The following is an 83,154-nucleotide window of genomic DNA, read 5'->3' as shown; positions in this document are numbered from 1 at the left end:
GTTCATGTTGGTGTTCATGTTGGTGTTCATGTTGGTGTTCATGTTGGTGTTCATGTTGGTGTTCATGTTGGTGTTCATGTTGGTGTTCATGTTGGTGTTCATGTTGGTGACCATGCTTGTGCGCAACGCCGTGATCATGTCCCACGTTATGCTCACTAGCACCGAAGCTAAGCTTCAGCCAGTTCGCGGTTATGCCTCGTCGGTCTACTTTTACGAACGCCATCGTAAAAGGATCGATCGGCAGCTTCGATAAATGGCTGACGATATAATCCTCGTCTGCGCCCAAGTCAACGAGTGCAGCCAGCGCCATATCACCTGCGATGCCTGAAATACAATCCAAATAGACCGTTCTCATGTTATGTTCCCTCCGCTACCAGTTGTAAAATCATCGCTGCTTGAAAGCCTGCTCCGAAGCCGTTGTCGATATTAACTACCGTCACGCCCGCTGCACACGAGGTCATCATCGCCAGCAGCGTTGTAATCCCTTGAAGGTTAGCACCGTAACCGATAGAGGTCGGCACCGCAATTACCGGTCTGCGCACAAGCCCTCCGACAACGCTGACTAATGCACCCTCCATTCCTGCTACCCCAATGACAACGGATGCTTCCCGTATCCGTTCCTTATGGCTTAGCAGCCGATCAATGCCAGCAACTCCGACGTCGTAAATACGATCAACCTCGCAGCCCATCCATTCTGCCGTCCCTGCCGCTTCCTCTGCTACCGGCATATCCGAGGTTCCCCCGGTCACCACCGCTATTTTTCCCGGAAGCTTGCTCGCGGATCGGCCCAGCGAAATGAGACGGGATTCACTATCATATCGCGCCTCAGGATACTTCGCAGTTACCCGCTCCGCCATCTCGGCTGTTGCCCTTGTGACAAGCGCTCGGCCATGAATCTCTACGAGCCGAGTGAATATCGTCTCCACCTGATCCACCGTTTTCCCCTGTCCAAAAACGACTTCCGGATGTCCTGTCCGCTCATATCGCCCCACATCCAGCTTGCAAAATCCAAGATCCTCAAATTCGTTCATATCGCGGCTCCCCCAAGCTCAAGCACTTTATTCATACTCCCGCTGCGATAACCGGCAAGATCCATAGCAACATAGATGAAACCAAGCTCCTTCAACCGATCTGAAATAATAGCTGCGTGGCTAATGAGCTGCTCCATTGCGCTCGGTTCTACTTCAATCCGCGCGATATCGCCATGGCTCCTGACCCGAATTTGCCCAAAACCTAGTGAACGAATATAGCGTTCGGCTTCTCCAACACGTCCAAGCTTCTCGATCGTAATCGTCTCGCCATATGCTATCCGTGAAGAAAGACACGCAAAAGAAGGCTTATCCCAAGTGGGCAGTCCATGCTCACGGGACAAATCACGAATTTCATCCTTATAAAGGCCCGCTTCCTGCAAAGGCCCCCTTACGCCTCGTTCCTTCGCCGCTTGAACGCCGGGCCGATGCTCATTCATGTCATCTGCGATGAGCCCGTAGACGATCTGACGATAAGACCCATCGCGAACGAATGGCTCAATATGCTCGAATAGACTCTTTTTACAAAAATAGCAACGGTTTGCATTATTCTCTTTGTAGCCAGGGATGCTTAATTCAGACGTTTCGATCACTTTATGTGTCGCCCCGATGCTCTTCGCCAGTTGAATCGCCGCCTCAAGCTCTTCCGTTGGATAAGTTTCCGAGTCGGCCGTAACCGCCAAGACCCGCTCGCTTCCCAGCGTTTTAATTGCGGCATCCAGAAGAAAAGTACTGTCAACGCCACCGGAGAACGCGACCACAACCGATTCCATTTCCGTCAAAATAGTCTGCAGCCTGCTGTATTTATCATGCATAGTAATGACACCGCCTCCAGTTAAATTCATCCCACCGACGTATGCTGCAGCATCGATATTTCCCTCATGGGCTCTTTCAATCGATCGTATAAGCTTAAATATAACGGCAATATTTTTTGATAAAGCGCATGATTGGCCAGATCAGGCTCATAAAGGCTGCCCTCCTGCTCCTTCCATCTCAGCAGTGGGCCTTTGCAGCCATCCATGGCATACAGCCCAAGCTGAGCGGCCCCAAGCCCGGAGCTTTCTACTGATTCAGGCACCCTTACAGGCACGCCCAGCATGTCTGCCAACATCTGGCACCAAAGAATAGAACGCGCAAAACCTCCGGAAGCTCTTACTTCACTTGTTCGTTGGCCTGCTTGCTTCATTAAAGATACGATTGCCGTAATCTGAAATAGTACGCCTTCCAATGCCGCCCGAAGCATATCCGCCTCCTTATGTGCGAGTGTCAACCCGAACATGACACCTTTGGCCTCGGCATCCCAGAAAGGGGCCCGCTCTCCCGATAAGAGAGGCAGAAAAAGCAGGCCGTTCGATCCCGGAGGAACTGCAGCAGCTAATGGCAGCACCTCGTCTATCGATTTCCCCGGGTAAAGACGATCCGCAATCCACCTCGCTACGATCGCTCCATTGTTGGAAGGCCCCCCTACGATCCAATGGTCATCCGTCAATGCGTAGCAGAAAAGCTTTCCTTGCGCATCGAAGGCAGGCTGCTTCACGGTAGTCCGTACGGCTCCGCTCGTGCCGATTGTAACGGCAAGCACGCCTTCCTCTACTGCACCGATCCCCAGATTGGCTAATACTCCGTCCTGTGCGCCAACAATGAATGGCGTATCCGCAGCAAGCCCCATCCGATCAGCCGCTTGCTTTTTGAGCCCAACCATTCGCTCGGTAGACGGTACTAACCGTGGCAGTTGGTCCTCTCGAATGCCTGCCACCATTAAAGCTTCCTCATCCCAACTCAACGTTGCGAGATTTAACAACCCGGTAGCGCTTGCGATCGAATGATCCATCAGCAAAATGCCGAATAGCTTGTTCAATACATATTCCTTTATCCCTACAAAATAATGCGCGGACTCGAACAGATCCGGCCGCGCCTCTCTCATCCATACCAGCTTGACGAGCGGCGACATCGGATGGATCGGCGTGCCTGTTCGCGAATAGATCGATAAGCCCGATCCATCCTTTATCAGCCGCTCTGCCTGGGCTGCGCTGCGAAGATCCGCCCAGGTGATGCTCGGCGTGAGCGGTACTCCATTCGCATCCAGCAGGATCAGGCTATGATTGGCTGAGCTGAAAGAAACACACTTTATTGCGTCAGCCACTTTTTTTGTAACATGGCCAACACTATCCATAACAGCCTCGCAGATGACATCGGGATCCTGCTCAGCATGGCCTTGTATGGGCGTGTGAAGCGGGTATTCGATGGAGTGGCTGCCAAGTATCCGTCCGTTCAGATCGACTGCCAACGTCTTTGTGCTAGTCGTTCCGATATCTATGGCGATGACGATCTGGGCATCCGTATTCATTTGGGCAAATACCCTTCCTCGTCGAACTTCCACTCATAAGGCCCTTCCACTATTTCAATACGCGGATTGCTTCTTGCCTCTTCAAGCAGCGATTCGGAAATTTCAATCGTTCCCAGATGCAGCGTATCCCGAATGCGAACCAGCTTGCACGTTGTATAATCTAGAATGTTGCAGGTTTTGATCGCAGCTTTAATGGCATCACGGTCATTCTCGAGCGTTGTCGCTTGTTTCGTCGGCGCACAGACCGTTGAGGTTAAACCATTCGCATAGGTAGCAGGCCAATCTGTCTTGCTTACTAATCTGCTTGTCGTGAAATCAGCTGTGCCTACTCCGTTTGCATTGCCTTGAGACTCTGGCGTTAGATCGAGAACAACCATTTTGTTCACCTCAGGGCCACCGTGCGCGTAAGGCGTCGGGTATCTGCCCGTAATATTCGGGTCCGCTCCGTCGCCGCTGATGTTTTTACCAATGTAATCAATGACAAGAACGTCGAGATCGGTGAAAAAGATTTGCGGGAGCCGGCTCTTCGCTTCTATTAACAGCTCCTTCTCCCTTTCCTCCATCGTGTCCGTTCCGAGTACTTCAACGCGGCAAATTTGGTCATACGCGTTTTCTACGACAGCGACACCGAACCGGATAGGCAGCTTCTCAATCATAACCCGAGCCATTGCCGGAACATTCTCGGCCATATACTTGAAGCCCAGCTGATGGCAGGCTTCTGCTCCTTTTTGCTTCCCCAGTCCGATCGATATCATTTTTAACATGCCGCTTTCAACCGTCCCGCGAAAAGCCGTATGCGGTTTTATTCGGTTGATGACAATGATCGCATCCGACTCCGTAGCGGCGGTTCTATCACAATAAATCGGCAAACCATTCGGCAGTCGATCAAGTTCTACGACCTCCATTGATGATCGAACCGGGCAGCCCATTCGCTCCTCGTCTATGCCGAGATGGGCAAGCACCTCCGTTTGCCCTTCTGCAGTTGCTCCCCCATGGCTTCCCATGCATGGCACAATGAAAGGCTCCGCCCCGATTCTTTTCAACTCGTCAATAACGGTCCTCGTCAGCTCATCGATCCGAGATATCCCCCGGCTTCCAACGGCCACCGCAACCTTCTGCCCCGCAGCAATCCCATTCATAGCATCTGCAGTACGCAGCCGTGCGGTCAACTCTCCGATGGGATCCGCCAGGATCGTGTCATCGAACGACTGGCGAATTTTCACCAGCTTCGGGATCGGCGTATGCTCGACTAATCTTCGCAGTAAATCACTCATATCGTCATCGCTCCAAATCCTCCGTCAACCCGGATCATCGCACCGGTGACAAATGATGATGCTTTGGCTGAAGCCAAATAAACAATCGTACCCTTAAGCTCCTCCGGATCTCCGAAGCGGTTCATTGGCGTATGCTTCATAATCGATTCCACTCGATCAGGCGATAAGATTTTCTTGTTCTGTTCTGCTGGGAAAAAACCGGGAATGATCGCGTTAACTCTTACCTTGCTTGGGGCAAACTCTCTAGCCAAATATTGGGTCACGCTATTTACTCCCGCTTTCGATACCGAATAAGTAAATACCCGCGAGAGCGGAGGCGCAGAGGATACGGAAGAAATATTGATAATCGAGCCGCCATTCCCCTGCTCGATCATTTGTTTGCCGAAAACTTGGCTGGCAAGTACGACGCTCTTGAGATTAACGTCCATAATGCGATCCCATTCGTCCATTTCGAGATCAAAAAACGGTGTCGCGCTATTCGTCCCTGAAGCATTCACAAGCGTATCGACACGACCGCCCCATTGAAGCACTTCATTCAAAACCGACTGCAGCTCCGCTTTTTGAGTCGCGTCCGCCTTCAAAGCCATTGCCTTGCCGCCATTGCGTTCAATCTGCTCGCAAACGACCCGGGCTTTTTCCATGTCTCTGCCGACGATCGCCACTTTCGAGCCTGCTTCAGCAAGCGCAGCAGACATGGCACTGCCTAATACGCCGTTTCCCCCAATAACAACCGATACGGTATTGTGTAATTCAAACATGAATAGGCCACCTTTAAAATCAAATTAACAACGTTGTTATTTATGATATCCGAATAATCCATTGCTGTCTATACGATAAATATGCCGCTTTCATTTGCAAAAAAAGGATTCTATGATAAAGTGAACGACATCAATTAGAACTCGGACTAGAGCCTTCCGGAGGGAATTCATGGTAACAATTAAAGACATCGCAGATCGTGCAGGCGTCAGCTTCTCTACCGTCTCCAAAGCGCTCAGAGACAGCCCGCTCGTACAGAACAAAACAAAACAGCATATCCTTTCGATTGCAAAGGAGATGGGCTACCAGCCAAACCTCGCAGCACGAAGCCTCGTCTCCAGAAAAAGCGGAGCGATCGGCGTCGTTTGGCCATCTATTGAACGTGCAGCGCTTTCCTCCCTCATTACAAAGATCAATGAACAGCTGGAGAAAAAAGGTTATATCACCTTGCTATCGATAAGCCACTTGGAGTCAGCGATTGAAATTTTCCGCCGATACCAAGTAGACGCCATACTCGTCTTTGGTGACAGAGATAGCATTTCTAGCTTTAGCAGCATAAGCCCGCTGCAGATTCCCATCCTCACCTACGGCGCTGCCGGATATACACCATTCTCCACAGTTGACGTGAACCGAGGCCAAGCCGTTCGTCTTGCCGTTCGTCATTTGGCTAGACTGGGACACAAAGATATCGCTTATATCGGCGAACCTCAAACACAAGATCCGTTGCAGACGGTCAAGATCGAAGCCTTTCGGGACGAAATCGTCCAACTGGGCCTGCAAGCCAGAGACAACGCGGTTCTCCAGATGAACGGCTTGGAGTTTCACGATGGTTATTTAGCCGCCCGTGCGATGCTGGAGCAAACGCCTCGTCCTACAGCCGTTATCAGCGGCGGAATCGATCTGACACGCGGCATACTTCGTGCCATAGGGGAACATGGACTCAGCGTTCCGCACGATGTTTCCGTTGTCAGTTATGACAATCTTCCACAAATGGAAGACATCGGCGTACCGATGACAGTGGTAGGCGTTGCCATAGCGACCATAACCGCACATATTACAACGGCTATTCTCGAGCTTATCGATCAGCCCGAATCGCTTAAAACGGTTTACTTGGAACCAGAGCTGGTTGTTCGTGCATCTACCTCTCATCTGAATAATGATTAGACAATCATTTACGGTTTTAGCCGCTTAAAGCGTAGCTAATACACGAAATATTGCCAGTTCCGATACATCAATGGGGCAGCCCCTAGGTTAGACAGCATACTACTGCGCATTCAAAAACTCTTCCGATCGCCATTGCTCGGGGATTCCTCCGAATCAACGAGCTAAGGTAGGAATCCACTCCCAAAAGCGAATGCTGACGCTTCTCCAGAATCATTCGAATGGCTCCGCTTGCCATTACCCTCTCCTTTAAATGCAATAAACACAACTAATATGAAGCCTGTCCTTATTAAAATAATGGTACCACCTCATCATTATAAATAAAGAGAGGCTTCAAAGGATTTCAATCGACGATTCCCTCTAAAATATTCATTGACAGGAATATTCCCATAGAGGTATATTGTATGTATAAGCAAAAAAATATTCCAACTGGAGGGAAATGAAAGAATGAACCAGGAAGTTACAACTTTTATTGAAAATTTACCAAAGTGGCAGTCCGACATCAGCTCCACACTACGCGATCTAGTTCATGCGACAATACCGGCGGTAGAAGAACGCATTCAGTACAAGAAGCCGCATTTTCTGAAGAATGGACATTATGCTGCCGTTATTTCGCCTTCTAAAGATGCGATTGCATTTATGATTATGAATGCAAGCGGCATAGAATTTCCAAAGACTTTCGATGGTCCAGCGGAACGAAAGTGGATTAAATTACGGGAAGGCGATTCTGCCGATATCTCAATGTTGTCAGAGCTTCTGAAACAAGCTTCCGACACGCTGTAAAACCCATAATCGGGAAGGAACCATGAATACGACGAGCAGCCGACTACTATCTAAGGGAATTCCAGAAATCAAACAATACCTATATCTGAGGAGGAATAAGAATGAGCAGCCCAAAAGGAGTTTTTCTGAAACGTGAATTTAACGCTCCGCGTGAGCTAGTGTACAAAGTGTGGACCGAGCCCGATCACTTCGGCAACTGGTATGGTCCCCAGGGATTTTCCCTTGAAGTCGTTAAGATGGAAGTGCGTCCAGGTGGAATGTTTTTCGGGTGTCAGAAGTCGCCGGACGGACAGCATGTCATGTGGGGCAAGTTTGTTTACCAAGAAGTTCAGCCGCCTGAGAAGCTGATATGGGTCCAATCTTTCTCTGACGAGAATGGCAACACCATCCGCGCTCCGTTTAACCCACATTGGCCTCTTGAAATCTTGAACATCCTGACGCTTCAAGAAGTTGAAGGTAAAACTGTTCTGACGCTTGAAGGCGGACCACTGAATGCGTCCGATGAGGAACAGGCCGCATACGATGCGATGGCACCGATGGCCGCACAAGGCATGGAAGGCACATTCGATCAACTGGCCAATTATCTGTCCACACAATTATAAAAAAATAGTATTAAAACTTTCCGCGTGCCAATAATGGCACGCGTTTTTTTTGACGTGACTGCTATTCTGTCCACTAGCTTATCGAAACAGGGAGCAGTTGCCGATGCAACTGCTCCCTGTTGCTTTAAACTAACGTTCTTATTTAGTTGAACAACGGTTTCTATTTTCAGATTACGTTTCGGCTTTCATGTTGACCCATGATGCTTCGTTTATATATGATTGGGAAGATTAAAATGTGATTGGGAGCGAATAAATGATGATTTCTTCAAAAAACGACCCTCTTTGGTATCTTATAGTGATACGTGGCGTAATATTAATTTTTATAATTACTCTTCTTGTCTCCCCAAACTTGTTGATTATTACCCCCTTACTTATGGTGGCTTTTATTGCAAAAGGGGTCCGTTTATGGAAAGATAGAAGGCGGTTTTCTATGATTTCTTTGGCCTTTGCGGCTTTGTTTTTATTAATTGAAATTCTGTATCTAAATTTAGTTCACTAGCGTTGCGTAAAAATTCTTAAGTCACATTGATGGTATCTCTCCCCCACTAAACTCGAATTGAGGGATTGTTTGGTGTGCTCATTAATCAATGTGGTAGCCATTCGGCATTGAGCTATCGTTACACTTTAATTCAATATTCCCTATGTTATACTCTTTCCTCCTATACTATTAACCAAAACCCAACTGTCCTCATTGCGATTGTAAACCCACTATGTATCTGATTTAGATTCTTGAAGTTGTATAGTAAATCCTTCAATAAAGAGTCTTCCGAAGTCTTCTTCTCCCTAATCCTTCACAATCGACATCTCGATAGTTCACATAATCCTTCCTCATCTATTTTCCACTGTCAATATTATTACATACGTATTCTGTTCTTCTTTCTCAGTATCTTGCCCGTTAGCATCATGAAAAAATGGAGCAGCTGCCGATGCAACTGCTCCATGGTGCGTTGAACGATTTTTGACATGGACTGACAAGAACTTGATCCGATAATCAATAAACCCCGCAATTCAAGTTAAGAGATCCTAATGATCTCTTTTTGTTTATTCAATTAAAACGTATTGTATACATTTTCGCATTCTTTCGCAGTCGGTTCATAAAAACAGTGCTTCTTCCATCGTCCTACGAACGGCTGATTATACCAAGTTGGCGGGCATGGTCCGGGATTTTCGAACGATCCTGGACGGAAATACCATAGAGAGAATTTTGCTGGCCAATTCCGCTCCCCATTCACAGCCCGCTGCGCCAGACGGCGTTCCCTCTCTCTTGCATTTTGATAGTACATACTATGTTGCAACGCTTCGAACGCATGCGGCTGGTTGATCATTTGGGGAATTGTCCGGATTTCTTTAAAATCGGAGCAATTCCCTCTTATTCGGTTAATGCCAACATTTCCAACAAGGAGCATGCCCATTTCGCCTTCGGTCTCCGCTTCAGCTCGAAGCAACCTTGCCAACATATCAATATCCTGTTTCCTGGCTTTTACGACTGCCATTGGCTCACCTCTTTAGATTTCTAGACTCATCATATTGTAAGTGAAGCCGATGTGTTACTCTGGCAAAAGAGAGAGCGATAATAAATAGCGTTCCACCACACTCTTTTGCCCGTTAGTTTAATCCTAACTTCTCCATAATCATGTTTATAAAATTCATTTTTACGTGGGTATACGTATTTTTGCCGGTTTGATGTAGTCTGGAAACCGTCTCTAGTCCGCAATATTGACAACGTTGTCTTTAACGTGAAAAATAACATAGTTATAATTCCATTGCTGCACAGAAACGATGTTTTGTTGTATTGCTGAAATAAATTACCAATACACATGAAATTCATCATCGATATAGAAACAACTCGGCATCCTGTGCTTTCAATGATTGAGTGACATCCTCCATTGTTGAATTTTCTTCTTTTTCTTCCATCCTGTTATAAGATTCTCGTTATCCATGCACCTGTAATAATGAAGCATGGAGCTAACAGTGTTATGATAATTTTTTTCATAATATTCCCAATCCTCCTCTACAATAGTTGTGACGTTTGGAGATGGAGGTATGTGTTAACTTCTCTTTTCAATGCATTAAAACACAAATAAAAAGAAGCCGATCCTTATTAAAATGGAGGTAAAATCTAACCATTTTAAATAAAGAGAGGCTTCTTATTTACAATCCTGGAGATGGAATCGCTTTTGACTCAGCTCCCATTTGAAACATCCTAACCCCTATTTCATGCTTGTTAGGGGAGTGGCTTGCTTTGACCGGGTAAACCTATTGGGACGTACCTATCTCTTAAATAGAACGGGAAAGTAGTCGTTCGCAAAAGCCTGGCCATCATTGGGCCGTGGGCCAAGCAACCGAATGTTGTCATGTCGTTGTATTCCGGCTCGGTAATTGGTACCGCCTTTCATCACATGAGCTACAATGGACAATCGCGGATCATTCGTACGGTTAGGCCCGGAACCGTGAAAAGTGAGACCGTGATGGAAGCTAGCTTGACCCGCTTTCAGAATACATGGCTCCTCTATCCAATCATGTCCTCCCGAATACCTCTCCTTCAACTCCTCCATGTTCTGGTTAAAGAAAGAGTTGCTGTCAGGAATCAGACCCCACTTATGAGAGCCTACAATCGTCATCATACCGCCGTTCGTCAGATCTGTGTCCTGAAGCGCGATCCATACCGTAACCATGTCTTGTGAATCCGAGCATTGCCAGTACCCATAGTCCTGATGCCAGCCTACGTTCCCGGCTCCGGAAATTTTGTCGCCAATGCCCGGTTTGTAGATAACTTGATCATGCCACAGCCTTATTTCATCCGATTCCAGCAAATCTGCGGACAACTCACCGATAAAAGGATCTGTTACGACCTTTCTCACCTCGTCGTTAATCCACCAGCCATTATCTAATTTCCGCAGCGCATCCGGATTATCGCTGAGACGAAAACCATTCATCGGTATGCCATCCCCATCGTAATCACCTGACCATATTCGCTCATGCGCCTCTCGCAATCTCTCGATCTGCTCATCATCAATTAGCTTTGGGCTAATCCAATATCCGTCTCGGTTAAAATCCTCTTTATCCTTCTGCGTAATCCGATACTGTCGTTCTATTTGAAAAGTCATCGACAAATCCTCCTTTTTTGTAGCTGCCATCATCTTAACCGAAGAAAGAGCTGTTTGACGTTCAAGTCATCACGAAGTAGGATTAGAAACATAGACGATAATAGAAACAAACGAAAGGATAATGAATAGGTGAAACCGCATGAAGAAGCAAATAAATTGCTTGCGATTGAAACTGGGCAAGATTCTCATTCCCAGCGTGCACGCTGGACCTTTAATATAGAAAAAGAGCCGCTTATTCACGGTGTATCGGAACTAGTCATGCTTGGAAGCGATGATTTGCGTAAAGCATCGCCTCTCTTTGAGCATGATCACCCTGGCTGTTATGAATTCGTCCTCATTGAACGGGGAAAGGCGAGATGGGAGCTCGACAGCTTCATCTATGAAACCCATGCGGGCGACTTGTTTCATACCCGTCCAGGTGAGAAGCACCGGGGAGGCTTTAACGTCATTGAGCCATGCAAATTTTGGTGGTTAATTGTTAAAGCTCCGCTTATTCAAGATTGGTTAAGTCTTCCACTTGAGGAAATTAGGCAATTGGATCAAGCCATGTTGCAATTACAACGTGTGAAGAACATTGGTTTAACGCCCGTTGAGACTTTCAAAAAATTAAAGACCGCTCTAATGAGTGATTCACCGCTCAAAAGCACGATTGTTCGCAGCGCCATTCTCGAGCTGATCATTGCTTTTATTCAGCCAAGCGGCGGCACCTCCGCAATTGCAGCAGATTTGCTTAGCCAATATAGCAAGCTAATCGATAAGATGACGAAAGAACCGGAGTGGCGCCCCGCCGTTGATGAATTGGCTGCATTTGCGGGAGTAAGCGTATCGCATTTCTATCGAACCTTTCAGGATTATACGGGGGAACCGCCTATCACTTTTGTCGAGCGTCTTCGTATTAGATCGGCCTGCCGTCAGCTTAAGGAATCCCAAGATAAGATAACGGACATTTCTTATCGGTTAGGTTATCAATCCAGCCAGCATTTCGCGACCGTCTTCAAGCGCTTCATGGGCGTAACGCCATCCGAATGGCGCTGTACTTGAACTATTTCTTCATTTGTAAGACTGTCACAAAAGAGCTTCTCCTGCATAGAGACGTACTTGTAAATTTACAAAGACAAAGGCTTAAACATAAGCTGCTGCAACACACTCGACTCACCATCTACTGACTAACTTATAAACAGCTCATCCCCCTAATTAAACGTGGACCTGCAAGAAAGTCACATGATAAAAATGCCCCTTGCGGGTCCACGTTCTCACAACGTATTTGCATAGCTGCTATCAAAGGTTTCTATAACACTTTAATCTTTCATTTTTTTCAATTATGCAAAACGCCCCAATACCGAATTGGTATTGAGGCGTTTTGCATAAACAATCCTAGCGTCTATAGGTTTCTTTGGAAGGCTACTATCTGATCCTTCTTCAAAAAAGCGTGTTAGACATTAACATGATAACGTCCTTTCGGCACGACCATAGGCGAACCTGACACTGGGTCTTCTATGACGGTGCAGTCCAGCCCGAAAATGTCCTTCACAAGGGTACTTGTCACGACCTCGGACGGCGTGCCTTCGGCGACAAGCCTGCCTTCATGCAGAGCGACAATATGGTCGGCATATCGCGCAGACAAGTTAATGTCATGGAGCACCATGACGATCGTGGTGCCGCTTTTTCGGTTCAAGTCGGTGAGCAGATCCAAAATTTCAACTTGATAAGTAATATCCAGAAAGGTTGTAGGCTCATCCAGAAATAGAATATCCGTCTCTTGCGCCAGTGCCATGGCAATCCAGACACGCTGCCGTTGACCGCCTGACAGCTCATCGATATTGTGATTAGCAAATTCTGTAATCTTCATTGTTTCCATCGCCTCGGCTACTGCCGCATAATCCTTGTTCGACCAGTTGCCGAACAAGGATTGGTGAGGAAACCTTCCTCGTCCAACCAAATCCGTCACGGTAATGCCTTCAGGGACAATGGGAGATTGAGGGAGTAATCCGACAACCCGTGCCAATTGTTTGGGCGAGATCTTGTTTAACGGCTTGCCGTCGAGCGTGATGGTGCCCGATGCGGGCTTGATCAGTCTAGCCAGCGTTTTAAGAAGCGTGGACTTGCCGCACCCGTTGGAGCCGATAATGACGCTTATTTGATGGCTGGGAATGACGATATCAACACCGTGGATGACGGTTTTGTTCTCATAGCCTGCTACGATCCGTTCGGCCTGGAAGTGATGAGTCGGCTTCATTATAATTCTCCCTTCCTATTCATTCGAATTAACAAGAAGATGAGATAAGGCGCTCCGAGCAATCCGGTGATGACGCCAACAGGAAATCTGTACGGAAAAGCGAATTGTCCGATGAGATCCGCCGCCAGCACCAAATTAATACCCACTAGTCCCGCTGGGATGATATTCGATAAACCGATTCCGACTAACCGAATCGCGATTGGCCCCGCTAAGAATGACACAAAGGCGATCGGCCCCGTTGTAGCGGTTGCGATAGCAATCATGCAGACAGAACTTATAATCAGAACGATTCGGGTCTTGTCCGTATTTACGCCCAGGGAAGTAGCCGCTTGCTCTCCGAGCTCCAATAAGCTCAGCTGCCTGCCCAGTATGATAATGATAGGCGTACAGATTACTACGATTATCATAAGCGGTGGCAATCTATCCATCTGTGCGCCATTAAGGCTGCCCGTGAGCCACCGGATCGCCGCGGGAAGATCTTGTTCCGCGCTGACCAGCATCAGATAGGAGATAGCGGCATCGATCATGGCTTGTATGCCGATTCCGACCAGAATGAGCCTGCCGATTGAGAATGACCTGCCTCTGGATAATAGATAGATCAAGATAACGGTGGCGAGTCCCCCAATGATGGATGCGACGGAAATAACGGCTCCGCTAGCTTGCAGAATAATAATGCAAAAAACAGCCGCCACACTGGAGCCCGACGTAATGCCGATCACGTTAGGATTAGCAAGGGGGTTGCGCAGCATGGTCTGGAACGTGTACCCGGCAATGCCGAAAGCGAATCCGGCGAACAGTCCCGCAAGCATTCTCGGCAGACGGATCGTATTGACTGCGAAGGATACGCCCTTGAGCGGCTCGCCTGACAATGCCCGAATAACGTCTTGCACAGAATAGATGGTATTGCCAAGCAAAAGCATGGTGCAGCACAGCACACATGCCAGAACCGCCAGTAAACTGGTCACGAGCATCCATCGGCGGCGCCTATTTTGCCGGCCTGCCTTTATTAGGTTAATAGTAGGATTGGTCATAATGAACGCACTTTCGATCTCATAGCGACTATGATTAGTATTGGTGCTCCGATAAACGCCGTAACTACACCAACCTCAAGTTCTCCGGGACTGCCGATCAGCCTGCCGCCCACATCCGCTATGGTCAGAATGATTGCTCCTGCAATAGCCGACATGGGGATGACAAACCTTAGGTCGGGTCCAAGGATAAGACGAATGACATGAGTGGATAATAGCCCGATAAATCCAATTGGCCCTGCCAGCGCAGTCGTCGCTCCGCATAACAGCACGCCTGCAAGTGCTGCGATAAACCGCAGTTTTCCCGTCCGAACGCCTAGTCCGGTCGCTGTATCATCTCCCAGCGCCAGCGCATTCAGTGCCGGAGCCACGAGAAAGCCGATCAGGAGCCCGACGAGTAAGAATGGGACGAACGTACCGATTCCGCTCCAGCTAGCTGAACCGACACTGCCAACTTGCCAGAATCGAAATTGATCCATGACGTAAGAGCGTGGAATCATAATGGCAGTAATGAGAGATCCAAGAGCTGCGCTTGTGGCTGCTCCTGCCAGAACAAGCTTAATGGGCGTGGCACCGCCACGCCCCATTGAGCCGATTCCGAACACGAATACAGCAGTAATCGCAGAGCCCGCCAAAGCTAGCCATATATATTGATTCGCGGTACTTATGCTCCAGAATGCTATGCCACACACCACGAACAATGACGCTCCCATATTGACACCCAGTATGCTAGGATCTGCTATGGGGTTGCGAGTGACCGACTGCATTAGCGCTCCGGACACGCCTAGCGCTGCTCCGCAGAGTAGGCTGAATACGGTGCGGGAGATCCGTTTGCGAACGATGTTGGCCGTGTAAGAGTCCACGTCCTGACGGAATAATCCGTCCATCAGCTCGTGAAATCTTAAAGGCCGGGAACCGAAAGCAAGCGAGGCGCATACACATAAGGCTAGCAAAACTAGGCAAAGAACCATCACTAAAACGAAACGATTGGGGACATGCGATTTTAGCCTGCCCGTACCCGTACCTGATGAATTACTCATTTAGTTTGTCGATTGCTCCGCCGATTAGTGCTAGGTATTCATCAAGGGTAAATGCAATGGAAAGCGGATTTGGGTTTCCGGAAGCAGCCAGTGGCGTGCCGTTGCCGATGAACACGACGGAACCTCTTTGAATCGCCGGGATTTTGCCTAGCAGAGAGTCTGCCTTCACCGCTTCATACAAGCTCTCGTCGCCATAGCCAATGATTATATCAGCATCGTTCAGTGCTTCGGCATTCTCGGCGCTCAATTGCAAGGAATAGCTGGTTGGATCCGTAATCTGGCTCGTGATGCTCTCCGGATACTCCATGCCTAGCTCGATTAAGAATGCGCCGCGCGGGTCAGCTGGCGTATACAAGTGCAGCTTGGACATATCTGTCGCTGAGAAGTTGACCCAAACGACTTTTTTGCCTTGCATTTGAGGATATTTGGCAGCTCCTTCTTTAACAAGAGCTTCCGTATCCTTGATGAGCTGTTCGCCTTCCGCCTTCATGCCCATGCCTTCAGCCGTGAAGAGAACCTGCTCGCGCCACGTAGTTGCCCAAGGCTTCGATTGGTAAGCAACGACCGGAGCGATTTGGCTAAGTGTGTCGTAATCTTCCTGTGTAATACCGGAATAAGCGGCAAGAATAACATCCGGATTTGCATCAGAGATAGCTTCGAAATCCAAGCCGTCCGTATCTTGGAAAATATTCGGCTCGCTTTCGTTAAGCTCCTTAAGCTTCGCTGCCGTCCATGGCAGAAGTCCGCTGTCGTCTTGAACACCATAATTCGCTGCCGAGAACCCGACAGGAACAACACCTAGCGCGAGAGCAACGTCATGGTTCGCCCATTGGACGGTAACTACACGTTCCGGCTTGCTCTCGATAACCGTTTCGCCTAGCGCATGTTTAATTACGATGGGATATTGTGTATCGTCTTGAGAGGCTGGTGCCTCAGTAGTTGGCGCTTCGGCGCTTGCTGTAGGAGACGGAGTTGAATTATTGGACTGGCTGGAGCAGCCAACCAACGCAATGACTAGAATAATTGCAACAAGCAATGTTTGTAATGAGTACTTCCTTTTGTTTTTCATGATCATACCTACCTTATCCTGAGTTGTATTTTCCGTCGATAATGATTATCAACATCAATCACTATAATATTTATCTATCCTATTGTCAACGGAGAAACGATCTGAATTCACATGTCAAGCAGCCATCTCCTAAGCCTATTATGTTGCACAGGTTCCATTTGCCAGGATCTAGCCGCAGCTTATGGGTTGTCCTGTGTCTCACGTTGACTCTCTGAATCTACCTAATTAAAGAACTCCTCCAACTGGCGCTGACGCGCCTATTGGAGGAGTTTTTTGCGGTTCATGCCTATCCACAAAAGAATTCGTACTAAATGAGCCTTTGACAGAGCCCCCAGTCATCCCGGCTATAATTTCGACCTACCTTTACATTAACCTGGTCATAGATTCCCGGTTGGAACTTATTTCTCCGAGCAATCTACCCAGCTCACCAGGATCGTTAGCATGATTATACATGCCGAGAAAGGCGCATGCAGCTTGCGGGTACGTCGCAATCAAGTGATTAACTGCTTGCTGCTCCGGTGTATACGGTACATTGCGAGTCATTTCGCAAGCTAATTGAAACAGAGGCTCAAACTTGTTCGTTAGTTCGCTTTCATATTGCGACGCCATTTTCTCCCACTGGACATTCGCTAATCCATGATTGTCTAGAACCCCCTTCAGCAGACGTGCGCTATACATGGCATCATGCATGCCCTGCCCGATCGCTGGATCTTTGAAAGAATGAGCATCGCCAATCAACGCCCACCCTTTGCCCATCGCTTCATGCCAATCGTTGTCATATCCCAGAAGACCACGGATCGGACCAACCGCTTCTGCTTCTTGAAGTCTCGAGACAAAAGATGATTCTCCTAAGCCGGATTGTATGATCTCCCGAAAGCCCGTCTCTGCATTTAATCTCATTCGGCTCATCAAGTCCGCATTAGCGAGCGGAAACATAAGTCCGACAACATGAAGATGGTCACTCGTCGGGAATACGATTGCAATGAGTTCCCCGCGTTTATAAAATTCGGAGCGAGGCTCATCCTCCTGCTCAAAACCTTTGAAGTAACCAACATAAGAAGCAAATTCGGTCGGAATAGCGGTCAAGCATTTGCTGCCTGCCAATGATCGAATCGTTGACCTTCTGCCATCCGCCCCAACAACAAGTTTCGCTGTATATTTCACGGTTTCTCCGCCGGATTGGCTTCCTTCTACACCTTTAACAATATCTTCTTCACGCACTAGACCGGTCACCCGAAAATGCTGAAGAGCATGGACGCGTTCCAGCGAACAGACATGCTCAAATAAAATGTGGTCCAGATGGGTCCTGCGAATGCAGAGGCACTCGGATTCTCCATCCACCTCAGGAAATTCTCCTTCAATGACCGCATCTTCTAACTGTACATAAGCGCGCTTGTAAGTCGGTGTTCCCGTGGAGAGCAGCTTATCCAATACGCCCATCTCTCTCAACATCGCCAATGAATTATTAAAAAAGTTATGGGTGGACAGCACGTCACTTGGAAAACTTCCTTTATCGACAAGCAGTACGTCATAACCGGCTCGACCCAGCTCATAGGCAAGCGTCGCACCTGCTATTCGAGCGCCGACAATAATGACATCGTAATCCGTTCTCATCGTTTTTCTCCTTCTCTCTTTCGTGATACCCCCATATTACTCAATAGGAAGATAGGCAGCGTCTATCGAAAGGTATAGAAGAAGGTTATAACTTTTCCAGCAGCCCGCTGTTTTCCGCAATTCTAATCGCCTGTACACGGCCTTGCGCCTGAAGCTTGCTATATACCCGGTGAAGATGAAGCTTCACGGTACCTTCAGTCAAAACAAGCTCAGCTGCAATAGCCTTATTCGATAATCCTTGCGCCATAAGAATGAATACCTCCATCTCTCTTGCAGTCAGGACGTCTATGTTGCTTTGTACAGAATTTGTAAATACCTGGTTATTCCCCGTTTCGCTATTTTCCGATTGACGGCATACCATATGGATAAATGAAAGCTCCTTCTCGGACCACAAAGAGGAGTTGGATGAAGCCGCCTTGTACTTGCCAAGACGCTCCATAACAGCAGGCCCCGAATCCAAGAATGACCGGATGTTGCCATCATAACAGCCAACCCTTACAGCTGAAAGCAGCAGGCGTCTGCACGCTATAGAATTGTTTCTGTTCGCGTAAATTTCGCTAAGCAAGAGTAGTCCCTGAAGCTCGCTTAAGCCATTTCCATGCAATTGTGCGATTGAAAGTGCATTAATTGCACTTTCGCAGGCCTCTTCCCACTTGCCTACTCCCATTAAAATCTGGATATAGATGAAATCTTCATCGTCCGGAAACAAGTCATCTCTGGAGGTTGTCCGTTCTGCAGCTTTCCGTTTATACTCATCCGCCCACTCGCGTGCAGGAATCGAATTCCCTAATTGCAGCTGGCGGATTACGATGCTGGCCGCAAGCTTGCTGTACCAAACTGACGTATGCTGATGGTGGCTGCGCAAATGACTCATTGCCTCCTCCATGACATCTAACGCTTCGTCGCTTCGTTGTTCTGCGATGAGAATATGGGATAACAGAAGTACGGATGGAACGTAAGACCCTATTGTACCGAATTTCCGGCCAAGCCTGATTCCTTCTTCTGCGTAGCTTCGAGCGAGGGGCAGATGGTTGCGCAAGTAACAAACCTCTCCCATTGCGATCTGCTGGTAGGAGGTATAAGCGCTTTCATGCAAACCGTTCTTCTCAATAAATTCGCCGTATGCGCGGTGATAGCTCTCCGCATATTCAATCCGGCCATTAAAGCCAAATTTCCCGCGAATAAACGGCACAGTTCCCTCATTAAGCTCTAGTCCTAGACTAAGCAGAAGCGGTGTTTCAGGATCAGGCAAGTCTTCTCTTCCCCCATATTCTTGAATAAGCGCAAGAGCATGATCGAAGTTGCCGCTCAATACGGCATGAAAGTTCTCAATAATTCGGACCTCTTCTCGCATACGGAAGAAGCCCGAAGCCTGAGGATCAGCTTTCATGCTCGCAAGCGCTGTATTCAGCTTTCTAAGCAGCACCTCCGCCATTTCTGTATGTCCATCCATCAGATCAATCCAGAGCAAGAGCAGCAGATTGCCTGTTTCGTTAAGCGTATGTATAGACAATTGATCAAGCCAGCGGCGCAGCAACACCGTCTCTCTAACCTTCAACCAAATATGGGCATGCTGTTGCATCCAGGCTGCCGCCCTGCGCTCGTCGCCTGCGAATAGTGCCTGCTCGATGGCTTCCTCTAAGTAGCCGTGGCTCTTGTACCATTCAGCTGCACGACTATGAAGCAGCGCCATTCCTGCTTGTTCCTCTTTCCTCAGCTTGACGCGCAAAAAATCCGCAAACAAATGGTGATACCGATACCACTCTCGTTCATCATCAAGTGGAATGAGAAACAACCCTCTGCGCACGAGTTCTTGAATGCTGTCGCCTGCATCAGGCTCATTTATCACTGCGCTGCACAGGGATGGACATAATCGATCAAGAATCGAGGTTTTGCGCATAAAGCGCTTGGTTTCTTCTGAAATATGACTAAATACCTCTTCCATTAAATAGTCGGCCACATGACGATTGCGTCCAGTCAGCGGCTTAATAACGCCGCTAATTTGTCCAGCTGCATAGGATAGCGCAGACAACTGCAGCATGGCAGCCCAGCCTTCCGTATGATGAACCAGATGGCGAAAGGTCTTGCTATCAGGCGAAGCTCCCGTCTGTAAGTGCCAATAAGAATCAATTTCTGAGTCCGTGAACCGCAGATTGGACAAGCTTATTTCATTCAGCCTTCCATTGGCCCTCATTGCACCTAACGGGATCGGTATTTCATGCCGGCTGATTAATATAAGGTGAACTGACGCTGGCAATTTGCACAACCAGTCATAGAGCGCTTCATGTATCGAATCCGTTTCAATCATATGGTAATCATCGAGGACAAGCATAAGAGGCTCCTCCTGTTGCGATGATTCAATTAACGCATGCAGCAGCTGTGCCGAAAGCCTTTCGGCGGATTCGAAACCGCCAAGGCCCGACTCCCCATTCAGCTTTATATGGAGTGCCTGTTCCACTGACCCACGCAAATAACGCCAGAATCGCAGAGGATCATTTTCTTTCGAATCGAGAGACAGCCAGCCATTTTTTAGCCCGGATTGTCGAATCCAGCTGCTTACAAGCGTCGATTTACCGAATCCAGGAGGTGCGACAACCGTTGTCAGACGAGCGCCTAAAGCTCGTTCAAGCAGTTGATTGAGCCTGCTGCGCGTTAAATGTGATGGCGTGCTTTCAGGCAAATAGAGCTTCGTTTTCAGCAGTGCCTCCACCTGATGAAGCTCTGCCGCTCTAGTGGAATCATTCATACTCAGTCACCTTTTCTTTTTTTCCATTTATTGATGTATTCACGGAATGACTATCATATTCCTCCATCTATTGCCCCAACCCGGTAGGATTAATATGGCGGTCCATAAACAAAGTGGAATTAATTACTAAATGGCCATCTGGATTAGTTCTTCCCAGAATCCGCCATCCTTGCTTATTCAGCTGTGATTCATCAATCGCTTCATACATAATTTGCCTCATTCCCTCAGCCGTACGAACAGCGACAAGCGGGTTCATGGCCGTTCGATTGATTTGTTCAAGCACCGCCCGTTTATTTTTTACGAGACTTGCGACAAAAATCCGGTTATACGCGCCGTAATCGAACTCGTCTCCATTCTCCATAATGACCTTTACTTTAGCATTTAAGCCCATTTTTTCGAGAAAAGAGCTGGAGGCATCGCAAGCCACAGCATCGATTTCGAGACAAATGACCTCCACGCCATGGAATAGATGAATCATAATCGGACTTATCGGCATCGGCCCGCTGCCAATAAACACTATCGGCGAATGCTCCAGCTGACCGCCTTCCTGAATCAACTGCCTTAGCATGGACAGCTCCTCGGTAACCAAGGCCAAATAGATCGACCAATAAGGCAACCGTGTAACGATATCCATAACGGAATCTCCCGGGCTGCAAAACGTTTGAGAATCAGCCAGCTCGACTTGAAACTCGGCTTTTGACAATTTATCCTGCAGCAAGCGTTGGTTGTAAACCATATATTCATGGCTTAGAACCGCCTTTACCTCCTCGGGCGAGTAATAGGCGCGCAATTGCTGTGAAAGGCGCCTAATCATGCTCGTCACCCGTTGATTGGCAGGAGAGAGATCTTCTTCGATGTGAAGAAGTTCATTTAGCTCGCGAATAAACGCGATAAAGTCATCTACCTTTTGCATGCTTGGGATAGGACTTGTAGATTGTATAGCGGCAGCGGTAGGAAAAATATCCATTTGCCTAATTCCTCCTTCATTCAACATCCTCGTTCTCTCTTCGAATATATTCGTTTGGTCAACAATCTAGACGAGTCCTCTGACAGGATATCTAGCGAATGATGTTGAGCGAACAATTAGGAAATGCCTACACGCAAAGGTTATGAAAGACAATGAAACAGCCATGCACAACAATCGCCCCGCTTCCATATAAGGAAACGGGGCGATTATTAAATGATTTCGAGCTCATCAATGCCCGGCATGATCGGATGTGACGAATGAGGCTCCAGCTGGTACCAGTACGCGACGGATGCAATATCATCCTGGAGCGGTAAATACCGGCCGTGGGAGCGCCAGCCAAGCGCCTGTACCGTTACTTTCAGATCCTCATCAAAACGTATCGGATCCATGACATGGAACCGGTACATCCCGAAGCGTTGATTGGCTTTGTACAACCCATCTGGCTTAATCGCTTGATGCATGCCAAGAAACGCGGTCGAATACGTCACATATTGTCCGTTCATATCCCAGTTCCAAGCGCCACCGAAATAATCTTCCGTACCTGTTCCGCAGATGGTTGGGTATTCCTTGTCGCCGTCCATGAAAAATTTCAGTTCGCCCTCGCCCCACCAGTTATTGCTATTTACTTGCCAGGCAAGGTATGTGCCAACATAATGGCCTTTCCCCTTGATGCCGTCAACGATCGTATGAACGTCCTTATACGGAACTGGATTGCTGCGGCGCCACTGTGCGTGGAAATACGCCATATCGCCTGGCACCTCCGTCAACGTATAATTGATTTGGTAATAGAGCTGCGTCGCTTCATGTGAAATATTAGCCATAACGATTCGCGCTTTTTTGCGGAACGGCATTTCCCAATAGCTATTGAAGCCGCCTGCTGGGTTCACAGCAATCGGAAGAGCATTAACCAGCGCCCGCTCGCCCCAGCCGTTGCAGAAGAAATCGCCAACCGGCACGTATACGGAAGGATCCGTTTCATCATCCCAATATATTTTGAAAATAAGAGAGCGAACCGATTGATGCGGACAGGTTAGCCAAATGTTCTGGATCACGCCTGGACCGTCCATTTCTGCCATCGTAAATTCAGAATTACCTTCAATTTTCACGGACGGAGAAACCTTCCAGCCTACGCCTAGATCACGAGCCGCTTGCGCCCCCGTACCATCGGTAGCCATAGCCCCTTTCCCTTTCTCGCCCGTGAAGTTTTCAGGCGAAATCGATCTTGTCAGCGCATTCGATACACGCGCCAAATTGCCTAGCCCCATTCCTAATCCGTTAAATTGACTCATCTTCTATTCCTCCAGGTTTGTTTTTTTACCAACGGTCATTCGCTTGTACTCTCTTCTCAGTCAATCATGTAAGCGTAACCATATTTTCGGTCGGATCCTTATATTTCCGTTAACGACCGAGCGTCGACAGCCAACGATTCAAACCACTCTTCCCATTGTTCCCTCACAATAAGAGAACGTCATTTTATTCGGCATCACCTTCCTATTATGGGCGGGAGTCGTGAATTAGATATTAACTTTAAAGTTACTTAAAATACGGGTTTGCGATTCAAATCCTTATAAATATGTTCTTTTCTATGATAAATGATGTTGTTATCAGAAAGGAAGCCCCCTATTAGACTCATATTTTGAATGTTCAGGTTAATGAATGCAATCCAACGTTTTTCTAAATTATTATGCTTGGCAAAAAAAACGAAAATTAGCGCCACAAGCGTAAAGCCTGTGGCGCTATCCGTTATTCCATTATGCTATTGTTCTATCAAAGAATGAGAAAGTGGTTGTCCTTTCATTCTATAAGCCCAATTCAGATCCACATACATGATATGTTTAATTAACTGGGCAGTACTATTAAAATTATGATTAGGGCCCTTGTAATCCACTTCTTTCTGTGACATGCCCTCCGTGATTAGATGCAGTCGTTGGCTGTTCTCTTTTACAGCGGAATATAAAATTCCCACAATAGGTGACATATGTTCTTCACCTCGTAAATCATAAAGCATTCTAGCTCTCTCCTTGCGACCCATAAGCGAGAGTTTGCGTAACAGATCTGCGCTTGGATCTGTTTAATATGGAAATCCCGATTACAAAATGGCGCGGCATGCGCGTATTTTGTAATCGGGATTCATCGGTTCCAAGTAGAACCTTCTAACCATGCAATTGATGCTCCTCTTTATGCCGACAAGTCGATATCGTCTTTGGCATGAAGCCGATCATGCTCCTTCTTCTCGATCCAACCGCCTACACGAATAAAGAAAAAAGCGGTAGCGATCGTGAAAATGACGATGCCGTAGAAACCTGCCCCGATGCCGATTCCAACCCCTCCAGCGAATAAAATCATCGCCGCTGAAGTCAGCCCCTTCACTTCGAAGCCTGTTTTCATAATGAGTCCCGCACCTAAAAAACCAAGGCCAGAAACAATCTGAGCGGTCAAGCGCATCGGGTCCATCATCGTTCGCTCATTCATATGTCCGTATCTCGCCACGCTCTCAATCGACACGATCGTGATGAGTGCAGATGCGACCGTCACGAACGTATACGTCTTCACGCCCGCAGGCTTGTTCTTGTGCGTACGGTCGAACCCAATCAGCAGCCCCAGGATGGCGCTAATTAGAATGCGGAAATACATTTCAAATTCCGTAAAAAAATGAACAATAACTGAAATAAACTGTGTCATTAACCCGCCTCATTTACTTAGAAACACTCTCGTTTCCACCGAAAACCGGCGAACAAGAGCTTCGTTCAATAATTTTGCTGCTTACCGTTACGTGGTTCGGATAACCGCCTTCAAGCACGCCGAGCTTATGCATCAGCTGTTTGACCGATTGCGACCCAAGCTCCGATGGCTGAAGATCCATGCCCGTTAGGGATGGTGTAACTTGGTGCATCATCGATAAATCGCCGCATATGACGAATAGCGAAATATCCTCGGGTACGCTCAAGCCTAGCTCATTGATGGCATTCAATACACTGAATGCCGTGCGGTCATCATCGGCGATGATGGCCGTTACCTTTTCTTTCCGTTCGCCTAGCATGCGGACAGTCTCATCATAGCCATAAGTCATATATTCATCGGAGTGAATGTCAGGCTTATAATGTACCATATGCGGCTGCAGCTCAATCTGATGCTTCTGCATTGCTTGTGCAAACGCTTTTGTTCGCTCAATGGATACCGTCATATGTTTTCCTGCATTAAGGAACATGAGATTACGATGTCCGAAGCCGGTCAAATAGTCGCAAATATCCAAAATAATCCTGTTGTTATCGTTGTTTACTGTTGTCGCTTCATGCAGGCCGTCGTTGATGATTTGGCCGACCGTGACGAACGGCACCTGATTTTGATGCAGCAGATTGATCCGTTCATCCTGTTCCATCGGTCCAAGGACGATAGCCCCGTCGATCGGATAGCTTGCTAGCGACGGCGTTTTGACCTCCTCGATCGGAATCATGTCCAATAGGACTCGATAGCCATAGATGGAAGCCTCCAGAACGACGCCATTAATAAATTGGTTATGAAAGACGCTGAAGAAGAAATTACCGTGCGGTATCGTAAGCCCGATCGCCATCGTTTTTTTGGTGACCAGGCTTCTTGCAATATGGTTTGGAACGTAATTTAATTCCCGAGATACGCGCAGCACCTTTTCAGTAACCGATTTGCTGGTTCGTCTTTTCTGGCTGAACACATTGGAAACCGTACCTTTTGAGACGCCCGCAAGACGAGCGACATCATCGATTTTTGCCATTTTTGCCTGAACATCCTCTCAAAGCATGCTAAACCTCGTCCCCGCAAGCCGTCAGAGTCAAGCCTCGTCTGCAAGCTCGTTGTGAACGCCTTTCAGCTTCAATTCCTCCGCGTAATGACATGCTGTGAAATGATTATAGCCTACTTCGCGCAGCTCGGGAACTTCTTTCACGCATTTTTCAGTACGATATGCGCATCTTGGATGGAAATGGCAGCCGCTTGGCGGATTAGCCGGATTCGGGACTTCACCCTCCAATATGATTCGGTTCTTCTTCAGCTCCGGGTCGGGCTGCGGAACGGCTGACATCAGCGCTTCCGTATAAGGATGCCTCGGCTGGCCGAACAGCGATTCGCTGGCGGCTAGCTCTACGATTCTGCCTAAATGCATGACGGCTACCCGGTCGGATATGTTCTGCACGATGGAAAGATCATGCGAGATGAAAATGTACGTAATGCGGAACTGCTCCTGTAAATCCTTGAGCAGATTGATGATTTGCGCCTGGATGGATACGTCCAAGGCGGATACTGCCTCATCGCATACGATTAACCGAGGCTGCGTAATAAGCGCTCTGGCGATGGCAATCCGCTGCCTTTGTCCGCCGGAGAACGCATGCGGATAACGTCTTAAGTAGCTCACATTCAAGCCCGTTTTCTCCGCAATTAACGTCACCTTCTCTTCAACTTCCGCTTTGCTCAGCTTGAAATTAGCGATAAGCGGCTCGGATATGATATCGAATACGCTCATTCGCGGACTAAGCGAGGAGTAAGGATCCTGGAATATCATTTGGATTTCTCTTCGATAGGTTTTGGAGCCCTTGCCCTTCAGCTTCAAAAAATCGATTTGCTGCCCATCCTCCGTATGGTAGATGACTTGGCCAGAGGAGGCGTCCATCCCCCTTACGATGCAGCGGCCAAGCGTAGTCTTGCCGCAGCCGGATTCTCCGACGATGCTGAGCGTCTCTCCCTCGATTAGCTCGAAGGAGATCTGATTAAGCACCTGAACAGAAGCAGGCTTTCGGAAAAGCGCGGTTTTGGATTTCACTTGAAAATCCTTATTCATATCGATGACATCTAAAATAGGCTTAGGCTTGGTCATTGCGCTGCTCCTTCTTGACGGTCCGAGTACAGGAAGCATCGGACGGAATGCTGGTCCGTAATCCGGGTCTTCGGTACAGCGTTTGTATTGCAAACGCCTTCAATCCGATCGCTGCAGCGGTCATAGAACCCGCACATCGGCGGCATATTGATCGGAATCGGAACCGTTCCTTCAATGGAATCCAGCCGCTTGGTCTTGTCGCCGCCCAGTCGGGGCATCGACTTCAGCAACCCTTTCGTATATGGGTGCTTCGCATTAGCGAAAATCTCTTTGACGGGTGCCTGTTCGACGATTTTCCCCAAATACATGACGGCAACCTCGTCGCACATTTGAGCGATAATGCCCAGATCATGCGTGACGAGCAGAATCGCCATGCCGAACTCGGACTGCAGCTTTTTCATCAGCTCCAGCACTTGTGCCTGGATCGTTACGTCAAGTGCTGTCGTCGGCTCGTCGGCAATTAAAATTTCCGGGTTGCACGATAAGGCCATCGAGATCATCGCCCGCTGGCGCATTCCGCCTGAGAACTCATGCGGGTATTGATCGAATCGCTTTTCTTGATCGGATATGCCGACTTTTGCGAGCATTTCCAGCGCTATTTTTTTCGCTTCTTTTTTGTTTTTTGTGCGATGGATTCGGATCGCTTCCATCAGTTGGTTCCCGATTGTGTACATCGGCGAGAACGCGGTCATCGGCTCTTGGAAGATCATAGCGATCTTCCGTCCCCGAATCGAACGGATTTGCTTGCCGTTTGGATGAAGCGACAGCAGGTTCAGCCGATTGAGCGAAGCTTCCGAATCCGAATGGTAGACGATGTCCCCGGTCGTTTCGCATTCTTTCGGGTTGATGCTAATAATCGCGCGGCTCGTAAGGCTTTTTCCGCAGCCCGACTCTCCAACTAGGCCTAAGGTTTTGCCTTTATGAATCTCGAAATCGACCCCGTCTACCGCGTTCATAATCCCATTGTCCATCTTGATTTGAATATTAAGGTTTTGTACGGACAATAAAGGTTGCCCGGTCTGAGCAGCTTGAGCCGTCATGCTATCCCCTCGCTTGCCTTTTATTTAATCGCTTATTTTTTGTAGGGATCTGCGGCATCGCGCAATCCGTCGCCAAGGAAATTGTAGGTTAACACCGTTAGAATGACGATTCCCAGCGGAAACAGCTTCCACGGATACAATGCGACATTTTCGATCTTCTGGGCTTCTTGCAGCAATACGCCCCAGCTCGTTGCGGGAGATCGGATACCGAGTCCCAGAAAGCTCATCGCCGTTTCGGCAAGGATCATGCCGGGAATGGCAAGCGTCGTCGCCACCACAAGGTAGCTGATAAAGCCGGGCAGCAAATGCTTGATGATAATTTTCGTACTGCCTACGCCTGCAATTTTTGCGGCTATCACGTAATCCTCGTTTTTAAGCGAGATAAACTTGCCTCTGACTACCCTCGCCAGATCGGTCCAGCCAATAAAGGCGAAGATAATGACAATGTACAAATACATAGTAACGACAGGTATTCGCGGCGGTATGGCGGCGGATAAAGCCATCCATAGCGGAAGCGTAGGAAAGGATCGAATGATCTCAATTACCCGTTGGATAATTGAATCGAGCCAGCCGCCGAAATAGCCGGAAATGCCGCCGATGATCAAGCCAATCACCAAGCTGATGCCTACGCCGACGAGCGGGATGCTAAGCGAGATTTGGCTTCCTAGAATAATACGGGAAAATAAATCCCTGCCCATGCCGTCCGTGCCTAGCAGGAATACGCGTCCCGGCTCTTTTACACCGATTAAATGGGTCGATGTCTTGATTAATCCTAGAAACTTATATTCCTCTCCCTTGACGAAAAATTGGAGGGAATGCCGCTTTTCCGTATCTGGCACAAATATTTTCCGCATCGTTTCCGGGTCGCGCGTCGATTTCAGCTCATACACGAATGGCTTGATATGAAACTTACCGTCCGCGTCTATAAATTTAAACCCCATTGGTGGCACATTCACATATTTGCTATCGTAGCTTTGCAGACCGTACGGAGCGATGAATTGCGCAAACAGCGCAACCGTATAAAGCAGCGCCAATATAAACAAGCTGATTTGCGCTAATTTATGCTTTTTAAATCTGAGATACATGAGCCGCCATTGCGAGCTGTAATTGGCATCTGTGTTTTTCTTGGGACGAAGGGTTTCCGGCTTTTGCCTTTTGAACGCAGGTATTGTTCTCATCGTATTAATTACCCCTGAATTCTGTACGAATTTTTGGATCCAGCCATGCGAGTAAAATATCCGAGATTAACGTTCCGAGTACGGTGAGCAGCGCCATGAACAGCAGCCACGAGCCTGCCAGATACATATCCTGGCCGAGCAAGGCGTTATACATGACCGGCCCTTGAATCGGCAGATTCAAAACGATTGCCGTAATGGTCGAGCCCGTAAAAATCGAAGACAACGACCAGCCGATTGTACTCACAATCGGGTTCAATGCGGCGCGTGTCGGATATTTGAGCAAAATCCTTGTTTCGGACAAGCCTTTCGCTCTCGCCGTCACCACGTTCGGCTTGTTCAACTCATCCAGCATTTGCCCCCTCATAACCCGGATCAGGTCAGCGGTGCTCGCCAGTCCGATTACGATGACAGGGATAACCATATGCTTCATTAAATCGACCGCCTTATCCCATGACCATGGCGCGTTCACGTACTCATTCGAGAATAGGCCAAGCAGCGGGTCGCCAAACCAAGTGTAGGATAAAAACATTAAAATGATGGCTAACAAAAAGTTAGGCGTGGCCATGCCAATAAAGCTGATGCCGGAGAAAAAATAATCGCCCGCCGAATACTGCTTGACTGCCGTATAGATCCCGATCGGAATCGCGACCACGTACTGAAAGACCATCGTGACAATTGAAACGACTAACGTCAGACCCATGTATTGCTTCACGACTGCCAGCACCGGCTTATTGTAGTTGAACGAGAAGCCGAAATCTCCGTGCAGCACGATTTTTTTCACCCATACCAAATACTGTTCGTACACTGGACGGTCCAAGCCAAGATTTGATCTCATTTCATCCATTTCCACCTGCGTCATAACATCGCCGGCAGCCGACATTGTTGCGGAATAACTGGAAACATAATCGCCTGGCGGAAGCTGAATGATGTAAAACACGACAAAGGAAATAAACATAACAACGGGTATGACCAACAGAATTCGCCTTATTATATATTGAAGCATCTCATATCCGTCCCTCTCCGCTACAAGCTGAATCTTAGTACGGCAAAGGCAGGGAAGCAGCTTCCCCGCCTTTGCCGCTGACATTGCTGCAACTTATTGTTTAATGAAGAATTGCGATGGATGTCCTTGACCGAGTGAACGGTATTCGTCTGCCCATACCATATCGGTAGGGATATTGTGAATGCTGTTTGATGCGGCAATTAGTGTTGGCGTAGGGCCAGCATAGCCGATTACCCATTGATTTTTCATATGCAGCTTAATAATTTCATTGCTGTATTGATCGATTTCCTCTTGCGTTTTGCTCGCTTTGATTTTTTCCCAATTTTCAAGAATCAAGGCAATGTCGCCTTCCGGCTTCACGCCTTCTTTCCCGCCTGATTGCGTATACAAGCCGTAATGGCCGAACCATGGTGTGATAACCCGAAGCGGAACGATCGCATCCGGACGGAACGCCACGTTGGCAACTGAAATATTTTCGGTCGTGATTGGAATTTGATTGGCGTACTTCATATCGAAATGCGTACCGCCGTCCACAACCTTCAGGTTCGTTTTCAAGCCCATGTCTTCAAAATACTTTTTCAACAGCTCCAAGAATGCAGCCGTATCCGTACTGGATTCTATTATGGTCAACGTCAGTTCGGAGCCATCGGCATTTAGCCGGAAATTGTCCTTATCGCGTTTTGTCAGGCCAAGCTCATCCAAAATCTGATTTGCCCGCTCCGGATTGAATTCCGTCCATTGATCTTTCCAGCCCTCCTGATAGCCCATTACGCCTTCCGGTACGGATGCTTGGATCGGCTCGCCCAATCCGTTTGTTACGATCTCAGAAATTTCTACGCGGTTAACCCCAATAGATAATGCTTCTCTGAAGCGGATATCTTGGAACAGCTTCCGAAGATTCGGATCCGGCGTCGTTTGGTTTAATTGAATGCCTGCGCTGCTCCATGCCGGCTGCGTCCAAGGAATAATGCGGTAGTCGCCTTTTTTCTCATTTTCCTTCAGAACCGTGAAATCATTAGCGCCAAATACAACTAAGTTGTAGTCGCCAGCCAATGTTCCGAGCACTTTTTGACTCGGGTCTTGGATTTTGGTCGCCACTAGGCGATCGATATAAGGAAGCTGCTTGCCCTCGGAATCCGTCTTCCAGAAGTATGGATTGCGCTCCATGACGAACTGGTCGCTGTTCGGATCGGTTGTCGGCATCCATGCCCTTATCGTCGGAATTTCCTTGTGCAGCCAATCATAGTAGCCGGTTTCGACTAGGAATACTTTCGGATCCTCATAGCCCCATGATTTCGTAATCTCCAGCGTTTTTGCATCGCCTACGAATTCGGGAAGAATCGTTTCGTGGAAATGCTTGGGCGCGAAAAACCATTTGTTGTCGATGGCCACACGCTCCAAAAATTGAACGCTTGGATATTTGTGCGTGACGGTGAAGGTGTAGTCATCGACCTTCTTCACTTCTGCCAAGGCTCTGTCGCCGCTTACCGGGTCTACCGAGTAATAAGCGTCATAGATTTTTTTGCCGAACGTTTCTTTTTTCAGCATGTGCTCCCAGTAGAAGATGACGTCTTCCGTTGTGAACGGCACGCCGTCCGACCACTTCATGCCTTCCCTAAGGTGAATCGTAAACACGGTCGAATCGTCGTTCACTTCATAGCCTTTAGCTACGTTTGGCTCGACTTTATTGCCTTCTTTGTTGAAACGGAAGAGCGCTTCCTCTGTCGGCTGGCCTACTCCCCATTTGTCGGAGGGGCCATTCCAAGGCATTTTCCACTCGCCGCCGTATTGGCCGATTTCATCAACAACCTCTTCGATTTTGATGTCCGCCGCTACAGGCATACGATCTTCCAGCTTCGGCAGCTTGCCGTCTTTGACGAGTGCGGCGAACGCCGGGGCTTCCTTGGCTCCCGCTTGCGCGTTGTCTACCGGCGCTGCTGTTTCCGTCGGCTTTTCCTTCGATTCGTTCGTTGCACTCGGACTTGAATTGTTGTTCGTGCACCCTGCTGCAATAATCGCGATCATAACGAATAAGACCAACATCATTTTGCTTCGTTTCAAATTAACCCCTCCAAAAATTGATTAGTCATTTTTGAATCTGTACAACCGCTCTGTTTCTAGAGATAGTGTTAAACCGGTTTAAAAGGGTATTGTGCCGTATCCCTGTTATGTATGCTGAACATTTCGTGGTGATTAAACCGGTTTAATAAAGCGTTTAAAATGTAAGCGCTTAATGTAAACGCTTTAGTTGTATGATACATTGGATAATTTATGTAAGCAAGGGGTAATGTTAAGAAATTGTAAATTTTTTTTGATCGCTTGTTTCCACCGTTGCCACATGAAGAACTTCTCCCGCTTACCAGCCGGAGATAGAGAAATAGCCCTTCAGGCAGCCTGAAGGGCTTAATTTTTTTCAATTAGAATGAAGGCGATACTTCGCTGTGCGGACTAGGAAAGCTCAGCGTTCAGCCGCTCGATTAACGCCACCAGCTCAAGCGGTTCGCGTACCGTGTAGGTAGGACGCTCCGACTTATCTGCAGGCAAGTGCGGGTAGCGCGTCGTCCAGCTTTGGAAGATGCTCGTAATGCCCAGCGCATTGGCGCCTTTCATATCGCGGCTCAAATTGTTGCCGATCATGACGATGCGCGAGTAATCCGCCTCTGACAAATCCAAGGCGCCAACGGCCGCTTTGAACATACGGGGACTTGGCTTGCTAGCTTTCACGGTTTCAGAATAGATCATCGTCGTAAAATAATCATAGAGCCCGTGCTGCTTGAATACGTTCTTGAAGGATTGTGCATCGCCATCTGCGACCAGCGCAAGCGTATAGCCTTTGTCGTACAACGTTTTGACCATGACGTCAGCGCCTGGAATGACCTCTGCGCTCAGCACGATCCCCTCATCGTCCCTTACTTCCGTTGATTCATCGATAATGGTGTCGCCGCTGTCCAAAAATACGATTAATTTTTTCTCCATGTGTCAAACAACCTTCCCCCATATTAATTTGCCAGCGAGCTCGTCGATTGTATGACGATCAGCTCCGGCTGCATGACGATCCTTTGCTTGATCTTGTCCGTGTTCTGTACGGTATGGATCGGCAAAAGGAATGACAGCTTGTTCATTTGGTCCATCCGCGAATGAGTGCTGCTCATATTAGCGCTTTCAAAATAACCAAATATAATCATATAATGATAGGTAAAGCGCTTAATCTATATATTACATATATGGACTGCGCAAATCAATCCTAATTTAAGGAGGCTTTTTCCAACATGACTAATTCCGTTCTACAGACGCACTGGGATACGGTGCTCCAGGTTTCACCCCTTCTATACCTGGATCGTCTTGAGCCGTTCTTGCCCATTCGTGTTGGCGTTTCCGTATTCGAAGCCCCAGCGCCGTCCCCCTCGTTCGACCGTTTCATCACATTCGATACGACCCGCATCCGCACCGTCATTGAATATGCGATCTATTGGGATTATGACATCCAGCATATTTACGATTTGGAGCATGTGTGGGTGTACATCGATCACGAAGGAGCGATTGCCTCCTGCGAGGCCAGCTTCCATGGCCGATATTTCCTTAGCTTGCTTCCGGATCGCAGCAATTTATCGGACGACAAGCGCGTCAAGCTATTCGTTCAGCCTGGAAAGCATGCGATGATTCCCATACAGGACGTTTTCCGATTGCTGCCTAATGTCGATAGCTGCTGCCAATCAGAAGCTGGCATTGACGGCGTACTGGAGCCTGCCATGTTCGGCGGCCAGTTCAAAAGTGGCGAAGAAATCGATCAACGTGCCGAAAAGCATCTGCGTGAATTTAGCTTCCAGCCTAGCTTTGACTACATTCCCTTTGATTGGGCTTCGGACGCATTCGTCCCGTGGTCAGAACTGACCAAGGAAATTCCTATTCGGATGAGAGCATTGCTCGCCAAGCTTTAATACTGCTAAAAGATTAGTCTCCGAAAAGATACACCCCTGCCTTAGACAGTGGAAAAACCGCCAGGTTAATCCTCTATCCATCTACGGGGTGTATTTTTTTCCAGTTAAACACATGCTTATTTCCGATTCGAAGACAGCCTTAACTGGAACCGGAATTTCGCATCATCTCCATACCACATCGGAAAATTGGTTCCCCAAATATTGTTATGCAGATTGAAATGCCATCCCGTATCCAGTGAAACAAAGGAATTGTCGAATTGGAGCAGCCTTTTTTGGCCTGGAGCGGCAAGTGCGGAGTCAAGCGGTACAATTGCAGCTGAACCATCCGTGCCTTCATAGGCCACACCGTTATGAAGCGCATGCAGATTGCGATTGCCGTCCTTAACGACCCGTAGCGGCGAAATCGCGTATCCAAGCTTGTCCATTGTCCATAGGTTTGGATTATCCAGCTTCAGCGCGCAGCCGAACCAGCTTGCTTCTGGCAGACGGTTCGCGTCTTTGTCGAACCACTGCAAACAAACGTCGATTTCCCCTGCCTTATGAAACGCATATTCAAGCTCCAATTCTTTCGGCGCACCGTATTGTTCATAGGCCTGCTCAGGCATACGAAGCCGAAGCGTGTAGCGTTCGACAGCTTCGCCTCCGCGCCACCGCATATCAATTACTTGTGGATGGAATACCTGGTTGCTTGGAAGCGGTCTAACAAACTCAAAGCCTGGCTTGCTGAAATCCGCATCCGCCCATGGATGCGTGATCGGCAAATTCTGCATATAAGTGCGGAAATAACGTCCATAATCGTCCGTACCGAAATTCTCGTACGCATAAGCGCCAAACGGATGGTTCTCGTCTACCCACTCCTTGCCATTGCTGTCCGTTAAACGGATCAGCGCTCCGTTTTCACCGAATGCCAGCTCATAGCCTCCGCTGGAATACGTCTGGCGAATGTTGCGCTGCTCCAATCCCGATACATCCGTCTTCGAAGGAATTAACTGCTCCAGTGCACGCATTGCTTCCTGCTGCTTGTCATTCTCCAGATATGCGACAGCCTGATCGACATACTGCCGCTGTTCCTTCCAAGAGCTCTCGATCATCGAGTAGGAGCGTACGCTTTGCTCTGCTGAGAACAGATCGCTGGAATGCCGGTCGAACTCATCCATGGCAAACGCGCCGATATAACCGAATTTCGCAGGCATGTCTTCAAGGTTCACAATGTCTATGCCCCTTGCCTCGTTGAAATCCGCTTTGGAGTAGTTTCGGAAATCGGGAAGCCATTTCTTTACATCCAGTCCCCACGTATGCTCGGCAACGAGCATGAGCGCCTTGCTCATCTCTTTGTATTCCAAATCAGATACCTTCATCCGTCCCTGTGCCAGCCAATCCTTGCGCAGGCGGAGCAGTTCCCGGTAACGGGCAAGCTTCATCGGGTCCGTGCCAGCCCCGTGAATCCAAGTATCGCCCAGCTCTTCGCGTACGACAGGCAAGCTCCCGCTTACCGCAAGCAAACGCTCGGCGAATGCATCCATCGTCGAAGCGACGACTTCAGCGCCGGGATACGCGTTGCGAAACTGTTCGAACTGCTCGCGAATCTCTGCCGTGCTAGGCGGGCCGCAATTGTCGCCTGTATGCGCGAATACGAGTACTTCGTCCAGCTCGTCCAGCTCCAGCGCTTCGCCATATGTACCTGCATAGTTAACGATGATTTCCGAGCCGTCATCCGCCTGCCATCGGAACAGACGAGGCACGTCAGGGCGCTTCGAAGCCGGATTGACGCCTAAGTGAAGGTAGCGCAAGCCAGCTTGCTGCATATGAGGAACCATGCCAAGCGTATGCCCAGGCACATCGGTCATTTTGGCAGCAATCGTCGTTTTGCCAAAACGCGCGTCCAGCTCTTGGCTTAACGATATCCCGAAGCTCAACAGCTCGGGATCCATAAGCTCCGTATGCGTCGTAAAAGGCAATCCGTGCCAAGCGATATGCCCCTTGGCAATCGCGTTCTCCATCCGTTTTATTCCCTCGGGGGAAGCCGCTTCGAGATAATGGTGGATGAGCCACGAGCCCGTGGTCCATACAAAGCGTTCGCTTCCGCCTGCCGTTTCCAGCTTTTCTGACAGCTCGATGGCTTTCGGAATGTATTCCTCCATGTACTGCTTAATGACATGCTCGGCCAAATGCGTGAAACCGATATCCAGATGCGTTTTAAAAATGACATGTACTTTCTTGATTTTCCCCATGCTGTTTATCTACCTCCAATGTTCTTCATTTCTTAGTCCGGAACGAAGCCGACCCATTTATTAAACCGGTTTAAAATTTGTCCAAGTTCGCTCCCGTTGACTTGGAAGACTCTGCCATAAGTCTCTCTTGGACGTGAGGCTTCGTAAAAATCATGCAGAACAAAGCCACTTCCTACATCGTAGGATAAGCTTGTTTTCGCAAATAAACAAGATCCTGCCCAAAAAAAATGCTTCCAAAGATGCTGAACGAACCAAATATCCATCATCCTCGTTGTACGGTTCGATTCGCCAGCGTGCCCTTTTCTCCGTGTCGTAAAGCATGACATTTCCCATATGAAGCGCTTTTAAATCGGTAACGCCACCACACGCACGCTGTATTTAATAGTCTATCATGCGGTGCTGTCCCGCTCCTACCCTGTAAGCCTTTATGCGAGACTGTTCAAAGTCGACGGCCATGATGTCAAAAGCAGCCTCTGAGCCAGTGCCTTCCTCGCGTTCAGGAGAATCCGCAAACTCTTTATGCGTACATGCGTTTAGCGATGAAACCATTGGAATTTCATCCCTAAACACGATTTGGTCATGATGGACATGCCCGAACAAGCAGCTTAACACCGTTCCCTTGCCTTGTTCAGAGAAATCGGCAGCCACTTGGTAAGTGAAATCCCCTTCTCCACCTTCCGAACTGAAGCAATTCCCTTCACGAAAAGCTTTTACAATTCCCCAAAGCGCGCTGCCGTTGCGCACCGAATGGTCAGCTCCGAATATGCCGTCCTGTGTAATGGCAATATGTGACGCGAGCAGAACTCGCCAGCCAGCTTTACCCACTAGCGCAAGCGCTTCGTCCGCAAGCCAATTCATTTGGCTATTGGAAAATGCATAATCCCATTGACCATTATACGTTAACGTCCCATTATCGGTATGCGTGTATGGAATATCGGTGCAATCCAGTACGATTACTCTCGTTTTCTTATCAGGGAAGTCCATATAATAATATAAACCGGACGGATGATTGCGATTAAATTTGGCCTTCCCCTGAACCGGTGCGAGCGTAATCCCGCGAGATTCATCCGGGTACACGACATTTGCCGCGCTTCCGCTGTGAAGCTCGTAGTCATAGATTGAGTTGTCGTCATGATTTCCTTTCACCATAAGGAGAGGGGCATCCGAAGCTGCCAGCGCTTCGACGATTTCCTTCTGGGCGGCTATAACCTCGGACTTCGGACCATTAATGCTGATATCGCCTCCGCAAACAATAAAGTCGAGTGGCAGCAGGCTCGCTACTTGCTGAATCATAGTTGCTGAGCGCAGCATATTGCCGCCTTTTCGATGATGCAGGTCAGTAATAAAAACAAAATTCAACGTATCATCGGTCAAGCAGGCAGATAGTTCTTGCACGGCTATGTCTAACAAATTCGAATAGATTTCCTCGATGTCACCCATTTCCTTGTCCCCTTCATCTTTTATTGACGTATAAGCAGCATGTATACCGGTTAATGGTATGACACGCCGGTTGCAGCAATGTCACCGGTTAAGCACTCCAATGCTAGCGCTCATTTTCAACGGGCCGTCTTGAGCCCCATCGCCAAGTCTACGCGACGGGTCGTAATCGAGCGGACACCGCTCGCGGCCAAGGCCGCTATCTGCTCCGATTCGTTGACCGTCCACGTATAGATGAACAGTCCGCAGTCACTAGCAGAGGCGAGCAGCTCTTCCCGAACGTGGCGGTGCTGGATGTTGATTCCGAAGCAGGCTGCGGCCACCGCATCCTCGATTGTCCGCTTCACAGCCTCGGAATACGCCACGGCATCGAACAAATCTGCGTCGGCATTAAGCAGTCTCGGAAGCCAAGGTGCCTCGGCTCTCGCCAGAAGCGCCCGGTTCGCGCCGCAGCCGCTCAGGAAAGCTCGCTTTTCCAGCCCGAATTTGCGCACGGCGGCGGCTGTTGGGGCGATAGCTTCGTCTACTTTGATATCCAGATTCACATGGCAGCCGGCGCTGCGAACGATTGCAAGCAGCTCGTCGAGCGCTGCGAGGCGGATCGTCTGGCTGCCTGCGGCATGCGCCGGAATAATGTCCAAATGGCGAAGCTCGTCGTAGGTGGATAATGAGATGCCCATCCGATTACCATCCTTCAGCGATACCCATTCGTCATGGAACAGCACGGGAACGCCATCGCGCGTAATGCGAATATCATCCTCGACAATGTCGGCCCCAAGTGCGATTCCAGCAAGGGCAGAGCCAGCCGTATTGTCCGGCTCGCCCATGCAGCCGGTATGTGCCGTAATTAAAGGAAATGCCATTACCGATTCACTCCTCTCGTACATTAGCCGCTTAGCAGCAGCTGCAGCTTGGCATTGCTGTCTGTTTCCTTGCATAATTGAAATAAAAAAACATCACTTAGCTTGGTAAGGAAGGGTGCCGAATTCCACGCTGCCGTACAGAAATGATGTCGTCACCATCATAGAGCAAACGCACATCTGGATCAACTGCAAAATGTTAATCAACCGGTTTTTCAATCATTACGGTTTTTCAAGAATCAAACGACATGCTCGCTTCAACGAAATGGTATTTTCATCGATGCCACATCTTTTATGTTTGATAATCTCTAGACAAACAAAGACCGTTGGATATGGCATGAACCATATCTAACGGTCTAGTCTTACCATTTTATCGGCTTATTTCACAACGACCCGCACTCGGCATAAGTTCGGCACCTGCGTAAAGAGGTCGCTGCCGCTCCTGTTCGACGCTGCCCGCAATACGACAAAATATGTGCCTGGCATGGAAAATGCATATGTCCCCTCAATCACGGCTTGCGATCCCTCTTCGTTCAAATGGCGTATATCCGCTTTAACCGGGAAGTCAGCCTTCCCTTCAAAATCCCATTCCGCGACAACGATCCTCCCCGTATTCGGCGGAACTTCGACTACCGCTTTGAAATGAACTTTTTCGTGAACCAAAGCTTCTGCACGTTCACTGCCATTTGCCGTAAGGGCAATGACGGGTTGAATGCCTTTGCGGTCCGCCGCGCTGTAGGGAACCACAACTTGTCCGTCTACAACTTCGTAGTTTGTGCTGGCTGGAGGTGCAATTCCCCGCTCCACCCAATCGCTCAAATCCAGAAGCGCCTGATGCAGTGCTGGTACATACGTCACGATATGAAGCTCATCTAGCGCGCCGTTCGAGCTCGTATCCGCGTGTAAAGCGTGATCCACATACCAAAGCCTAAAGCTTTCATCCAATTTTCCACCTAAATGTTCTTGTGCCTTGCTGCGATACCAGTCCGCTTGCCAAGGGAATGCGCTCTCGTCCAAAAGCGTCTGCACGACGATCATTTTCCCTTGAAACCGACCGCTTTGCAAGGAACCCGCGCCCCCGAAAGCAACGGCCGGCCCTACGAGAAACGGGCGCTGCGGATACAACGGCTCGCCGTTCTCATCCCGGAATTGATCCCATACCGCATAGTCGCTGGAAGGAACCTGATGCCGGTGATAGGTTTGAATGGCGATGTAATCCGAGTTGTCGAGCATGATTTCATCACCTGCTTTCACAGCTTCCAAGGCTTGAAGCGACGCGAAGAAGCCAAATGCCGAACCAATCGTGACAACGTTTCCGTCCAATCGTCCGAGCGGGATTTTCAGACCTGCCGCCTCACCGCTAATGACTCTGATAAACGCGCCATCGAGATAAGCATCCCCTCCAGGTACGCTCTCCACTTTAAAAGAAGGAATGCTTTCCTCCGCTTCCGTCAGCATTTTCCAAGCTTCGTCAACACCCATATTGCTCGCTGAAGAGGACTCCGTCTTCCCTTGCTTACGCGGTCGCACAACCTCTGATACGACCGTCTTGAATTGGAGCCGAGCCTTTGAAGCTGAGCTATCGGGATCGGCACCAAGGTATCCGGGAACGGTCCAGAACTCATCGAAATACGCTGAATCCATCTTCATCACGGCAGGCGTCAGCACCGTAAGGGCGCCGTCGCCAATCTCTTCGTGAGCAAACCATGCTTTGGGAGGAAAGCCCAATCGCGTAACTTCTTCAAGCGCTTGCCGTTCTTCCTCGTTCAAGTCGGCGTACATATCCCCGCCGCCACCCGGCTCGATTGCGTCGATAATGCCTGGGAATTTATTTTTGAGAATTCTCATGGCGTGGACGCGAGCTGTGAACACGTTCGGGATCGCCATAGGCGTTCCGATGACGAACGGTACGGCACCATCCCAAATGCCGGTCGTATTTTCTATGAAGCTCATCGTTTTAAATCCGCCGCCGCTTCCGCCATAAATGTAACCGTATGGGCGATGCGGTCCGAACAGTTCTGTCGCTTTCACCCGCGAATACAGCGCCACCGCAGCGCTAGCTCGGTACACGAGCGTAACATCAGAGGATGCGCCTCCCATGTTGGTTTCTACCAGATAAGAGCCCCTGGTTATGGCAAACCCAATTTTATTATCAATGCCATCAACGTGGGATTGAGCCGCGTTCTCGCTGCCTTGCACAGGATAAACCGGTTGAAAGAATCGTCCCCTATAGTTCTCTTCGAGCGGAAAATAAAACGAAAACCTCGTTTCGGTGCCTGTGAATCCGCCATGCATATACCGATGGCGCACGGGCTCCTCTCTCCATTCGTCCATGTCCACATAAGGACTCTGGAATTGCGGGTCCTGTTGACCGTCATATAACGTATTGTGGTTGTTTGCTTGATTCGTATCAGGAATGGACATTAAGCATTTCTCCTTCTTTCTGCCAGTTCTTTTGAAATACGCGACTGCTTCTCCTCCGTCAGATCAAACCAGACCATGCATATGGCGAATGCGCCGAACACGGCAGGGAGCACCCCGATCAATATTTTCAGCCCGAACAATGTTCCGTCGCTTTGCACCACGTCCGGCACGTATCCGATCACCGTAAGCGCTCCTGCCGCGATCGCTCCGGACAACGCCGTCGCAAACGTTTGGATAAAGCCGTTGAATGAGCTCATAAACGCATTTAAGTTCAGCCCGCTCTTCCATTCGGTGTAATCGATCGCCGCGGGCATCATCACTCCCTGCGCCGGACTCGCGAATCCGCCGATAAGGCTTGTGATTACAGATACGGCAATAAGCATCATGAGGCCGGTCGTGCCGGACGGGATAAATAAAAAGACTGGGCATGTAATGAGATTGATGAATACGCCTGCGAGTACCGTATTTCTCAATCCGAAGCGTCTTATTACCCTTTGGCTGAATGCTACTCCGAACAGTGTCGGGATGAGGACAACGATTCCTATAATCGCCATTAAGCCTTCATTGTTGAAAAAATATTTGTAAAAATGAATCTGGACGCCGGAACGAATACCGGAGGATATGGCGCTTGAGAACAAATAGACATATAAAATGATCGCGTATTTGTTCGAGAACGTAGCGGCAAACATCTGTCTGAAAGTAGGCGATTTTTTATCTTTTTTTACGGCTACAAGATAACGCTCCTTCACTCGTACCGATTGAAAAATGGATATTACAATGGTTATGACTGCCGCCGCTGCCATGAAAATGGAAAAGCCTTTGCTATCATCTCCTCCGCCTAATGCTTTGTACAAAGGAACCGTCCCAACCTGCACAATTAGCGCACCAATGAGAATGAACAGAAAACCGAGCTGGGCGATTGTGATTCGCTCTTCGATTCGCTTGGTCACGGCCGGCACAACCGCTTGGCTGGGGATCGTTATGACGGAAGCGAACAAGCTATAGATCGCATAGGTCACGACAGCGTAAACCATTTTGCCGGATTCGCTTAAATCGGGAACCGTAAAGGTTAACCATCCAGCGATGGCGAAAGGTACGCCAAGGATAAGAAACCAAGGCGTATATTTCCCCCACGGCGTGGTGATTTTATCCAGCATCGCTCCAAAAATCGGAGCCAACAGTGCATCCGCTATTCGGGAAATAAGGAATAAGGCCGCTATAAAAGCCGGACTGATTTTCATAAAGTCCGTGTAGAAAAACAACAAATACATTTGAATCATTTGATAATGAAACGTATTAGGCGCATTCCCAATAACCAGCCCAATCTTTTCGCTTAATGTAAGCCTCGGCCGTTCACCATCATCGTCAACCTTTTGTCCAATTACTTCAGCAGCTGCCATAAATCTCCCCCTCATGACGCATTCATGTAAGCCTTTACATTTGAATTATGTCACACACAATCTTTCAAGTATGGTATTTTACGTATATTAATTGTACGAAAAGAGGATGAATGAATGGAATCCGCGGGAGAATTAACTGATCTGGACTATTTGTGCAAATACGTTCATGAAAGCTTGCAGCTGCCTGTTTTCTGCAAATGGACTTACGACAACCATCAGGAATTCATCTGGAGCGCTGAGCTTGCCGTTCATCCAACGTATCCGGATTCAGCCGATCTCTTCCGGTTTGCCGCAGCGAACGGAAAGAAATTAAACCGCCCGATTATATTCGAGACCCATGATTTGGAGCAGTTTGCCGTAGTACCTGCGATGCGTAATGGGCAATGTATGGCTGTCATCGTCATAGGCCCGACCATCAGACGGAATACTAGCGAATTAAATCGCGATTGGTTGATTGAGCACGGCATCCTTGTCCAGGATAGGCCGAAATGGATGGAATATATGAACAGTCTCCCGCTTGTTGACCACTTTCGTTTCCTGCATATTTGCGTCTTGGCGAACTGGATCGTGAATCGGGAGCCTCTTGACATTACGGACGTTCTCCAGTCCACAATGCAATCCAGGCTAGCCGCTCAACAGCAGGAAAACGAACTGGAACTAGCCGACCGGCGGGAGTATTCTATTTTTCATGATGGAATCGTTGGCGTGAATCAGATGTTGGCACTCATTACGCGCGGGGACAAAAAAGAGTTGATGAAGCAATTGATCAAAGCAACCAACGGGATCAATGCCGTTGGGGTTCAATCGAAACGAAGCCAAATACGAAGTGTTAAAAACCCAGCGATTTGCGGCATCGCCTTAAGCAGCCGCGCAGCAATCGAAGGTGGCGTGTATCAGGAGCTGGCGATGACGTTATGCGATCTGCATGTTCAGCATATCGAGGAATTGAACGAATTAGGCGCGATTGAGACTGCCGTTTTCACCGCCATTTCGGATTTTGCCGATCGAGTCAACCAATGCCGAAACAACAACCATTCTAAGCCGGTCCAGGTATGTAAAGAGTATATTTATCTGCATATCTTCGAAGAATTGACCTTGCAGCTGCTATCTGAGCTATCCGGACTTAACCCTCATTATTTGTCACAACTGTTCAAAAAGGAAACGGGCCTGACTCTGATGAGCTATATCCAGCGAGAACGAATCGAGGAAGCCAAGAAGCTGCTTGACCACTCGGGCGACACGATGTCGAGAATCGGTGAGCGACTAACTTTCTACGATCAAGCTCATTTCGTCAAAGCATTTAAAAAACATACAGGCATGACGCCGAAACAGTACCGTAACCGCCAGTCATTACATCTATAAAGACCGCAGCTGCATGATCCGCACGCAGCGCTGCACAACCTTCAAACGACAACAAGCCCTGCGCGTTACGCAGGGCTTTCAATGGGCAATGCAAACGAACAATCATTGTGGCTAGCTGCGGGAGAAGCGCGCACGCTGTGCGATCGTCAAAGCTTGTCCGACTCTTTCTTAAGTTCGTCGATAGCCGAGGCCAAAAACGCAAGCCCAAGCCCCTGCCCCCAGCCCTGCGCCCATTTCCGGTCAATGCCAAGGTAGCCGGCGATATCGTTCATAACGGCGGTGCCGCCTGATACGTTCCTTACGCGGCCGTTGTCCGCGATGTTCGCGAGTACGCCGTCAAGAGCCTTCTGCACATGCTTCCCATGCAGCGGGTTTCCTTGCGTAATCATTGCCGCCGCAATGCCTGCCGTAGCTGATACTTCCCCATAGGCTTCCGGATAATCAAGCACGGTGCCCCAGAGACCGTCTTCCTTCTGCAGCTTCTTAACCGCAGCAAGCTGATCGCGCAATGAGCTCCATATATGCATCATTGGAGGATATAGATAAGCTTCCGGCAAAATACTGGCCGCTCTGGACATCGTATAAGCCGCCCAGGCATTGGCTCGCGCCCAATACATGCCGGACATGTGATCCTGCTTGATATGGTTGTAGCCGTGATACCACAACCCGTCGTTCTCGTCCTGCAAGTAATTGATATGCCAGAAAAATTGATGCAGAGCGTCCTCTACGAGATGTTTTTTGTCAAACATGATGCCCGCGCGCAGCATGAAATACGCCGCCATGAATAGCGTATCCGCCCAGCACTGCTCAGGGAAATCGTTTTTGGCCGACACCGTATGCTGGAGCACCCGGTCGCCGAAACGCAATGCTTTATTTTCCAGATAATCGATCTTGCTGAAAATAAGCTCCGCATACCGCTCGTCCTTCGTCTGCTCGTACAAAGTGAGCAGCATATGTCCCATCGCGCAAGTATTGACCGTCCATACCGGAAGCCCTGCCTCGATGTATTCGTCCACCCAAGCGATCATTCGATCCAAATAAGCTTGTTCTCCCGTCACTTCGTATGCCCGACTAACGCCGTAGTAGGCGACTCCGCCCGGCCAGTCCCACGTCAGGTCCATGCCGAACGTATACTCCGCCACGCGTCCGACGATTTGCTTCAGGTCATTCTCTTTTGCGCTAATTTTCAACTTGATCATCCCTTCTTAGTTGATTCCTATGTTTAATTGATTTGTATGATAAAACCGCAGTATACTTCTTTATTGTAAGCGTTAATTTTATGCGGTCCCATATAAAAATATAGAAATGACATATAAGAATATGGAGGTTTTCATGAAGAAACGAATCGTTCCGCCTTCGCCAGCGGAGTTGCTGCCGCTGCAGCTCGAATCGATTGGCGTCAGTCCCAAACAAGAGATGATGGACCGACCAAATGGCTACCCTTATTTTCACTGGCTTCAAACGCTCGGAGGCGAAGGCGAGCTATCGACGAATGGCCAAACCTGGAAAATGACGGAGCACTCAGGTGTGCTGCTATCTACGGGAACGCCGCATCGCTACGAAGCAAAAAACGGCTTTTGGCATACCGGATTTATTACGTTTCACGGGAGCATGGCGGCAAGCTTCATCCAATCTTTCGGTTGGAAAATTGCGGAGCGCTTCCAGTGGGAAGCCGGCAATGACCGAATATCGACATTATTGGCAGACATGCTAGTGACCGCCGAGTCTGGTGGCGACCCGTCGGGCTGGCAATTTTCATCCGATTTGTACCGTTTCCTTACGCTGCTGCGAACCGATGCCCGAACGGACAACCGGCCATCTATATCGAAACGGCTGGAGCGGATTCAAATTTTGCTGGACTGGCTTGAAGCAGAATTCGCCGATCCCGGAATCGGCTTAGCCGAGATGGCAGCCTTGCTTGAGATCGGCGAAAGGCAGCTGAACGAAAAGTTTCGGGAACTTTTTGGCCAGACGGCCTACGCGTACTTGATTCAACTGAGGATCCGGAAAGCGAAGGAATGGCTTCCTTCCCGCCCCGACTGGACGGTACGCCGAATTGGCGAAGCGGTCGGATTCCGCGATGCGAGCCATTTCGTGGCCACGTTTCGCCGGAAAGAAGGCATGACGCCGGAAACTTATCGCAGGCTTTATAGTATGGAGACGAGTTCATGAATCCTTTTCGCAAAACTGGCCAGACTTGGCCAAATAAAGAATGACCATTGACACAAACGTATTCGTTAGTATACATTTGTATACATAATCATGAAGTAATTAGACTGATCTTTTTTAAATATGCACTCACGCTTAGAAAAAGGAGGTTACTCATATGAAACATGATGAACGCCACGATCACAGGAAACAGGGAAGACACCACGAGGGACATGGCGGCAAGGGCCAGAAGCATGCGGGTGCCCAGACATTTCGCCGCGGGCGGGCGCTTGAATTTTTGCAGAGGCTGGACGTGAAGCGCACGACACTTATCCAACAGCTAGAACAGCCTGAATTGAAGGCTATCCATCAGGTTATCGCCGGAGAGTTAAAAGCAATTGAAATGGTCCGGAACGAGTTCATTGATTTATTTGGCCTTCATGATGAGAACGTGATCGCCGGAACCGAATTCGAAGAGAACCACTCCTCTGCTGCTCCACTTCAAGGTGAATCGGAAACAGAAAACGGGGAAAGCGAATAAAATATCCGCTAGACGCTACCCTGCAGGACAATACTCAAAAAAAATCACAAAACCACAAGGAGGTTTTTTAACTTGAATATGATTGAAATCATCTCTACTCGTCGTAACATTAAAAACTTTAAACCTGATCCCGTGAATGTAGAACAAATGAATACTTGGCTGCAAGCTGCCACAATGGCTCCTAATCATAAACTAACCGAGCCATGGGAAGTGTATTGGGTCGGTGAGGAGACAAGAGCAAAGCTCAATCACAAAACCAACTTCTTCAATGCCCCTATCGTTATTGTCGTAATCTCTAAGCATGGTGCAAACGAGTTGGAAACGAAAGAAAATGCGATCGCAACAGCTTGCTTCGTGCAAAACTTCATCTTATCCGCATGGGCAGAAGGAGTAGGGACATTCTGGTCCTCCATGGCAATGGCTCCAAAAATGCGGGAAATTCTAGGTGTGCCATCAGACTATGAGGTTATCGGGATATTTGGTGTAGGTTATCCAGAGGAAGTCAATGCGCCACGAGAGCGCATAGCTATTCAACAAAAAATGAAGCACCTTTCGTAAAATAAACAGGAAAAACGCCCTTGGACAATAAAAGGGCGTTTTTGTTATTTTATATGCTAGGCCATCATTACATCCGAATAGCACCAACGACAGCATGTGGAACGTACGTCTCTTCCAGCGAAGCAATTTCCTCTGGTGTCAACGTTATGGACAGCGATGCAACCGCATCTTCCAGATGGGACATTTTCGTTGCGCCAAAAATCGGAGCCGTTACCGGTTCCTTCTGCAATAACCAAGCAAGGGAAATTTGAGCGCGGGGAACACCGCGTTTTTCTGCGATTGCTGCAAGCCGCTCTACTACGGATCTGTCTGTAGGGGCAGCCGCATCGTACTTGGATTTTTGAGCTAGATCCGTTTCGGAGCGATATGTCGATTCCGACCAATCACGCGCCAACCTTCCTGATGCCAGCGGGCTGTAAGGAATGACGCCGATCTTTTCTTCCTTGCACAGCGGCATCATCTCTCTTTCTTCTTCGCGGTAGATAAGATTTAAATGGTTTTGCATGGATACAAACCGGGTCCATCCGTTTTTTTCGGCTGTAAACAATGCCTTCTGGAACTGCCAGGCAAACATGGCAGATGCACCAATGTATCTTGCTTTGCCAGCCTTCACGACATCATGCAAAGCTTCCATCGTTTCTTCAATCGGAGTATGATAATCCCAGCGATGGATTTGATATAGATCTACGTAATCCGTTCCAAGCCGTTTGAGGCTTTTATCTATTTCACTCATAATTGCCTTGCGCGAGAGGCCGGCGCCGTTTGGACCTTGATGCATACGGAAATGAACCTTGGTCGCAATGACGATTTCATCTCGGTTCGCATACTCTTTTAAAGCGCGGCCAACAATTTCTTCGCTTGTTCCGTCTGAATACACATTCGCGGTATCAAAAAAATTAATGCCAAGCTCAAGCGATTTTTTGATAAAGGGGCGGCTCTGCTCTTCATCAAGCACCCAAGGATGCGTCCAGCGCTCCGCTACGCCATAGCTCATGCAGCCAAGACAAAGACGAGATACGTCCAAGCCTGTATTTCCGAGCTTTACATATTCCATTTCATTGTTCCTCGCTTTCAACTTCATATTTTTTCATCGATTGCCTCTCCCCATACCCTAGGCGATCGTGCTTTCTGTTCAGGGATATAATGGCGGCAGCTCTACGTCCATTTTATCCGCAACTAGCGTGTAGAACTCAGGAAACCTCGGATTTGCTGGACTAGCTATTTCTTCGAATGTCCTTATAAATAATCCAGCCGCCCCGATTGCAGCAATAATCTCTCCGACTGTCCAGCTTCGCACCAAAACCTTGCCCAATTCAGAGCGCTCATTCTCGGGCAGCAGCTTAGCAAAAGCCACTTCTCCCTCTTTCAGCTGTTCATCAAAGTAAAAACCATTAGGCTCTGTGAGGTTGGGCGTATTCATCCATGCACGAGCGAACGGATGGAAGTCAGTCAAAATCAACCGGCCATTTTTCCTTAATTTACGACGGACGACAGCAAAGATGGAGCCGAGATCCGCAAAATAGTGCAAAATGCCAAATTCCATTAAGACGATGTCATACTCACCTAGCATCTCCTCTTTTGGGATATGCAAGACATCGGCACAGATATATTCGAGCTCGACGCCTGCGGCTGCGGCTGTCTGAATCGCGTACATCCGGTTTTCTTCTGATATATCCACTACGGTAACAGCAGCACCTAACAATGCCAGCGAAATGGCTTTACGACCATGCGAGCCAAGGAGGTTAATGACTTTTTTGCCTGCTGGATCTCCCATATACTTCAGCCAATACCGGAGATGATGCCTGTGATCCCGCTTCAGCAGTACGGCGAGCTCATCTGGCGTTCCATATTGTAAAACCCAAGCCTTATACGCTTTCGTTTCCCACGCAAACTTGTTCGCAATAGCCATCTCTTCCTGCACCTACGCACCTCCGGAATCATATGTCGCCTGCCGTTGGTATATAGTACCACTAATGCTGCAAGTGTCAATATTTTTCACCTTCCGGCTAGAGAAAAATGACGTTCGGTCTGCGAGCAGCTTTGCTACAAAAAAGAAGAACTACCCTTTACGGATAATTCTTCCCGGATCTATTCAGATAACGCCATGCTATCGCGCACATCCAAACTTCTCATTGCTGCTTATGTGACAGGGATACTGTTTTCCTCTATAATGACAAACCCCCAGCTTTCTAGATCGATTGGCTCGCCCGAACCGATGTTACGGCCTGACAATAGCTCTATCCCGTTCCCATGAGGGTAAAGGAAGCGATTTGAATCGTTTGAATAGTTAAAGTAATATCGAATGGTCCGCCCCGCTTCATTCACTCCGCTCTTAACGATCAACGGGAAGCGAAGGTCCTGGTCAGGACCGTATAATCCTGCCGCTTTGCAAGCTCTCTCTAACACTTTGCCCGCGACCTCAGCGCTCGGCATGCAGCCGATATAAGTAGCCGTGCCAAGGCCGTACCGGTTTTCCGTTATTGCTGCATAAGTCCCCCAGTGAGGATGGTCATACCATGCGAGGACCTCCGCCGTTGTTGGCGTAAGAAGCTCCATCCACACATCGATGCGGTTTGACTTTTCTTCAACGTCAAAAGGATTTCCCTTTAGCGAAACCTTATTGGGTTGCACGAACTGACTATAACGGACGCCGCATGCCTTCTCTATTATTCCGGGCTGCATACCCGTTCGGACCTTAATATGCTCGTTAGCGAACCCGCTCTTGAACGTATATACGACATGGCCGCCATTCTCCACGTATTGGTTTAGTTGTTCCAGAAGATCATCTGAAGCCGCGTAAAGCGCCGGAACGACGATCAGGTCATACTTCTCAAACCGATCAGCAGAGCTTGGATTCAATATATCGCAGCCAATATTCATCTCATACAGCCGGTCATAGAGCAAGCGTACGATTTCGTTATAGCCTACTTCTCCTCCAGGCAGCTTAAACCATTCCATTGCGGTTAACGCTTCATTGCTGACAAGCAAGGCGGCACGGTTTTCCTTTTTCAAATGAATGAGCTGGGAAGACAGACGTTTGAAATCCCGACCAATTGTAATCGCTTCTTCATAAGTCGGATTCGTCCCCAAGTCATGGCTGAGCAAGCCTTTCCAATACGTTTCGATGGAGTTATGAATCGAATGCCAGTGCCAATATTCGACCATATCGGCACCCGAAGCCAGATGGCTAAAGGCTTGAAGCCGCAGCTGCCCGGGATAAGGCGTCCAATTCGGAAAGGCCTGCGCTTGTGTCTCAAGCACGTAGTAATTGCTCCCCTTTAGGGAACGAGTGGAGTCGCCTCCAAACGAAATTTCCTTGCCTGTCAGCTCATCCTGCGAGGGATGATAAATATCTACGCCTGCAATATCAAGTGCCTTCGATGCTTCGAAGTGGTCTACGTCCTTCTGGACACCAAACGAATAGCCCCGCCAGTCAAAATCGAAGTTATGCGTCACAAACTGATCAGAACGTTTATACTCATTCACTATGGAAACTTGCCAAGCTAGAAATTCGGTAACCAGCTGTCGCTGGAAACGGGAAAACTCGGCACCGAGACTGCCATTGATTGTACCGACAGCAGACGGGAAATCCTCCCAGCTATTTATTCGGTTACTCCAATAATCGAGGCCATAATGCTGGTTCAGCTGCTCTACCGTACCGAACTTTTCTTTCATGTATTTAATGAACCGAAATTGAACATTAGGGCCGCTTGTCCCATAATGCTTCGTTTCGTTGTCCACCTGATAACCAATAACCGCCGGATAGCTGCATACCCTTGCAATCAGCTTGCGAATGATCCTCTCCGCATAAAAAAGATAAGTCGAATTGATGATATCCATATTCTGTCTGGCGCCATAACGGCCCGGTCCGTTCGGCGTCTCCGCGAGAACGTCTGGATGCTCTTTAACCATCCATGTCGGCACGGCATACGTCGGCGTTCCGACGATAACATGAATGCCGGCCTTATGCATAGCGTCCAGCACGCGGTCAACGCTCGTAAAGTCGAAGATCCCGTTTTGCGGTTCGTGAGTGCTCCATGTCGATTCAGCAATGCGCACGAGATTAATGCCGGCAGCCTTCATCATGCGAATGTCTTCCTCAAGCCGCTCATAAGGCATATACTCGTCGTAATACGCCACGCCGTATAATAATTGTTGCATCTTCCGTCTCTCCTTTTAAGGCATCTTATTTTTTGGTCACTTTTATTTTAAAGGACGATTGAACATGTATAAATGACAAAAACATGCGACCTCTATTAAAATATTGTCATTCCTATTATTCTAATCAACTAAGAAATAGTGATATCATTAGTAATCATACAAAATATTGCGATACAAGGAGATCGTCATGAACGAACATATCTTTCTGCCTAAGCCACTATTCACAAGACATGTTTGCTTTCCGGATTATATCGGCGGTTTCAGCGATTATCCCGAACATATCGTCAACCGTGAATTCCAAACCAAAGAATTTGATCTCCACCGCAATTATAATTTGCATATTGTGCTGGGTGGCAAAGGATACCTAGTCACGGAAGGTAAACGTTATGAGGTATTGAAAGGTCAAGGTTTTTTATATGGGCCCGGCATGCGGCAACGATATCATTCGGATACCAGCGAGCCTTGGAGCATTCGGTGGGTTCATTTTTTCGGGGAGCGGCTAGAGGAGCTTTTAGATGGCAGAGGCCTTGATGAGCCTTGGTTATTTTCCTTAACTGACTTATTGCCCATCGAGGGCTTAATCAATAAATTGCTGGCAGTAGGCAGAACCTATCAGATTGATGATGAATATGCCGTAGCTGCTGCTTTGTACGAGCTTTTAACAAGGCTCCAAACAACCTCCGATCGACTGAATGTTCCGATTAATTATGCTTCCGATAAAATCCGTGCCGCAGCCAATTACGTTCGGACCCATAGTCATGAATCTTTCTCTATCGAAAAAGCAGCCGCTCTCGCCGGATACAGCACGCATTATTTCAGCCGCAAATTCGGGCAGACGTTCGGGCAATCTTTTCCGGATTTTTTGCTGGAATCCCGCCTTATCCAAGCCAAACGCCTGCTTGCTTCAACTCGGCTATCCGTTAAGCAGATCGCACTCGAAACAGGCTTCTCCCAAGCGAGCTACTTCAGCTCCTGCTTCCGTCAGCTTGAGGGAATGACGCCTTTAGACTTCCGAAGCATGCATCTAATCGGTGAAGAGCAATAGGGATCGACAAAAAGAAGCGGATGTCCAAGACGATCCGCTTCTTCTTTATGCAAATGGTAAAAACAGTTATTGCACGCACGCTATTCGCAATCATTTTAAGGCATAGTAGGCTATCGTTTTAAACTTTCTTTTAAATATTGCTCGCTATTACGTTGTTCCGCCGGTTTTGCTTGTAATGACGACTTTTCCAATCTGAGGATTCCAAGCGTTGGTCGTGTTTTGCATGAAAACAATTTTCAGGTACTTGGTCCCCGCTGGCAACGATGCATTAAAGCTTGCTTTATTCCAGCTTCCCGAGGTGCCAAGCAGTTCAGTTTTTACAGGTGTCATTTGCGTGTAGGTGATATTGTCCGGCGACGAGTAAAAGTGAAAGTCTGTGATGGGCTCACTAGGCAAATACCAAGAATCTATTGAAAACTTTTCCATATCCAGGTTTGCAAATGACTTGTAGACGATATGCTCATTTAAGTTTTTATACCGTGCCACCCTCGATGTGTCGCCTTCCATCCTATGCGCATTGGCAATGTCAAACAACAGGCTCGCCGTGCGGGAAAATATATTCGTATAATCATTCAGGTCATCGACTACCGTCACCGTGCTGATCGGAGGAGAAGGCGGTGCTAACGGATCATACTGAATGGATAGCTTATGGGAACTCCCATCCTTAACTTGTGTGTTAACTTCGAACTTGAGCGTAGGACTGAGCTGCAAGATGGTGACGGACGGGTCTTTTGAAATAACAAAATTACCTGCCTTAGCAATTTCGTACGTAATCTTGTTCTGCAAATGCGTCGGATCGGATACGGCGATATCCAGTACCCCCGCTTGCTCCTTCAGCATGATAGAGGAAGCATTATACGCGACAAGATCGCCAGCAATGCCTGCCGTCCAGAAATTAGCGCCCGTAATACCCAATACTTTATCCTTTACCGCTTGCACATTCGGATCATTCACGATAATTTCAATGTCCGGATTGCTGCTGTAAGCGGTCGTTTGCGCTGCGTTCTTGTTCGGCAGAACGACGTACGCATAATCTTTATTGACAGGGTTAACGCCGTGATCAAACCAAAGCGTCGCATATTTTTTGGTTACGAAGCCGAGTCCCGTGTTGCTTATATCCAGCCAGCTGCCTTTTCTGGCTTCTCTCAGCCCTTTAATTGCCGCAGGCTGCGGGAAATAATATCCGCCTGTGCCTTCCAAATACACGGATGAGACAACGGTCATATCCTCCTTCCAGCCGAGCCCCGCCGGTTTGGCCACTCCATTAACGACCAGCTCCTCGTTCCCGTTATATTGGATCGTATGGTGTAAGGGATTCAACACCGCCCCAAGCGGATTAGGCGCGTAGAATTGAATTTCTGAGAGTCGGTTGTAAAGATCGGCATCATTCCCGTGGAATACGATTTTCATATATCTGGCCGTTGTATCCGGGAAATCATAAGCGACTATTTCCGAGGTCAACACATTGTTCTGGCCGCTGAATACAGTCGTCCATGTGGCGTCATCGGTAGAGGCTTGAATATCAAAAGAATAATGTCTTGATAGGCCAGCAAAAAAGCTTATTCCCGCATATCCGACCTGCATGCTGCTGCCAAGGTCATATTTCAAAAACTGTCCATCGCCTAACGATGAATACCGCGTAAAAACATCGGAATCGATCGTTTCCAGACGGTTCGTCGTAGACAGTGCAGTCAAAGGGGCCACCGAAAGCGGGATAATGACATTCCCCTGCGTATTCGGAGCATAAATGTGAAGCTCGGTCATGTGGTTAAAATCGTTCGACGTATTTCCATAGCCAATAACCTTTACGTATCTGGCCTGAGTGTCAGGGAAATCATACACGTTCATATCGGCCGCGCTTCCACCTGTCGTTGACTCGCCGCTAAAGACCGTGGTCCATGTGGTATTGTTGCTCGACACTTTGATATCGAATGTGGTTGCTCTAGCTGTCTGGCTGAGGAAATTGATACCCAAATAACCGATTGGCTGCACTTTGCCAAGATCATATTGGATCCACTCCCCTTCGCCTAAGGAGGACCATCTGGAATCCAGGTTGTTATCCAGCGTATTGTGCGGCAGATTGCCATCGTTGCTGCTGTCGCTTACGGCATATACTTTATGCCGCAAAGGTTCATTTGCGATTGGGGTAGACGCTGGAGAATAAATATCAATCCCCTTGGCCGTGCTCGCTTTGTTTAGCATCCGATTCTCAATCGTCGTCTCGATTTTCCTGCCGTCCGTACTGTTGATTCCACTGCCTAGGGCGACAATTTCATCGTCAAACATAAACCAGGATTTTTTGGCTTTCAGCGAGTTGCCAGCCGCTTTCAAATCCATTCCAACTGTCGCGTAGGATTGGAGCAGCTCCGTTCCTCCTGTCCACGTATTGGGACTTAAATAATTCATGTTTGAATTATTGGCTCTCGTCATTGTATCCACCGTTGTGCCGGGCAATCGGTACAAGTTGACCGTTGGCCAATAGTCGGTATACTGTATGAGGTCTTGATTGTACAGGTATGTCATGCCTTCGCTCGTATACCAGCCCTTTTTATTATCGCCTATGCCATCCGTTGAAATGACGGATTCGTAATTGGCCATGCGCTTCGAGGACATGCTGACACCGTATCCAAACCCCTCTTTCAGATGGACCGCCCTGTCCATCCCCGCGAACACTTTCGTCAATACCTGCTCGCCTCTCGGAATGACATTCGGGTCATTCAACACAGACTTTGCCAATAGCATAATGCTCAAATTCAGATCTTTATAAAATCCGACCAAGCTATTCTGCTGCATCCAATACTTCACCATTTCTTTCATTCTTTGACCGTCGGCAGGTGGCGCCGACTCTGACAACCGCAAAATCGCGCCCATAATTTTATGTCCCGTCACCTGATCTTGATTGTAGGATCTAGCAATTTCCCGGCCTCTAACCATATCCATCATGGCACCTTTGTATATCAAAGGCTCATAGGAGTCGTACACCCATTGGTACACATTGTCTAGTTCCGCGTAAGTCGGATACCATTGCGAGCCGCCCAGCAGGTAGATGATATTCGAGATATCCTGAATCAGGGCTGCTCCGTACCCGCCGTTGTAGGCGAAATTCTGATGCTGCACGAAAGAGCCGTCTTTATAGAAGCCGTCTCCTGATGTCACGTAATCCATCACTTGGGATAACGCGTCCCTTGCGTTCGACAATTTGGTATCCGATTTCAAAATAATGCCTTGCACAGCGAGATAGGAAGCTTTCCAGACGCGGTTAGCGCCCGTAATTTCTGCGCTTGGGACATTTGGATTATGCATCGTAACCTTGGTATGGTCCGGCGAGAAATGTTGAATCATGTTCATATAATTGGTAATTCTCACCGGTGTCTCCATCAGTTCGTCATACATGAGCAACACGGCATCGGAGAGCTGTATCGGCGTACCGATCTCCAAGTCATACCAGTTAATCCACGTATGCTCCGGATACACCGTTTCATTGTAACGATTCACATACATCCATTCCAGCGCGTCGAGAATATCCGTTTTAAGTGCTGCATTGCCATAAAGACTTGAGCCGACGCTCTTATAAGCGATTGCCATCTCCTTGATTCGCAAATAGTTTTGCGTCAAATATTTGGGATTGCTAATTAAATTGGCATCATAAAGATCAGCCCACAAGTAAAGCCTGTCTGGCGACTTATTCAAGTTGCCCCAGCTGGTTTGGTCCAGCATATTGACTTTATGGGCCACGTCCGGATCAGAGTTATCATATCCAGTTCCTCCGGTCAGAGTAGCCATGTACTTGATTCTTAGTTCGTCGTATGCATCATTCGCGTCTGCGCTTACGCTTATATTCAATGTACCCGCTTGTCCAAAAACCGAGAAGATTAGAGCCAAAATCAAGAGAATGCCTAGCCTTGGCCTGAATTTTTTCAACATACGAAACACCGTTCCTTTCAAATTTAACGATTCTTCATTTTTAGTGCTCCTAACACCTTCCGCGCTGTTTTGTCTGCAGCCTTAAAATGAATGCGTTTTCATTTTGCGTGAAGCCTTTTCGTCATCCGTACACCCCCTTTCGACTTTCATTATTTCATCCAATATGAGGATTGAACATGGCTGCTTTTCAATAACATGAACTTATATTAGCCATCATGAGCAATAAAAAAGGGAATCCATCATATGGACTCCCTTTTTCATTGCTCATGCATCTCAACAAACGAACTTCTACGCTGTTCCGTCTATGCAATTAGTCCCCGATAGGCTCGTATGTAAAGACAGGCGCCTGGAAGGGATTTCAAGTAAGCAGTGTCGAATATATAAATGGCAGATCCCTTGCTCGAAACAGCTTCACACCATCCGGAAGGAGTGATCCTACTTGCGGTTCCTGAGAACGGATATTCGCCAACCGTTAGCATTTATTTCAGCAGGACATTTGCATTCGCGTCGCTCTTGGACACATTCCCGCCGCGTGATCGACAGCTTCGAGATTATTATCGGCGTCAAGGGAACGCAGTATATTCAGCAGCAGAACGACCGTTTCGAAGTCGGACCGGGAAACGCGCTGCTTATTTTGCCAGGCGAAACGCATTTCGGTTATCAGCCGAGCGAAGGTGAGCTTACGTTCTACTGGGTGCATTTCCTATGTCCCGGGAACGCAATCATTTGCAAGGAGGAGGAGTGGCTGGAGGATAGGATCCAGAGGGAGTCCGAAGGGCAGCATGCGGTCAAAAACGAATATGCGTATTTGCCTCTATTTTTCCGATGCGGCCATCCAGACAAAATTGATATCCTGTTCCACCAGCTTCAGCATTTGGCCAATTCCAAGCTTATTCACCATTCTGCCCTGCACTATAGGATGACTTCTTTATTTTTGGAGCTTGCAGAGCAAGCGGATTCGGGCCATGCAACCGGCGCCCTCATACCGCCTGATCCGTTGGTTGCCGAAATCGTAGAATGGATTCGCATCCATACGGCGGAGCCGCTTACTGCTTCCATTATCGCTGACAAATACGGCTACAACCGGGACTATCTTTCCAGACAATTCAAGCGCTTTTTGGGCAGAAACCTTCATGAGTATATTTTGGCGCAAAAATTGTTCAAAGCGAAGTCACTGCTTGCCGGAACCAACCGAACCGTCAAGCAGATTGCGCATGACGTAGGCATCCCGGACGAAAAATATTTCATACGTCTCTTTCGCAAGCATGAGCATCTTACGCCAACCGGCTATCGCAATGCCTACTATCTGAAACATATGAACGTCGAATAAACGCTCATCGCAATAGAAAGCCTTCACCAAGCTCATCCAGCGGATCAAGAATGAATTCGCACGACGCGACCAATCTGGCGCGTGCGGTCAAAACCAAGACTAATTCCAGGTCACGTTCCCCAATACCGTCTGTTGATATGATCATGCACTCTACTAACCCGCCTGCAAGACCAATGAAGCGATGGGGGACATTGCAATTCGCCCCTTCCCCGCGAAGCTTAGCGAGCATCGCTCCGATCGCGGCCATGTGTGGAGCGCGCACTAAACAACCATCGCGGCCGATCGCAGCGAGCACCCATTCCATGCCATTCTTCTCCTCCGCGAGCACCGTTGTTTTACCTTCCGCGCAGCTTCCTATATATTCTTCGATCTCATAAGCGTTGCGGGGATGAAGCGACAATCCGGCGTCAAGCGCCCGAACAACCCTGTAGGAAGCGAGCTCGGACGAAGCCAACCGGTAAACGGCAGACCGTCTGGTTTCACTGTCCGTTGGACCAACCGCAATCGATCCGCTCTCCGTCTCAAATACGATTCCGTCCGCGTTTGCCAATAACCCGGTTTCCGTCATAGCCAAAGCTGCACAGAGCGCATCCATTCCGTCAACCAGGCACATGCCTTCCGAATCGAATACCATCAAGCCGTAATCTCCTTTTCGCGATGAGGTCACGACACCGATTCGCATTGCAGCATGCCCTCTCGGCTCATGCTGCAGCCAGCGAAGCGGCGAACGTTCCGCTTGCCATAACCGCAAAGCTTTTTCCTCCAGCGTCTCTGCCTCGCGGTGCTCCGCGACATCGAACAGGACCCGCAGCGGCCAGCCAGCGACATGAACGTCCAACGATTTGGCCATTCTACTAAATTTCATGTTTGGGCATTCTCCCCTCCGTGATCGTTTGGAGGTACGAACAAAAAACCTTCGTTCAACGGATCTTCCGGATCGGAATAAAACGTGTGCATGCCCATCATCCTTGCCGAACCGGCAATTTCCGTTACGACGGCCTGCTGCATGCCAATTATCGTCTGCTCCAACACCCTGCCTTTGAAAAGCGAGCCGACAATGCTTTCGTAAACGAACGTCTCGCCAAGAGCGATTTTTCCCTGCGCAAACAGCGCTGCCAGCTTTGCCGAAGTGCCCGTGCCGCAAGGCGAGCGGTCGATGCCTCCCGGAGGCACGACAACCGCATTGCGTAAATCCGCGTCTGGATGGCAGGCATCGCCATAGAACTCGACATGCGTTACGCCTCGTATAAACGTAGATTCCGGATGTTCAATGACCAAGCTCTTGTTAATCGCTTGCCGAATTTGAACCGCTTGCTTAATGATAGCCGCCGCATTCGAGGGCTCAAGCTGCAGCCCGCATGCGCGGGCGTCTATAATCGCGAAGAAATTGCCGCCGTAAGCAATTTCGAATGCCACGTCTCCTAGCCCTGGAACGTATACGCTGCTAACGCTATGCAGGAATGCTGGAATATTGCGGAATGCCACCTGGAGAGCGGTCCCTTCATTGACCGTCACCTCCGCGCGAACAAGTCCAGCGGGCGTATCCAGCCTAATTACCGTTATCGGCTCCTCTACCGGCACAAGTCCGCATTCGACCAATGCGGTGCAAAAACCGATCGTATCGTGCCCACACATCGGCAGGTAGCCGCCTGTTTCAATATAAATGACGCCTACATCGGCTTCTTCCTGACAAGGCGGCACCAGGCATGCTCCCGACATCACCTCATGCCCGCGAGGCTCGTTCATCAGCAGCCGCCTAATGCCGTCATGATTTTGTTTCATATCGAGCATCTTTTCCGCCATGGTCGTTCCTGTTAGCTTCGGCATTCCACTAATAATCGTTCGGGTCGGATTGCCTCCCGTATGAGTGTCAATGGTGCGATACACGCGCGCTGCGTTCATGGTCGTTACCCCCTTCATTCTTATTGAATCGGCCGAATCTCAAAGGTTCCGCCGGAATGCATGTCGTCTTGGCATTCGTAAGCAATTCTCCCATCAGCTTGCCGGTTACGGCAGCCAGGCTGATGCCGTCTCCTTCGTGTCCAGCTGCAATATAGTAGCCCGGCATGTCTTCGACCTCGGATACGATCGGCAAATGGTCGGGCGTCCAAGGACGCAAGCCGGTATACGTGCGAATGATTTGAAAATCGGATAACGCGGGATAAAATCGGAGCAGCCGCCTGGCCATGCAGGCGATGACTTCCGGCCGTACTGTCGTATCGAAACGGGCGAACTCCCTGCTGGAGCCGATCAGAAAGTTCTGGCTTTCGGTAGGCTCGAAGACGAGCGCCACGCCGTATTGTTCCGTCAAGCGATCGACTTGACGAGTGCCTCCGAATTTGGACATCAAATAACCGAACTCCATTACCTTGCGCATGCCGACCGGCTGCTGCCTGGAAGCGACAATGAGATGACCCTTGCGCGGAGCAATCGGAATGTCTATACCTACCATCCCTCCGATCATTGGCGCCCAGCAGCCAGCAGCGTTGACAACCTTGCCCGCGACCCATGTGCCTTGGTCCGTTTCGACGGCATAACCATTACCGCTCAGTTTGTCAACGTTTTGCACGGTCGTCCCCAAACATATTTCCGCCCCGTGGCGCCTCGCCCCGTCGGCAAGCGCATAGGTCAGCAAATAGGGATTTACCGTCGAATCGGAACCGCATTCCAAGCCGCCGGGCAAATCATCTGCGAAATAGCGAGACTCCTGGCGTATTTCGTAACGGTCGAGCATCCGGAACGGGAGCCCCAGCGCAGCTTGCCTCGCCACCCAGCTTCGGGCCGCTTCCATTTCCGCTTCATTCTCGCATACGAATACGCTACCGGGAGCTCGGTATTCGAACGGCTGCGCAAGCTCCCGGGCCAGCTCCGCGACGATGCGCTGGCTCTCGATCGACATCAGGCTATCGAAGCCGGGCTCCTTGTCGATGACGAGAATATTCCCGTCGCATCGCGACGACGTTCCTTGAGCAATCTCTCCGCGTTCAAGCAATGCGACAGACAAGCCCGCTTTTGCTGCAAAATATGATACGGACGCGCCAATAATGCCGCCTCCTAAAACAAGCACGTCCGCATGCCGTTTAATGGTCATGTGCGTCACCTACCGATACATATATTTACACTTTCGGTTGACAGTGTAATAATTAAGATACACTTTTCAAGGGAGGACCCCTCGTTGCAACCAACAGCTTCTATGCATAATCAATCCGATCCATTCCATGATTTGATCGGAAAAAGTCCGGCTTTGCTCTCTGTTATCGATATGGCGCGCAGGCTCGCCCATACTGCCGCCACCGTCACGCTTACGGGAGAAACCGGCGTCGGCAAAGAAGTGTTCGCAAGGGGCATTCATTCCCTTCGCGAAGCGGCCGGTTCCCCGTTCGTTGCCGTCAATTGCGGCGCAATGATGGCCAGCCTTGCCGAAAGCGAGCTGTTCGGCTATGAGAAAGGCGCGTTCTCCGGAGCAGATCCGCGCGGCAAATCCGGCAAGATCGAGCTCGCCCGCGGCGGCACGCTATTTCTGGACGAAATCGGAGAGCTGCCGCTCGATTTGCAAGCGAAGCTGCTGCGTATACTCGAAGACCGCGAATATTATCCGGTCGGCGGAACGCGTACCCTCCACTCAGACTGCCGTTTCATTGCCGCAACGAATCGCGATTTGGCCCTGCTTGTGGAACAAGGAAAGTTTAGGGAGGATCTGTATTATCGTATACATGTGATTGAGCTGGACATTCCGCCCCTTCGCCACCGTCCCGAGGATATTCCGCTCCTCGCCGAGCTGTTCGCGAGACGGTTCGGCTGCACCGTGCCATTAGACGAAGGATTGCACTTGCTGCTTGCTCTGCATCCATGGCCTGGCAACGTCCGCGAGCTCCGAAATGCGATCGAGCGCCTATGCGTGTTGTCCGCAGGCGGCTCGCTTAAAGCCGAGCATCTCCCTCCCGCAGTACTGCGCAGCGCCGCACATTGGTCGCCACTCTCCAAGCAGCATTCCGATGTTAGCCCCTCCTTGCCAAAGCAAGGGGCATTATCCGATTGGCTCGCGAATTATGAGCGCCGTTTTATTGAGTCCGCGCTCCAGGAAACAAGCGGCAATAAGCAGGCAGCCGCCCAACTTCTAGGCATTTCACGAATGACGCTCTATAAACGCATCCGCGCGCTGTTCGGAAACGATTCAGCGAACTGAAGGCGTTTCAATGGCTTCGGTGAACGGGTCAGCGCACTAAAGGCGTTTCAATGACTTCGGAAAACGGGTAAGCTGCTCTGCGAAGCCATCCTCATTCACATACAGGTCGTCTTCAATCCGAACCCCGCCTAAGCCGGGAATGTAGATACCCGGCTCGATTGTCAACAGCATTCCGCTGACGATCGGCTGCTCATTCCAGCCGTGTACGGAAGGCGGCTCGTGGATCTCGATGCCGAGGCCGTGGCCGACGCGATGAGGAAATTGTTCTCCGTAGCCGCGACTTCTAATCCACGACCTTGCCGCCTCATCGACTGACGCCAGCGGTGCTCCTAATTGCAAGGCGGCAATCGCCCTCCGATTTCCCTCCAGAACCGTTTCGTACATCCGTTCTTGCTCCGCCGTCCCATGTCCGACAAGGAATGTCCGAGTCATGTCCGATAAGTAGCCTTTATGAACCACCCCCATATCGACGAGCACAATATCGCCATCGACGATTACGTATTCCGAGGTTTCTCCGTGAGGCAGCGCAGACCGTTCGCCTCCCAGCACGGTCGTCTTGAAAGCAGGGCCATCCCCTCCGGCCAGTATAATCTGCCTATCGATTTCCTCCGCAAGCTCCCTTTCCTTCATCCCTCGGCGAAAAAAACGTAAAGCGGCTTCAAGGGCAGCGTCCCCAAAGCCTGCCGCTGCTTTCACGAGATCCGCCTCTGTCCTCGTCTTGCAGCCACGCATCTGCCCGATATCCGAGTCGATATCCACGAATTCCGTATCCGGCCATAAATAAACCAACTGTTCAGCCATTTTCCACTTCAGTGTTTCTTTTTCGATGCCGCAGCGCTGCAGCTCCCCGCCGCAATTCCCCCTTAATACTTCGATCGCAGGCTTCCCGTCTGGAATGGGCACCAGCCTATCGATTCCCTGTATCATGCTTGCCTTCGTCTCATCCAATTCGGGAACATACAATATCGTCGTACCGTCAGCCCTTATCCAAAGCGCCATAAATCGTTCCATTGGATCCGATCGGAATCCCGTCAAATACGCGATAGACGCCGGCGATACCACCAGTGCCGCCCCTAGGGCCTTCTTCTCCAGCTTTTCCAAGAGCATGCTCCTTCTGTTCCGGTACAGCATAATCAAATTGAATCCCACCTTTTCGAGCGGATTGAGACGACGTCGGTCCTCGTCATATTAGTAGCTGCAAAAACGATGCCATGGGCTCTACAATTGCGAACTTTTGCTGCAGCTTCTTCGGATGCGAATAGATATTTATCTAAAATGCTGCCCGGAGCACCCGCGACTAGCGCGCGGCCTATGTATACGAAATTCCGATTGCCGCATCATTGGATGGCATAGTATTTCAATTAATGAAATTCTACTTGCGGTATCATCGGATGGCATGAAATTTGCATCTTCATAAAGTATCCAGAGAGATCAACAAGGAGGCTGTTTACATGAACGAAGCATCGATAATCGTTTGCAGATGCGAGGAGGTCACATTGGAGCAAATCCGTGAGACCATACGCCAGCATGGCTGCTCCGCGCGCGAGACGAAGCTGCGCACGCGTGCCGGCATGGGAATATGCGGCGGCCGTATATGCCGGCCGCTGCTCGATCGCTTGGCGATTAAGCCAGGAGGAGACTTTCCATCCGAGCTCCCGCTAAAAGTCCAGCCGCCGGTTCGACCGGTGTCTTTCACCGATTGGGGGCAATCATGATGAGCTACGGCAGAATCGAACACCATCCCGTTCTTGGCCCTCTCCCACCCGCAGAAACCTGCTCCTTTTCCTATGATGGGAGACTTTATAAGGCGCGCGAAGGCGAAAGCATCGCCGCCGCGCTGCTTGCTGGCGGCGTTCGGACGCTGAGGCTACATGAGGAGAACGGATCGCCTAGGGGCATTTACTGCAACATCGGGCATTGTATGGAATGCCGGGTAACGATTGGAGGCATAACCGGCGTTCGCGCTTGCCTAACGCCGGTTAAGGAAGGCATGGACGTTCGATCAGGAACCGTCCTTCCAACACCGTTCCGTCAGATGGCGGAGGATGAGAGGAGCCCTTCCTTATGAATACCTTCTATGATCTTATCGTCGTCGGCGCTGGACCAGCAGGTTTGGCTGCAGCTTGCTCTGCCGCGCAAGCCGGCTTGAAGGTACTTCTGCTGGATGAATTCATGAAGCCCGGCGGGCGCCTGCTCGGCCAATTGCATCAGGAGCCTGGCGGTGCTTGGTGGAACGGCATTCGGGAAGCTGAATTGCTCGTGCTCGGTGCCCGGAATGCGGGCGCTCATATTCAAACCGGAGTGTCTGTGACCGGCTTGAATCGAACGAGTGATAACAGTTGGACCATATGGACGAACCAAGGCTGTTATCATGCGCCTTTCGTCCTCCTCGCTACCGGCGCCGCCGAATCGGCAAACCCGCTTCCGGGATGGACGCTTCCCGGCGTTATGTCAATTGGTGCCGCGCAGGTGATGACGAATGTACAACGCGTTCGCGTCGGCAATCGAGGCGTCGTCATCGGCATGAGCGTACTCGCCATGGCCATCGTGTCCGAGCTTCGCCTTGCGGGCATCAATTTGGCCGCGATCGTACTGCCGCCCGGCAATGCGCTCAGCGGCAATGCCTCCGACCCCGAAGCCGTACTCGGCTCGTTGCTGCGCTTCGCGGACTTAGCACCAAGCGCGATGCTCAAATACGGTGCGAAGCTTCTGCAGAGCAGTATGCTGCGCAAGCTCGCGTTGACCTTTTTCCCCAAACAAGGAATACGCATGCTGGACGTGCCGCTTCAGCTTCGCCGCTGCGCGATCGAGATTGTCGGGAGGGACGCCGTAGAAGGCGTGCTCATTGCTGACGTCACTGCGCGCGGAGAACCGATTGCCGGCAGCGAACGCATCGTGGAAGCCGACTTCGTATGCATCGCTGGCGGGTTGTATCCGCTTGCGGAGCTGGCCGCGGTTGCCGGCTGCCCTTTCCGCTATGTGCCGGAGCTCGGCGGACATGTTCCGGTGCATGGCGAGAATATGCAGACGCCGCTTCCCGGTCTCTATGTCGCCGGCAACATTACCGGAGTAGAGAGCGCCAAAGTCGCGATCGCGCAGGGAACAGTTGCCGGCTTATCGATCGCAATCAACGCCGCAGCCAAGAAAGCTCCCGGCGAAGCCGAAGTCAAAGATGCCATGGCACAAGTCAAACGGACAAGAAGCGAAGCACTCATTCAGTTCCATCCTGATATCGCCCGCAGCCGAGCGAAGCTGTACCAAACCGAAATCGTCTAACGACCATGCAAATAAACCGCCTTAGGGTATTTCAACCCGAAAGGCGGCTTTGTCATGCGCTTGGTCAGCTATTAAACAGAGCGGTGATTTCCGATCCGCTCAGCGCCCGGTTGTAGATGCAGAAATCGTCTAATCCTCCGTTCAAATAAGCGTCGCCGGCATATTGTGATCGACCGAGATAGTTGAGTGTCGTGTTGCCTAGGCTCGACGGCTTAATCGTCATATTCGCATTCGTCGCTACCGATACGCCGTCCACGTACAGCGTGCCCGCGGTCCCGTTCAACGTCACCGCAACATGCTTCCACACGCCCGTCGGGAATGCCGTCGTCGTCGATAACCGCTGCTCCCCGCCGCTGCCGCTCGTCGTGATCGCGAACCGAAGCCCTGCCCCGCCTGGACGAGGTGTCAGGAACATGTTCGACGCAGCTCCAGTACCGAAGTCGAATATTCGGGTCCAGTTCGATGTATTGTCCACTTTGACCCAAGTGGCGATCGTGAAATTGTTTAGCCCACTGACGATACCGCTAGGCAAGCTGCCGTAGCCTGTCGTACCATTAAAAAGAACAGCGTTGGCCGCATGGCCAGCAGCCCATGTTACACCGCCGCTCAGCGAAGTGTTCAAGCCATTGCCGGAAGCGTCAGCCGCTGTCATGCCGCTCGTTTCATTAAATAGGTATCGCGCAACCAGGTCGGTTGGCGGCTCGGTGCCGTTCAGGCTAATGGTAAACGTCTTCGTAACCGGCACGCTAAGCGTATCGTAGTCCCGCAGCTGCACCGTGAACGTATAGCTGTTTTGGGGCGCACTGCCCGAGATTGTTCCGCTAATGGTTCCCTTGAAGCGATCCAAGGTCAGTCCCGGCGGAAGCGAACCGCTTATTAGATTCCAATCATAGAACGGTACGCCGCCTTTCGCCGAAAGCGTCTGCGAATAAGCGGCGCCTTTCGTGCCGCCCAGCAGCGATGTTGTAACGATGGACGGAGCAAGAAATGGCGTTAGTGTTTTTTTGATCTTCCAGCCTGCATTCTCCGCGATCAGCAGAGAGAGCTTCGTCATCATCCATCTCTTCGGATGGAACATATGGCTGCGCCCGCCGCTTTGCCCGCTCAGCCGATCCCAGTTCTGAGAATTGGCTTCAGGAATGTGGTAGCTGGTATCGAGCGGCACCGCGTTGCCTTGATAGGCGATCACTTCGGAATCGTTCGCTCCGCCGCTTGCGACATATGCTGCCATGCCAGGCCAGTCGCTGTGGAAGGCGACTGCATGCCCGAATTCATGGGCGATCAAGCCGAGCAAATCGGTTTGGCAGTTGGAGGTGCAAGATGCGCCGGGCATCTGCGTCAAGTAATAATCTTCATCGTTCAACGATGTAAACGGCGTAAAGCCCGTATAGAAATCCAAAATCGTTGCGAGTGAACGAGGAATCGGTCCCGGTACTTGAACGCCTGCGCGTTTGTGGTAATTACCGTTGATGGAGGGAAACCCTGTCGAATAGGGATCATTAATCCCGCGCAGGAAGACCCACATGCCGTTGTATGCGGCGTTATTCGTGACCGATATGGAGTTCTGCCAATTGTCTCCAGGAAGGGACATCTGCTCCGCACCGGAAGCGACGGTATCATATGGGGCTTCGTCGAAAAAGTAGAACCAGTCCTTGATCGCCTGCTCCGTGGCGGCTTTCACACCGGCATCGCCGAATATGTTCGTTATCGTATCGAAGCGGTAATCGAATTTGAGCGGCATCGTTGGCTCGGCATTGTCGTCTTGATCGAGCACCCGAATCGCAATAGATTGTGTGCTGGTCGCATTGTTTCCTTGAACCACCTGCAAAGTCAACGTATGATTCTCGATTTCGCCGTTGCCGCCGACCCGGTCAGGGTGAATAGCCAAGTTGAATTCTTGCGTGGATGCTGCATTAGCGAACGTCAACGTTTTGGCTGCGCCGGTGGCTGACATTGTACTCGGCCTGTTCATCATCAGGCGGGAGGTGCCTTGGGTCGTTAAGTTGATCGTAACAGGGAACACCGCGCTAGTCGGGGGCTTGACCGTGAGCTTGATATAAGGGTTGGCTAGGTAGCCCTGCCAGTCCACAAGTTCGATTCCGTTGTCGTTCACCGTCCGGCCAAAAATATCGACGACCTCGGCGTAACCCGCCGCGGCATGGACCGGTCTCGGCGGACCTGTGAAGAGCAGCGTGACCAGAAGCACCCCGATCAAAATAGCAGATACGGCTGCTGTGAACGTAAAGCTCCGCTTTCCTTGCATGGTTCGTAGTTCCATTCCTTGAGCCTCCTCTTCTTTTTCGGTATTCGAAGCACGCTTCCCATTGCCTACCTGCGGTTACATGGGCATCTCCTCCCTTCATAAACCGGGCATGATTACAGCGGCATGGACCGGAAAGTCGACGGCAGAATGCGTTCCTCTTCCCGGTATTTCGCAACAGTACGTCTAGAGATGATCAGCCCTTCCTCATGAAGCAATGCGGCAAGACGCGCGTCCGTTAACGGGCGCTGCTTGTTCTCGCCTGCGATTAGCCCTCGGATGCGATACTTCACCGCTCGCGAGGATACCTCTTCTCCGCGGTCACTTTCGAGGCCATTGGAAAAAAACGTATTTAACGGCAGCACGCCAAACGGCGTATCTACATGCTTTCCTCGAACTGCCCTGCTGACAGTCGAGAGATGAAATCCGGTCTCGGCGGCAATCTGCTCCAGCTTAAGAGGCCGTATCGCTGCCGCTCCTTCATCCAGAAATCGCTGCTGTTGAACGGCGATAGCGGCGGTCACAGCGGTTAAGGCTCGCATTCGGAAGCGCAGCATTCCCTCCAATACGCCTGCTTCTTTTCTCTTGGCTTCAACCCAATCATGCCACGCGCGAGGACCAGCACCTGCATCAAGCCCGAGAGCATGAAAGCTTATCCGGAACGGAGCCGATTCGCGAATGACAAACCCTGAACCGTCTTCCGATCTTCGCAGCTTGATCTCCGCTATCGCATATAAATCGTCCGAATTGCCGTAGTGAAGCCCCGGACGGGGATTGAGACTCCGCAAATACCGGACGGCGCCTTCCATTTCCTGCTCGCTTATTCCGAGCGATTTGCCGATGATCTTCCAGCGCCGCTTGGCAACATCGCCGAGATGGCTTTGGATCAGCTCCTTAACAAACCGAGGTGCGCTGTTATCGCGAGACGCCTGCAGCAGCAAACATTCCTTCAGCGACGCGGCAGCAGAGCCTGCGGGTTCCAACGTGTGCAGCAGTCTAAGTCCAGCTTCGACGACATTCATCTCAAGCCCCGTGATGCTCCCCGCCTCTTCAAGTCCAATATCCAGATAACCGGATTCATTCAAATTGCCCGCCAAAAAGGCGGCAGCCATTTTCTCCATTCTCGGTGCGTTAGTTAGTCTGATCTGGGCGTGCAGTGCTTGTTCAAGCGTTTCCCTCTCCATGCGGAATGCAGCCAGATCAGCACCACTGCTCCGATGGCCTACTGCTCCACTTTGCTTGGCTCCATAGGATAACCAATCCGCCTCCTCGAGCTGAATCAACGGATTGTCCTGCTCGGCCTCCCGCAAATAGGAGAACAGATCAGCAGTCGTCATCTGCAGCAGCATGAGCGATTGCCTCAGCTCGGGAGCAAGCGCGCAACGCATCTGCGGCAGCAATTGCATATTCATAGTCGAGCTCGCCATTGTCATTGCTCACGCTCCGTTCATCGCGCATTAACGGTATTGAATCGCGCATGTTTTCAGATGGGAGTAGAATTCGAGAGCGGATTGGCCCTGTTCTCTACTGTGGGAGCTGGAATCTTTCATGCCCCCGAAGGGTGCCTGATATTCCACACCTCCCGTTTCCTGATTGACGCGGACCATGCCCGCTTCCGCTTCGTCGAGAAACCGGAACGCGTTGTTCAGGTCTCTTGTGAATACGGAAGCGCTAAGCCCAAAGACGGTCCGATTGACAAGTGCAATCGCTTCGTCGAGGTTGTCAGCGGGGAGCAGCACGGCCAATGGGCCGAACACTTCCTCTTGGACGAGCTGATGATCAGCCGATACTCCCTCTACGAGCAGCGGGGAAATATAGTACCCTTCATCCTCCCCATCAGCTCTCGAACCGACGGCAACGGTTCGCGCCTCCGCAAGCGCGGTCTCCACGAACCCATTAACCGACTTGAATTGCTCCAACGAGGCGACGGGACCGAGATACGCCCCTTCGGTTTTTGCATTTGCCATGCACAGCTTTGCTATCGCTTCGGCCGTTTTGGACGCAAACTCATCATAAACAGCCCGTTCGACGATAATTCTGCTCGTCGCCGTGCATTTCTGCCCCGCCGAGCGAAAGGCGCCGCTAACGACGGCCGCAACAGCCGCATCGAGATCGGCATCGCGCAGAACGACGGCAGCATTCTTGCCGCCCATCTCCGACTGGTACTTCAAATTTCGCGCAGCGCTGGCCGCCGCGACCCGAAGCCCCGTTGCGGAAGAACCGGTAAAGCTGACCGCGTCAATCTTCGCTTCCTGCAGCAGCGCTTCGCCAACGACACTCCCCTTCCCAATAATCAGATTAAGGGTACCCGCTGGCAATTTAGCTTCGGCGAATATTTCCGCGAGTTTAACCGCAGTCAGGCAACCGTTTTCTGCCGGCTTCCATACGACCGTGTTGCCGCATATTAAAGCGGGGGCGATCTTCCATATCGGGATAGCCGCCGGAAAGTTCCAAGGCGTAATGACCGCAGCTACTCCGAGCGGGACGCGAACCGAATACTGCTTCACATTGGCGAAGGCCGAAGGAATAATCTGGCCGTTCGCACGAACGCCCTCCGCTGCGTAATAGCGAAGCAATTGGACGCCGCGTGCCACTTCCCCGCGCATCTCGGCAATTGGCTTGCCCATTTCGCTGCTTGCTAGAATCGCAACCTCTGCAACATGCGCCTCAAGCAAATCGGCCATGCGATAGAGACATTCTCCTCTAGCGGCTCCCGTCATCGCCGCCCACTTCGGCTGCGCGCTCCGCGCCGCATCGACTGCCGCAAACAATTCCGCCTTGCCCGACAAATGAACATACCCCACCGTTTCAGTTAAATCAGAAGGATTGCGGATTTCGAGCGTGCCCGCTTCCGGCTTGCTCCATTCTCCGCCGATCCAGTTCCTGGATTCCATGCTGCTTCCCCCCTTCTGAATTTCACCTATTCGCTCGTCGCGTACGCATACGCCTCCCGAATGTCGCTCTGCTCCTCCTCCGTTAGCGGCAGACGCGGCGGGCGGGTCAACCCCATCGGCCGACCAGCCAACTCCATACTGTATTTGATCGCCTGAACGAGGCGCGGATTCGCATCCCAATGAAATAACGGAAGCAATCTGCGATAAATAGCGATCGCCTCATCCAACTGGCCCTGCTGAGCCAGCTTGAACATGCGGACACTCTCCGACGGCAATACATTCGTAAGACCGGCGATCCATCCCGCTGCACCGAACAGCCCGCCCTCCATAGCCAAATCATCCACGCCAATCATGATCTGAAGATCGGTCAGCCTTTGAATATCATGTACTCTTCGGATATCGCCTGAAAACTCCTTGACGGCGACAACGTTTTCGATGGCAGACAGTTTTTGCAGAAAGGCGGGCTTCATGTCAGTCGGATAATCATGGGGGTTGTTATAAACGACGATAGGCAGCCCAACCGAAGATAGCGATTCGTAATGATGGATCACTTCGGCTTCGGACGGCCTGTAACTGATTGGCGGCAGTGCCATAATACCTGCTGCACCGGATTGCTTGGCATGCTCCGCCCATTGCACGGCCATTCCCGTAGAAGGCGCGGCCGTTCCGACGATGACAGGCACCCGGCCTGCAGCCGCAGCAATAGCAGTCTCGACTACCGTTCTTCGCTCCTCTGCCGATAAAGTGGCGTACTCTCCGACTGAACCGGTTGGGACGATGCCGTCGACGCCTTCACGGATCAACCAATCGACATGCTCCTCTAAGCGGGCAACATCCACATTCATCTTGTCATCGAAAGGGGTAACGATAGCGACATAAACGCCGGAAAATAAACTCATATTTGCTTCCTCCTCGATACGGAGGCTCGGCTCGAGCCGTCCAATTTAGAGCGCGATCAGCGCTTTGGGACTTGAAGTGAGGACGTCCACGCCATTCGGCTTGATGAGCACGTCGTCTTCGATGCGAACGCCTTCAACATTAGGAATGTATATGCCCGGCTCAACGGTAAGCACGTTGCCTGGTTCCAGGATGGAATCGCTTAACTGCGATAAACGAAGCTGCTCGTGGATTTCCAAGCCGATGCCATGCCCGAGGCCATGTCCGAAATATTCCCCATAGCCCCGTTCCGCGATGACATCACGGCCGAGGGCGTCTCCCTGCTTGCCGTCCAATCCGGGACGCAAGCCTCGAATCGCTTTTTCGTTGGCGGCTAGCACCGTAGCGTAAATCTCACGCTGCCTCCCGTCGGGCTTGCCTACGAACACCGTTCTCGTCACATCCGACATGTAACCGTTCACGATCGCGCCGAAATCAAGCGTTACGAATTCGTCATTGCCGATTTCCTTAGTGCTCGCCACGCCGTGCGGCAGAGCCGAACGATAGCCCGAGGCGACGATGAATCCCGGCCATCCACATTCCGCGCCGAGCAGCCGGATGCGGTATTCCAGCTCCGCTGCGATTCGCCTCTCGGTCGTGCCAGGACGGATGAGAGGCAATATATGAAAGAACGCCTCGTCCGCAATGCGTGCTGCTTCCCGGAGTGACGCGATTTCGGCTTCATCCTTGACATTGCGAAGCTTCTCCAAGATTTCTTCAGTCGGCAAGCACGCGATGCCGGATAATTGCTCCAGCAGCATTTTGGCTTGCGCCAAGGTCAACCGATTTGCCTCGAAGGCGAGCTCTCGAACGCCAAGCTTGCGGATATGCTCCGCGATCGACGCGAGAGGTTGAACCCCGTGCCGCTCCACATCGAAGGTCGCCGCCTGCTCCTTCGCTTGCGAAAGATAGCGGAAATCCGTTAGCAGCAAGGCATGCTCGCCCGTTACGACCGCATATCCGGAAGATCCTGTAAATCCGGATATGTATCGGCGATTCGGACCATGTGAAATAAGAATGGCTTCGAGCTTTTTCTCTTTCAACACTGACCGAAGCCGTGACAACCTTGCATTCATCATCCGATCTCCCTCCTTAGCCTTTAATGCCCGTGAGCGTAATTCCTTCGATAAAGTAGCGCTGCGCAAGAAAGAATAGCAAAATAATCGGAGCGACCATCGTAGCCGACGCGGCCATCAGATAACCCCATTGCGCATTGTAGAGCCCTTTGAAGGAAGCTAGGCCAAGCGCCATCGTAAAGTTGGATTCCGAGCTGAGATACAAGGTTGGCTCTAGAAATTGGTTCCACACGTCATTGAACGAAAACACGGTTATGACGAGCACTGCGGGCTTCGAGAGCGGAATGATGATCCGCCAAAGCACAGTCAAAGGGCCCGCCCCGTCCATGTAAGCCGCCTCGTCAAGCTCCCGGGGAATGGAGAGGTAAAACTGACGCATTAGAAATATCGCGAACACACCTTGCCCTGTGTAGACGCCTGCACCGAACCAGGAAGGAAGTGCGAGCGGAACGAATGAATCAAGCGCTCCTACTTCCCGCCATAGGACGAACATCGGAATCAGCGTCGCTGCTCCAGGCAGCATGCCGGTTGCCATCAGCACGCCGAACACGATATTTCGGCCTGGCCATCTCAGCCTTGCGAACGTATAGGCTGAGATGATCGTCGTTACAAGTACGCCGCTGACCGTGAGCAATTCAAGCGTCATCGTGTTCAAGAAGAAGCGGCTGAACGGAACGGCCGTAAGTGCCTCCGGATAATTGCTCCAACGAAAAGGACTCGGAATCCACTCCGGCGGGAAAATGAATATTTGCGCATTATCCATCAAGGAGCTTCTAGCGAGCCAGATGAGCGGCAAAATCATCAGCAAGCTGAGCAAAATGAGCGTTACATAAGTGAAAATGCGGGGACTCGTTCTGCTCACTACTTTCCTCCCCCTTCGTAATACACCCATTTGCGCGACGTCCGGAACGTAATGAGCGTCAGCACGACGATTATGATGAATAAAATCCAAGACAACGCTGATGCATAGCCAATTTTCGTCTCCGTGAAGGCAACGCGGTACAGATAGACCACATAGAGCAAGGTCGCATTATTCGGTCCGCCCTGTGTCATGACGTATACGCTGTCGAAGCTTTGGAAAGCCCCGATCTGCATCATGACCATATTGAAGAATATCGTCGGCGTCATCGAGGGCAAGGTAACATGGTAAAATTTGCGCCATGCTCCTCCCCCGTCCACTTCGACCGCCTCGTACAAATGTGCGGGAACGGATTGCAGCCCTGCCAAAAAAATAATCATATAATTGCCGACGCCCCACACGCTCATAAGCGCAATCGATGGAATCGCCGTTTCCTCCGCATAAATCCATTGGCTTCCGGGCAGACCCACAAATTCAAGCATCGAGTTGAGCAAACCGAAGTCGGGATTGAACAGCCACAGCCAGAGCATCGTGCTGGCAATTCGGGGGACTATGGATGGCAAAAAGAAGATCGTCCTGAAGATGGACAAGCCTTTCACCTTGCGGTTAAGGAGCATCGCCAGCCCGAAAGCGGCGATAATGGCGACCGGGACCGTGGCGAGCACATAATAGACCGTCACGAACAGCGATTTCGTAAATACAGGATCCTTCGTTAAGATCGTCTCGTAGTTTTTCAAGCCAATGAATGAGGATTGACCTCCGATTTGCCAATCGGTCAAGCTGAAGAAAAAGGATGCAATGATGGGTCCTATGGCGAAGAGAATCAATCCGAGCGTAACCGGAAGCGCGAGCAGCATGCCCCATCGGCGCTCCATCTTAAGCAGTCCATTCTTGTTGCGTTTCTTCATATTGACTCCCTCCATCCGGAATAGGTGAGCGATGCGGCAATCAGGGGACGAAAGCGCTGCGGCAGCCACCACTTTCCGTCCCTTGCACTGATTGAATGCCGTTTATTCGTTCGGATATTCTCCTTGGATGAGAGGCTCAATCTGCGGCTTCAGCTCGTCGAGCGCTTCTTGGGCCGTCTTCTTATTCGTCCAAATAAGATCGAGTCCTGGCGTTAGCTTGCTGTTGATTTCAGGCCAATTTTTGATCGCCGTTGACGGAGATTTGACTGCATAGCCCTTCGTATATTCGATACCAGCCTGCAGAAATTCCGGAGGATGCGCTGGATTATCGGTCCATTGCTTAATGGCCGCTTCCTCCGTATAGTATTTCTCCTCCGTCGGCATCCAAAGGCCCGTACGGTACAAGTCAACCTGATCCGGGTTGTTATGGTACAAATAAAACTCCAGCGCTTCGGCAGGATGCTTCGTTGAGTTGAATACAACCGTCGTGCCGGCTAGAATGACCGTCTTTGGCTCTTTCAGTTTCGGCAATACGCCGATGCCATAGTTCAACTTCTTGTTGTTCGTCAAATCGAGCAGCGCCCATGTTCCATCAAGCACCATCGCTACTTTGCGCGTTTGAAGGCGAACATGATTGTCAGGCATATTTTGCTGTTGAATTAAATTGGGCGAAACGTGGTGGACGTAGATCAAATCCTGAAGCTTTTGGAACACCTCGACGGCTTCCGGCTCGTTAAGCGCGTAGCTTTTGCCCGAATCGTCCAGAATTCCCGCACCGTTGCTCTCGAGCAGCGGACCGTAAGTGCCACGGTCAGTGCCGAACGAGAAGCCATAGGTGTCGATGTTCTTCTCGTCAAAGTCTGGATCTTCCGCATTCCGTCCTTTAGTGTCCTTCGTCAATTTCTTCGCGATGGAGACGAACTCATCCCACGTCCAAGCTTGCATGGGGTCGGATGGCGGGAGGGATACGCCCGCTTCCGAGAAAATGTCTTTGTTGTAGTAGAGAACCATAATTTCGAGAGCAGTAAAGTTGGCAACCGCTTTGCCTGGCTCCGTGAACAAATATGAAGCTTTCAGCTTGTTCTGCAGCTCGGGATAACTGTCGTAGTATTGGCTGAAATCAAGCAGCTTTCCTTCGCTTCCCCATTTGTTCGTCAAGCCATCACCCAAATAAGCGACGTCCGGCAGCTCGTTGGCCGCCATAAGCGTGTTCATCTTCGTGTTGTAATCTCCTGGAACGTGCTCGCCCGACACTTGGATGTGCGGATGGGATTCATTAAACGATTTGAGCATCTGCTCCATTGCCTTTTTCTCGTCCGTGCTGCCCCAGTACATGAACTTCAGTTTAACCGTTTCCTTCGGTGCGTCGCTTGTTTCTGCCGGCTCTTGCGAGCCGCTTGGAGACGACGTCGCCTCGTTGCTGCCACCGTTCGAGCTGCAGGCTGCAAGGAAGGCAAGCATAACTGCCAACAATAGGAAAAACCACTTTCGTCTGCGTATCGCCATCATGCAGGGATCCCCTCTCCATATGGAAATATATCTTACGATTCTATTATCCTGCTTTTCGACTGTCGCCTATATAAGGTTGCTCCATGTCCTCTTTGTTTTGGTTCGATTGTTTCCGCCTTTACAAACAAAATCGATATCTCTGTTGATCAGAGATATCGTTTGCGAAATTCCGAAGGCGTAAGGCCCATATTTTTCTTGAAAGCGATGCTGAAATAATTCGTATCGGTGTACCCGACCGCCTCGGCGATCGCCGACACCTTCTGGCCTGGATCAAGCAGCAGCTCCCGAGCTCGTTCGAAACGAACGCGGGTCAGGAAATCGGCGAAGCACTCGCCAGTCACCTGCTTGAAGCGCGAGCTGACATACTTTGGGCTTAAGTGCAAATAGTCCGCGAGACCATTCAGACTAGCCTCCTTATGCAAATGCTCGCGAATCCAATGACGCGCGTCATCGAACATTTTCGGAACGGCAAACTCCCGCGATTCGCGGATCCATTGCCCGACCTTTTCGAAGTAATCGGAGATGAAGGCCACGATCTCGCTACCACTTGCCATTCGCGACATTTCGAGTAGCGGATCGCGGCAGAATGGCGCGCCCTTATTCGGCAGCGGAAAGTCCTGAACGACGCGCATGACGTACAGCACCAGCTGTGTCGCCATAAGCTTCACTTGTCGCGAAGGCAGGCCGGCGAACTGCGCCGTCCACTCCAGCAGGATAGATGCAACCGCCCCATCGTTCCCTGCGCGGATTTCGGACAGCAGAATCAATTCCTTGTCAAGCAAGGTGCGATTGTTCGTTGCCTCGATTTGCACGCTTTCATACGGAATGATCTGACCATCTCCGACCCAGCCCTTGTGCTCGGCAGCATGAACAGCTTCCATGTAAGCCTCCGGAAGCAGCTTCAATTCGAGTACCAGCCGGCTCGCACCGATCGTGATCGACACGTCCATATACAATTGAACAGCGGCACGCACGCTCTTGGCCGCCTCGATTACCGTCTCCTTGCTGGCGTTAGACAACACGATGAGCATCCGATCGGGAGAGGCAGCTGCCCCGTATGCTGAAGTGCAGTTCTGTGCTGCTTCCGATGAGAGCTTGGCAAAAGCAACCCCGTAAAGCTGGCGATCATCGGTCGTCGACAGCCTTGTCGGAATGACGTCCATCTCGCAGCACAGCACCGCGAAAGGCGGCTTCGCTTCCGCAAGCGGTGCATGAGCAGCGCGGAGCGCTGCGATGGCGTCACTCCACGACCGCCGCTGCAGCAGCAAATCCAACAATGCGTATTCCTGCATGCGGTAACGCTCCCGGCTTCTTCTGGCATCGCCGCTTTCGTCAGAGCGCCCGCGCCTCGACAGCCGCTCCTCCGCACGAAGCAATCCGGACGCCAGCTCTTCCTTCGTAATCGGCTTCAGCATATAATCGACGGTTTCCAGCGTAATCGCCTCACGTATAAACGCCATGGAATTATAACCCGTAAGAAACAGCAGCTGCGTCTCTTCATCAATTGCCCGTATTCTGCGCGCCACATCAAGACCGCTGAAATCAGGCAGGTTAATGTCAAGCAGGATAATGTCCGGTTTCAGCTCCTGGTAAAGGCGAATCGCCGTTTCCCCGTCTTCGGCTGCTCCTACTACCTGAATAGGAAGCTCCATCTGGGCAATTAGATGCTTTAAGCCTTCGCGGATGTGGTGTTCGTCGTCAACGATCAGCAAGCTGCGCATTGAATCCTCCTTCTAGGACTGCTCCTCACGAATTGGCACATACAAAGTAACCGTCGTATACTTCCCCAGCTCGCTTGCGATTTGAACCCCATATTCCGATCCATAGTGACGAAGCCGTTCATGTACGTTTCTTAGGCCGAATCCGATCGCGCTGGCATCTCCCTGCTGACCATCCAGCGTTCTTCGAATCTCTTCAAGCTTTTGCAGGGGTATGCCGTTCCCGTCATCGCTGATCGAGAAGCGAAGACGCCTCTCCTCTCGAACACCCGTCAGCATCAGATAAACAACGTCTTTCCTTAATTTTGCGCCATGATAGATGGCATTCTCCACGATTGGCTGAAAAATCAGCTTTGGCACGCGGCAGTCTAGAATATCTTCGTCGATTTCCGAAATCCATTCCAACTTGTCCTTGAATCGGAATTGCTGGACGCGTACGTATGCGCCGGCATGCTCTGCCTCATTAGCGACACGAATTTCCTCACTGCCTTGACTAAGCGCTATTCTGAAAAATTTGCCAAGAGCTCCAATCACCTCGGACATTTCATTCTGTCCGTTCGTAAGCGCAAGCCCATTCAGCGATTCCAGCGTATTGTAGAGAAAATGCGGGTTAATCTGCGCCTGCAGAGCCCGAAACTCTGCTTCCTTCCGTGACAGCAGCGCTTCGATTACCCTGTCGTTCAATTCTTTGTTCTCCTGCATCATTCGCTCGAACCGATCCCCGATTTGTCCTACTTCATCGAGCGGATCGAAAGGAGGGAGTATAGGAGCCTTGCCAGTCGACGTGCCCATCAAGCGGCGCAGACGGCGAAGCGGACGCCTGATCGTATCGCTCACTCGGTAAGTGACGATCCAGCCGATCACGAACACCACGAGAAAAATCTCCATCGTCCATCTGCCGATCTGATTCGCGTCCTGGAACAACGCATCCGCATCCGCCAAATGCAGCAGCGTCCATTGATTCGCCGCGAGCGGAGCGAAAGAAACCATCGTTCGTTTCCCGTTCCAGCTCGTCCAGCCTTTATCCTTTGTTGAAGCGGCGGCAGCATCCAGCGCGATTTCATGAAGCGCGCGATAATCCGCCTTTATGCCTTCCGGCATTTGATAGACCGGATTTCCTCCGCTGTCCACAATCCAGAACTGCTCCTTCTCATTTGGGTTCAACACCGATATGCCGCTAAAAAAATGCACCTTCTCGATTTCCAGCATTAGAAATCCAATGTCTTCGTAATTTCCTTCAGTCTGCCTTAGCAGCTTGCCGACGTACAGATGCTCATCATCATTTGAAGGATCTAGGGCTCCTTGAAAGGGGGAGCCGTCATGCCACATGATGCGATTGTCGCTGCGCAGCTGATCATAGTAAATGCGGGCTTCTTGCTCGGTAGGGAGACCTCCGAAGCGGATCGAATCGTTGCCTTGATAGAACGATTGAAGCTCTCCGCCTCCGGGGGCGTAAATAAGTGTGGATATAATGTAGGATTTCGTCTGCGTTTGCGCTCGAATAATTTTATTCACTCGATCCACGTTGCGAAGAAATTCGTAATCGTCCGTCGGGTGCAGTTGCAAAATCGCTTGTACTTCGGGGTTGCCTAGAATGGCGTTAGTCATATCGTGTAGATCGGCAATGGTGCGGTTCAAGAAGCTCTCGCTCATCTGCCTCGATTGCGTTGCGCGCTCCTCCGCTTTGCCGACGAGAGAGTGCACGGCTATGCGGTGGAAAGTAAAGGTAAGGACGAACATCGGCACAACTGTAAGCAGCAAGGTAAGCATCAGAAATTTACCGCGTATCGTACGGATTTTCCAAACGTTCCCCCGCCATAATTTCATCCATCATCCGCCTTCCTTTCGGAATGAAGGCATTTTATTCGCGTCCGTGCTCTCGTTCTCGTATCCAAACCGTCATTTCTCCTTCCTCGCGGTTGGCCCATGCATAATAAGGAACAAATACAGCTTTCGCTTGTTTCTTGTTATAGCGTTTTGTCGTGTACAATTCGGTCGATGCTGCATCGTACGCCGTTCTCCAAGCATCCTTTGACTCGATCACATAAATGCCTTCCAGCAGATCCGGTATGAATTGCCCTTCGAATGCCGCATCCGAGGACAGCTGCAGATCGCGGAGATTGGCGCCGTTATCCGCTTCCTCCAAGCAGTAGAGGACCGGCCCGCGTTGTACGGCTGTTTTGCCGCTCGTTTCCCGAAGCTCGGGATGCGACCGTACCAAGGCGACGCTCATGTCCAGCTCCATTTCGATAATATCGCCTTCGCTCCATATGCGTTGGATTTTCGCATATCCCTTTTCGGTAATGCCAGAAGCCTCAATTTCGACACCATTCAAACGCAAGACGGTGCGCTTTGACCATGAGGGAAGCCGAAGCGCAAGCGAGAATTCCGCCGAGCCGCCGGATATCTCGAGCACGACGTTGCCCGACCAAGGATACTCCGTCTGTTGGTGAACAGTAATCTTGCCGCCTTTGAACGTCTGCTCCGTGCGGCTGCCGATATACTGGTGCACATAAAGCTCATTCTCATTCACAGAGTAAATATAACTGCTTAAGGAGGCGATAAACCTGGCGATATTCGGCGGGCAGCAGGCGCAGCCGAACCAAGGCTGCCTACGCGTTCTCGCGCTTGGAATATCGTCCCTGCGACCGCTGACGACAGGCCAAACCTCTAGCGGATTAACGTAAAAATAGCTTCGTCCGTCCAACGAAATGCCGCTTAGCAGGCCGTTGTACAGCACCCGCTCGATTACATCGGCATAGCGTGAATCCCCCTCGATCTGGAGCAGGCGCTGCCCCCAGTTCAGGAAACCGATCGCGGCGCAGGTTTCGGCGTATGCCCGATCGTTCGGCAAATCATAGTCGAACGAGAATGCTTCGAAATAATCCGAAGAGCCGATGCCTCCCGTTACATACATTCTGCGCTGTACGACGTTGTCCCATAGCGACTTGACCGCTTCCAACAAAGAATCATCATTGTATTCGTCGGCGATATCCGTTGCTCCGGCGAACAAATATACGGCACGCACGGCGTGTCCGTCAGCCGTCCGCTGTTCGCGAATCGGCGCATGCGACTGGAAGTAGTCCATCGGCCTGCGGTCAACGCGTTCCTTGCGGCCGTCGTCGAGCCGCTTCTGCAGCTCGACGTCGAAATATTTCGGTTCCCGTCCCCGCTCCTCGACGAAAAACCGAGACGTTTCCAGATACGACTGATTCCCCGTCAACTTATAAAGCTTCACTAGCGCAAGCTCGATTTCCGGATGACCGCAGTAACCAGGAAGCTGCCCTGCTCTAGCTCCGAACGTCGCAACGATATGATCTGCAAATTTGCACATGATATCGAGTATTTTACGATTGCCCGTCGCTTCGTAATAGGCGACGGCGGCTTCCATGAAGTGTCCGGCGTTGTACATTTCATGGTCATCCCTAACGTTCTCCCATTGCTCTCCTGGTTTCTGGAGCTGATAATACGTGCCGATATAGCCGTTGTCCATCTGCGCACTGCCAATCAGCTCGATTGCTGCGTCCGCCAGCTTCTCAAGTTCTTCGTCCCGATGCTGCTGCAGCACAAAACCAACCGTCTCCAGCCACTTCGCCAAATCGCTGTCCTGGAACACAAAGCCGTGATGTCCGCCAATTCTGCCTTCCGCTGCAGCGCGAAAGTTAGCGATCGTGCCGCTTTTCTCCGCCCCTTCGATTAAATCATTAAGCGCTTCCCACTGATAAGGGACGACAACATCCCTCACTAGATCCTGCCTAGGACTCCAAAATCGATCTATGATGGTCGCTTTCGAGACCGCTACCGGATTCATCTTTCTCATCGGTTTATCCCTCCGCCGTTCATAGTATGCCTGACTCTTTCAAATTAACATGCGGAGAGAATGCTGTCAGTCCGTCAAAACAATACAATTGGTAGATAAAACCGACTTTTACAGGTTAAGCCTAATGGCGCTTGCATCACTTGCTGCGTGTTTTACGAAAAAGGAGAGGTAGCTGCTAGGAAACTTCACAGTGCTACCATGTTTTAGCAGCAAACCGATTTGCGGAGGGAGCTCAGAGAAATCAAAGAAATATAAAAAGCCGCGTAACATAGACGCGGCAATAGGTTTTACAATGTGGTCGAATGTTGTCTTTCTAAATCACTTCAAATTCAAATTCAAACGCTTGACAATAAAACGCAAAAGAAGCTTTCTCATCTTCTATAACCTTATAACGTATTCCTTCCAATTGGTCATTGGATATATCAAAAATATCGATATATAAATTCAAAATGCCCCAAAAATTTCCGATTTTTTAGCTTAAAAACCCACTTCAACCAAACGGTCAAAGCGGGATTTAGTCCTGTTCTATATGACTGGAGCCGGAGCACCAAACTCGGCCCACTGCTCTTTCGTTGGTCCGTACAAATCCGGCACACGAAGGCCCGCCTGACGCATCAGAACCGTCATTTGGCCGCGATGATGAATCTCATGCTTGATGAGAACATCCAGCATCAAGCCGTTCGGCCATTGATCGCCATACATGTCACTCATGACAAGCAAATTCTCATCCTTCCAGCTGGATTGTACAGCCTCAAGGAACGCTTGCGATGTCCGCTTATAGAACGCCGCAATATCCGCTGCCGAAGCGGGTACCGCCATGGCTTCGTCCGGCCCTTCAAACGATAAGCCCGTCCGCGATGGCATTTCATGCACCGTCTGCACAAGATGCCAAGCAAGACGTCCAAGCGTTCGATGTTCGCTCGTTATCTGTTGACCAAGCGACTCATCTGTAAGCGCCTCAAGCGTCCGCAGCGTTGCTGCCGTTTCATTGCTCCAAGCCTCGGTAAAATCTTCGATTTGTTTAAACATATCCAACATCTCCCTTTTGTAATGGATTCATGCCATTATATCATTTCTTATTTCCATATTTGCAAATACGTAAAAACACTCTCAATATGCTAGTCTACGCGATGCTTAACTAGACGGGAATGGCTCTAATGAGCAGGAACGGCTGACATGCTCATTTTTGCTTCATCCTGATACATATAAAGTCCATATTCCGTCATGACTGAGGAATGACCCAGTTGGCGAAGCATAGCAGACAGATTTCCGCGGTGGTACGTACCATGATTCGCAACTTGAATTATAAATTCTGAATATCTCGTATTCAAAATCCCAGCATAAGGATTATCCAAAACCACCTCTTTCTCAAGATTCTCATGTTCGTTTATGCAAGCTTTGAATCTCGTGGATAAATCATCATACATCGCTTCTAATTCCTCAAGACTTTTTGCTTCGGCATCCGCTTCAATTTGATTAGATGCTTGCATCGCTTCATCCATGCTTTTACCCATCAGAATATCCAGCCAACAGCAGTCAACCTTATAGATATGGACCAAGACCTTCGACACCGAAGAAAACACGCTTTCAATCTCTTGCTTGTATACATGATGCGGAAGCTGCTTTAATCGATTAAAGATGATTTTATTTGCCCATACATGATAGTCATAAAATCTCGCACTATGATTTGTCATTTGAGTTACCTCCGGTTTAAGTACGTATTTATGTATCCATCATACAATGGCTATCCTGACAACTGTATGTCAGGGTTAGTCATACAAACAGCGGCTGCCTTGGGCTAAAAACAAGCCCTAGACCGCCGCTGTTCCATTAAAATATTTTTACCCAATTGCTTCGTGACTACCCAAGCAACGTAAGCTTATCTTCAACCAAGCTTTGATTATCTTCATCCCATATGACGGATATCTCAAAGGTGCCTTTTTCGAAAAATAGTGGTAATCTACGTTTAAACCATGACTGCATCGGCAAGTTTAAGGCATCATTGATATCCGCCCAAATCAGCTCGCCTTCAGGTGGATTCGCAAGCAATTCCCCTTCAAAGTTGGTAACCAAATAATTGAAAACCATATATCTGTATTTCGTTTTAGGCACGACGTATTCGTCTATTCCCTTAAAAATCAAGTCCTCCGGTTTTGCGATTAATCCAGTCTCTTCCCTGAGCTCACGAACAGCCCCTTCGGTAAAACTTTCAGGAAATTCGACCTTTCCTCCTGGACCGAGATATCCTGGAAACCCCAGTTTGTCAGGACGATTGATAAATAAAATTTTGTCTCCATCTTGCACGATGCACATGGTATATAAACCGCAATCATTGTTAACCGCCATTTTTTCCCTCCAATAATTTCATCGACCTGCCTCCAGAACGGTCCCTTGTACCTGCTTATTTTTGCTTATTGATTCAAAATTTCTTTCTCCATGACGAATTGTAATATGAAGTGCGACAGCTAGATGAACAAAAAAAAGCCCATGAATGGATTCGTGTAAAATGGAAGTTACCACACAACCATCAT

Annotated in this window: 69 protein-coding genes and 1 pseudogene; 15 read left to right on the top strand and 55 right to left on the bottom strand. The window is 49.9% G+C overall.

Annotated features, from left to right (window positions below; translation table 11 throughout):
• The 6 genes from larC to FHS16_RS23545 all read right to left on the bottom strand — a co-directional run.
• Positions 1–355: nickel insertion protein (larC, locus tag FHS16_RS23570; protein ID WP_183568726.1), on the bottom strand; the 355-nt coding region annotated here is incomplete at its 3' end.
• Position 356: 1 nt separating this feature from the next.
• Complete coding sequence (larB, locus tag FHS16_RS23565; protein ID WP_183568722.1) at positions 357–1,031, bottom strand: nickel pincer cofactor biosynthesis protein LarB; 675 nt, start codon at positions 1,029–1,031, stop codon at positions 357–359.
• Positions 1,028–1,843 (bottom strand): ATP-dependent sacrificial sulfur transferase LarE, encoded by an 816-nt coding sequence (larE, locus tag FHS16_RS23560; RefSeq protein WP_183568719.1) that lies wholly within the window; start codon positions 1,841–1,843, stop codon positions 1,028–1,030. Before larE ends, larB begins: the two co-directional genes overlap by 4 nt.
• Positions 1,844–1,869: 26 nt before the next feature.
• On the bottom strand, positions 1,870–3,408 hold the full coding sequence (locus FHS16_RS23555; protein WP_312891053.1) for a gluconokinase: 1,539 nt from the start codon (positions 3,406–3,408) through the stop codon (positions 1,870–1,872).
• On the bottom strand, positions 3,372–4,649 hold the full coding sequence (locus tag FHS16_RS23550; protein ID WP_183568716.1) for a nickel pincer cofactor-dependent isomerase, group 22: 1,278 nt from the start codon (positions 4,647–4,649) through the stop codon (positions 3,372–3,374). The genes FHS16_RS23555 and FHS16_RS23550 overlap by 37 nt, the downstream gene beginning before the upstream one ends.
• Positions 4,646–5,407: an SDR family oxidoreductase gene (locus FHS16_RS23545; protein ID WP_183568712.1), complete on the bottom strand. Its 762-nt coding sequence runs from the start codon at positions 5,405–5,407 to the stop codon at positions 4,646–4,648. Before FHS16_RS23545 ends, FHS16_RS23550 begins: the two co-directional genes overlap by 4 nt.
• Positions 5,408–5,576: 169 nt before the next feature.
• On the opposite strand from FHS16_RS23545, the gene FHS16_RS23540 reads away from it, so the two are divergent.
• The 3 genes from FHS16_RS23540 (at position 5,577) to FHS16_RS23530 (ending at position 7,951) form a co-directional block, all read left to right on the top strand.
• The gene (locus tag FHS16_RS23540) at positions 5,577–6,569 is read left to right on the top strand and encodes a LacI family DNA-binding transcriptional regulator (protein WP_183568709.1); all 993 of its coding nucleotides are present in this window, start codon (positions 5,577–5,579) and stop codon (positions 6,567–6,569) included.
• A gap of 444 nt (positions 6,570–7,013) precedes the next feature.
• On the top strand, positions 7,014–7,349 hold the full coding sequence (locus FHS16_RS23535; RefSeq protein WP_183568706.1) for a DUF1801 domain-containing protein: 336 nt from the start codon (positions 7,014–7,016) through the stop codon (positions 7,347–7,349).
• A gap of 101 nt (positions 7,350–7,450) precedes the next feature.
• Entirely contained in the window at positions 7,451–7,951 is a 501-nt protein-coding gene (locus FHS16_RS23530) for an SRPBCC family protein (RefSeq protein ID WP_183568703.1), read from the top strand.
• 1,049 nt (positions 7,952–9,000) lie between these two features.
• Here the strand turns inward: FHS16_RS23530 and FHS16_RS23525 are convergent.
• Both FHS16_RS23525 and FHS16_RS23520 read right to left on the bottom strand, forming a co-directional pair.
• Positions 9,001–9,444, bottom strand: coding sequence for a cell wall hydrolase (locus FHS16_RS23525; protein WP_183568700.1), 444 nt, complete (start codon positions 9,442–9,444; stop codon positions 9,001–9,003).
• 777 nt (positions 9,445–10,221) lie between these two features.
• Entirely contained in the window at positions 10,222–11,058 is an 837-nt protein-coding gene (locus tag FHS16_RS23520) for a phytanoyl-CoA dioxygenase family protein (RefSeq protein ID WP_183568697.1), read from the bottom strand.
• 129 nt (positions 11,059–11,187) lie between these two features.
• Between FHS16_RS23520 and FHS16_RS23515 the strand changes: the two genes are divergently transcribed.
• Complete coding sequence (locus tag FHS16_RS23515; protein WP_183568694.1) at positions 11,188–12,099, top strand: helix-turn-helix domain-containing protein; 912 nt, start codon at positions 11,188–11,190, stop codon at positions 12,097–12,099.
• Between the two features lie 391 nt (positions 12,100–12,490).
• Here the strand turns inward: FHS16_RS23515 and FHS16_RS23510 are convergent, their stop codons facing one another.
• The 18 genes and pseudogenes from FHS16_RS23510 to FHS16_RS32300 all read right to left on the bottom strand — a co-directional run bounded on the left by FHS16_RS23510 (position 12,491) and on the right by FHS16_RS32300 (position 32,944).
• Entirely contained in the window at positions 12,491–13,294 is an 804-nt protein-coding gene (locus FHS16_RS23510) for an ABC transporter ATP-binding protein (RefSeq protein ID WP_183568691.1), read from the bottom strand.
• Positions 13,294–14,325: a FecCD family ABC transporter permease gene (locus FHS16_RS23505; RefSeq protein WP_183568688.1), complete on the bottom strand. Its 1,032-nt coding sequence runs from the start codon at positions 14,323–14,325 to the stop codon at positions 13,294–13,296. Before FHS16_RS23505 ends, FHS16_RS23510 begins: the two co-directional genes overlap by 1 nt.
• Complete coding sequence (locus tag FHS16_RS23500) at positions 14,322–15,362, bottom strand: FecCD family ABC transporter permease (protein ID WP_183568685.1); 1,041 nt, start codon at positions 15,360–15,362, stop codon at positions 14,322–14,324. The genes FHS16_RS23505 and FHS16_RS23500 overlap by 4 nt, the downstream gene beginning before the upstream one ends.
• Positions 15,355–16,431, bottom strand: coding sequence for an iron-siderophore ABC transporter substrate-binding protein (locus FHS16_RS23495; RefSeq protein WP_183568682.1), 1,077 nt, complete (start codon positions 16,429–16,431; stop codon positions 15,355–15,357). The genes FHS16_RS23500 and FHS16_RS23495 overlap by 8 nt, the downstream gene beginning before the upstream one ends.
• A 363-nt stretch (positions 16,432–16,794) precedes the next feature.
• Positions 16,795–18,045, bottom strand: a complete 1,251-nt coding sequence (locus FHS16_RS23490) for an FAD-dependent oxidoreductase (protein WP_183568679.1) — start codon at positions 18,043–18,045, stop codon at positions 16,795–16,797.
• 85 nt (positions 18,046–18,130) lie between these two features.
• Positions 18,131–20,791 (bottom strand): winged helix-turn-helix domain-containing protein, encoded by a 2,661-nt coding sequence (locus FHS16_RS23485; protein ID WP_183568676.1) that lies wholly within the window; start codon positions 20,789–20,791, stop codon positions 18,131–18,133.
• Positions 20,792–20,858: 67 nt separating this feature from the next.
• Positions 20,859–21,758, bottom strand: coding sequence for a nicotianamine synthase family protein (locus FHS16_RS23480; RefSeq protein WP_183568673.1), 900 nt, complete (start codon positions 21,756–21,758; stop codon positions 20,859–20,861).
• A gap of 209 nt (positions 21,759–21,967) precedes the next feature.
• Positions 21,968–23,047 (bottom strand): glycoside hydrolase family 172 protein, encoded by a 1,080-nt coding sequence (locus tag FHS16_RS23475; protein WP_183568670.1) that lies wholly within the window; start codon positions 23,045–23,047, stop codon positions 21,968–21,970.
• 470 nt (positions 23,048–23,517) lie between these two features.
• Positions 23,518–23,766 (bottom strand): annotated as a pseudogene (locus tag FHS16_RS23470) (DinB family protein); the annotation flags it as partial.
• A 170-nt stretch (positions 23,767–23,936) separates the two neighbouring features.
• A complete protein-coding gene (locus FHS16_RS23465; protein ID WP_183568667.1) occupies positions 23,937–24,440 on the bottom strand; it encodes an MgtC/SapB family protein in 504 nt (167 codons plus the stop codon).
• Between the two features lie 13 nt (positions 24,441–24,453).
• Positions 24,454–25,506 carry a LacI family DNA-binding transcriptional regulator gene (locus FHS16_RS23460; protein ID WP_183568664.1) on the bottom strand — a complete coding sequence of 351 codons (1,053 nt, stop codon included), beginning with the start codon at positions 25,504–25,506 and terminating at the stop codon, positions 24,454–24,456.
• Positions 25,507–25,563: 57 nt separating this feature from the next.
• Positions 25,564–26,601: an ABC transporter ATP-binding protein gene (locus FHS16_RS23455; protein ID WP_183568661.1), complete on the bottom strand. Its 1,038-nt coding sequence runs from the start codon at positions 26,599–26,601 to the stop codon at positions 25,564–25,566.
• Positions 26,598–27,641, bottom strand: a complete 1,044-nt coding sequence (locus FHS16_RS23450; protein WP_183568659.1) for an ABC transporter ATP-binding protein — start codon at positions 27,639–27,641, stop codon at positions 26,598–26,600. The genes FHS16_RS23455 and FHS16_RS23450 overlap by 4 nt, the downstream gene beginning before the upstream one ends.
• A 32-nt stretch (positions 27,642–27,673) precedes the next feature.
• Entirely contained in the window at positions 27,674–28,819 is a 1,146-nt protein-coding gene (locus FHS16_RS23445) for an ABC transporter permease (protein WP_183568656.1), read from the bottom strand.
• A gap of 4 nt (positions 28,820–28,823) precedes the next feature.
• Positions 28,824–29,822, bottom strand: coding sequence for an ABC transporter permease (locus FHS16_RS23440; protein ID WP_183568653.1), 999 nt, complete (start codon positions 29,820–29,822; stop codon positions 28,824–28,826).
• A gap of 93 nt (positions 29,823–29,915) precedes the next feature.
• Complete coding sequence (locus FHS16_RS23435) at positions 29,916–31,883, bottom strand: ABC transporter substrate-binding protein (protein ID WP_246431919.1); 1,968 nt, start codon at positions 31,881–31,883, stop codon at positions 29,916–29,918.
• A gap of 387 nt (positions 31,884–32,270) precedes the next feature.
• Positions 32,271–32,798, bottom strand: a complete 528-nt coding sequence (locus tag FHS16_RS23430) for an HAD family hydrolase (protein ID WP_183568649.1) — start codon at positions 32,796–32,798, stop codon at positions 32,271–32,273.
• Between the two features lie 23 nt (positions 32,799–32,821).
• Entirely contained in the window at positions 32,822–32,944 is a 123-nt protein-coding gene (locus tag FHS16_RS32300; RefSeq protein ID WP_281379172.1) for a hypothetical protein, read from the bottom strand.
• Between the two features lie 147 nt (positions 32,945–33,091).
• Here FHS16_RS32300 and FHS16_RS23425 point away from each other — a divergent pair, with 147 nt between their 5' ends.
• Complete coding sequence (locus FHS16_RS23425) at positions 33,092–33,760, top strand: hypothetical protein (protein ID WP_183568646.1); 669 nt, start codon at positions 33,092–33,094, stop codon at positions 33,758–33,760.
• A 116-nt stretch (positions 33,761–33,876) separates the two neighbouring features.
• Here FHS16_RS23425 and FHS16_RS23420 read toward each other — a convergent pair whose 3' ends face one another.
• From FHS16_RS23420 to FHS16_RS23400, 5 genes are all read right to left on the bottom strand, one after another.
• Positions 33,877–35,991: a DUF5054 domain-containing protein gene (locus FHS16_RS23420; RefSeq protein WP_183568643.1), complete on the bottom strand. Its 2,115-nt coding sequence runs from the start codon at positions 35,989–35,991 to the stop codon at positions 33,877–33,879.
• Positions 35,992–36,369: 378 nt separating this feature from the next.
• Positions 36,370–37,431 (bottom strand): metallophosphoesterase family protein, encoded by a 1,062-nt coding sequence (locus FHS16_RS23415; protein ID WP_183568640.1) that lies wholly within the window; start codon positions 37,429–37,431, stop codon positions 36,370–36,372.
• A 116-nt stretch (positions 37,432–37,547) separates the two neighbouring features.
• Positions 37,548–38,291, bottom strand: coding sequence for a glycerophosphodiester phosphodiesterase (locus FHS16_RS23410; RefSeq protein ID WP_183568636.1), 744 nt, complete (start codon positions 38,289–38,291; stop codon positions 37,548–37,550).
• A gap of 375 nt (positions 38,292–38,666) precedes the next feature.
• Positions 38,667–40,712: a hypothetical protein gene (locus FHS16_RS23405; RefSeq protein WP_183568633.1), complete on the bottom strand. Its 2,046-nt coding sequence runs from the start codon at positions 40,710–40,712 to the stop codon at positions 38,667–38,669.
• Complete coding sequence (locus FHS16_RS23400) at positions 40,712–42,112, bottom strand: MFS transporter (protein ID WP_183568630.1); 1,401 nt, start codon at positions 42,110–42,112, stop codon at positions 40,712–40,714. The genes FHS16_RS23405 and FHS16_RS23400 overlap by 1 nt, the downstream gene beginning before the upstream one ends.
• A gap of 114 nt (positions 42,113–42,226) precedes the next feature.
• Here FHS16_RS23400 and FHS16_RS23395 point away from each other — a divergent pair, with 114 nt between their 5' ends.
• Positions 42,227–43,474 carry a helix-turn-helix domain-containing protein gene (locus FHS16_RS23395; RefSeq protein ID WP_183568627.1) on the top strand — a complete coding sequence of 416 codons (1,248 nt, stop codon included), beginning with the start codon at positions 42,227–42,229 and terminating at the stop codon, positions 43,472–43,474.
• A 146-nt stretch (positions 43,475–43,620) separates the two neighbouring features.
• Here FHS16_RS23395 and FHS16_RS23390 read toward each other — a convergent pair whose 3' ends face one another.
• On the bottom strand, positions 43,621–44,664 hold the full coding sequence (locus FHS16_RS23390) for a glycoside hydrolase family 88/105 protein (RefSeq protein ID WP_376769697.1): 1,044 nt from the start codon (positions 44,662–44,664) through the stop codon (positions 43,621–43,623).
• 142 nt (positions 44,665–44,806) lie between these two features.
• On the opposite strand from FHS16_RS23390, the gene FHS16_RS23385 reads away from it, so the two are divergent.
• The 3 genes from FHS16_RS23385 (at position 44,807) to FHS16_RS23375 (ending at position 46,721) form a co-directional block, all read left to right on the top strand.
• Complete coding sequence (locus tag FHS16_RS23385) at positions 44,807–45,646, top strand: AraC family transcriptional regulator (protein WP_183568621.1); 840 nt, start codon at positions 44,807–44,809, stop codon at positions 45,644–45,646.
• Between the two features lie 154 nt (positions 45,647–45,800).
• On the top strand, positions 45,801–46,163 hold the full coding sequence (locus FHS16_RS23380; RefSeq protein ID WP_183568618.1) for a hypothetical protein: 363 nt from the start codon (positions 45,801–45,803) through the stop codon (positions 46,161–46,163).
• Between the two features lie 78 nt (positions 46,164–46,241).
• Positions 46,242–46,721 carry a nitroreductase family protein gene (locus FHS16_RS23375; protein WP_312891058.1) on the top strand — a complete coding sequence of 160 codons (480 nt, stop codon included), beginning with the start codon at positions 46,242–46,244 and terminating at the stop codon, positions 46,719–46,721.
• A gap of 67 nt (positions 46,722–46,788) precedes the next feature.
• Here FHS16_RS23375 and FHS16_RS23370 read toward each other — a convergent pair whose 3' ends face one another.
• The 3 genes from FHS16_RS23370 to FHS16_RS23360 all read right to left on the bottom strand — a co-directional run bounded on the left by FHS16_RS23370 (position 46,789) and on the right by FHS16_RS23360 (position 50,882).
• On the bottom strand, positions 46,789–47,775 hold the full coding sequence (locus tag FHS16_RS23370; protein WP_183568612.1) for an aldo/keto reductase: 987 nt from the start codon (positions 47,773–47,775) through the stop codon (positions 46,789–46,791).
• A 78-nt stretch (positions 47,776–47,853) separates the two neighbouring features.
• Positions 47,854–48,642 carry a class I SAM-dependent methyltransferase gene (locus FHS16_RS23365; protein WP_183568609.1) on the bottom strand — a complete coding sequence of 263 codons (789 nt, stop codon included), beginning with the start codon at positions 48,640–48,642 and terminating at the stop codon, positions 47,854–47,856.
• Between the two features lie 218 nt (positions 48,643–48,860).
• A complete protein-coding gene (locus FHS16_RS23360) occupies positions 48,861–50,882 on the bottom strand; it encodes a beta-galactosidase (protein WP_183568606.1) in 2,022 nt (673 codons plus the stop codon).
• 187 nt (positions 50,883–51,069) lie between these two features.
• Here FHS16_RS23360 and FHS16_RS23355 point away from each other — a divergent pair, with 187 nt between their 5' ends.
• Positions 51,070–51,927: a helix-turn-helix transcriptional regulator gene (locus FHS16_RS23355; protein WP_183568603.1), complete on the top strand. Its 858-nt coding sequence runs from the start codon at positions 51,070–51,072 to the stop codon at positions 51,925–51,927.
• Between the two features lie 147 nt (positions 51,928–52,074).
• Here FHS16_RS23355 and FHS16_RS23350 read toward each other — a convergent pair whose 3' ends face one another.
• Positions 52,075–55,851, bottom strand: a complete 3,777-nt coding sequence (locus tag FHS16_RS23350) for a polysaccharide lyase family 8 super-sandwich domain-containing protein (protein ID WP_183568600.1) — start codon at positions 55,849–55,851, stop codon at positions 52,075–52,077.
• A gap of 439 nt (positions 55,852–56,290) precedes the next feature.
• On the opposite strand from FHS16_RS23350, the gene FHS16_RS23345 reads away from it, so the two are divergent.
• The gene (locus tag FHS16_RS23345) at positions 56,291–57,181 is read left to right on the top strand and encodes an AraC family transcriptional regulator (protein WP_183568598.1); all 891 of its coding nucleotides are present in this window, start codon (positions 56,291–56,293) and stop codon (positions 57,179–57,181) included.
• 4 nt (positions 57,182–57,185) lie between these two features.
• Here FHS16_RS23345 and FHS16_RS23340 read toward each other — a convergent pair whose 3' ends face one another.
• The 3 genes from FHS16_RS23340 to FHS16_RS23330 are packed head-to-tail and all read right to left on the bottom strand — an operon-like array spanning position 57,186 to position 60,272.
• Positions 57,186–58,046 (bottom strand): proline racemase family protein, encoded by an 861-nt coding sequence (locus FHS16_RS23340; protein ID WP_183568595.1) that lies wholly within the window; start codon positions 58,044–58,046, stop codon positions 57,186–57,188.
• A complete protein-coding gene (locus tag FHS16_RS23335) occupies positions 58,043–59,083 on the bottom strand; it encodes a proline racemase family protein (protein WP_183568592.1) in 1,041 nt (346 codons plus the stop codon). Before FHS16_RS23335 ends, FHS16_RS23340 begins: the two co-directional genes overlap by 4 nt.
• A complete protein-coding gene (locus FHS16_RS23330; RefSeq protein ID WP_183568589.1) occupies positions 59,052–60,272 on the bottom strand; it encodes an NAD(P)/FAD-dependent oxidoreductase in 1,221 nt (406 codons plus the stop codon). The genes FHS16_RS23335 and FHS16_RS23330 overlap by 32 nt, the downstream gene beginning before the upstream one ends.
• Positions 60,273–60,356: 84 nt before the next feature.
• Between FHS16_RS23330 and FHS16_RS23325 the strand changes: the two genes are divergently transcribed.
• The gene (locus FHS16_RS23325) at positions 60,357–61,367 is read left to right on the top strand and encodes a sigma-54 interaction domain-containing protein (RefSeq protein ID WP_183568586.1); all 1,011 of its coding nucleotides are present in this window, start codon (positions 60,357–60,359) and stop codon (positions 61,365–61,367) included.
• Positions 61,368–61,403: 36 nt separating this feature from the next.
• Here FHS16_RS23325 and FHS16_RS23320 read toward each other — a convergent pair whose 3' ends face one another.
• The gene (locus tag FHS16_RS23320) at positions 61,404–62,474 is read right to left on the bottom strand and encodes a M24 family metallopeptidase (protein ID WP_281379175.1); all 1,071 of its coding nucleotides are present in this window, start codon (positions 62,472–62,474) and stop codon (positions 61,404–61,406) included.
• A gap of 344 nt (positions 62,475–62,818) precedes the next feature.
• Here FHS16_RS23320 and FHS16_RS23315 point away from each other — a divergent pair, with 344 nt between their 5' ends.
• Genes FHS16_RS23315 through FHS16_RS23305 form a run of 3 tightly spaced genes read left to right on the top strand, consistent with a single transcriptional unit; the run spans position 62,819 to position 64,643 of the window.
• Positions 62,819–63,082 carry a (2Fe-2S)-binding protein gene (locus FHS16_RS23315; protein WP_183568580.1) on the top strand — a complete coding sequence of 88 codons (264 nt, stop codon included), beginning with the start codon at positions 62,819–62,821 and terminating at the stop codon, positions 63,080–63,082.
• On the top strand, positions 63,082–63,435 hold the full coding sequence (locus FHS16_RS23310) for a (2Fe-2S)-binding protein (protein WP_183568577.1): 354 nt from the start codon (positions 63,082–63,084) through the stop codon (positions 63,433–63,435). Before FHS16_RS23315 ends, FHS16_RS23310 begins: the two co-directional genes overlap by 1 nt.
• Complete coding sequence (locus FHS16_RS23305; RefSeq protein WP_183568573.1) at positions 63,432–64,643, top strand: NAD(P)/FAD-dependent oxidoreductase; 1,212 nt, start codon at positions 63,432–63,434, stop codon at positions 64,641–64,643. Before FHS16_RS23310 ends, FHS16_RS23305 begins: the two co-directional genes overlap by 4 nt.
• Before the next feature lie 64 nt (positions 64,644–64,707).
• On the opposite strand, the gene FHS16_RS23300 is transcribed toward FHS16_RS23305, so the two are convergent.
• From FHS16_RS23300 to FHS16_RS23235, 15 genes are all read right to left on the bottom strand, one after another.
• Entirely contained in the window at positions 64,708–66,921 is a 2,214-nt protein-coding gene (locus FHS16_RS23300) for a LamG-like jellyroll fold domain-containing protein (RefSeq protein WP_183568570.1), read from the bottom strand.
• Positions 66,922–67,019: 98 nt separating this feature from the next.
• Positions 67,020–68,336 (bottom strand): RNA polymerase factor sigma-54, encoded by a 1,317-nt coding sequence (gene rpoN / locus FHS16_RS23295; RefSeq protein WP_183568567.1) that lies wholly within the window; start codon positions 68,334–68,336, stop codon positions 67,020–67,022.
• A 24-nt stretch (positions 68,337–68,360) separates the two neighbouring features.
• Positions 68,361–69,797, bottom strand: coding sequence for an aldehyde dehydrogenase family protein (locus tag FHS16_RS23290; protein WP_183568564.1), 1,437 nt, complete (start codon positions 69,795–69,797; stop codon positions 68,361–68,363).
• A gap of 26 nt (positions 69,798–69,823) precedes the next feature.
• Entirely contained in the window at positions 69,824–70,696 is an 873-nt protein-coding gene (gene dapA / locus FHS16_RS23285; RefSeq protein ID WP_183568561.1) for a 4-hydroxy-tetrahydrodipicolinate synthase, read from the bottom strand.
• Between the two features lie 45 nt (positions 70,697–70,741).
• Entirely contained in the window at positions 70,742–71,812 is a 1,071-nt protein-coding gene (locus FHS16_RS23280; protein ID WP_183568559.1) for a M24 family metallopeptidase, read from the bottom strand.
• Positions 71,813–71,825: 13 nt separating this feature from the next.
• Positions 71,826–72,701: a carbohydrate ABC transporter permease gene (locus tag FHS16_RS23275; protein ID WP_183568556.1), complete on the bottom strand. Its 876-nt coding sequence runs from the start codon at positions 72,699–72,701 to the stop codon at positions 71,826–71,828.
• Positions 72,671–73,576: a carbohydrate ABC transporter permease gene (locus FHS16_RS23270; RefSeq protein ID WP_246431918.1), complete on the bottom strand. Its 906-nt coding sequence runs from the start codon at positions 73,574–73,576 to the stop codon at positions 72,671–72,673. The genes FHS16_RS23275 and FHS16_RS23270 overlap by 31 nt, the downstream gene beginning before the upstream one ends.
• A 102-nt stretch (positions 73,577–73,678) precedes the next feature.
• Positions 73,679–75,085 carry an ABC transporter substrate-binding protein gene (locus tag FHS16_RS23265; RefSeq protein ID WP_246431917.1) on the bottom strand — a complete coding sequence of 469 codons (1,407 nt, stop codon included), beginning with the start codon at positions 75,083–75,085 and terminating at the stop codon, positions 73,679–73,681.
• 146 nt (positions 75,086–75,231) lie between these two features.
• Positions 75,232–76,806, bottom strand: a complete 1,575-nt coding sequence (locus FHS16_RS23260) for a response regulator (protein WP_183568553.1) — start codon at positions 76,804–76,806, stop codon at positions 75,232–75,234.
• Positions 76,807–76,818: 12 nt separating this feature from the next.
• Complete coding sequence (locus tag FHS16_RS23255; protein WP_183568550.1) at positions 76,819–78,630, bottom strand: sensor histidine kinase; 1,812 nt, start codon at positions 78,628–78,630, stop codon at positions 76,819–76,821.
• A gap of 34 nt (positions 78,631–78,664) precedes the next feature.
• Positions 78,665–80,623 (bottom strand): glycoside hydrolase family 127 protein, encoded by a 1,959-nt coding sequence (locus FHS16_RS23250; protein ID WP_183568547.1) that lies wholly within the window; start codon positions 80,621–80,623, stop codon positions 78,665–78,667.
• A 313-nt stretch (positions 80,624–80,936) separates the two neighbouring features.
• Entirely contained in the window at positions 80,937–81,092 is a 156-nt protein-coding gene (locus FHS16_RS32860; RefSeq protein WP_512699005.1) for a PIM8 family immunity protein, read from the bottom strand.
• Between the two features lie 56 nt (positions 81,093–81,148).
• Entirely contained in the window at positions 81,149–81,652 is a 504-nt protein-coding gene (locus tag FHS16_RS23245) for a DinB family protein (protein WP_183568544.1), read from the bottom strand.
• Between the two features lie 125 nt (positions 81,653–81,777).
• Complete coding sequence (locus tag FHS16_RS23240; protein ID WP_183568541.1) at positions 81,778–82,317, bottom strand: DinB family protein; 540 nt, start codon at positions 82,315–82,317, stop codon at positions 81,778–81,780.
• A 166-nt stretch (positions 82,318–82,483) separates the two neighbouring features.
• The gene (locus FHS16_RS23235; protein WP_183568538.1) at positions 82,484–82,969 is read right to left on the bottom strand and encodes an 8-oxo-dGTP diphosphatase; all 486 of its coding nucleotides are present in this window, start codon (positions 82,967–82,969) and stop codon (positions 82,484–82,486) included.
• Positions 82,970–83,154 lie beyond the last annotated feature (185 nt).

The organism is Paenibacillus endophyticus, from assembly GCF_014192395.1.
Classification (GTDB): Bacteria; Bacillota; Bacilli; order Paenibacillales; family Paenibacillaceae; genus Pristimantibacillus; species Pristimantibacillus endophyticus.
This window is presented reverse-complemented; position numbering and strand designations above follow the sequence as displayed.

Coding starts and splice junctions, on each gene's coding strand:
- larB (WP_183568722.1), bottom strand. CDS start 1,031: ATGAACGAATTTGAGGATCTTGGATTTTGCAAGCTGGATGTGGGGCGA.
- larE (WP_183568719.1), bottom strand. CDS start 1,843: ATGCATGATAAATACAGCAGGCTGCAGACTATTTTGACGGAAATGGAA.
- FHS16_RS23550 (WP_183568716.1), bottom strand. CDS start 4,649: ATGAGTGATTTACTGCGAAGATTAGTCGAGCATACGCCGATCCCGAAG.
- FHS16_RS23545 (WP_183568712.1), bottom strand. CDS start 5,407: ATGTTTGAATTACACAATACCGTATCGGTTGTTATTGGGGGAAACGGC.
- FHS16_RS23540 (WP_183568709.1), top strand. CDS start 5,577: ATGGTAACAATTAAAGACATCGCAGATCGTGCAGGCGTCAGCTTCTCT.
- FHS16_RS23535 (WP_183568706.1), top strand. CDS start 7,014: ATGAACCAGGAAGTTACAACTTTTATTGAAAATTTACCAAAGTGGCAG.
- FHS16_RS23530 (WP_183568703.1), top strand. CDS start 7,451: ATGAGCAGCCCAAAAGGAGTTTTTCTGAAACGTGAATTTAACGCTCCG.
- FHS16_RS23525 (WP_183568700.1), bottom strand. CDS start 9,444: ATGGCAGTCGTAAAAGCCAGGAAACAGGATATTGATATGTTGGCAAGG.
- FHS16_RS23520 (WP_183568697.1), bottom strand. CDS start 11,058: ATGACTTTTCAAATAGAACGACAGTATCGGATTACGCAGAAGGATAAA.
- FHS16_RS23510 (WP_183568691.1), bottom strand. CDS start 13,294: ATGAAGCCGACTCATCACTTCCAGGCCGAACGGATCGTAGCAGGCTAT.
- FHS16_RS23505 (WP_183568688.1), bottom strand. CDS start 14,325: ATGACCAATCCTACTATTAACCTAATAAAGGCAGGCCGGCAAAATAGG.
- FHS16_RS23500 (WP_183568685.1), bottom strand. CDS start 15,362: ATGAGTAATTCATCAGGTACGGGTACGGGCAGGCTAAAATCGCATGTC.
- FHS16_RS23495 (WP_183568682.1), bottom strand. CDS start 16,431: ATGAAAAACAAAAGGAAGTACTCATTACAAACATTGCTTGTTGCAATT.
- FHS16_RS23490 (WP_183568679.1), bottom strand. CDS start 18,045: ATGAGAACGGATTACGATGTCATTATTGTCGGCGCTCGAATAGCAGGT.
- FHS16_RS23485 (WP_183568676.1), bottom strand. CDS start 20,791: ATGAATGATTCCACTAGAGCGGCAGAGCTTCATCAGGTGGAGGCACTG.
- FHS16_RS23480 (WP_183568673.1), bottom strand. CDS start 21,758: ATGGATATTTTTCCTACCGCTGCCGCTATACAATCTACAAGTCCTATC.
- FHS16_RS23475 (WP_183568670.1), bottom strand. CDS start 23,047: ATGAGTCAATTTAACGGATTAGGAATGGGGCTAGGCAATTTGGCGCGT.
- FHS16_RS23465 (WP_183568667.1), bottom strand. CDS start 24,440: ATGACACAGTTTATTTCAGTTATTGTTCATTTTTTTACGGAATTTGAA.
- FHS16_RS23460 (WP_183568664.1), bottom strand. CDS start 25,506: ATGGCAAAAATCGATGATGTCGCTCGTCTTGCGGGCGTCTCAAAAGGT.
- FHS16_RS23455 (WP_183568661.1), bottom strand. CDS start 26,601: ATGACCAAGCCTAAGCCTATTTTAGATGTCATCGATATGAATAAGGAT.
- FHS16_RS23450 (WP_183568659.1), bottom strand. CDS start 27,641: ATGACGGCTCAAGCTGCTCAGACCGGGCAACCTTTATTGTCCGTACAA.
- FHS16_RS23445 (WP_183568656.1), bottom strand. CDS start 28,819: ATGAGAACAATACCTGCGTTCAAAAGGCAAAAGCCGGAAACCCTTCGT.
- FHS16_RS23440 (WP_183568653.1), bottom strand. CDS start 29,822: ATGCTTCAATATATAATAAGGCGAATTCTGTTGGTCATACCCGTTGTT.
- FHS16_RS23430 (WP_183568649.1), bottom strand. CDS start 32,798: ATGGAGAAAAAATTAATCGTATTTTTGGACAGCGGCGACACCATTATC.
- FHS16_RS32300 (WP_281379172.1), bottom strand. CDS start 32,944: ATGAACAAGCTGTCATTCCTTTTGCCGATCCATACCGTACAGAACACG.
- FHS16_RS23425 (WP_183568646.1), top strand. CDS start 33,092: ATGACTAATTCCGTTCTACAGACGCACTGGGATACGGTGCTCCAGGTT.
- FHS16_RS23420 (WP_183568643.1), bottom strand. CDS start 35,991: ATGGGGAAAATCAAGAAAGTACATGTCATTTTTAAAACGCATCTGGAT.
- FHS16_RS23415 (WP_183568640.1), bottom strand. CDS start 37,431: ATGGGTGACATCGAGGAAATCTATTCGAATTTGTTAGACATAGCCGTG.
- FHS16_RS23410 (WP_183568636.1), bottom strand. CDS start 38,291: ATGGCATTTCCTTTAATTACGGCACATACCGGCTGCATGGGCGAGCCG.
- FHS16_RS23405 (WP_183568633.1), bottom strand. CDS start 40,712: ATGTCCATTCCTGATACGAATCAAGCAAACAACCACAATACGTTATAT.
- FHS16_RS23400 (WP_183568630.1), bottom strand. CDS start 42,112: ATGGCAGCTGCTGAAGTAATTGGACAAAAGGTTGACGATGATGGTGAA.
- FHS16_RS23395 (WP_183568627.1), top strand. CDS start 42,227: ATGGAATCCGCGGGAGAATTAACTGATCTGGACTATTTGTGCAAATAC.
- FHS16_RS23385 (WP_183568621.1), top strand. CDS start 44,807: ATGAAGAAACGAATCGTTCCGCCTTCGCCAGCGGAGTTGCTGCCGCTG.
- FHS16_RS23380 (WP_183568618.1), top strand. CDS start 45,801: ATGAAACATGATGAACGCCACGATCACAGGAAACAGGGAAGACACCAC.
- FHS16_RS23375 (WP_312891058.1), top strand. CDS start 46,242: ATGATTGAAATCATCTCTACTCGTCGTAACATTAAAAACTTTAAACCT.
- FHS16_RS23370 (WP_183568612.1), bottom strand. CDS start 47,775: ATGGAATATGTAAAGCTCGGAAATACAGGCTTGGACGTATCTCGTCTT.
- FHS16_RS23360 (WP_183568606.1), bottom strand. CDS start 50,882: ATGCAACAATTATTATACGGCGTGGCGTATTACGACGAGTATATGCCT.
- FHS16_RS23355 (WP_183568603.1), top strand. CDS start 51,070: ATGAACGAACATATCTTTCTGCCTAAGCCACTATTCACAAGACATGTT.
- FHS16_RS23350 (WP_183568600.1), bottom strand. CDS start 55,851: ATGTTGAAAAAATTCAGGCCAAGGCTAGGCATTCTCTTGATTTTGGCT.
- FHS16_RS23340 (WP_183568595.1), bottom strand. CDS start 58,046: ATGAAATTTAGTAGAATGGCCAAATCGTTGGACGTTCATGTCGCTGGC.
- FHS16_RS23335 (WP_183568592.1), bottom strand. CDS start 59,083: ATGAACGCAGCGCGCGTGTATCGCACCATTGACACTCATACGGGAGGC.
- FHS16_RS23330 (WP_183568589.1), bottom strand. CDS start 60,272: ATGACCATTAAACGGCATGCGGACGTGCTTGTTTTAGGAGGCGGCATT.
- FHS16_RS23320 (WP_281379175.1), bottom strand. CDS start 62,474: ATGCTCTTGGAAAAGCTGGAGAAGAAGGCCCTAGGGGCGGCACTGGTG.
- FHS16_RS23315 (WP_183568580.1), top strand. CDS start 62,819: ATGAACGAAGCATCGATAATCGTTTGCAGATGCGAGGAGGTCACATTG.
- FHS16_RS23310 (WP_183568577.1), top strand. CDS start 63,082: ATGAGCTACGGCAGAATCGAACACCATCCCGTTCTTGGCCCTCTCCCA.
- FHS16_RS23305 (WP_183568573.1), top strand. CDS start 63,432: ATGAATACCTTCTATGATCTTATCGTCGTCGGCGCTGGACCAGCAGGT.
- FHS16_RS23300 (WP_183568570.1), bottom strand. CDS start 66,921: ATGGAACTACGAACCATGCAAGGAAAGCGGAGCTTTACGTTCACAGCA.
- rpoN (WP_183568567.1), bottom strand. CDS start 68,336: ATGACAATGGCGAGCTCGACTATGAATATGCAATTGCTGCCGCAGATG.
- FHS16_RS23290 (WP_183568564.1), bottom strand. CDS start 69,797: ATGGAATCCAGGAACTGGATCGGCGGAGAATGGAGCAAGCCGGAAGCG.
- dapA (WP_183568561.1), bottom strand. CDS start 70,696: ATGAGTTTATTTTCCGGCGTTTATGTCGCTATCGTTACCCCTTTCGAT.
- FHS16_RS23280 (WP_183568559.1), bottom strand. CDS start 71,812: ATGATGAATGCAAGGTTGTCACGGCTTCGGTCAGTGTTGAAAGAGAAA.
- FHS16_RS23275 (WP_183568556.1), bottom strand. CDS start 72,701: ATGGGTGTATTACGAAGGGGGAGGAAAGTAGTGAGCAGAACGAGTCCC.
- FHS16_RS23270 (WP_246431918.1), bottom strand. CDS start 73,576: ATGAAGAAACGCAACAAGAATGGACTGCTTAAGATGGAGCGCCGATGG.
- FHS16_RS23265 (WP_246431917.1), bottom strand. CDS start 75,085: ATGATGGCGATACGCAGACGAAAGTGGTTTTTCCTATTGTTGGCAGTT.
- FHS16_RS23260 (WP_183568553.1), bottom strand. CDS start 76,806: ATGCGCAGCTTGCTGATCGTTGACGACGAACACCACATCCGCGAAGGC.
- FHS16_RS23255 (WP_183568550.1), bottom strand. CDS start 78,630: ATGAAATTATGGCGGGGGAACGTTTGGAAAATCCGTACGATACGCGGT.
- FHS16_RS23250 (WP_183568547.1), bottom strand. CDS start 80,623: ATGAGAAAGATGAATCCGGTAGCGGTCTCGAAAGCGACCATCATAGAT.
- FHS16_RS23245 (WP_183568544.1), bottom strand. CDS start 81,652: ATGTTTAAACAAATCGAAGATTTTACCGAGGCTTGGAGCAATGAAACG.
- FHS16_RS23240 (WP_183568541.1), bottom strand. CDS start 82,317: ATGACAAATCATAGTGCGAGATTTTATGACTATCATGTATGGGCAAAT.
- FHS16_RS23235 (WP_183568538.1), bottom strand. CDS start 82,969: ATGGCGGTTAACAATGATTGCGGTTTATATACCATGTGCATCGTGCAA.